The organism is Acinetobacter sp. ANC 4636 (assembly GCF_054454555.1).
The window spans coordinates 113,412-228,754 of sequence record NZ_JBTKVD010000003.1 but is presented as its reverse complement, the minus strand read 5'-3'; the positions used below and the strand labels follow the sequence as shown (position 1 = coordinate 228,754).

Below are 115,343 nucleotides of genomic sequence, written 5' to 3'. Positions count from 1 at the left end.
TTCCCAATTGTTTGACCTTCACGATTTCCGCCCATTTTTCTCAACTTAACTTAACAGGCGTGGCAAGATCAATTGCAAATTCGATTAATTTGTGGAGTGCGTGAAATATACAGTTTTTTGTCTTATGCTTAAACCTACAAAAAACCAGCAAACTAGACCTAGATTATGGCACATATCGATTTACCCCAAGAATTTCTCGACCGTATCGGCTACGTATTACAACAGTTACAACAAGCCCTTCCTGAAGTAAAAACTGAAGTCGATTTTTCTGCACCAGCCTACAAATGGCAAAAGCAGCAGCTTAAACCGATTGCTCAACCTAAAAAAATGTATCTGGAAGACTTAAAAGGCATTGAACGTCAAAAACAAAAAGTCATACAAAATACCTTACAGTTTCTCAAAGGCTTACCTGCCAATGACGTGTTGCTCACAGGCGCACGCGGTACAGGAAAATCATCGATTGTACGTGCCTTGCTGACCGAATATGCAGATCAGGGCTTACGTCTGATTGAAATTGAACGTGATGACCTGTCAGATTTGCCTGAAATTGAAAAACTGATCAAAGGTCGCCCTGAAAAATTTATCGTGTACTGTGACGACCTTGCCTTTAATGCTGAAGATGAAAACTACCGCAGCTTAAAAAGTGTGTTAGATGGTTCGCTACAATCGGGCAATAACAATTTTATTATCTATGCGACCAGTAACCGTCGTCATTTGCTTCCTGAATTCATGCATGAAAATACGCCTGTCACAAAAGTTGATGTGCCTCAGTACACCGAATTACATCCGCAAGAAGCGATTGAGGAAAAGATTTCACTCTCTGACCGTTTTGGTTTGTGGCTGTCATTTTACCCAATGGATCAGGCGCTGTATCTGGAAGTGGTTGAGCATTATCTGAAAAAAGCCAATATTGAATTTACAGAAGAAGCGCGTGCTGAATCCCTACGCTGGTCACAAGGTCGTGGGCAGCGTTCAGGTCGTGCCGCGTATCAGTTTTCTAAACACTGGATTGGTTCAAACTTACTGAACCAATGATCTAATCTGTTATATGATTGGCTTGGCACATTTACCGAGCCAATTTTTAAGAATATGGATGTTCTATTATGCAGATTGATGATGAAATCACCTTAAAGAAAATCCAGATTTTCCTTGCCTTTATGCGTTATGGCAATTTGTCCAAAACTGCCGATGAAATGCAAGTCAGTAATGTCAGTATTCATAAGGCCCTGCATTCTTTAGAAAGTGCGCTGCGTTGTCCGTTATTTAAAAATGAAGGGCGTAACCTGATTCCCCTGAAAAGTGCTTATGTGTTTGAAGAACATGCACAAAAAATTGTGGCTGACTTGGTACTAAGCGTGGAAAAAACCCGTGAAGCCGCAGGTTTTGCTGCCAAGGTTTTGCGCTTAGGCTCTTTATATTCCCTCACGGTCAAAACCATTCCTTCCCTGATCAGTGGTTTAAAATTACGGCGTAGCGAACTGGATATTCAGCTTTTGCTGAGTTCCAATCAGGATTTGGTGACCAAGCTGAAACAGACTGACATTGACGCGATTATTGTGGCGCTGAATGAAACCACAGCCAGCAATGATTTTGAAATTTTACCCATGTTTCAGGATGATATTTTTCTCGCTGTACCCAAAGATTCGAAATATGCCCAGCTCAGCGAAATCGACCTGAGTTTACTCAAAGCAGAAACCTTTATTACTTTAAACAAGGGTTTTGCAACACATAGTGACAGTGAAGTGGTGTTTCAAAAAGCGGGGTTTGAGCCGAAAGTGGCTTTGCAGGTCAGTGATATTTTCACTTTAATTAGTATGGTCAGCTCAGGCGTTGGTTTTGCTTTGTTACCAGGACGAATTTCGGCAGTCTATGAAAGTTCGGTCAAACTGATTCCACTACAAGCAAATTTTAGAATCCAGCAACATATTGGTTTGGTGTTCTTAAAAAGCAAAGAACGCGATCCAAATTTACTCGCGTTAATTGCAGAATGTCGCATGTTTGCCAACAAATTTCAAAGTTATTCAACATCAGGGCAATAGTGTTATTGCCCAACATGCTGCTTTCATGATTTAACTGCCAACCAACATTTTTACGATCAGGAATAAAATCGAAGGCCCCATCAAACAGCCCAAACCTGTATGGAATGTTGCGGTCAATGCGCCGTACGGAACAAGACGACGATCTGTTGCTGCCAATCCCGCAGAAACTCCACTCACAGTCCCTGCCAATCCACCAAAAATCATGGCTGAACGCGGATTATCCAAGCCCATGAATTTGGCTGTCATCGGGGTTGTCACCATCACAAAAATCGCTTTAACCAAACCTGTTGCAATCGACAATGCCATTACATCTGAAGATGCACCAATTGCTGCGCCTGTCACAGGTCCAACAATATAAGTCACTGCACCTGCACCAATGGTGGTAATGCTGACTGCATCGCGGTAGCCAAAAATCCATGCAAAGCTGCAACCGACGATGAATGGCAAAACCGTGCCTAAGAACAGTGAAAATACACCTATAAATCCTGCTTTCTTGGCTTCAGTTGCCTGAACTTCAAACGCAGTTGCGACAATGGTAAAGTCACGCAACATTGCACCGCCCATTAAACCTACACCAGAAAACAGTGCAATATCGGTCAGTCCTTTTTGCCCACCTGTCATGGTTCCACCGACCCATGCCAAGATTAAGCCAATCACAATTGCAATTGCAGAACCATGCACACGACCTTTGGTCAAATATTTTGAGATTTTGGTGGACAGCCACATCACGAGGGCAACCAGTGCAAATGCAGTAATCAAGCCCAAATGGGTAAGATCTTTGAATAATAAATCAACCATGTGCCTTACCTCCAATGTTCGCCAATGTCACCTCTGGTTCATTTTCCTTTGGGAGAGGTTCACCTTTTTTATAACGGCTAAGTGCTGCAATAGTCACTGTACACACTGCGACCGATCCAGCTGCTGCAAATAATGCCAAATGACCACTCGACAATGCCGACACCACATTTTGCTGCGCTGCCATTGCCACTACGACAGGAATGTACATGGTGCCCCAGAAGGTCACACCTTTTTCTGTTTCGGGAATCATTAGACCGCGTTTATGCATCCATAAACGGATGAAAATCAAAAGAATCATGGCAATACCAACGCCACCGACATTTGATTGAACACCTAATAGAACACCCAGAAGATCACCGACTATCGTACCGACCAGTGTGCAAAGTGCGAGTATTCCAACTCCATAAATAATCATTGTATTTTCCTCATATCCTTGGAAATTCATGTATCTTTGTGCAAAAAGTGCTGTTAAACGCTCTCTTTCTGCTGTTGCATTGCAATCATGATATTGTCGAGACGCGTTCCTTGAAACGCCATGACCGAACCTTCTTTAAATATACGACGGGCAAGCCCTGTGAGCACCGTGCCAGGCAGCAACTCCAGTTGCAGCCGAACACCACGTTCCCATGCCGCTTGTATCGTGCTTTCCCATTCCACGATACACGCCATATTGCCTGCCAAATCCTGACGAATCTGTGAAGCGCTCATCATCAAACGCGCGGTACTACTACTCAAATATCGAATCTTTGCTGTTTTAAACTCAACCTCTTGCATCGCTTGCGCCAAAGTCTGCGCTTGCTGTTTCAATAATTCACAGTGTGATGGCACACTGACCTGTAAACGTTTTGCCAAAACACCTTGCTGCTGAGCCAAACTCACGACATCTTGCATGGCAGTGTCTGCACCCGAAATCACGATCTGGTTTGCCGCATTGATATTGGCAATATAGACCTGCCCTGCCTGTTGCTGCACTTGAGCCACCCAGTGTTCCACCTGAGTCCGACTCGCACCGATGATGGCAGTCATACCATAATCTGTTGGATACGCAGTCTGCATCAGCTCGCCCCGTAGCGCCACCAGTCTGACTGCATCTTCAAAACTCAACACCTCAGCAACCACTGCCGCTGCCCATGCACCGATTGACAGCCCTGCCACATAATCAGGTTTGAACTGCTTCTGCAATAGTTGCTGCGAACTCACCACACCAGCAATCAATAAACACAGTTGTACAGCTCGGGTCGATTGCAAGGCTTCTGGCGTATCCAAGGTTAAAACATCTTGTCCCAACGCTTGTGAAGCTCGGTCTAAATAGCGCTGCGTCACATCATTTTGTGGCAAGTCGTGCAGCATATTCGGCTTTTGTACGCCCTGTCCTGGATAGACCCACAATGAACTCATGCGTAAACCTCTCGCATCACCCAAGGGTTATCCACCAACACCGCACCTTCTGCACGTTTCAAGAGCACCTGATGTCGGCTATTTGCCCAGTCTGCCAATGCCACACCACCGTATGGGGTTTGCAATTGCACATCGACTCGTACCAATGACTGTTGCAAAGCCACCAATAACGCTTTTGCCTCTGTTTTAGGAAACTCGTTTGGCATGCGAATCAACAGATCTAGATCGCTGTTGGCATGCGTCACCTGCAGACCTGTTGCCAACTCAAATCCTGTGCTGCCTGTAATGCCCCACGTCCAGCTTGTTGCCTGTAACACCTGAAAAATTGGCTGGATTTTTTCCGCAATCATCGGAAATAATTCAGCATTGATTTCAATCAACTGTTCAGGTTTCACCATGCGCTGAATGGGCATTTTTGGCATCAGACACGCAAAACGTTGCTGACGCTGTGCACCACGAATTCCCACAGCAATCTGATCAGACTCGGTTACAGCACGACGTACCACTACAGGTTGCCCCGCAGCAATTGCCTGCCATGCCCAATCAGGAGCTTGCTCTGGAAGTGCGCTGAGTGGCATTCCCCAAAGCAGGTCATGGGCTTGTGGTGCGCTGATCATGCAGATTGCTCGCGTGACCATTGTTCACGCAGCAAGGCACGTACTTTTTGCGATGCCTGACGATTTGCACCATGAAAACGTGAAGATAAACTTCGGTCTTGGCTTTGCAAAATGTCCTGCAACGTGGCTGCCACATGCTGCTGAATCAACTGCACATCTTCAGCTTGCGGGTGTGCAATATTCTGTACCTGTAAAATCTCTGCCAGTAAGCCCAAACTGTTATAACTCTGAATGTCATACGCCATTGGCGCAACTTTTGCCGCTAACTGCTCTAGTTCTTCGACACTACGCAAAGTAACACGTGCAGCGGATTCCTTGCCCATGGCATGTACCATTACTCCAGCATCATCCAGCGCAATCAAACGATTGGCTTGATAACCATGCGCCAAAAATGCACCTGACATGGCTTTACCGACCAACAGGCTAATCACAGGATGTCCCGCCAAACGTGCCGTGATATAACGATCTGCCGCAGCAGCCAATGCCTGATGAATCCCTAAAACTTCTTCACGACGGCCATAAGCCTGACTTGGCACATCAACCACACATAAAATTGCGCGTTTCTGCGTTTGGTTAGCATCTGCCTGAATCACTTGATCGACCGCTTTCGCCAATGACCAGCCTTCAAGTAAACCAACTTCGCCCTGCTGTGCACGTGGGAAATGATTGTTAGTGTCCACAACCACTGCAATCACCCGCACGGGATAACCATTCAGCTCACCATCCGCAACTTTTAACGATGCAGGAAAGTCAGATACTGCTTGAAAACTGGCATCCGCCGTTAATGCGTTAAACCAGTTTAGACCTCTGGCTGCAACGCGCGTTGCATTGACATCCATATTCATGCTGACTCTCCTTGATATAATTGCTGCACTGCTTCAGGACTGATCTGTTCAGAGGTATCGACCTGTGCAAGTTTCTGCAAGAACCATGCATAACGTGAACTACGTGGCTCGGCTGGGCAACCTGCACTTAAAAACTGCTGCACTTGCTGGTGAATCTGTTCGACATCATCTTCAACAAAAGCATCGACCAGACCCGAAGCAAAACGTTGTGTACCACCTGTAATGCTCCAGATAAACGGACGGTCTTTGGCATCGTATTCTTGCACGCCTGCTTCCTGCTCAATCACTTGCGGGCCATTCAACCCCAAGCGACCTTCTTGAGTCAGAATCAAGTAACTACATAAACCTGCGGCAATCGACATCCCACCGAAACAACCCACGCTGCCAGCCACAATCCCAATCACAGGCTGATACTGACGTAATTCCACAATCGCCGCATGGATCTCGGCAATCGCTGCCAAACCGAGGTTCGCTTCCTGTAGGCGTACACCACCTGTTTCGAGCAATAATACTGCTGCGGTTGGAATGCCTTTGCGGTTGTCTTCAATCGCCAGTTCCAAAGCGCCTGCGATTTTTGCACCGCCCACTTCACCAAGACTGCCGCCCTGAAATGCCCCTTCAATGGCAATCACCACCACAGGTTGCTGTTGGATGGTGCCTTTAATCACCACCACGCCATCATCGGCTTGTGGCACAATATTTTGCTTAGGCAACCACGGCGATGTCATTCGGTCAAACGGATCGACCAGTTCACGATAACGCAGATCAAGCAGGCTTTGCGCACGCTGACGCGCTGAGAGTTCAATAAAACTGCTACGCTGTAATAAGTCCTGAATATCAGTCATGTTGCACTTCCTCCAAAGCTTGCTCTAAACGTAAGCGCACCACGCCTGGGGTTGCACCAAAGTCATTAATTTCAATGTTGACCGCAGGCAATTGCTGCATGGCAAACACCCGTTCAAACAAATTTTTCCAGCGCACTTGGCTGCCATCAACCGATGTTGTGACTTGAATATTAAGCGTCTCACCTGCATGCGGCTCAACCAAAATTTCTAAATCGCCTGAACCGACACAACCGACCAATGCACGCTGCTTGGCAACACGCTGGGCAGCAAATTCAAAATTCAATATTTCCATGTTCTTTATCCTTATGGGTTATTCGCCGTGATAACGCTCTACCCGATCAACAAATATCGTCGCTGCCAATAAATCCGCTGCACCGCCTGGTGAAGCATTCAGACGCAATAAATCAATTTCCAGTAAATGCAGTTCACGACGCGCAGCCAGACTGGCATAACCGCCAAGTTCCAAAACTTTTCCTGCACCTTGCTGCATACGCTTTAAGCCATTTAAGCCTGCCCGATACAGCACACAGGTATCATCAAGATGCTGCATAATCGCGAGCAAGGCATCTAAACGGGCAAATTCTTCACGCATCGAATACTGTCGCGTACGACGAAGCTGCGGTAAAGCATACTGACGAATCGCAGGAAAACCTTGTTGAGCTTGCTGTTTTGCACCTTGCTTGCCATGTTTTTGCAACACCATTTGCCCATGACTCGGTGTCACTTTTGCTGTTACAGCTCGGTCTTCAAGTTGTGCAATTTGCCCTGCACAAAAACAGATGCCTTCCGCTGATGTTCCTTGTGGCGACAAAGTTGCTGCTGTCACCAGTAAACCGAGCGCCCAAATCGCTCCGCGATGGGTATTCACCCCACCCGTCACCGCCAGCATGATTTGCTCGCCTTCGCGCCCAAGCTGTCCAATCTGCTCACGCAATGCCTGTGAAACTTCACCATGCTGTGTTGCTGCCAAGCTCATGGCAACAAACATATGTCTTAAACTTTCAGCCGACTGTTCCATCAAGCTCAGGGTTAAATCCTGATGTGCGCCTGAACTACGTGCATCGACCAGCGCAGGTTTGGGTGACAAGCGCACTTCATCCAGTAAAGCCTGTACCGCAAAATCAGCCAGCGTATCGGCTAGATAATGCTGCGGTTTGAGTTGAAAAAATGCATTCATTTACCAACTCCGAAATTTAGCAGGCGGTTCATACAGACCATCTGACCACGTCACCAAATCGGCAATATTTTTAGCTGCCAAAAGTTCACGGGTCGCATCGGTACGGCGAATGCCCAAATCTTCAGGGAATGCCACCAAGCCTGCTTGGCGTAAACGTTCGGTATTTTTCGGATCATGACGTAAACCAATATCGGTCACACCCGCCACGGCTGCGATCATTTCTTCACGTTGTTGCTGACTGTCGGCTTTATATAAGTAGGCAATGCCTTCTTCGGTGAGCAAATGCGTGACGTCATCACCATAAATCATGATTGGCGCAAGTGGCATACCTGCTTTTTTCGCCACATCAACCGCATCCAGCTCATCAACAAAGGTCGGTTTGCCACCTTCCTGAAAGGTTTCCACCATTTGCACCACCAGTTTTTTACCGCGTGCCAGATAGGTGTCAGTATCATTTAACCCTTGAGGGCGCATATCCAGCCATGCAGGTGTGCTATGTCGGCGACCACGCGGGTCATGCCCCATATTCGGTGCGCCGCCAAAACCTGCCAGACGCCCCTTGGTCACAGTTGAAGAATGCCCTTGCCCATCGACCTGCAAGGTTGCACCAATAAACAGATCCACGGCGTATTGCCCTGCCAACTGACACATCATGCGGTTGGAGCGTAGCGAGCCGTCACGCCCTGTAAAGAACACATCGGGACGTGCTGCCACATATTTTTCCATGCCCAGTTCAGTCCCGAAGCAATGCACACTTTCCACCCAGCCTGATTCAATCGCAGGAATGAGGGTCGGATGCGGATTGAGCGTCCAGTTACGGCAAATCTTGCCTTTTAAGCCAAGTGATTCGCCATAGGTTGGCAAGATCAGTTCAATGGCTGCGGTATTAAAACCAATGCCGTGATTCAGTGATTGCACCTGATGCTTTTCATAAATGCCGCGAATTGCCATCATTGCCATGAGGACATGCACAGGCTTGATGTGTTTCGGGTCACGGGTAAACAGTGGTTCAATATAAAATGGACGATCTGCCACCACCACAAAATCCACCCAAGAGGCAGGAATATCGACACGTGGTAAGTCAGTCACGTCATCGACCAGTTTGTTGACCTGTACGATCACAATGCCATCGCTAAATGCCGCAGGTTCAATCAAGGCTGGAGAATCTTCGGTACTTGCGCCTGTATAAATGTTGCCATGACGGTCTGCCATAAAGCCTGCTGACAACACCACATTTGGAATCAGGTCGACCAGTAAACGTGAATACAGTTCGATATAGGTATGAATCGCACCAATTTCTAGCAAGCCATCTTCAAGCAACTGACTAATGCGCAGGCTTTGCGTGCCTGCAAACGAAAAATCCAGTTTGCGAGCAATGCCCTTTTCAAATAAATCCAGATGTTCTGGGCGACCTACGCTCGGCATGATCATGTGCAAATCATGCAATACATCAGGGCTAGTTTGTGCCAGTGCACGTGAAAGAAAGTCGGCCTGTTTTTGATTGTTGCCTTCTAAGACAACCCGATCACCTGGGGTAATCAGAGTTTCAAGCGCCTGAACAATATTTTGGGTTGGAATCACCACACCATCGGCAAACTTGCGTGCCAAGTCCAATTTAATCTGCTTGGCATAACGGCGTTTATTCCAAATTCGATCTTTATGCTGTACCGAGCCTTCCATGCGATGTCCTGTTCTGCAGTTCATGTTTTCATCTATAAAACCCTGTTCAGGATTTTTGATCAATAAACTCGAAATGCAGAACATTAACTTCAGGTTAATAGACGTCTTTCATCATGGCTTACACCCTGTTTATTTTTCCCATAGAGAGAAATAAAAAGAACGGATGAAAGAAATCTATCAAGTCGCATCAGGTTGCAGAAGCGGCTCTCAATTCATATTGCTGTACAGCATCATCGACACTTTGCGCGGTATAACTGGATTGGGGAAATAATGGACTATTCACATAGACTAGGGTTTGTGCCACTGAACGACGTACCCGCGCCAATTGCAGGTCTATTTGCTGATCCTGTAAATGCTGAGCCAACAATAACAGCTCCTCGACACTGGTACTGTCCAGACTCGGACATTCCTCCAGATTTAAAATCACATGTTGATAATTTTGCTCAGAAAGCTTGTGTATAATCGCATTCGAAATTTTCTCTGCATTGGCAAAAAAGATTGGGTGATCAGGTCGCGCAATTAAAATACCATCAGGCAGTACAGCTTCGGGAAAACGGTCAATGTCGACAAAATCATGCCCGCCATTTAAACGCCCAAGCCATGCAATTTGAGGAACCGAATAGCTTTTGAGCATCATCAAAATACTGACAATAATCGCAATTATCAACCCGTTGAGCACTCCAAAAATAATCACGGCCCAAATCGCAATCATCGACAACAAGCGATCTTTACGCCAAATAAAATACTGCTTAAACGGTGTAAAACGGATATGCCCACTCACCGCATACATCACAATACTGGCAAGAATCGGCTCAGGAATATTGGCAATATACTGACGAAAACACAGCAGAAAAATCACCACAGCCAGCGCTGCCACCCATGCTGATTTTTTGCTTTTTGCCCCTGCGGCTTCGTTGGCTGAAGTTGCCGAATAACCAGCACCAACAGCCATACCTTTTAGCAATCCTGAACAGATATTGCCGACACCCAATGCAATCAGGTCTCGGTTTGGTTCGCTTGGATCATTGTATTTCAGCGAAAAGGTGCGAATCGAGGTATAAGATTCAGCATAAATAATCAGGGCAACTGCCAGCGCCATTTCGACCAGTTGCAACCAGCTGTTCATACTCAAATGAGGTAAACTAGCACTGGGCAAAACAAACTCAAAACGCCCAACTGAACGAACGCCCCATTCTTGGGTATATCCCATCACATTTAGGCCAATACCTAAAATAATCAGCAACAAAGCAACAGGAATGGTTTTATAACGCTGAGTAAACTGTAGGATTAAAAATGCACTCAGCCCCATAACCAAGGCGTGCCAGTTCCAGCTCGAATAACCTTGTAGCATTTCCCATAATTGACGAAAAAAATCGCTATGTGCAGGATGCACCTGTATCACCGCAGGTAATTGCTTAACCACAATGCTCAGTGCCAAGCCAAAGGAGAACCCTTTTAACACAGGTTTGGCAATAAAATGCGTGACCTCTCCGAGCTTAAACAGCCCTGCAATCACCAGTAAAATGCCTGACAAAAACACCAGTGCATACGCCAGAGTTGCCCGCTCTGGCGAAGAAAACACCACAATGGTGGCTAAACCTGAACTGATGACGGCGGCAGATGATGACGTTGAGGAGACAATCGCAAAACGACTATTCCCAATCAGACCATAAAGCACCAACCCCAGTACCAGCGCCACCAAACCACTTTGCGGTGACAACCCTGCAATATTGGAATACGCTACCGCTTCAGGCAACAACAAGCCTGCGATGGACAACCCCGCAATCACATCAAAAATCGGGATTTTTTTAGCCACAGTCATAGGCTTGCCAAATCTTGTGCAGTGAGCGAAGCAATCTGGCAAGGAATCAGCGCATCTTCATCGTGCAGATAGACGGCACATAAGCGGTGATAACCATCGGCAATAATCAAATGCCGCAGTCCTACATCACGTACCAATAGCAAAGGCGAAAGTGCTTTTTCTTGTTCAATCTTGCTTAAATCCTTTGCCACATGAAAATTGTGTTCATCCAGCAAAGGCAGTTGTGCTGCCCGAAAAATGTCTTTGGCTTTAAACTGGCTCACGTCTTCTGCCTGCAAACGGCTCACCAATTTTTCAACCTGTACAGGATCTAAAATCAAGGATAAATAAGCACTTGCCGCAGGATAATCATGCGCTTCTGGTTTATCGAGCCAAACAATTGAATGTTTAGGTTTTTTATTATTGCTGTCCATGATCCAAGTCTCCTTGTTATTACTATAAATTTTCCAACAGCATAACAAATCAACTCAGTAAAAGTCTGTAAAAAAAAGCGAGCACATGGCTCGCTTTTATGGTTAGGGTCAGACTCAGTTAAAACTGAACTTGACCAGGTACCCAATTTGTCCCTGCCAATGGCACACGTGCCATCGCGGCTGCCTCAACAGTCAGTGCGACAAGATCTTCTGGGTCAAGGTTATGCAAGTGTGATTTACCACAGGCACGCGCCATGGTTTGTGCTTCAAGTACTAACACACGTAAGTAGTTTGCCAAGTGGCGACCACCTTCAATCGGGTCAAGATTTTTTGATAATTCAGGGTTTTGAGTCGTAATCCCCGCAGGGTCTTGACCATTTTGCCAGTCATCGTAATAACCTGATGCTGAACCGATTTTTTTCAAATCTTCATTTAAACGTGGATGGTTATCGCCGAGCGCAATCAATGCCGCTGTCCCAATCGCAACAGCATCTGCACCCAGTGCCATGGCTTTTGCAACGTCAGCCCCTGTACGAATCCCGCCTGAGACGATCAATTGCACTTTGCGGTGCATGCCCATTTCCTGAAGTGCCTGAATCGCTTGTGGAATTGCAGGTAAAATTGGAATTCCGACATGTTCAATAAACACTTCCTGAGTTGCTGCCGTACCACCTTGCATACCATCCAGTACAATCACGTCTGCGCCTGCTTTCACCGCAAGTTTGACATCGTAATACGGACGGCTTGCCCCGATTTTCACATAGATCGGTTTTTCCCAGTCAGTAATTTCACGGATTTCTGCAATTTTAATCGCAAGGTCATCTGGGCCTGTCCAGTCAGGGTGACGACAGGCACTACGTTGATCCACACCGACGGGTAATGTACGCATACCAGCAACACGCTCAGTGACTTTCATACCTAATAGCATACCGCCCCCCCCTGGTTTTGCACCTTGGCCGAGTACAATTTCAATCGCATCGGCTTTGCGCAAGTCGTCTGGGTTCATGCCATAGCGTGAAGGCAGGTATTGATACACCAAAGTTTGCGAATGACCGCGTTCTTCAGGGGTCATACCACCGTCACCTGTTGTGGTTGATGTACCCACCATGGTTGCACCACGTCCCAACGCTTCTTTGGCATTGGCAGATAAAGCACCAAAGCTCATTCCCGCAATAGTCACAGGCACTTTCAGGTGAATCGGTTTTTTGGCAAAACGTGTGCCAAGCACCACATCTGTTCCGCATTTTTCACGATAACCTTCAAGCGGATAACGTGACATGCTCGCACCGAGCAATAACAAGTCATCGAAGTGTGGCAATTTGCGTTTGGTTCCACCACCACGGATATCATAAATCCCTGTAGAGGCAGCACGTTGAATTTCCTGAATCGTTAAACGGTCAAATGTCGCAGATTCGCGTAATACTGGTTCAAATTGAGTAGTAGATTGAGTCATGATTAAAATCTCCGAGCCACGTTGGGTTTAGTAAGCAGATGCGTTGTCGACTTTGAAGTTGTACAGTTGGCGCGCCGAACCATAGCGTTTAAATGCAGTTGGATCTTCATCAAACCCTGCCTGCTCTAGCAGCTCTGCCAACTCGGCAATGTGTTCTGGACGCATTTCTTTTTCAATACAGTCTGAACCCAAAGATTTCACTGTGCCTTTGACATAAATACGCACTTCATAAAGTGAGTCGCCCAATGCATCACCTGCATCACCACACACCACCAAGCGTCCTGCTTGTCCCATAAAGCAGCTCATGTGTCCAATGCTGCCACCCACCACAATATCCACACCTTTCATGGAAATACCACAACGCGCGCCCGCATCACCATCGATCACCAACAAACCACCATGTGCTGTTGCCCCTGCTGCTTGTGACGCATTGCCCTTGATGCGGACTGAACCCGACATCATGTTTTCCGCAACGCCTACACCGACGTTTCCGTTTACGATTACATCAGCTTCTTGGTTCATCCCTGCGCAGTAATAACCTGCGTGACCGTCAATGGTGACTTGTACAGGGGCTTTCATACCGACTGCGATATTGTGCTGACCTGCTGGATTCTGCACAGTCCATGCAGGAATTGCAGCAACCAATTCAGGGGTATGTAATGCCTGATTCAGTTCGCGAATGCTGTCCACGCTCAGGTCAAAAGTGTCTTTTAATTCGATTTTGTCTGCCAATACTGTGCTATTCATCTTGTTGATTCCTCTAATTGTTTTGGTCTTTATGCTGCTTCGCCAGTCTTGGCTGCTGAGCGTTCCCATACATATAAAGTTGCTGGTTCTGGTTCCCAGACTTTGGCTTTGTCGATGTTTGGTAGTGAAGCCAGTGCCTGATATTCAGACGCCATTGCCACATAGTCATCGGTTTCTGCCAGAACTGCGGGCTTGCAGGCAATCGGATCACGAATCACGGCAAAACCATCGCGTGTACCAATTGCAAAGGTAAAGAAACCATCCAAATCATCGAGGGCATGATTGAGTGCCTGTTCGAGGTTATCGCCTTCTTGTAAGCGCCAAGCGAGATAGCCCGCAGCCACCTCTGTGTCATTGTCAGTCTCAAAATGAATACCTTGGCGTTTCAATTCCTGACGTAAACGCGCATGGTTGGACAATGAACCGTTATGCACAAGGCAAAGATCTGCACCTGTTGAGAATGGATGACTGCCTTCCATAGTGACCGCGCTTTCGGTTGCCATACGGGTATGCCCGATAATGTGACTGCCTTTCATGTTGGCCAAGCCAAAGCGTTCAGAAATTTCCACAGGCAAGCCCATGCCTTTTAAAATTTCAATGCTTTGTCCGACACTCATGATTTTCAGTTCAGGCACAAGCTCAGTGATTGCTGCACGAACAGTCGTTTCATCTGCTTCGACTTTAAGCACGGCTGCCGTTGCGTTTTGGAACCAGTCAAACCCTGTACCGAGTTTGGCTTGCAGTTTTTCTGCAAATGCTTGCCAGTTAAAGTTTTCATCGGTAGTTTGCAAGGTCAGTTTGACCCAGCCATCTTGCACCTCATCGCCATAGATTGCAAAGCCTGCGCTGTCTGGCCCGCGTCCAGTCATCGCTTCAAGCATCGGTTCAAACAGTTTGCCCAGTTGAGATTCAAGTGCAGGGTTTTTTAAGTAAAGTCCGACAATGCCACACATAATGCTTACTCCAATAGATTCAATTCTGTTGATTTATCTTAAATTTAGAAAAATTCGGTATAACGCTGGATTTCCCAGTCAGACACATGTCGACTGTATTCCACCCATTCCATGCTTTTTTGATTGATAAACTCATCCACGATTTCTGCACCCATTTTTTCTCGGAACAGTGGGTCGGCTTTGAGTGCTTCAACCGCTTCTTTGAGTGACTGTGGCAAAGTTTCTATGCCACGTGCAGCAATCTCTTCCAGTCCGAGGCTGTACAGATTTTCATTGCAGGCTGCGGGTGGAGTCAGTTCACGTTCAATACCATCTAGCCCCGCAGCAATAATCGCGGCTGACACCAAGTAAGGATTACAACCTGCATCTGGAAGGCGCAGTTCAATACGACCATAAGGAATACGCACCATGGCTGAACGGTTGTTGGAACCATAAGCAATAAATGCAGGTGCCCATGTCGAACCAGACAATGAACGACCCACCACAAGGCGTTTATACGAGTTCACGGTTGGTGCACAGAAAGCACAGAGTGCTGGGCCATGTTCAAGTAAACCCGCAATAAAGTGATAGGCCATTTTGGATAAGCCCATACCGCTTGGGTCACTTGGGTCATGGAACAGGTTGCTAGATTCTTCACTGCCGATGGACAGATGGAAATGCATGCCGTTACCCGCACGTTTTGGATCAGGTTTTGGCATAAACGAGCAGATCATGCCCAGATCGTTGGCAATTTCACCTGCTGCCATACGGAAGAAAGTAAACATGTCTGCCGAATTCATGGCATCGCTGTAGGTATAGTTAATTTCAAACTGACCGTTGGCATCTTCATGGTCAATCTGGTAAATGTCGAAACCGACAGGAATCAAGGCTTCGGTTAAGCGCTCTAAAAACTCACGTGAACGCGATAAGCCTTTATAGTCATAGCAAGGTTTGTCGAGGTTGTCCGAGTCATCCACCATTTTCAGTGAACCATCTTCCGCACGGCGAAACAGGCTAAACTCTGGCTCTAAACCTGTATTGAGCGTCCAGCCTTTAGCACTTAAACGCTCAACTTGTTTACGGAGCACATAGCGCGAATCGTAAGGATGTGGCTGACCGTTGACATGACCTTCACAGACCACACGACCATAACCAGGTTGCCAAGGCACTGGGGTCAAGCTCGACAAATCGCCTTTTACCATGAAATCCGGACCGTGAGGCTGCATCCCCATGCCCGAGATGGCAAAACCTGCGAAACCAACGCCATCTTTCTCGATTGCCTTTAGTCCAGAAATGGGTACAGATTTGGTTTTTGCAGCACCATGAATATCGACAAACTGTGCCAATACATATTTTAATTGGTACTGATCAATCACCTGTTGAACCTCTGGACGATACATCGGTTTTTTGGTGAGTTGATGTTGATCAAACATCTCCGTTACGGCTTGCTGCAACATTTGGCATACTCCCATATGACAAAAACTAAATGTGGTGCAGAAAATGCATCTTTCTGTGCTTACATGGTTTTAAAAATTCCATTCAAGAAATTTTCTTTCCTAATAAGAAAGCAAATCCCTTGCCAACTTTGCAGCCATTAAAAAAAATTGTGATTTATTGGTAAAAATCGACTATATTTCCAACAAGAATATATATTTCTCAATAGGAATTTTATGTTTTGACAAAGTTCGTTTGCGCTTTGCAGTAAACTAGAAGGCAATATTGGTATCGAAATAGTGCAGGAATGAACCAGAATGAGACAAAGTAAAAATAGTTTAAAACTCGAACAATATATCGGCATTCAAATCAAACGCCATCGTCAAGAACAAGGTTTGAAATTGTCTGAAGTAGCACAAATCGCAGGAATCAGTCAGGGCATGCTCAGCAAAATTGAAAATGCTCAAGTCTCGACCAGTTTAGAAACCCTGAGCCGCCTGTGTGAAGTGTTGGGCATTCCGATGTCGACGTTATTTAGCCAATACGACCAGCAAGAAAGTCACGCCATGCTAGTCAAGTCGGGCGATGGTATGGAAGTGGTTCGCCGTGGTACGGAAAAAGGTCATACCTATCGTTTAATCACCCATTCACGTGGTCCACGTAAAAACTTTGAGGCGTATCTGGTCAGCATGGATGATGCCAGCGAGGAATTCCCGACTTTTGCCCATCCAGGTACGGAAATGTTGTATTTAGTAGAAGGTGAATTGTTGTATCGTCACGGGCATGAAGTATTTCATATGCAGCCAGGTGACTGTCTGACCTTAGAAGGTGAAATTCCGCATGGCCCAGAAAAGCTGATTCAGGTACCGATTCGCTTACTGTCTGTAATGAACTATGCGCAGCCACAAGAATAATTTTTAGATCACAGACAGGCATGATGTCTCTCCCAAATGCCTGTCTATAGACTTCTTTTCATCAGCCCCTTTTATTTCTCCCTATGGGATGAGGAACACTGTTCCACAAGGGAATGAGGGTGTAAGCAATTATGAAACAAGTCTAATGATCTCTTTTCCTCTCTCTTATTCCACACCGACAACATCACCCTGCTCAGCAAACGCCTCAATCACCCCTGTTGCTTTGAGCTGTCGCAATTCGCTTTCACTGCGATATTTTTTGAGTACAGACCAAGTATGCTCCCCTAAACGAGGCGGTGCTTGACGGTATTCAATCGGTGTGCCTGACAATTTAATTGGCGATGCAATCATTTTAAAATCCGAATTTTGCGGATGTGGCACATTCACAAGCATGTTACGTGCCTGTATCTGTGGTTCTTGCAAAGCGTCCTCGATGGAATTAATCATGCCCACAGGTACTTGTTTCGCATGGATACAATCCACCCAAAATTGTGCATTTTGAGTTAAAAAGTGCTGCTGCAATTGCTGAATCAAGGCATGCCGATGTTTAACCCGATCCTGATTTGAGTGAAAATCAGGATGCTCCCAAAGGTCTGCTCGCTGAATCGCCATACATAGATCTTTAAACTGTTTATCGTTACCACAGGCAATAATAAAGTCTTTATCTTTTGCCTTAAATGTTTGGTACGGCACAATATTGGGGTGAGTATTGCCCATACGGACAGGTGATTTTTCAGTCAGCAGATAGTTCATGCCCTGATTGGCCAAACCTGCAACCTGAACATCGAGCAGTGACAGATCAATATGTTGCCCTTTGCCTGTACTTAAGCGTGACCATAGTGCTGCCTGTATCGCAATGGTGGCATACAGCCCCGTTTGCAAATCGGTCACTGCAACCCCGACTTTTTGCGGCACGTTTTCTGGCTCACCCGTAATACTCATCAGCCCAGCCATACCCTGAATAATAAAGTCATACCCAGGTTCTGCCGCACGTGGCCCTGTCTGTCCAAAGCCAGTAATCGAGCAATACACCAGTCTTAGGTTGATCTTGCTCAGGCTGACATAGTCCAAACCATATTTGGCTAAAGAGCCTGCCTTATAGTTTTCAATCAGTACATCAGCATCCCTAACCATGTCCTGAATCAACAATTGACCTTCAGGTGAAGCAATATCGACTGCCACCGAATATTTATTGCGGTTTGCCGACTGATAATAACCCGCTTCTCGGGTGGCATCCCCCTGTTCATCGGGCATCCACGGCGGCCCCCACATACGGGTATCATCCCCGAGTTTGGGACGTTCAATCTTGATCACTTCTGCACCCAAATCTGCCAGAATCTGACCACACCAAGGGCCAGCCAGCACCCGACTCAAATCCAGCACACGTAATCCTGTTAATGCACCCATACACTCATCCTTTTCATGATAGAGATGGCATCCGTTTTTTGATGCCATCTTTTACAGTTCTTATGATTTTTGCGGATCGTACTGGCGATCACGGATAAAAATTCCAGGTAAAACCCCTGCGATAAAATATGCAGTCCCCATGACAATAAACGCACTGGCAAATGTGCCACCCGACGCCAAAAAGCCGATGGTTGCAGGCGCGATGGCTGCTCCGACACGCCCAATATTGTAAGCACCACCAATTGCTGTTCCACGTACATCGGTCGAGAAAGACTCCGCCATATAAGTTGCGTTGACTCCGTATGGAATGCCATACAGAAAACCAAAGGTAATCAGCAAATATAAAATGTTATCTGGCGTATTGAAGAAGATAATCACAGGCAGAAAAATGGCACTGGCTAAGGTTCCAAAGACGAACACTGCACGGCGATTGAACTTATCGGCAAGGTAACCTGCCAGAATTTTTCCAAGAATCATCGCGGTATATGAACCCACCATATAACTGGTCAAGGATTTAAAGTTCATATGCAATTCGGTTTCCAGATAACTTGGCATCCAGTTATTGATACCGTAATAACCGAACTGTAGAAAAAAGGCGGTGGTCATCCAGAGCAGGAACATTTTGCGGTGTTTTAGATTGGTAAAAATCTGCTGATAAATGCTGCGATTATTGGTTTGTGGTGTTTCTATTTGAATTGTTGTTTTTTCTGCGCTTAATGACTGGATTTTGGTCAGTTGCCATGACTTCGGTTCAGGAACAAAACGTCGTAGAAAAATATTGATCGCGGCAGGAATAACAGTAATGAAAAACAAAACACGCCAACCATGCTCAGGAATAATTGCCCCTGCCAAAATCGTTGCAACGATATACCCTACGGTTTGTCCTGTCTGTAAAGTGCCCAGTACAGTTGTGCGGTAACTGGTTGGAACATATTCTGCCATCAGGGTATTGCATGCCATATATAGCGCCCCGATTCCCAACGCACCAATAAACCTAAGTGCCATGAACTGCTCAAAAGTTTGGGTAAAACCGAGTAAACAGGTCGCCACGGAAAAGAAAGTCACCGAGTGGGCAATCGTTCTGACCCGACCAAACTTATCACATGCCCAGCCACCCAATATGCCGCCAATCCCCATACCCGCCAGAGATGCACTGCCGAGCGCACCTGCCTGAAGGGTCGATAAGCCAAATGCGGTTTTTAGACTGGTTAAGCTATAGGACAGCAACATGATATCGATGCCGTCCACCACCATGGCAAAGTAGGCAAACAGTAACGCCCATTTCCAAGTATTCGAGGTAATTTGTTCGTATGTTCCAATATTTGTCGGTAACGAACGGGGTAAATCTGTAACAACCGCTTGAACATCATTGTTCATCTTGACACCTCATTTTCCCAAATGAGTCTCGGTCATTCATCTGCAGGTCATGTGAAAATCGCTGTGCCTGTTTTTGTTGTATCCCTATTGCTTGGCAAAACGTTTTTCTGCATACCGCCTCTCCGTGATGAATCCCTGACTATGCTTTGTTTAGATTTTAAAAACAAATGTCTCCTCAAGATGCCCATGACGAGCATCTCCAAGAATTTTCAAATAAAAAGGGGTTATCTAGTTGGCAAATGCAGCGATGCCTGTTTGTGCACGCCCCAAAATCAAGGCATGAATGTCATGTGTGCCTTCATAAGTGTTCACGACTTCCAGATTGACCAAATGACGGGCAATGCCAAATTCATCACTAATCCCGTTGCCACCCAACATGTCGCGGGCTAGACGGGCAATGTCCAGTGCCTTACCACAGTTATTGCGTTTAATTAAGGATGTACCTTCGACTGCCGCAAGACCTTCATCTTTCATGCGTCCAAAACGCAAGGCAATCTGTAAGCCAAGTGCAATTTCGGTTTGCATATCAGCCAGTTTTTTCTGAATCAGCTGATTGGCAGCTAAAGGACGACCAAACTGATGGCGGTCTAAAGTGTATTGACGTGCGGTATGCCAGCAAAATTCTGCGGCACCCATCGCACCCCAAGCAATGCCGTAACGCGCACTATTCAAACAGGTAAATGGACCTTTTAAACCACGCACTTCAGGGAAAGCATTTTCTTCAGGAACAAATACGCCATCCATGACAATTTCCCCTGTAATGGAAGCACGCAAGCCAACCTTGCCGTGAATTGCAGGAGCAGATAATCCCTCCCAGCCTTTTTCCAGAATAAAACCGCGGATATCACCGACATGACCTTCTGCCGACACTTCTTTTGCCCAAACCACAAATACATCGGCAATCGGGCTATTGGTAATCCACATTTTTGAGCCTGTAAGGCGATAACCACCAGCCACTTTTTTGGCACGCGCCAACATGCCTGCAGGGTCTGAACCGTGATCTGGTTCAGTTAAGCCAAAACAGCCAATGTATTCACCTGTCGCCAGTTTCGGCAGATATTTCTGTTTTTGCTGCTCAGTTCCAAATTCATTAATCGGCACCATCACCAAGGAACTTTGCACGCTTGCCATAGAGCGGTAACCCGAATCAACGCGCTCGATTTCACGGGCAATCAGACCATAGCTGACATAATTGAGCCCTGCACCGCCATATTGTTCAGGAATGGTCGGCCCAAGCAGACCCAACTCGCCCATTTCACGAAAAATACGCGGATCTGTGGTTTCATGGCGGAATTGTTCCAGCACACGTGGCATGAGTTTATCCTGACAGTACGCTGCCGCTGCATCACGAATCATGCGTTCTTCTTCAGCCAGTTGTTGCTCCAGTAAAAATGGATCTTCCCAGTTAAATTGAACACGTGCAGATTTTTTTGTTTTCTCGACCATTTGATTCATCGCTTCCCTAGCCTTTTCTGGTTTGTCTTTTCCTTCATGCTACGATCAGTCAGTTTAGACGGCAAACGATTATTTCTCATACAGTCATGCGGTTTACGCATATCTTAGCGAATCTAATCTCAATGAAAATGCTTACTCAAAGCATGAATGTGATGATGAAGCCTTCTCGTTTTGACTCATATTTCAGGATGAGTGGCACAGCCGTGTAAAGACAACCTACTTAGGCACTCAAAATATATTGTGAGGATACTCTCTACAAAACTCGCTCAAGATTATTTTTATAAAAACAATTTAAAAACATAATATTAAAAAGATTTTAGCTCAAACAATACAGATAAGATTTTCGTATATCTAATTTTTTAAACACGACTTATCGGGTTAAGGTGATTAAGAAAAGAGCATTTAAATTCAGTAATTTTTCTATTTTTATAGAACGAAGATTTTATTTTTAACGCTAATCTATGTTATTTCTAAATACCTCAATCTAAAAATCCACCGATATGACAAGGATCGTGATATGCGTCGGATGATTCCATCTTTACAGTCACTGATTTGCTTTGAATCTGCTGCCAAACATAAAAGTTATACTTACGCGGCGCAGGAACTGTGCATTACCCAAAGTGCAGTTTCCAGACAAATCCAGCAATTAGAAGAATTTCTCAACCTTGCCTTGTTTCATCGTACCCGTCACGGTGTTGAATTGACGCTGGCAGGTGAGCAATATTTTAAAAGTATCAAGTCTTCTTTATTGAGCATTGAACAAAGCACTATAGATCTGATGTCGCATAAAGGGCTTGGTGGCACGTTGAAACTCGGTGTTGTGCCCACCTTTGCCACACGCTGGCTACTACCGCGACTATATCGTTTCAATCAGATCTATCCTGAAATTACTGTCCACCTTGAAACCAGTACCAAACCCTTTTTGTTTAGCGAACATATTTTCGATGCGGCAATTTATGCAGGTACCCCTGCTCAGGTCGAAAACTGGGCAGGTGCAAAAGTGCAGTTTCTGATGCAAGAAGATGTGGTTCCTGTGTGTTCGAAACAGCTCATTCAAAAATATTGCCCAGAAGTCCAGTTGGACCAGTTTCAACACATTGATTTGAGTGCCGAACAGCTCAGCCGACTGCCACTTTTACAACAAACCACACGACCTTATATCTGGAAAGAATGGTTTCATACCGCAGGCTACGATCACCCGTATGCGACAGATGGTCAGCGGCACGAACTGTTTTCCATGCTTGCCGTTGCAGCTACCCACCACATGGGAGTTGCACTGATTCCACAAATGCTACTTGAAAAAGAATTGAATAACGGTGACTTGGTCATTGCATCCAAGCTGAAACTAATGGGTTCGCGTTCGTATTATTTTGTTTATTCGGAGCAGCAAAACAGTGCGCTGATTTTAAAATTTATTGAATGGCTGGAACATGAAACACAAATTTATCAGAATAAAAATACAACCTGTGCCATGCAATCTGACACAGCAGCAACATAGATAGAAAAATCTTCTCTCATTTTTTCACGCAATAAAAAAAGCCTCAAGATCAAATCTTGAGGCTTTTTAAATTTTGGAGCGGGAAACGAGACTCGAACTCGCGACCCCAACCTTGGCAAGGTTATGCTCTACCAACTGAGCTATTCCCGCAATATGGACGCATTATAGAGTTTTTCAAAAAGCTGTCAACTCTTTTGGCATCCAAGTGTCTAATTAATCAGCACGACGCCAAACAGTACCCTGACGGGTATCTTCCAAAACTACGCCTTGATCTAGCAATGACTGGCGGATTCCATCAGCTTTGGCAAAGTCTTTGGCTTTTTTGGCATCTTGACGTTGCTGAATCAAATCTTCGATTTGTTCTTCAGACAAGCCCAAAGCATCCTGACCAATATCTGACTTTAAGAAGTCTTCAACATTGTGCTGTACCAAACCTAAAATATTGGTCAGATGACGCAGTGTTGAATAATAAACGGCTGCCTGTTCGGCATTTTCTTCTTTCACTGCACGGTTGAGTTCTTTGTTAACTTCAAACAGCACGGCAATTGCTTCAGCCGTATTGAAATCATCACGCATTGCACTATTGAAACGTTCAACCAACTCATGATCTAAAGTTTCAACGGTCTTTTCGCCATACACTTGTTGATAGGCTTTAAATGAATGATAGAAACGGGTTAGCGTAGTTTTCGCTTCTTTTAATGCCACATCCGAGAAATTGACTGGGCTGCGGTAATGTGAAGACACAATAAAGTAACGGATCACTTCAGGATGGAATTTATCCATCACATCGCGAATGGTAAAGAAGTTGCCCAAAGACTTCGACATTTTTTCGCCATCGACATTAATAAAGCCGACATGCATCCAGTAGTTGACATACTGTTCGCCTGTTGAAGCTTCACTTTGTGCAATTTCATTTTCATGGTGTGGGAACATCAAGTCTGAACCACCACCGTGAATGTCAAAATGGTTGCCCAAGCAACAGGTTGACATCGCTGAACACTCAATATGCCAGCCTGGACGACCCTGTCCCCAAGGTGAAGCCCAAGCAGGTTCATTGGCTTTGGCATGTTTCCAAAGTACAAAGTCAAATGGGTGCTTTTTCTCAACTTCGACATCGACACGATCTGAAGCGCCCGCTTGCATGTCATCCAGTTTACGACCCGACAAACGACCATATTTGGCAAATTTTTCAACCTGAAAATAGACGTCGCCATTGCTTGCAGGATACGCTGCACCTTTCTCAACCAAGTTGCCAATCATGCTTTGCATCTGGTCAATATACTCAGTCGCACGTGGTGCTTCGTCTGGATGCAAACAGCCCAGATTTTCAGCATCTTCATTCATGGCCTGAATAAAGCGATCAGTCAATGCGGTGATGCTTTCGCCATTTTCATTGGCACGTTTAATAATCTTGTCGTCAATATCGGTGATATTGCGCACGTATTTGACATTCCAACCCTGACTACGTAAAAAACGAATAATGTAATCAAATGCAACCATGACTCGAGCATGCCCAATATGACAATAGTCATAGACGGTCATACCGCAAACATACATGTCGATATGCCCTGCTTTACGGGGTACAAATTCAACTTTTTTACGTTGCTCAGAGTTATATAAAACAAAGGGTTGCATATAAAGTCTTCAAATGTTCAAACTAAAGATGCCTCATCATAACTGATGCACAATATTTCACAAAGTTTTATCCCTAAAAAATATAAGATAACCATCGACATAAATAAGCTGAAGTTGCGGTTAGATTAGGGAACTTGTCAATGGTGTCAGCATCGCCTTCATGTCATATCTGGTTTAAGTTGTTTTCGCCAACAATGCAGGCCATAGATGAAATGTCAACACACCCTATTTATGTTAGAATCAGATCTATTGTTGAATCAAACCTTGAATATATTTTCCAGCTGTATTTTGGTAAGGTAGCTAATTTTGAACTCCCCACACATCATGAATCCTATTGATTTTAAAAAAGTCGCCCTAGAAACTTTAAAGATTGAACAGCAAGCGTTAGATGTTTTAGCCACACAAATTGATGAACATTTCGTCAAGGCCTGTGAAATTATTTTACAGTGCAAAGGTCGTGTGGTCGTTACAGGCATGGGGAAATCTGGGCATATCGGGCGCAAAATGGCGGCGACCTTTGCCTCTACAGGTACACCATCTTTCTTCATGCATCCTGGTGAAGCAGGTCATGGCGATTTAGGCATGCTGGTCAAAGGTGATGTGCTGATTGCCATTTCCTACTCAGGGAAAAGCGATGAAATCATGATGCTCATGCCACTGATTAAACATGTGGGTGTACCGCTCATTACCATTAGTGGCAATAACAAAGGCCCAATGCCACAAAATGCCGATGTTGCCCTGACCTTAGGTGACATTCAGGAGGCTTGCCCGCTGGGTCTTGCACCGACTTCAAGTACCACAGCGACTTTAGCTTTGGGCGATGCTTTGGCTGTCGCTTTACTAGAAGCACGCGGCTTTACTTCCGATGATTTTGCTCGTTCTCATCCTGCAGGGGCTTTAGGCAAGCGCCTACTTTTGCATGTTAAACACATCATGCACACAGGCGAAGAACTGCCTAAAGTATCTCCAGACACCCCAATGAACCACGTCCTGTATGAAATCTCGGATAAACGTTTAGGTTTGACCACAGTCGTTGATCAAAACGATACTTTACTGGGTATTTTTACTGACGGAGACTTGCGTCGTTTGATTGATAAACAGCAAGGCTTTGATGTAAACCTACCTGTCGAAAATGTGATGATTAAAAAACCTGCCACCATTTCTTCTGAAACTCGTGCAGTAGATGCGTTAGAGCAATTACGTGATCGAAAAATTAATCAATTTGTTGTCGTAGATGATCAAAATAAAGTGATTGGTGTAATTAGTATGCATGACCTGATTCAAGCTGGAGTAGCGTAACCCATGGCATCTTATGTATTGTTAGAACAAGCCAGCCATATTAAAGCTTTGGTTTTAGATGTTGATGGTATCTTAAGTGATGGCTTTGTAACCTTCACCAACACAGGCGATGAAATCAAATCTTTCGATATCCGTGATGGTTTGGGTATGAAACTGGCACAACAGGCTGGTTTAAAAGTAATTGTCATTACAGGGCGCAAAAGCCATATTGTTGAAAAACGTATGTCTGACCTCAAAGTTGACTTGGTTTTTCAAGGTCGTGAAGATAAAGGCATGGCACTACGTGAAGCATGTGCACAATTTAACCTATTACCACAAGATTGTTTATACATGGGCGATGACTGGCCAGACCTGTCAGCATTTGCGATTGCAGGCATGAAAGTGACTGTTCCAAATGGCCATGTTGAAGTACGTCGCCGTGCAGATTTAGTGACCCAAGCCATGGGTGGACGTGGTGCTGTACGCGAAGTATGCGATATGCTGTTACAGGCAAAAGGGGTTTACGAGGAATTCTTGAAAAATTCACTGCTGTCCCGCATTAACTGATAATTGTTTGATAAACTACGCTTATGGATACTAAAACTTTATATATCGCAGCGATTGTAATTGGCACCATAAGCGGTGGTTACTATTACTTTAGCGGCAAAAGTAAAAAACTGGATGTCGATTCGGCTCGCAATATGACCTATTCGGCCAAAGACGTAAAAATCACCCAAACTGATCAACAAGGGCATGTGTCTGTACGCGCCTCGGTTGATGAAATGGCACAAAATAAACAAAACAATACATCTCAGTTATATAACTTCAATGCGACAACATATAGTCATGGTAAAATCGATGCAACCTATACTGCATCTCGTGCCGATGGCTACGATGACAATCAGAAAGTAATATTATCTGGTAATGTGGTTGCCCACAAAAATACCGCTCAAGGCGTGATGACGCTACGGACTGATCAATTGACTGGCTATCCAAAAACCCGACAGCTTGAAACCACACATATGGTGACTGTCGATTCTGCACAGAGTCAGTTTATAAGTCATGGCCTAAAAGCCGACTTAAACTCAGGACAATACGAGTTTTTCAATATTAGAGGAAACTATGCTCCTAAATCCTAAACATTCACATGTTAAAACGGTCTTCAATGTTGTCATTTTAGGAGCCCTGTCTTGCACGGCAATGTCAGCCTTTGCACTACCCACTGACCGTAACCAGCCCATTTCTCTTGTTGCCGATCGTGCAACTTATAATGATAAAACTGGTTATACCACCTATTCAGGTAATGTGGTTATTGAACAAGGCTCTATGAAGTTACAAGCTGATTCAGTCACTGCACAGCTCAACAAAAATCGTCAAATCAGCACAGTAACAGCTAATGGACACCCTGCTCGCTTCCAGCAAAAAACCGATCCAAACAAAGGTTTTGCTCGTGGCGAAGGACAAAAGATTATCTACAATGCAGACACAGGAATTTTAACCTTAAATGGTAATGCCTATGTCAATCAGGATGGTGCAAGTGTACGTGGTGCAACCCTACGTTACAGCATGAATAAAGGCGATATTGAAGCTGTAGGCAGTTCATCAGGTGGTGCAGCAACTTCGACTAGCCCAGGTCAAAATAAAGGTCGTGTTCAGATTGTGATTCCACCAAACTCTTCACAGTCTGCTCCAGGAGCAAAAAGTAAATGAGTGATGTCTTCATCAATCAGCCACAAACGCTCCGTATCCATCATCTTGCCAAAAACTATAGCAAGCGCTGGGTAGTTAAAGACGTTTCTTTTGAAATGCACAGTGGTCAAATTGTGGGTTTGCTAGGTCCAAACGGTGCAGGTAAAACCACCAGTTTCTACATGGTGGTGGGTCTTGTACGTATGGATAAAGGTGAAATTTATCTTGATGATCAAGATCTGTCACACTTTGCCATGCATGAACGTGCCCGCAAAGGCATTGGCTACTTACCACAAGAAGCTTCGATTTTCCGAAAACTAACTATTGCTGAAAATATCATGGCAATTTTGGAAACTCGTAAAGAATTAAACAAAGCCCAACGTGAACAACGCCTGAAAGAATTGCTGGATGACTTTAAAATCAGCCACATTAAAGATTCTTTAGGTATGAGTGTATCAGGTGGTGAACGTCGTCGTGCAGAAATTGCCCGTGCTTTGGCCGCCAACCCTAAATTTATGTTGCTCGATGAACCGTTTGCAGGGGTTGACCCAATTTCGGTAGGCGACATTAAAGAGATTATTCAGAACTTGAAAAACCGCGGTATTGGTGTGTTAATTACTGACCATAACGTACGTGAAACACTGGCGATTTGCGAAAAGGCTTATATTGTTAGTGAAGGTGCTGTAATTGCAGAAGGTACAGCCCAAGAAATTCTGGAAAATGCTACAGTGCGTGAAGTTTATTTAGGTGAAGATTTTACCGTGTAAATTTTAGTTTGCTCAGCATTTTCAAAGCTGTATATTGCAAAATATACGGCTTTTTTTAGCATTCAATTTTAAGATAAGGCAAGACCAGTGGCGGATCAAATTAAGAAAAAAGGCTCATCTATTACGCGTGTACTCGAAATTATCGAGGCCATTGCAACAGCACAACATCCTCCTACTCCTCTCGATTTAGCTATTGCCCTTGATATTCCCAAACCAAGTATTCATCGTTTATTGCAGACCTTAGAAAAAGAAGGATTCATTAAACTCGATACCTATGGCGGGTATGTTGTTGGGCAACGCACTCATGCCTTACTGGTCAGTTCATGGAATCAGGAACCTAAAAAAATTGAACGATTGGCGATTTTACAAAAACTGTCGGATCAAATTGGTGAAACCTGTGGTATTGCGATTTTACAAGACAATGAAATGCTGTATACCGATCGGGTACAAACCAACTGGCCCCTGCAAGTATATCTGCCTGTAGGGTCAAAAGTTCCACTATGGTGTACGTCGAGCGGTAAGCTGTTTTTAAGTTATCTGGATAAAGAGCGTCTGAGCAATGTACTGAAACATTTGCCGATTCAGCCAATGACCAAAAATACCATCATTGACAAAGCAGCGCTTGAGCAAAATTTACATCGTATTTTTGAGCAACAGTTAGGCACTGATAATGAAGAGTTTATTGCGGGGATGGTGGCCTGTTCTGTACCCATTTTAAATGCCGAGCAGCAGATTGTCGCGTGTCTATATACTCATGCACCGACCATTCGCAAGTCACTACAGGATTTGATGGAGTATGAGCCTGCATTACGCGAGGCAGCACAGGAACTCAGTCAACTCATTCAGCAAACATAATTAAACAAGTATTTAAAAAATATTAAATCATTGAAAATAAATAATAAATTTCAATATTTAAACCTTATTGTTTTAACCTACATTTCAAGCTCAAGATTCGGGTTTGCCTATTTTTCCCAAAAGAAAAGTAGGCAAAAGTATTTGTCAGTTGCAAACTCGGTCAAATATCATCACTGTTTTAATATATTTAAAAACAGTATGTTACAAATGTAACTATGACATCAACATACAACTGACCTTTACATAGACCCTATTGTGTTTATAGGTTTCTATATGGAATTCAGATTAATTCAGCGTTGGCATTGAAAATTGCACACCTTCACGGACATTGCTCGATGGCCAGCGTTGGGTAATGGTTTTACGGCGTGTATAGAAACGTGCACCATCTGGCCCATAAGCATATAAATCACCAAACAATGAGCGTTTCCAGCCACCAAAGCTATGATAAGCCACAGGGACAGGCAGTGGGACATTTACCCCAACCATGCCAACTTGGATATGATCGGTAAAGTAACGTGCTGCTTCACCATCGCGGGTATAGATACAAGTACCATTGCCATATTCATGATCGTTGATCAGTTGCATGGCTTCTTGCATGGTCGCAACACGAATCACTTGCAGTACAGGCCCAAAAATTTCCTGTTTATAGCTGAGCATGTCTGGGCTGACATGGTCAATAAGAGTTGCACCAACAAAGTAACCCTTTTCATAGCCTTCTGGTGCAGCATGACGTCCATCGACCACCACGATTGCACCCTGCTGCTCTGCACTGTCAATATGCCCAATCACTTTGGCTTTATGTTCAGCAGTAATCACGGGGCCAAAATCATTGTCTTTATTGGCAAAGTGTCCGTATTTCAAACCTTGCATACGTTCACTGAGTTGTTGCACCAAGGCATCGGCAGTTTCATCGCCTACCGCAACTGCAACCGATAGTGCCATACAACGCTCGCCTGATGAACCGAACGCTGCACCGAGTAATGAACTCACTACATTTTCAAGGTCGGCATCTGGCATCACAATTGCGTGGTTTTTCGCACCACCAAGCGCCTGACAGCGCTTACCTGTTGAAGTCGCAGTCTGATAAATATATTCAGCAATAGGGGTTGAACCCACAAAGCTCACCGCTTGTACACGTCGATCATGCAGCAAGGTGTCTACCGCGACTTTGTCACCATTCACCACGTTAAACACGCCATCTGGCAAACCTGCCTGTTTCAATAATTCAGCAAGGAACAGGGTTGAAGATGGATCTTTTTCTGATGGCTTCAAGACAAAGCAGTTACCACAGACAATCGCCATCGGGAACATCCACAATGGCACCATCACAGGGAAGTTAAACGGCGTAATTCCCGCCACTACACCGAGCGGTTGAAACTCACTCCATGAGTCAATCGATGGTCCAACATTTTTGCTAAATTCGCCTTTTAAAAATTCTGGCGCACCACAAGCATATTCAACATTTTCAATGCCGCGTTGCAACTCGCCTGCGGCATCATGCACGATCTTGCCATGTTCAGCCCCGATCAGTTCACAGATTTTATCGGCATGCTGTTCAAGCAATTCTTTAAATTTAAACATGACACGCGCACGTTTAATCACAGGCGTATCGCGCCATTCTGGGAATGCAGCTTGTGCAGCAGCAATCGCCTGCTCAACAGTTTCTACACTGGCAATCGCAACTTCCTTGCTTTGCTCACCCGTTGAAGGGTTATAAACCGCCTGGGTACGGGCATGCTCGTAACACAGTTTGCCTTGAATAAAATGACCAATCATGTCCATTGTGGGAGTTCCTCATTATGATTCTAAGATCAAGTTTCTTTCATAAGTTCTTTTTATTTCTCCCTCTAAGAGAAATATAAAGAAGGTGTAAAAATGATGAAAGTAGTCTAGTGTTGATTTAAAAATAGGCCATTCATTGCCATAATTTTTGATACAGCTGTATCATTTCTTCGGCGCTTGGTACAACTGGATTATTGTTCGGTGAACCCGATGCCAAGGCCTGTTCTGCCATCGTTTCAACCACGGCATCAAACTCGGTTTTGTTTACCCCAAACTCAGCCAAGGTCGGTACTTTGAGTTCTTGGTTGATGTGCTCCAGTGCAGCCACCAGTTTCTGGTTGGCAAGATCAGTCGCATCATTGGGTTCTGCAACACCCATCATTTTGGCACAAGTCGCATAACGCTCAGGTGCAGCATTTATCGAATATGCAGTGATCATTGGCAGCAACATGGCATTGGAAAGCCCATGCGGCACATGAAAAAATGCCCCGATCGGACGGCTCATGCCATGCACCAAGGCGACCGACGCATTGGAAAATGCAATGCCTGCCAATGTTGCGCCTAGCATCATCTGTTCACGTGCTGTCACATCTTCAGGGTGTTGATAGACTTGAATCAGGTTTTGACCAATTAACTTCATGGCAGCCAATGCCTGTGAGTCACTGTATAAATTGGCTTTTTTACTGACATAGGCTTCAATGGCATGTGTAAGCGCATCAATGCCTGTATCGGCAGTGGTACGTGCAGGCAAACTTAGCGTCAGTTCATAATCGACAATTGCCGCAACAGGTAAAAAACCAATTCCCGTACACAGCATTTTTTCATGCGTGACATCATCGGTAATAATGGTGAATTTGGTGCATTCCGAACCTGTGCCTGCGGTGGTTGGCATGGCAATGATGGACAACCCAGTTTCCGTGACCTGACGTGGAAATTTATAGTCACGAACTTCGCCACCAAATTTCCCTAAAATGCCAATTGCTTTGGCGCTGTCAATCACACTGCCACCGCCAATCGCAATGATCACGTCATAATCTTGAGACTGAACTTTTTCTACGCCCGCAGCAATCGAACTGGCCGTCGGCTCTGGAATGGTGTCAGCAAAGTAATCGGTTGAGATATTGGCTTGAGTTAAGATTTTTTGTAATTCATCTACATAGCCCAAGGATAGCATCACCCGATCGGTAATAATTAAGGGTTTGCTTACCCCTAAAGTCGTTAAAATCTCAGGTAACTGACTGCGGGCATTGCGACCAATTTCTAAAATACGCGGTAAAACAATACGGTGTGACATAGTTTCCCTCTATTGCACCATCACAACCAATCAGTCTTTTGAGTCATTGTGATGGCATTCAAGCTGATCGGTTTGCATAATGATGAAGCTATCCTGAGCTTTTTTATTTTTTAAAACGATACATATCGTATCATTATTAAATGAATATAAATTAACTTTCGCATCCTCGCAAATGATTTTTGATCAATTTTAGTCAATATTTAATTCTTTCTATTTTCGGTAGCAGTCATTACAAAATTAAAAAAACCGCTCTATTGAGCGGTTGGAGATCAAAACTTAAATAGAATTTTTAAACTAGCGATAAACAATCCCGCCATCGGTCAAAATCGACTGACCTGTAATATAGTCCGAATCTTCACTGGCTAAGAATGCCACCAGAGCTGCCACGTCATCTGGAGTTTCAGCACGCCCTAAAGCAATTCCTTCAACATATTTCTTGTAGGTTTCACCAATCGCCGCCCCCGTAATTTCAGAAAAGCGTTTATCGATTTCCACCCACATGTCTGTACCTACAATCCCGGGACAGTAGCCATTTACGGTAATGCCCTGACTGGCATATTCTTTGGCAGCTGCCTGTGTCAGCGCCCGCACTGCAAACTTGGTCGCCGAATACACGCCCAATAAAGCAAAACCATCATGCCCTGCAATCGAACAGGCATTGATAATTTTGCCTTTTTGCTTGCGTTGCTGAAATTTCTTGGCGGCTGCCTGTATGCCCCATAGCACCCCACCAATATTCACATCGACAATTTTATGAAATTCCGCAGGGGTAACATCGGCAAGTGCGTGAACCTGTGCAATCCCTGCGTTATTGATCATGATATCGAAACCGCCCAAACTGCTTTCAGCATGATCAATCGCAAATGCGACCTGTTCCAACTGGCTGACATCCGCAATAAAAGTACTAGCTTGTACACCAAGTGCCTGTACTTCCTGCTGCACATGCTGTAATTTTTCCTGATGCATATCAACCAATGCCACATGTACGCCTTCTTGTGCCAGACGTAGTGCAATTCCGCGTCCAATACCCTGTGCTGCACCTGTCACCAAGGCAACTTTATTGTGTAATCCTCTTGGCATCATTTTATCCTTTTTATCTAATTTTCAGGACAATCCTGCTCCTGTGTTCAAAATGACTTCTCTCAGCTCGATCACTACAAATAAATAGCAACGATTCGTATTTCACCAAGAGAAGTCAGTGCTTCATCCATAAAAATCTTAAGGATGAACAATAATTTTCACCGCCGATTCATTGTTATGAATCAGGGTTTCAAAGCCTTGTGAAATCAGATCATCCAGTTGAATGCGCTGGGTAATAAACGGCTCAAGATTGATCTTGCCTTGCTCAACCAGTTTGATGGTTTCCTGATGATCATTGACATAGGCAATCGTGCCGCGCACATCCAGCTCTTTCATGACCACGCTATGCACATTGATGCTGGCTGGATGACTCCAGATCGACACGATCACAATCACACCTGTCGGTTTGGTGGCAGCCACCAATGTGTCTAAGACCTTGTTGACGCTACTGCATTCAAAGGCAACATCGACACCACGATCTTGGGTAATTTTCATGACTTCTGCGACTACATCGACCTGTGATGGGTCAAGAATATAATCGGCAACACCAGATTCTTTGGCTTTTTCCTTACGCTTGCTACTCAGTTCAGTGACGATCACGGTTAAGCCTTTGGCTTTGAGAATCGCAGACAGCAATAAACCAATCGGCCCTGCTCCTCCCACCAAAGCGATATCGCCTGCTTTAGCACCACTACGCACATAGGCATGATGCCCCACTGAAAGCGGCTCAATTAGCGCAGCCTGATCGAGCGGAATGTTGTTGGAAATCGGATGTACCCAGCGGCGTTTGACCGCAATTTTTTCCGATAATCCACCGCCTCGACCACCCAAGCCAATAAAGTTCATATTTTTGGAGAGATGGTAGTTTTCACCTGGTCCTGTCGGTACATCATCAGCAATGATATAGGGTTCAACCACCACATGTTGTCCCACCTGAATGTCGGTTACCCCTTCACCCACTGCATAAACCACCCCTGAAAATTCATGTCCCATCGTGATCGGTGCAGATTCACCCGAAATCGGGTGTGGATGCCCACACGGTGGAATAAAAATCGGACCTTCCATAAACTCATGCAGATCTGTGCCGCAAATTCCACACCATGCCACTTGAATGCCAACGGTGCCTGCACTCACTTCAGGTTCTGGAATATCTTCAATGCGGATATCCCCTTTGTCATAAAAACGTGCTGCTTTCATTGTTTTGTATCCATAAAAAAGGCATATGCCATACTGATTAGACTTCTTTTATAAGGCTCTTTTATTTTTCTTTCGCCACATTGAAATATATTGCAATCTGGCTCAGGGAAAAAGAAAGAGGATGTAAGCAGTTATGAAAGAAGTCTATTTCTTAAAAAGCTAAATATGAATCGCGCGTTGCATGGATGCCAAAATCGATTCATGCATCGCTTCCGACAAGGTCGGATGTGGAAAAATCACCTGCGCCAGCGTGGCATCAGTCGCTTCCAAATATTTAGCGATCGCAAAACCCTGTATATGCTCGGTGACTTCATGCCCCACCATATGTGCGCCAAGCAATTCGCCTGTTTCCGCATGCATAATGGTTTTGACAAAGCCTGCACTATCTCCCAAAGCCAGCGCCTTACCATTAGCAGACAGTGGAAACTTACCAATATGAATCGGCAAGTTTTGTGCTTTAGCCGCCGCTTCATGCAGCCCGATACTGGCCACTTGTGGATGGGTAAAAATACAGCCTGGAATCTGACTACGATCTAAGGCATGTACCCCCTGCACCCCTGCAATTTTTTCCACACACAAAATACCTTCATGGCTGGCTTTATGTGCCAAACACGGTGCACCTGCCACATCACCAATCGCATATAGCCCTACAACATTGGTTTTGCAGTAGGCCTCGGTCTGGATAAAGCCTTGAGGATTCAATTCAACGCCTAAATCTTCCAAACCCAAATGTGCAGTGTTAGGCTGCACCCCAATTGCTGAAAGCACCCGATCAAACTCAAGTGTCTGTTCACCTTGTGGCGTAGTCAGTACACATTGCACTTGTTCATTCACAATACGGATACTTTGAATCGCCGATTGGGTCAGCACCTGCATGCCTTTTTGCTGAAACTGTTTTTGCACGTACTGGGCAACTTCGGCATCTTCGGTCGGTAAAATTTGCTTGGCAATATCAATCAACGTGACCTGACAGCCCAAGTCCTGATACAAACTAGCAAACTCGCTACCGATTGCGCCCGAACCGACCACCAGTAAATGCTTTGGCAATTGTTCAGGAACTAATGCTTCTTTATAACTCCAGACATATTTGCCATCGACAGGCAGTTGTGGCAAATGTCGTGCCTGTGCGCCTGTCGCCAAGATAATATGGGGTGCAGTTAAAATCTGCTGTTGACCCTTGGCATCGGTCAGTTGCAGGGTTTCTTTGCCGATCAGTTTAGCTTTGGCATCGAACACCGTAACCTGATTTTTTTTCAGCAAATGTGCAATACCCTGTACCAGTTGTGCTGACACCTGACGGCTATGCTTGACCAGTTGTTGCAGGTCAAACTCAAGCTGTGACACCTGAAAACCAAACTGTCCCGCATGTTTAAACTGAGTGGCCAGTTCTGCGCCTGCGAGTAAGGCTTTGGTCGGAATACAGCCCCAGTTCAGACAAATCCCACCCAAATGCTGCGCTTCAACAATCGCAGTGTTCAGTCCGAGCTGGGCTGCACGAATGGCAGCCACATATCCCCCCGGTCCTGCACCAACCACCACCACATCAAATTGTGTTTCTGACATGTGGCTTCTCCTAGACCAAAATCAGGGCTGGGTTTTCAACAAACTGCTTGAAGCTTGCCAAAAATTTTGCCCCAACTGCACCATCAATCACACGGTGATCACAGGACAAGGTCGCTGTCACCATTTCTCGAACCACAATTTCACCTTGCTCAACTACAGCACGTGCTTCGGATGCGCCAAGTGCCATAATCGCGCCTTGTGGCGGGTTAATAATTGCATCGAACTGTTTAATCCCGAGCATACCCAAATTGGAAATACTGAAACTGCCCCCCTGAAACTCGTCAGGCTGTAATTTTCCAGTTTTGGCACGGGTTGCCAGATCGCGCATTTCCGTTGAGATTTCGGACAGTGACTTTTGATTGGCAGCTTTCACAATCGGGGTGATTAAACCGTTGGGAATCGCCACCGCTACCGAAATATCAGCCTGAGCAAATTGCAAAATAGACTGGGTCGCTTCATCAAACTGCACATTGACCTCAGGTACTTTGAGCAATGCTGCGGCTGCCGCTTTAATCAACATATCGTTAATTGATAATTTCACCTGCGGAACACTGTCATTAATCTGCTTACGCAGGTTTTGCATAGCCTCAACATTGAGATCTACCGTTAAACGGAAATGCGGGGCATTGCGTTTCGCGGCTTGCAGGCGCGAAGCAATCGCTTTACGCATAGCATTTAAGGCGATCGAAGTGACCTGATTTTTCGGTGCAGCATCTGAACTGATCGCAGAAGATTGTGCACACGTTGTACTTGGATTGTCGCGATGATGCAGCGCTTCAACATCTTCCTTACACACGCGTCCGCGTGAACCTGACACACGGCAGTCGTGCAGGTTGATGCCCCACTGTTTTGCCAAACGGCGCGCAACAGGCGTTGCCAAAACCTTGCTGTCATCGGCAGTAGATTTAGCAACTTTAGCTGAGGGCTGGGCTTGAACTTTTACATCTGCCCACTGTCCACCTGCCGCACGCACTGCAGTTTGAATGTCCTGAACACTGATACGCCCTTCACGCCCTGAGCCTGAAACTTTTGCCAGATTCACATTATATTTTTCAGCCAGTTTAAGTGCATGTGGCGTCGTAAAAACTTCAACATCAGCTTGAAAGCCCTGCAATGCCGCAGGCACAACATAACCCGTTTGCATCGTGGCAGGTGCTTTAGTGACTGGCGCAGTCGCACTTGCCACAGGTACAGGCTGTGCTGTAACTTCAGCTTGCGGTGCGGTTGCCGCGACGGCAGCTTCAGTCTGAACCACAGGGGTGGCATTGGCTATTTTCCCACCTAAAGACTGCACAAACTGTTCAATTTCAGCATCGGAAACACCAGTTTCTGCACAAACAGCAATCAGCCCACCGACAGGTAAAGTATCGCCATCTTTGGCAATAATTTTACGCAAAGTTCCATCAAAGGGAGCTTCTAACACATTGACGATTTTAGTGGTTTCAATTTCACAGATTTCCTGACCTTTGGTGAAGCTGTCACCTTCCTGAATCAGCCATTGTGCAATCGTACCTTCTTCCATCGACAATCCCCATTTCGGGATTTCTAAGGTTCTGATTTCGCTCATCCTAAGCCTCCAATACTTTACGCACTGCCTGTTCAATTCGTTCTACGCTTGGCATCCATTCTTTTTCTAATACAGGTGAAAATGGTACTGGCGTATGCGGTGGGGTGACGAGTTCAATCGGTGCTTTTAAATAATGGAAACCTTTTTGTGCAATCAGGGCAGCAACATCATGCCCGAAACCACAGCGTGCTGCCGATTCATCCACAATCACCACACGCCCTGTCGATGCCACCGATTCCAAAATACCTTCTTCATCCAAAGGTGAAATAGTACGCGGATCAACTACTTCCACTGAAATACCTTCTTTTGCCAGTTTGTCGGCGACTTCATTGGCACGATGTACCATCAAACTGAGTGCAATAATGGTGATATCAGTGCCTTGACGAGTGTAATTCGCTACGCCAAATGAAATGGTATAGGCTTCGTCTGGGACTTCGCCTTTAATGTCATACAGCATTTTGTGCTCACAAAACACCACTGGGTCGTCATCACGAATCGCCTGAATCAGTAAGCCTTTGACATCATAAGGGCTAGATGGCACCACCACCTTTAAGCCTGGCACAGAAGTAAAGACGTTATACGGTGACTGAGAATGCTGCGCAGCCGCAGAGAAACCAGCACCAATCATACCGCGCACGACCATTGGAGCTTTGGCTTTACCACCAAACATGTAACGGAATTTCGCAGCTTGGTTATACAGCATGTCATGGCAGACGCCATAAAAATCCATAAACATCAAATCAACTACAGGACGCAAGCCTGTTGCCGATGCACCTGCTGCCATCCCCACCAATGCAGACTCGGTAATTGGCGTGTCAATCACACGTTCCGAGCCAAATTCTGTCCATAGCCCTTTGGTCACGCCCAATACGCCACCAAAACCTTCTAATTTATTTTCATCAGTATTTTTACCACCATGTCCACCACGAACATCTTCACCCATCACCACCACAGTCGGGTCACGGCGCATTTCCAGCTCAATAGCTTCTTTCACAGCATTACGATAACTTTTATTTGGCATCTTGCTATTCCCTTAACTCTTTTCCCTTAATAGGAAACATAAACGTCAGTGAGTAATTGTTCTGGTTGTGGGTAAGCGGCTGCACGAGCCTTCGCCACTGCATCATCTACATTGGCTTTCGCTGCAGCATCAATCGCATCCAGCTTGGCAACATCGACTTTACCTTTGACTTTTTTACGGAAAATTTTCAGTGGGTCTTTATGTTCTTTGACATAGTCCACTTCTTCTTTGGAGCGGATCAATCCCGGATCACCCTCAAAGTGCCCATAAAAACGGTTGGTCACGGTTTCAATCACGCTTGGGCCTTCACCACGGCGCGCACGCTCAATGGCTTTTTTCGCAGCTTCATACACGGCAAAAAAGTCTGTACCATCGACCTTGACCGCAGGTAAACCAAAACCTGCTGCACGCCCTGCAATATCTTTACTGCCGACCGCGTAGTCATGTCCTGTACCTTCACCAAAACCATTGTTTTCAAATACAAAAACAACAGGAAGATTCAGCACCACTGCCATATTCATGGCTTCGAAAGTCAAGCCTTGGTTGGAACCACCATCGCCTGTAAAGGACAAACCAATACCACCTGTTTTCAGGGTTTTCGCTGTCAACGCTGCACCAATTGCCAAAGGAGGACCACCGCCCACAATCCCGTTTGCGCCGAGCATCCCCTTGTCCAGATCGGCAATATGCATCGAACCGCCTTTACCGCGGCACAAACCATCATCTTTCCCGAAGATTTCCAGCATCATGGCGTGAATATCACAGCCCTTGGCAATACAGTGCCCATGTCCACGGTGGGTCGAGGTGATGTAGTCTTTATCGGTCAAATTTTCACAGATACCCACCGCAACCGCTTCTTCACCACTATATAGGTGAATGAACCCCGGAATATCACCATTGGTATTTTCTTCGTGAAGTCGATCTTCAAACTCACGAATATCCCGCATACGTTTATATGCGGCAAGTAATTGCTCTTCAGTAAGCTGCATGTCCATATCCCTTATATTTTAAAATTGTCTTTAAAATAAAATTAACTCGATGATTTTATTTAAATCATCAATATTAAAACTCTTTCACAAACCCATTTAATTTTCCCTTCATGCAAAAAATAAAGAGAATTAAACAATGACAAAAAAGTCTATTTATATAAAATCAAAACCCTAAATTTTCATATTAGACTAAAAAAAAATCTGGTTTATTTTTAAATAAAATATAAATAAAACAAAGATTTAAATCATTAAATATAAATGTAATTTTTTATTAACAATCAATTGTTTACAAAAACAAACCTTCAACCAACCTTTGTCTGATAATCTAAAATGCTGCCATTTAAATAAATATGATATTTTATTTTAACAATAGAATTATTTATATTTATTCCGAGCAAATTAATCAATTTAAATCACATAAGGATATGTTTTAAATGCCACAAAATATAAAACCAGCACAGGGAGAGAAATTACGTGGTGCACAGAAACTGGCACGTATTCCCATTAAAATTATGCCAAGTGATCACCTGCCCGAAAAACCACGCTGGATTCGTAGTAAAATCAGTGACCCAGAAGAAATTAAGCGCATTCAGCGTTTATTACGCCAGCAAAAATTGCATACTGTGTGTGAAGAAGCCGCATGTCCCAACCTGCCACAATGCTTTGGCAGTGGCACAGCCACATTTATGATCATGGGTGATATTTGCACGCGGCGATGTCCATTTTGCGATGTGGCACATGGTCGCCCGTTGGCACTTGATACAGATGAACCCGAACACCTTGCTGAAACAGTGGCACGTTTAAATCTGAATTATGTGGTGATTACTTCGGTGGATCGGGATGATCTGGCCGATGGTGGCGCTCAGCATGTTGTGGATTGTATGACCGCGATTCGCACACACAGCCCACAAACGCGGATTGAAATTTTAGTTCCCGATTTTCGTGGACGTATGCCGTTGGCACTGGATATTTTAAGTCGTTGCCCGCCCGATGTGTTTAATCACAATATCGAAACCGTACCACGGTTATATAAAGCCATGCGCCCAGGTTCAGACTATCAGCACTCCCTCAACCTGCTCCAGCAGTTTAAGCAGCGCTGCCCTGATGTTTTAACCAAATGTGGCTTGATGGTCGGCTTAGGTGAGATCGAAGCTGAGGTTTTGGCATTACTGAATGATTTGAAAGACCATGCTGTAGATTTGATCACTATTGGGCAATATTTACAGCCTAGCCCTGCACATGCTCCGATTCAACGCTTTGTCGACCCTGCCGAGTTCCAGCGTTATCAGGCACATGGCAAACATTTGCAGTTTTTTAACCTATGGAGCGCCCCATTGGTTCGTTCCAGTTACTTTGCCGACAAGCAGTATCTGGGAGAAACCTTGCCTATTCTTTAGGGTCTGTTGACATTTTATGCATGACCTGCATTATCAGCAAAAGTTAAACAAGGCATGCAACAAAGACATCTGTGAAACATCAATAGCGCCTCATAAACCCTGAGAAAACAAGTGCTTCATTTTACATTTCACAAGGCATCGAAAATTTTTAACATTTTTTGAGCAAACTCATGCCACGATCTGCTATAAATTGGTGTTAGAAGATAAGCTGCATAAGATTCTAAAACAGTAAAAATACCAAGGCAAAATTCTGTTTTAAATCACAACAAAGCTGTTTCTTTTCAGTGAAATTGAATGCACAAAACTGTGATGGGACATGCAAAATGCTCAACGGATACGAGCTCAGTGTCCCATCCTTTTAAGGATAACAACATGGATATGCAACACACACGTTTTTCGGGCACATCTGCTGATTCGGTTTTTTCTTTAACTGCTGCACCACTCCTCAATTTAGAGCAAAACTGGCAGTCTTCATTATTTGGACGCAGTATTCAGCAAGGGCAACATGAGCTTGCCAGCATTGCCGATGAGGCAGGCATGGCCATTGGAGTCACGGACAGTTGTGGCACACTGCTATGGGCATGGAGTAGTAAAGTCATGCGCTCCTCTGCCGAGCAAGTGCATTTTGTTGAAGGTGGGCAATGGTCAACCCAGTCTGTCGGTACCAATGCGATTGGCATAGCGCTAAATACCCATCAAACCAGTTGTGTCTATTCACATGAAAACAGCATGAATAGTGTACGTGACTGGGTCTGTTATGCTACACCGATTATTGACCAAAAAACCAAGCAATATTATGGTATTATGAATTTATCTGCCAAATATAAAAAACATAGCGCTTTGGGTAAATTGGCAGTGGAACGCTGTGCTGAGTTACTCAGTCAAGTGTTTCATGCGCAGCAACAAGATTGCCTGTCAATGAATCTGTTTGGTACACCACAAATCAGCTTCAACCAAACTATTCTCACTGTGACCCAACGCCAAACTGAAATTTTATGTATTTTGGCACTCTGCCCTGCGGGAATTCAGCTTGATGAACTGCACTATGCTTTATATGGCGACCGAGAAGTCAGTTTAACTACACTCAAAGCCGAAATTTCGCAGTTACGGCATTTACTCAAAGGTGGGATTCAGTCACGTTGTTATCGCCTGAACTGTGAACTCCAATGTGACTTTCTCATGGCAGAAAAAGCCTTGAATGCGGGCTATATGCAAACAGTCTTTAATCTATATAAAGGCGAATTTTTACCAAAAACTGATAGCCCATTTTTACGGGCATGGCGCGATGCCTTCGATGCCCGTTTGAGTCACTATATTTATCACTGTCAGGATGCAAATTTGCTGTTGAATTTGGTCAATCGCGCTCCTGAACGTCTTGATGCGATTGAACGCTTACTGGAAATCTTACCTGAAGACAGCCCTTATTTAGACAAAGTACAAGCATTACTCAGTCATAGCTAAACCGTCAAAAAGAGATTGATAGCCTGCCAATTTTTAGATTCAAATTGGTGGGTTTATTTTTATTCTGCCAATATTTCTGGTTTCCTCAAATTCAATAACCACAACATGATTTGTAGTGCCAACACACTCAGCACCCATATAGGCATTAGAAAATAGAGTATCGTCAAGGTCACTAAGCTCGTACTACGCTGTACTGTATTTGCAGACTGCCATAAACGAAAAACTTGGCGGTTTAAATGCTGTAAGGTCGAACGTACGTGTGCATAGCTCCACCATGCCCGATACGCAAACACCACCAACCCCAAAATCAATGCAGCACTCAGTACTAGCACCAGTTGATTGACCCAGCCAAACAGTACTCCAATATGAGCATCGACTCCCCAACGGGTCAACTTGGCAGACAGTGGAAACTTGGAAAATTCGATTTGATCAACTACTTTTTGCTGCTGCATATCCACCGCAATCGCATCGACCTGCACAGGCCAGCGATGGCGCATTTCCTCAATCGTCCATGCTTTGTCACTGCTATAGCTTGGTTTAATTTGCAGATATTCAGAAGTTAAACCATTTTGCTGCGCCAGTTTTTCAATCACATCAAAGTTTTTCAGTACTAAAGGCTGGTGATGAGCTGAGATTGGCATCGGCATATGATGCTCAGCATGCGCATCCATCGGCATAGACATAGGGCTGAGTTGCGTGTTCAGTGTTGGTGTATCGCTATTTACCAAATGCCGTAGCTTGGCAATATTTGCCCCTGACCAGTTTGACCATGTCAGTCCTGTTGCCGAGAAAAACAGTAGCATTGGAAACACACTTAATCCCACCCAAGCATGCCAGCGCAGATTTTTCTGCCGAGGGTGCTGGGTAGTCACCTTCATCTGTTGACGCTTACGATACCATTGCCACAACCCTGTCAGTGCAAAAATTCCGAGCCAACTGGCTGCCAGTTCACTGTAGGCACGCCCAAATGTACCGAGCAACAAGTTACGATGCAGGTTATCTAAAAAAGTACGAATCGGCAGCACACCACTTGTTCCATAGACAGGTAGCTGTCCCTGAACAGCGAGCGTATACGGATTAATAAAAACCGCATGACTATGCTCAGGGTCTTTCGGATCGAGATACAACACCCGTGTGGTCAGGTTCGGCTGCGGCGCTGGGCGAACGGCGGTAATCACGGTTTGTTCAGGCAGAACTGCTTGTGCCGCAGCAACTTGCAAACTGAGGGCTTGTTCAGACTGAGACAGATCATGCACAGCAAATAACTGTTTTTGATACACCACGTGCTCAAGCTGAGGAGTCAGTGCATACAGCACGCCTGTCAATGCAGCAATAAAAATAAATGGCGCAACCAGTACGCCAAGCTGAACATGCAACACATGTAACAATTGACTGGAAAAGCGCGTTTGCGATGAATTTTTCTGCATAAAACAGCCCAACACTCTGCAAAAATAGGCTGCATCTTATCAATCTCATGTTAGTCTGTGTACCTTTTTGGGGAATGTCTAGGTTTAGACTCAGTCATGCGACGTTATGGTTTGTTTTTCGGCTTGATGGCACTTTTGCTACAAAACCTTGTGTTTTGGCAAGTGGCTATGCCAAAAATGATGCATGACAACATGGTGTGTACCCAAATCAGTGCAGCTTTAGAACAGAGCAATATGTCGATGCCAAACATGCACATGTCCTCAGTGACTGAGCATGCCCAAACCCAACAGCAACATGACAAAATGCTACAGCACTGCCACTTCTGTGAGCTATTCCATCATCTCTCGCCTATTACTGAACCAAGCCTGACGCTGATCGAAGACAAAATTCTGGTACGCCTGATTGTCTTTGCAGCGCTCAGTTATGTGTTTTTCTATCTACGGCGTTTATTTCTCTGTCCCCAAGGGCGAGCTCCGCCTGTTGCCTTCAACCTTGCATAGTTTTGTTTAAGCGAAAAATTTTTCGCACATCGTTATTTTGCTTTTGTTGAAAGGCTTCGTTATGCCACGTATTTTTTTATTACACCCTCTCACTTGGGGAATTCTTGCTGCGTCTCTATCCACTACGGTGAATGCTGCAAACAGCATTGATGACAATACTGTTTCAGACTTACCAATCATTACCGTATCTGCCGAAAAACAGGATGAGCGACATTCATCCTCTCAGGCGATTACCCAGTTTAAACACAAGCTACTTGAAGTGCCATTTACCAAATCACATGTGTCCAAAGACGATATTCAGAACTACAACATTCAACGGGTCAGTGATGCCCTGGCGCTAGTGAATGGCGTGATGTATCAGGACAGTTATGGTGGCGGATTTTGGGATAACTATTCATTTCGTGGCTTTAGTACCGACCCGAATATGGGCACGATTTACATGCGTAACGGTTTGAGTACGCTGAATGGAATTCATGCACCACGCGATATGATCAACATCCAGTCGATTGATTTCCTGAAAGGTCCAATGGCTGCCATGTATGGACAAGGTGCAATTGGCGGAATCATGAACATCACCACAAAACAGCCCGAGTGGACACCGAAAACAGAAATTTCGGTCAGTGGTAGCACCGAAGAACAGTATCGTGGTTCGGTGGATACTACAGGAGCGATCAACGATGCCCTTGCCTACCGTTTAGGTGTGGCCTATGAAAATAACCAAAGTTTTCGAGACCATGTCGATAATCAGCATTATTACCTTGCTCCACAACTCGCATGGAAAATTTCGGATCAGACCCAACTGAATTTAGACACCGAGTTTGCAAATTACAGTGGTGTATTTGACCGTGGTATTCCGATGGTCAACGGTCAGTTTGGCAGTATTCACAGCTTTTACGGTGAGCCGAGCGATGGCGATATCAAGATTAAAGATCAGATGGTTCAACTCCGCCTCAATCATCAATTTAATGACAACTGGGACAGCACTACGGCGCTGAGTTATGAACACGGCGAGCGTGAAGGTACATCAACCGAGATTTCATCCATCAGTAGCGATGGGAAAACTGCCAACCGTTTCCGTCGTTATCGGCATTTTGAAACTGAAACTACCCAGTTCCAGCAAATTTTACGCGGCAAATTCTCTACATATTCAATTCGTCACGAAGTCGTTGCCAACTTTGAAGCAGGACATTACACCATTGACCAGTTACAACGAAGAAGTGCATCAGGCGCAAGTAGCCCTATTAGCATTAGTAACCCTGTTTATGGTCAGATGATTTTACCATTGACCCGCACCACCAAATTTAGCTTAGAAACCCAAGACATGTTGGGGCTAAACCTACAAGATCAGATTTTCCTGAATGAGCAATGGAATATTGTCCTTGGTGGACGTTATAACCGCTTACAACAGCAGATTGATGATTACAGTACAGGGATTTCTGCCAAACAGGCATTTACACCGTTTACTCCACGCGTCGCAATTAATTATCAGCCGACAAAAAAATGGTCGCTATATAGCAACTGGGGCAAATCTTTTGAGCTCAACACGGGTTTAGATAAAAACCATCAACTGTATGATCCTGAAAAAACTCAAAGCTGGGAAATCGGCACAAAATACCAGTTTTTGCCAAAAAGCTGGTTCGGGCTGACCTATTTTGATATGGATAAACACCACTTACTGACTGAAGGCATTAGCGACAGTTATGTGGATAGCGGACATGTACAAAGCCACGGGCTTGAAGTCGAATTACAGCATCAACTCACGCAAAATTTACGGTTAAGTGCCAACTATACCTTGACCCAAGCTTCGGTGATTGAAAGTGAGGTCGATGTCAAAGGTGCACGCCTAAAAAATATTCCAAAACATACAGCAAACCTGTCAGCAGATTATCAATTGCATATTGCAGATTATCCCGCGGGACTGGTAGGCAATCTCAACTACTTTGGCAAGCGTAGTGCCAACTACATTGACAATGGTACGACCTTACCATCATTTACTGTGGTGAATGTGGGTGGTTATATCTTGCCGCGTCCAGACGTGCGGGTGCAGCTCAACATCAGCAACCTGTTTAACCGCACCTATTATGTATCGAGCTATACCAATTACTGGGTGCAACCAGGTGAGCCTCTGAAAGCCACACTGACTTTAAGTTGGACATTCTAATTTTTAGTTACGCGCTATTCTGAGGATGGCGCGTATTGACTTCTAAATATCGGATATCTAACGCTTAGAAAGATTTATACCCTAACCATTTATACAAACTTTGAGACGTTCTTCATAAGAGTCGGATGTCACCAAAACCCATGTGTAAGGATGGCTTTCTGTTTACGTTTGGCGTGCGATTCATGAGCAGTATTCTTCACCAATCAGTTGTTGCTGCGTTGGTAATAAATCCCGAAAAATTTAAAATGCCTCACCAAACAAAATGATAAAACCTCAAAAATCAACTTTGATTCAATCATGCAGCTTTCCACCACAATGCGGGCAATATTTATAATGTTTTAATTCTTGTTCTGTTTCTTCGAGTATTTGTTCTCGAATTAATTGCATCTGAATTTCATGAATGTGCTCTTTTCTTAGTCCTACTATACGCCCTATTTTCTGTATTTCTTTTTCATCATTCACCAAATCCAAGTCTTTTTCGATAATCAATTCCCGAAATTCTTGCTCAAGACGTTCCTTACGCACATTGAGTTCATTGGCTAAACCTGTTGCCAGAATACCTGCGGGTAAAGCGGCTAAACCAACCCCCAAAACCATAATCACTGAGCCGAGTAACTTTCCTGCATTGGTGACAGGCGTTACATCCCCATAGCCAACCGTAGTTAATGTCACCACTGCCCACCACATGGCTTGTGGAATTGAGCCAAAAACATCAGGCTGTGCCTCATGTTCAAAAGCGTAGACTCCACCTGCCGCCAGCACAATCATAATGATTAAAATAAAAATGACCGCCTGAAATGAACCTTTCTCACGCTCAATGACATTCAACAGAATTTGTAATGACACAAAATAACGAGTCAATTTCAGCAGTCGTAACAACCGAAGGATTCGTAAATAACTCAAATCCATATGAACAAAAAAGTTGAGATACGCAGGAAAAATTGCTAAAAAATCAACAATAGCAGCTCCACTTAAAAGCCAACGAGATCTTTGCTTCCATGCTGGAATTTCAAGGTCTTCTTCAACGACACTCCACAGTCGTAGCAAATATTCAATTGTGAACACTGCAATTGAAATATGTTCAAAACGATCAAAATAAAACGCATGAGCTTGATAAACATTATCGACTGATTCAACCAAAACCGCTGAAACGTTTGCAATGATCATTATAATCAGCAAATAGTTGAAATAGCGGCTTGCAGGCGTATCGTAATCAGTATTATGCAGCACGTCATAGCAAAAACGACGTGTGCGCCGATAATGGTCTAAAGCTGTCATGGTAGAGACGTGAAAAAGAAAAATTCGATATTAACAAATTCCTTATAGAATTTGAGGAATTTTTCGGCAACTTTCAATCTTATTTACCTGATTTTTTGCTACTTCTGTCTCAATTAAAAATCCTTTATGCTGACTCTCATGGCTTTACTGTTGAGCGAAAAAAAATGAATAACAATCATAAACAATTGGTCGTATTGGGCAGTATTAATGTTGATCATCTTTTAAATGTGCAGAAGTTTCCACAAGCTGGAGAAACTGTGACTGGCAGCCACTACCAACTGGCATTTGGTGGCAAAGGTGCAAATCAAGCTGTTGCTGCAAGCCGTAGTGGTGCCAACACTCGATTTCTTGCGTGCTTAGGTAGTGATGCGATTGCTCAAGACATTTTGGCGCAGTTTGTTCAAGATGGTATGAATATAGAAGCAGTTTGTCAGATTCCTGAGCAGAATACGGGTGTTGCCCTCATCTTTGTCAACAGCCAAGCTGAAAACTGCATTGGAATTTACGCAGGGGCAAATGCAAGTTTAAGTCCGCAATATGTTGCTCAACACGCTGAAAAAATCCGCTGTACCGATGCGCTTTTACTACAATTGGAAACACCTCTTGAAAGCTTAATTGATGCCGTCAAGATTGCCAAAGCCGCTAATACCATGGTGGTGCTTAACCCTGCGCCAACGCAGCCATTACCTGAAGATTTTTTGCAACAAGTTGATCTGATTACCCCCAATGAAACTGAAGCCTCTGCACTAACGGGGATTCAAGTCTATGATCTTCTAAGCGCAGAACAAGCCGCACAGCATCTGCATCAGCAAGGCATTGGTATGGTGATTATTACGCTAGGCGAACAAGGCATTTGGCTGAGTCAACATGGTCAGGGGCAACATATCCCTGCATTTAAAGTACATGCTCTTGACACCACAGGTGCAGGTGATACTTTTAATGGCGCCTTAATGACAGCACTTCTCGAAGGTCAAAACTTATTTGACGCCAGCTATTTTGCCAGTGCAGCAGCGGCATTGGCAGTCACCCATGCAGGCGCACAACCTTCCATTCCTTGGCGTGTACAAATTGATGAATTTTTAGAAGAACTCAAAGAGCAAGATTGAGAACAAATAGCACCTTTTAAGGCACCCTTCCTGAAAAGGTGCTATTTGTAGAATCAAAGACATTACCCAGGTGACTTTGATCTTATAAATCAAGTCTATAGTGAATAACTGAAAAATGTCTCCCGATTTTTGAGCTTTTTCTTGGTTTAACAAAATAAAAATGGGATATATTTTGATTTTTCAGAAAATTCTTCCAAAGTTTAATTTATGAACAGCACAGAATACACATTAGATAAAATAGATCGGAAAATTTTATCGGCTTTACGCCATAATGGACGCTTAACCGTTGCACAGTTATCTGAAGAGGTGGGGCTGTCCTCTTCACCCTGTTGGACACGTTTAAAAAGACTCGAATCCCTCAAAATTATTGATGGCTATACCGCCAACATTAACCCCAAAGCCATTGGGATTAACGAGTTGTTTTTTATTGAAATTACGCTAGAACGCCATGATGATGAAATTTTAGAACAATTTAGCCAAGCACTTGCAGATATTCCCGAAGTCATCGAAGCACATTTAGTCACAGGTGATTATGATTATTTAGTCAAAGTTGCCGTCAAAGATGCCGAGCATTATGAAAAGTTCTTGCGTAAAAAGTTATATTCGATTCAAGGCATTCGCCATACACGTTCTATTTTTGCCTTGCGCCCTTTAAAGTTGGAAAATACAGCGGATCTCATGCTGATTGATTAATATCCAGTCCAATAATGACTCAAGGCTTTCATTTCAAATAAGATGAGTCATGAGTCATTTTTCAGAAGTCTCGTTCATCGAGAACATTCATCATTTATTGCAGCATTATGATTATTCAAAATTATATAAAATAAGTTCATGTTTTTATAAAAAATTTCATTTTATCGCCGATTTCTATCCATTCATCGACTAATTTTATTGTATCACTCAACATAGAGATAAAATTTTAATAAGAAGCTAAAGTTATAGGGGAACAGCAGTGAAACGTCATACAACAGGTTTTACATTATTAGAACTCATGATCACCGTCGTCATCATTGCGATTTTAGCTGCAATTGCAATGCCTACTTATAAAAAATACGTCGTTAAATCTCATGTTCGTTCAGCAATGACTGACCTGACTTCTTTAAGTCTGGTTGTTGAAAATCTTTACCAACGCAACCTTAAATATGTTGCAACAACAGCCACAGATCAGGATGCACAAAACTATATTTCGACCAATAATGGAATCACCTGGACTCCTGCAGAGAGTGCCAATTTCACCTATACCCTAAATGCCAGTGCAACAGGCTCAGGTACGCCTGTTGTGTATTACACACTTAAAGCTGTTGGGAAAACTGGTACGATCAATGCTGGATGTACCCTGACACTGAACAATACCAATACCAAAACGATTGCTGATACAGGCACAGGCTGTGGCGGGCTAACATCATGGTAGGGTTATATCAAAAAGGCATAACGCTGATCGAGTTAATCATCACATTAGCTCTTGTCGCCGTTATTATTGCCTCAATCGCTCCTTTGGGGCGATCATGGATCGCAACTGCGCATGTGTCAAAAGCACAATCCGTTTTGACCCAAGCCTTTAATAAATCGAAAACTGAAGCATTGAGAAATCCCAATAAAGTTTTAAGCGATGCAACTAACCCAACTGTTGCAACGATTACCATTAATAATACAGCCAAAACAGTCACCGTCACCAATAGTAGTAGTGCAACGATTTGGAATGATTCATTTGATCAAGATACAACGATTACACTTCCAACAGCGTGTAGTTCAAAAATTTTACTCAACAATACTGTTCAACTTTTAAATTCCTCCACTCCTGCGACGATTGACAATACCTGTTCTAGCTATACCATTTCTGCTAGTTCAGCTCAAAGCGTAACTGGCGTTTTAAGGTGATTGATCATGAAAAAAAATAATGGTTTCACTTTACTCGAAGTCCTTATTTCACTGCTGTTACTTATGGTGATCGGGCTAGGGAGTGCTTATCTTTTAGCACGTGCCAATGTCACTCAACGAGATATGAATATCCATTTACTCACCGTAAGTAAAATGCGTTACATTTTACAAAATGGTGGCTGCACGTCGTCATCAAGTATCAGCATTAACAGTACCACTGCCCTTACACCGTGTACGTCATCGTCTGCAACTTATACGGTTTCAGCAAATGGTTTATCAGCGTCTGATGTTGCTGTAACATCGCCATCAATTTCGGTGTCATCTACAGACAGTACAACGACCAGCTTGATTCCTAGTCCTATTACCATTAGCCCTTGAGGACATCACTATGAAAAATAAAATGTTTTCTCAAAAAGGGTTCTCACTGATCGAAGTCTTAATTGTATTGCTCATTTTTACAGTTATTGCGCTGGCGATTTTAAGAGCTTATGTATCTGTTGTGCATGTCGCAGGAAATTCATCAGCAGGTGCAAAAAGCGATAGTAGCGTGATGTTTGGGCTAGCAACAGCAGATAAAATTTTGCAAGGGATTGGTTATGGTGCAAACTCAAGCGTAACATCTTCTTATGGAACAACACTGACCGCCTACGATAGTTCTGGCACACAAGTTGCTGTCGGTACTGCAGGAAGTAGTTTGGTATGGAAATCGGATACTTCAACCTGTCAGGCACTCATTATCAGCAATAAAGATAACCCGCTAAGTACAAGTTCGACTGCAACTACACATACTGGCAGTGGACTATTTTATTATGGCGCTGGCTATAGCTGTAGTAGTTTGGCACTACCTGCAAGCACATCTACAGAAACACCGACTATTCTTGTTCCTGTCAGCGACACCAATCTTGCTATGGCGAGCTTAAAAGTGATTACAACAACAAATTGTAATCCATATAGCGTAAGTAACTCACTGAACAATGGTGGTGCATACGCAGTGATACTCACAGCAAATGTTTATGCAGGTAGTGGTACGACTCAAAATCAGGTGAATAATCAAACCTGCCTGTTTAACTTTAGATAAATGGTGGAAGTGATGAATAATCAAGTTAATCTTGTTTCTCAAAAACAAAAAGTACGCCACCAGCAGGGTTTTGCCTCATTACTGTTTGTTTTGCTGATTGGCCTTTCTCTCGTTATTATCGTTTTGGGTGTCTTTATTACCTTAAGAGGTTTGCAGGACTCCGCCATTACTTCACATGCACAAACTCAGGCTGAAGAAAGAAGTACCATTGGTGTCAAAGCTCTATCTAATTTTTTATATAGTAAAACAGATACTCAGATTTCCTCCATTACAGGTGGGACAATCACAGATAAAAATGGAACACTGACAGGGACAGCAAACTCGACTGTTGCAACCTATGCCAAATCTGCAACTTGCCCAACTGGTGCAGTAACCCAGTACTGTTTTGATGTGACAGCCAGTAGTGGTGGTGCATCTGCAACCATACGCACTGTTTATCAAAAAGCAACGACACTTAGTTCAACAACACTCACAGGTTCAGTGTTTGCAGGTGGTCTCGTAACGGCAGGAAGTGCTAAATTTACAGGTAATACTTCTACCAACCCAATTACGCTTTCTGTTGGTGGAACATATAGTGGACAAGTATGTGCGAATATTGGTTGTACACAATTTGTCGACAACTCTTCTCTTTTAGCCAATGGCCTTCAAATTGTAGCTTATACACCAACGACCTTTATTACTGCTGATGATCTAAAACCTTATTCAAATTATCAATTTACAGCATCAGGAGCAACCTGTAATAAATTAAATCTATACTCTGGAACAACCGCTGTAAGCACGCCAACCAGTATCTCATGTTCAAGTTTTAGTGGTATTAGCTATAACTCAAGCAGTGCCTCTTGGACGATTGACCCATCTAAAACTTTACCAGTCGGTGTATTATGGTTTGATACTGATGTTGTGATTAATCTGGCAGCAGGCTCAACTCTGGTCAATACCATCATTTCTAAAGGTAGTATTACTGTAACTTCACCCAACAAGGGAACGATTAATAACTACGCACCCTATTATTACTACTCCACAACAAATACAGATCATTTGACTCGCGTATGTGGCACAACGGCTGCTGCAAATATTCCTACACAATATTGCAACTCTGATGGTAGTTTCAAGACAGGTTTTGCAACCTTCCCAGGAAATATTGCCAATATTTTATTCCTGACCAATAATCAGCTCTCCCTTGATGCTGCCAATAATGCTGTTCTGAATTATTACGGCAATATTATTGCCTCATATGGCGCAGGAGGCACAGGTAGTGCATCAGGTAAGTTTACAGGTACAGGAACCATTAATATTACAGGTAATCTCGTTATTGCAGGAACAACCAACACCACGCAAATGACAGGTAATATTAGTATTGACCTCAGCAATAGTACCGCTGCGAGTTCTTCAGTGATTCCAAGTTATACTTATGCCAATGGCCTACGATTTATTAAATATATGTAAATAAACAAGATAGAAATAAAAAGAGATCATCATTTGATGATCTCTTTTTATTTCACACATTAGATTAGAATGAATATTTCATACCCAAATTTACCCCAAGATTATCTGCTGAATGATTTGCAAATTCACCATTGGCACTTGCCCATGCAGAAAGATTTGGCGTGTATTGTGTAGTTAAACCAAGACTTGCACTACCCCATTTTTTGTCTGGTGTATAACCTGAAAGTACAAAACTTCCGCCCATGCTATTTAAACCTGCACGAACATCGTGGCTGTTAGCTTGAGAATCGTAATTCCAGGCCACCTCGGCAAATGGCGAAACTTTAACATCTCGGTACATCCAGTCACCTTTTAAACGCCAGCCCACACTAGAAACAAACGAGTCGCGCTGTTGTTTCCCAAACCACATTGCTGTACTGTCCGCACCATGCTCAGAAAAATCATTTACTTTAATAGTTTGCCATTCTAAATGAACAAAAGGTCCTGTTTTTAAGTCATTTAGGTTGAGCCACCAACCTCCATCTAAGCCACCACCAACATGATAGCCTTGTGCATCTGCAGTTTCTGTGCGCACTGCTGTACCAAGTTGAATCTGACGTTTAATGTCGGTAAAGTGCAAGCTGCCTGCATTGGCAAAACCACCAATATAGCCATTGCCTTTATGATAAATACCATAACCCAAACCACTGACATCAAATAATTTATAATTACCCTGACTGTTAGAGAAATTACCATTTTGCTGATTTAAACTCATAGCAACCCCAGCCGAAAAATCGGGGTTAATCTGAGCATCTGAACCAAAGGTAAAATTGACATTATTGCTATTTAACTGAGGTGAGCTGTCTGAAGCTTTGAGTTTCTGGTGATTATAATCCAGATTAAAAAACACCCGAGTTTCACCACCATTTACATCGGTGAGCATTTCATTTTTCACTGCACGATACTGAGCTTTTGTAATCGCGAGTGGAGCTTCTGATAATAAAGACATTTGCCCAGGTGCAGCGAGTTCCGCCAAAACGGCCTGTGCCAGTAAACGATGGGTTGCCGTAGTTGGGTGTACCCCATCAGCAAACAAATAGCTTTGATTGGTTCCTGCAGCATAAGTATAAGGTGCCCCTGAACCAGCAGGACCACATGCAACAGATGATGAATTTAAACCACAGGCTTCATTGGTGACATTACTAAAGCCATAGGCGGCTGGGTTGGCAACAACCTCACTAAGCAAACCATAAACATTGACGGGAACAATGTTTAATCCCGAAGCACTTAAATTGTCTAAACCGTTACTTAAATTATAATTATATAACTGAGAAAGTTGGGTGAAATAGCCCGCAACTGTAGTACCTGATTCCAATGCTGAAGGCGTCAGTCCCATATTGGGTAAATTATACACCACCACATAATTGGCACCAGCCTGCTTTAACGACGACAACAAGCTTAATTCTGTATTGGCTGCTGTTGTTGTTCCTGTAATCAATTGAGATTGAGTAATACCTGATGTTTCGAGTAAACCAAAAATATCATTAGCTCCCCCCCACACTTCATATAAAGTATTTGGGTTGGCTGTTCCACCCGTTGAACCTAGGTATAGTGCTAACTGTTGCTGTAAAGTCGGAACAGGATAAAGACTATTGACAACGCCTGCCCCACCCCAAGCATAGTTACTTCCACCCAGCACTGAAGGGGATGTGGTTGTGCCGACACCTTCCGCTACCAGTTCTGCCGCTGTTAACCCAGGGTTAGTCGTAAATCGATTCTGCGTACTAAATTGATTTAATGAAAAATTCCCCCCATCGCTAAGGCTATCTCCAAAAATTACAACATTGTTAAAACTGGTTGCTTGTGCTTGTGTTACCCCAAGCCACATCAGGCTTGTGGTGGCAAGCCATAATAATTTTCTTATCCGCATTGCCCTATCCTCTGAATGATGTTTTTGTTTTAAAAATTGCCAGCATCATGCTTTTGCAATGCTTTAATGTATAACATATTTAAATATGTTCTTTTTAGTCTATTTATCGTTTTTTATGACATGGGCAGTCAGTCAAATCCAGCATCAAATTAAATTCACGTACGCTAACTCAAACACCCTTAATCTGGTTTGTATTTAATAAATTAAAACATATACTTATATCTAGACTCTATCAAATTAAATTGTATTATCAGGGAAGAAATAAGGTTAAAACTGCTTACAATAATCGTCAGCGATCTACTGATTTGACTAATCTAAGCCACCTACTCTCCAAACCATACCAACACTCTGGTTTTATCAATCCACTTATTTGGCTGATTGATCTTTTTGTCCTGATTTCAAATGACTTACAAAACTGGATAAGCCTCTATTGATTTTTATGAGCTGAAGTTTGTTCTACCTGCCAGCCACCACCCAGCGTTTTATAGACATTTAGCATATTTTCAGCTTCAGCTAACCGTGCCTGTACCAGTCGATCCTGTATATCTTGTGCATTGATGCGTGCTAACAGAACTTTATCGAGTGTGATATTGCCAAATTTAAACAACTGGCTAGATTTGCTGACTTGAACACTGGCTTGCTGCGAGGCTTGCGCCAAATAGCGATTTTGCTGCGTTAAACTGCTTTGTAACTGATAGGCACTATCGACTTCCGCCAAAGACTTCAATACCAGTTGATCATAATGTGCTAACGCTGCTTGAGCTTGAGCATCATGTACTTCTATGTTGCGTTGAATACGACCTGAAGTAAAAATCGGCAAGCTGACACCTGCACTGATCAGCCCACCAAAACCTTTCAGTTCAGGTGTGCTGCTATCCAAACGTACCTGTCCAGTTTGCCCAATAAACTGAATATTAAAGCGTGGTAACAAATCGGCTTTGGCACTAGCAAGTTGCGCGCTGGATGCCTGAATCAAGGCATATTGCTGACGCACATCTGGACGGCGATTCAACACGGATAAGGGAGTTTCACCACTGGGTAATGCAGGAATATGATTTAAAATATCTACCGATGCTGGCACATGAAACTGTTGTGGCGACTGCCCTGTCAACACGGCCAGATTGCGCTGATAGACATCTGCCTGTGCTTGTAAAGTTGCCAACTGAGCTTTTAAACTCTCCCGTTTAATTTCAACATCACGTACATCATAATCGGTGACTTGCCCTGCTTTAAAACGCCCGTCAATATAACGGCGAAGTTCTGTCAAGCTAGCAAGGGTATTTTGCCCAATCTGTATACGCTTTTGTAAACTTCGCATTTTGAAATAATTGTCGGCAATATCACTCGCAAGTAGCATCTGCACAGCATACCACTGCTGGGTTACCGCCATACTGGCGTATCTGGCGGCATCGGCATCGCTACGTTTACCCCCAAAAATGTCAGGTTCCCAACTTGCAGCAAAACCAGCATGTTCACTGTGCCCTGTAATATTCAAATCATCACGGTTTAAACCAGAAGCCCCTACACCCGATAGCATCTTGCGGGTTTGTGGGCTAAGTGGATTATTGACTTGGGCATGATGACCATCTACCCCAGCAGATACGCCAGCCGTTGGCCCCAGATCAGCCAATGCCAATGCTGCATTGGCACGTGCCGCCTGCAAGTTTGCTCGTGCAGCAGTCAAATCGTGATTATTTTGTAGACCTTGTTGAATCAGCTGTGTCAGTACAGAATCATGCCATGTGAGCCACCACTGTGAGACATCAGTTGCATCAGGAGTCGCCGCAACGTGTTCAAACTGTGTAGGCACAGCGACTTTCGAATCCAGTTTGACTTGCAATGGACTACATGCGGCGAGCAATATGCTCCCCATGGCGATTACCAACAGCGATTTTTGCATTTTATTATTCTCCACAAGCTTATCCCTGACTCGTCAACATGGAACGAAAGCGCTTGAGCGCAAACATTAAAAATGCTGCACCGATTACACTCATAATCAGTAATTTTTTCCACACGATATCTAAACCTGCATCACGAAACAGCACTTCTTGCCCAAACTGCATATATAAGGTCACAGGTGAATAAAAGGTAACCTGCTGAATCCACTCAGGCATGCTTTCAATCGGGGATTCAGAACCAGACAACAATCGGCTCACCATATAAATAGGCAAACATAACAGACCAAACTGAGGCATGGTTGGCGCAACTGTTGCCAGACAAATTCCCATAGAAGAAACCGAAAACAAATAAATAGCTGTACCTAAAACATACAGGCCAATTGAGCCGTTAATCGGAACTTGCAGCAACGTTTGCACCACTAACCATAAAGACAATAATGCCGCCAAGGTAATCACCAGACCATTGGTCAGAATTTTAGACATGGCAATTTCACTGGCATGTACAGGCATAACCAGTAAATGCTCAATCGTACCGTGTTCTTTTTCCCGAATAACTGCTGCCCCCACCAAAATCATGGCAAGCAAGGTAATATTGTTGAGTACTTGCGCTACGCCTGTATACCAGTGCGTTTGAGTATTGGGATTAAAAAATACCCGTACCATCGGCGTTAATGGCAACATATCTGTAGGAGACTGATGCTTAAACGCATTGACTTCATTTTGTATGATCTGATTCAGATAAGTCGTTCCAACGCCCGCTTGCGTCACTGCGGTCGCATCGGCCAGAACTTGTATAGAGGCTTGACGATTTGCAGAAACATCTCTTTCAAAATTCGCAGGAATAGTGATCACAAAAACATAATTACTTTTGTCCATTGCCTGATCAACCTGATCAGGTGAGATAATCGCAGGTTGTTTAAAATACGGTGCTTGCAGTGCATCCCGAATCTGAAAAGACAACTGCGAACGGTCTTCGTCAATAATGGCAACTGACGCATTACGCACTTCGGTGGTGATCCCTTTAGCCACGGTGTATACAGCAACCGACAAGAACACCACAATCAGCCCCAGTAAAATCACATCATTAAACAGGCTTTTGAGTTCTTTTAGACTAAGAATCCAGACATTTTTAAGCCAACGCAGCATAACTATACCTCCTGCTTTTTCAGCACCAGTCCTGCCAAAAACACATAGACCACGCCAAAACCAAACAGAATCAGGTAATACCCGATAAAACTCTGAAAACTCAATCCTTTGGTAAAACCACCCAGACTAATCAACTGAAACCATGAGGTCGGGAAACACCATCCTATCCAGTAACCAACACCTGTCAGCGTGGACAATGGGTAGAACAATCCAGAAAAATTCAGTGCAGGAATCATGGATAAAATCGCTGAACCAAAAATTGCCGCAACCTGAGATTTAACAAAACTGGAAATCAGTAAACCAAATGAGGTTGCCGCACAAATCAGCGCAAAGGCACCCAATGCCATCGCAAAGAAATTGCCCCGCACAGGCACACGTAGCACCACAACCGCAAGCCACACCAAAATCAAATAACTGCACATGGCAACGGCGATATACGGCAACTGTTTGCCAATCAAAAATTGCCGTACTGATGCAGGTGAAGTATACAAATTGGTAATCGAACCAATTTCCCGTTCACGTACCACGCCCAGCGCAGTCATCATCACAGGAATCAGCATGGTTGCCAGCATGATCATGCCAGGAGCCATCGCATAAATACTTTTAAAATCCTGATTATAGACATAGCGTGGCTGAAGCTGCACGGAGTCAGCGGTATTGAGTGAATAGCCTTTTTCCTGCAACTTGTCATTTAAGTAGCTGGTTAATATGCCTAAAACAAAACCTTTAATATTTTCCGCGATAAAAGGTAAAGACCCATCGATATAAAAACCAACTTCTGGCTTTTCTCCCCGCATTAACTGCTGCCCGAAGTGCGGTGGAATATCAATCACCAAACGTGCTTGTGAACTTTTCAATGAATAGTCAATCTGGTCACTACTGTCCAGATATTCGGTCAACTTAAAATAGCTCGATGCGGAAAAGTTCTGGATCAACTCACGACTTTCAATGGTCTGGTCACGGTCAAGTACCGCAAACTTGATTTTTTTTACATCAAACGATACGCCATAAGCTGCTGCCATCATTAAAATGACAGGGCCAATTAAGGCAAAAAACAGGCGAATCTTATCACGGAATAATTCTTTGCCTTCACGGACTGCAAATGTCCAAACTGTTGCCAGCCAGTACAATACGCCTTGTGCCTGCGCCGAATTAAAGGCTGAGAGATGACTTAAATCGGTAAATTCATGAGAGGTTTCCACAGGCTCTTCTGCAACTGTGGGGGGTGCTTGTTCCTGCTGTGAAGCCTCTTGCAAATAGGCAATAAAGGCTTCTTCAAGATCTGTCGTCTGTTGCTGCTGACAAAGCTGTTCAGGTGAACCCACCGCTAGTACTTGCCCACGATGCATGAAGGAGATCCGATCGCAACGCGCGGCTTCATTCATAAAATGAGTCGATACAAAAATGGTAATGCGGTCATCTCGGGACAAACGCAATAAATGTCGCCAGAACATATCTCGTGCTGCGGGGTCAACCCCTGAAGTCGGTTCATCTAAAATCAACACTTCAGGATGATGTAAACAAGCTGCCGCAAGTTGCAAACGCTGGCGCATTCCCAACGAAATTTCACTGGGCTTGGTAGAAGCTATACTCTCCAAATCAAATTCTTGTAAAGCAGCATCGACCCGTGCAGCAATCTTGGCTTCAGGCATCCGATAAAGCTGTGCATGCAAGACCAGATTTTGCCTGACTGTTAGCTCCTCATATAAAGAAAATGCCTGTGACATGTAACCGACCCGTAAGCGAGTTTGCATATCGGAAGTTTCAATTTGTGTTCCAAGTAATTTGGCACTGCCTTCGGTGGCTTCAAGTAGCCCTGTCAGCATTTTCATGGTGGTGGATTTACCACAGCCATTTGACCCCAGAAAGCCAAAAATTTCACCACGCTCAATGGTGAAATTGACATGATCAACCGCAGTAAAATCACCAAAACTTTTGGTCAGATTGACTGCCTCAATCGCTGGAGGTGAGTTTTCATCTTTAATAAATGGTGTCTGTTGCAAACCATGTTCATCGGTTTTTTTATCATCGGGCAACAGCTTGATATAGGCTTGCTCCAAAGTCTGACTTTGGGTTTGTTGCAATACGGTTTGGGTTGGGGCACTGGTAAGCAGCTTGCCATCATCCATTGCCAGCAAATATTCAAAACGTTCAGCTTCATCAATATACGCGGTTGAAACCAGTACCGTCATGCCCTGATTTTCACTGCGCAGGCTATCCACCAAACTCCAGAACTGACGGCGAGACAATGGGTCAACACCTGTCGTTGGCTCATCCAAAATCAGCAGTTCAGGCTGATGCACCAACGCACAGCATAGGCTGAGCTTTTGCTTCATGCCACCAGACAGTTTTCCCGCAGCACGTTCGGCAAATGGTGCGAGTCCTGTTGCCTCCAGCAAGCGCTGAATATGCGCATGACGTGCCTGTCGTGGCAAACCAAACAGCCGTGCATGAAAATCAACATTTTCATAGACCGATAAGGTCGGATAAAGGTTATGTCCCAAGCCTTGCGGCATAAATGCCACTTTGTGAGACAATGCGCGCTGCTGTTTTTTATTGGATAGGTCACGACCCAGAACGTGTACGCTCCCCGTCTGAATCACTTTAATCCCAGCGATTAAACTCAATAGTGTTGATTTCCCCACACCATCAGGGCCGATCAGACCGACTGTAACGCCTTTCGGAATCGTTAAACTTACAGCATTGAGCGCTTGTACCTGACCATAACGATGTGTGACCGCCTGCATCACAACAGCATTTTCCACAGTGGCAGTGGCTTGTTGTTCTAACATGAGCTTGCCCTCGGGTTATGGCTGAGGCAGTTTAATTGCCCATTGCGGTGCCCAGTTCTTTTGCCGATCCAAACGCACATAACCATTACCCGTCATACCACCTTTGAGTAACTGGTTATAACGTAAGGCAATCTCTGTCGGAATAGCGAGTTTGACTTTGTACATGAGTTTCTCACGCTCATCGGCAGTTTCTACATACTTCGGTGTGAACTGTGCCTGATCAGCAATAAACTTGATTTTGGCAGGAAATACAGCATCTAGCCCATCTAGTACAATACGGGCTTCATCACCTACTTTGAGTTTACCTACCGTATTGGTTGGCAGAAAAACGGTCATGGTGGCATCGCTCGGATCCAGTAATGTCACGACTTTGCTGCCTGCAGCGAGGACATTACCTACCTCAGCAATACGGTATTCCACACGTCCAGCTTTGGGCGCCCGAATCAGCATATCCTGATGAGTCGAATCGGCAGACTGGATCTGTGCCTGAGCCTGTCCCACAGTGGCAACAGCCTCGGCTTTCGCAGCCTGAGCAGCTTTGACTGCTGCAAGCTCGGCTTCATACGCTGCCTGACGTCGGTCTAGCTCAGCTTTAGAGACCAAAGCCTGTTGATATAATTGGCGAGTATTATCCAAGTCCAGTTTAGCGACTTTTTCCTGTTGACGGCGTGCACTAATTTCAGCATCAGCACGGCTAACTGTTTCCTGCGCGCGGTCTTTACCTGCCTGTGCAGCCATCACCTGACTATTACTTTGTTCGGAAGAAAGCTGTGCTAAAACTGCATTTTGCTGAACGCTGTCACCTTCATTGACCATAAGCTGTTTGACTCGCCCAGCATATAACGTTGCAACATCCAGACGCTGCAGTTCCAAGCGACCATTTGAAGTGGCAAAACCCTCAGGAAGATGATTTTTACTCTTATAATTCACCCAAACCGCAACACCAATCAGAGCAGCGATCACGACAACAACCAGCACCTTCTTCAGCATGATTTGTTACCTATTGTTAAATCATTTAAATTTATAAATATTTGTAATAATGCCGAGTTTAGCCCCTCTACTGGGCAATATTAAATCAGTAAAATTGATAAGAATAAAATCGTCAACGTAAAGATCATCATCTACCGTCAGTTTTAAGCCTTGTATTTCCATCTCATCAATTCAATACCTGAAAATGAACCTGTAACTCGTAGGTCATATATTGATTACAACCAAATTATTTTTAACCTTAAAGATTATTTATTTGATTTTAATTATGATTTTTTAAAATTCGAGCAATATTTTCACAGGTACGTTCAAGGTTCTGCTGTCCATGCTGACAAGCAGTTGTCAAATCACAACAACGATCTAAAATGCCAAAAATTGCAGTAAATCCTTCATCATACAGTTCATCAATTCCCTCACCGACATAACCTGCACAGGCAAATAACGGTTTATTGAACTGGTGAGTCACTTTAGCTACACCGAGTGGTGTTTTGCCAAATTTGGTTTGAAAATCAATACCACCTTCACCTGTAAAGACATAATCTGCCTGTGCAATATGTTTCGCTAACTGGGTTTGCTCAATAACCAAATCAACGCCTGAATGTAAGTTTGCACCCGTAAATGCCATAAGTCCCGCTGCCAGACCACCTGCCGCGCCAGCCCCTGCAACATTGGCAACCTGAATTTGGGAGTACTGTCTAATTTTCTCGGCAAAATGCTGCAAGTTGGCATCAAGCTGTTGCACCATATCTGCGTCCGCACCTTTTTGTGGAGCAAATACCGCTGAAGCTCCGTTTACACCCGTTAAAGGATTCGTTACATCACTGGCAATCCAGATTTGTGTATGCTGTAAGCGTGAGTCTAACGCTGTCAGGTCAATCCGCTGAACTTGCTGCAACTGCCCACCTGCCAATCCTATAGGCAGTTCCTGTTCTTGAGCATCATAAAAACGTACACCGAGCGCTTGAGCCATGCCTGCACCAGCATCATTGGTTGCACTTCCTCCAAGCCCAATGATGATTTTTTCAACCTGATAGTCTAGCGCGGCACGAATCATCTCTCCCGTACCAAAAGTACTGGTCAGCAATGGGTTACGTAATTCAACAGGCAGTAAATCTAGCCCATTGGCTTTTGCCATTTCAATCACGGCGGTTTTTCCCTGATCAATCAACGCAAAATAGGTTGCTACTTTCTGTTCGGGTAAAGAACCTGACACCGTTACCTCAACACGCTGTCCACCACATGCCAACAGCAAGGCATCCACTGTACCTTCCCCACCATCTGCCATCGGAACATGAATAAAATGTGCATCAGGGAAAATTTTGATAATACCCCTTTGCATCGCTTGGCAAGCCTGCTGTGCAGTCATACTTTCTTTAAAGGAGTCTGGAGCAAGGACAAAGGTTTTTGGCATTTTATTCTCTGATGATCTCAATATATTGTTAAAATCTAAGCGATTTAAAGTTACAGGTCACGCTGATTTTAATTTTTATTTAAATAGACCTCTTTCATCATTATTTATAAACTTCTTGGTTTTTCCTCCTTGAGCAAAATTGAAATATATTTCAGTGAAGCACAAGATAAATAAAATAGGCTAAATTTTCATATTGCTGTGACTATGGCTGACTCGTCCATCTCAAAAACTTCAAACTAACCTGTAACCCATGCAAACATGCGGAAGGTTGAAAATGCATTTCTGCATGAATCTGCTTGAGCGCAGTCTGCACAATCGACAGTCCCAGACCGCTACCCATTGCCTGATGTTGAGTTTTTTCCAAACGCACAAAACGCTGCATAGCATTCTCATACTGACTCGGGTCAATTCCACCTCCGTCATCATGAATATCAACATAGACATATTTAGTGTCAAAATTTATATTTAACAGAACTTTACCTCGTTCAGGATTATACTTGATTGCATTATCAAGCAAATTGAGCATAATCGTTTCGAGTGCAGTAGACAACGCAATAACATAGATGGGGGTCTGCTCATCCTGAACCTGCACCTTGATTTTAATCTGCCTTCTATCTGCACTAGCCAGCAGTTGCCCTACACAACGGCGAACACAGTCGAGCATATTCACAGGTTGTAATGTCTGTTTTTCTTGTACATCATGATGCGCCATGCTCATAAGCTGCTCAACCAAATGTGACATACGCTTTAGGCTCTGCTCTAAATCCTGCAAAGTTTCAGCATATACTTGGGTATCTTTTGCAGTCTTACTCAACAAGGAAACTTGCAAACGAATAGCCGTCAGTGGCGTACGTAGTTCATGTGCGGCATTGGCAATAAACATTTTTTGCTGCTGCTGCTCTTGTTCAATTCGATGAAATAAATGGTTCAGCTCATCAATGGCAGGGGTAATTTCAGCAGGTAAATGTGCAATATGAACTTCGGACAAATCCGAATAATCGCGCAGTGCAAAAGTCTTTTTAAGTTCATCGAGTGGTTTAAGATGATGCCGAATCAGTTGATAAAAACCATAAATTGCAAATGGCATAAATAGCACATAGGGAATCAGCATAGTAAATGCCAATTGCTTGGCAAGATGTCGCCGTACTTTTACAAACTGGCTAATCTGAATCTGCCTGTCAGGCAATGGCAACACATAAATCTTTAATTCGCCACGCGAAGAATGAATTTTTTGAAAATACGGTTCACTGGCATAACCCACCAGATAGTCTGGATGCTTTTCCCTGTTTTGCAGCTCTTGCCTTGGTACAATATCAATAAACAGATCTGTTTCATCATAAGGTCGACGTCTATCATAGGTCGATGTACGATAGGAAATATTATTTCTATCAAGGAAAGTTGCCATTTCCTGCATTTGCCGATCTAACACTTCTTCGGACTCTTGCAGAGAAATTTGATATGCAGACATCCCAATCATAAAAAACAATAGGATGCTAAAAATGCAAACGCTCAAGGACATTCTTGAGCTGAGTGGGAGTTTGCCATAAAAATGCTGAATGTACCGCCCGTAAGCAGCACATTTAAGCAGATTATTTTGTATGCGTTTCAATACAGTAGCCCAACCCGCGTACCGTGCGAATCAAATTTTTGCCGAGTTTTTGCCGCAGATTATGCACATGCACTTCAATCGTGTTGCTATTGATATCTGTCTGCCAATCATACAGCTTTTCTTCAAGAACCTGTTTGGAAAAAATCTGGTTAGGATACATCATCATCGGTTCTAAAATTGCCCATTCTTTTTGGGAAAGTTCTACGGTTTTACCCGCCTTCAACACGCGATGGGTATTTGGAAAGAGTTGAATATTACCCACTTTAAAGCAGATTTCTTCATCCACACTAAAATGACTACGGCGCAGCACCGATTCAATTCGTGCCACCAACTCCTCAAAGTCATACGGCTTGACCAGATAATCATCTGCACCAAGTTTTAACCCCAGAATTTTGTCTTTACTCTGATCACGGGCACTAATAATAATAATGCCCATGCGGTTTAAATCAGCTTTCTTGCGTATGTGCTTGAGAATTTCCAAGCCATCAATTTCAGGCAGGCCCAAATCCAGCAATGCAATGTGGTAAACATTACGAAATAGAAGATCTAGAGCCTGTAAGCCTGTTTGTGCCCAGTCCACATGGAATTTTTCATGTTGCAATAATTGGTAAGTACTCTTACCAATCATTTCATCATCTTCAATATAGAGCACTCGAATCATGCTAAATTTGCCCTTTACAGCTCGATAACATATTTAATTTGGGATCAAGGACCTGAGTCTGGATATTTAACAGCCCCAAGAGCGTTGGGAACAGGTTATCCTGACTCCATGCACTGTCTTTATATTCTGACAGGCATTGATAGATTTTACTTTGATCAGACCACTGCGATGAAAACCAGAATAACATCGGAATATGCGTTTGTTGTTCGGGTGCGACCATATATGGCGTACCGTGTAAATATAACCCACTTTCTCCTGTAGATTCACCATGATCTGATAAATACAACATACTGCTTGCTACAGGCTGTTGTTTCAGCAAGCCAATGGTCGATGCCAAAATATGATCCGTATACAAAATTGTATTGTCATAAGTATTGACCAAGGCCTGATGATCACAGTTCTGGATGTTATTGGTTTCACAGGTTGGAGTAAATTTTTTAAATTCAGCAGGGTAACGCTTGTAATAAGCTGGTCCATGACTCCCCATTTGATGCAGGACAATCAATTGGCTTTGTTTCAGATGCTCAACATCCAAAGTTTTTAAATAATCAGCCAGTGCATCAATCAGGACTCCATCACGACACTCATTCTTTTCACACCATTTTTGATAGCGTGGGTCATCTTTAGGTGAAATATAATGTTTAATTCGCGCACATACACCTTTACAACCTGAGTTGTTATCAATCCATGTGACCTGATAACCTGCTCGCTGAACAATATCGAGCAGCCCTTCGCGATGCGATGCCAAGCCATCATCATAATCTTTACGTGGCATACCTGAGAACATACACGGAACTGAAACTGAAGTTTGTGTACCACAAGATTCAACATTACTAAAATTAATAATATCGAGTTTCGATAGCTCAGGATTGGTTTTTTTGCTGTAGCCATTTAGGCTGAAATTTTGGGCACGAGCTGTTTCACCCACGACAAGCACTAAAATTTTAGGCTTAGTTTGTGCGGCTGTAGCCACAACATGCGCATCTTGCCCATAGGGAACCAATGTTTTATCACTATGCTCAAACTGCTTAGTGAGATAGCTCGTACCACTTGACAACACATTCAATGGTGAAATTTGTGCCTTGAGCTGGCGGTGTTCACGGAAAATCGGAGCATACTGACTATAAAATGAAAAAAGCCCGCCACCCATGACGGCTAAAGCGATGACTAAACTTGCTAGCTTGGCCATGACGACTTTTTTAAAAGAATCCTGACGAATTTGGATAAAATACAAAACGATCATCGGCAATACAATTGTTGCCAGACACCACAATAAAAATGGAAAAGACAACAAATCTAAAGTTTCATGCAAATCAGTTTGTGCCACATTTTCAATTTGTGAAGTGCTCACATCCACACCAAGCTGATTGACAAAATATGACGTCATACCTGTCAGAATAATCAACATGATGCTGAGTGTTTTTGCAATTTTACGCCAGTTCAACAACTGCAACACAAAGAAATAAAAAGTCCCAATTAATACAAATGTCACCAAAATAAATAAATAATTACTTATTCCTTGATATGAGCTGAGTTGGGAAATATTGCGATAGAAACTGAGGTTGGTGAATCCAGCTAACCAACATGCAACCAAACCATTAAACACTGCTAATGACAGGCTGATTTTATTTTTTGAAAGGTACATCAGCATAATAAAGATCATTGTCGATAGGAGATCGGCCATTACACCTTGCAAACCTTAAGACTTTCTTACAAATATTTTTATTAAAAATTAATAACTTAAATAATAATGTAAAGTTATGTAATTTAAAATCTTAATTTAGATCACATTTATTACAGGGAAAAATGTTATTTTATAATGTTTTATGCCGAATCTTGCCTAAAAGACATGTTTCATTTTTATGACAATAATCCGTTTAATTTTTAGGCATTTAGAATTAAAGAACAATAAACTCATCTCACGAAGCGGTTATATTCTTTTTTGTATTTCATTCACAATTTAAAAAGAAATAAAAAAGCATCATATCCAAGAGATTATCGGGAGAAGTAATGAATTATCAAACACATCAAAAATTTAAAAATTAAATACAGAGCGCATTAAAAATATTCAATATTCCAATGCTCCAAATACCTTTCAATTCAGCACTCAAGAACAAGTTTCACCAAGCTCGGCTAAATTGAGAGTGAGCTTATTTACGGTAACGAATGAACTTCGCAGGATTACCTGCAACCACATGTTTGCTTGCAACATGTTTCGTAACCATGCTGTTCATACCGATAATGGCATGATCCTCGATTTGCACACCGTCTTTCACACCAACATGAGCACCAAGCCAAACATCACGCCCAACCCGAATACCTTGAGAACGTACAGGCTGCTGATAAATCGGTTCTGCCAAATCCATACCATGATCGAAGGCATACAAATGGCAATATGCTGCGAGACGCGCCTGATCACCCAAAGTAATGCCTGCCCGTCCACCATCCAGGATGCAATGGTGATTGATCGCAACTTCATTACCTATTGTTAAAGGTCCATGCAAGGTACAATCCGCTGCAATAAAAGTATTGTCACCAATGCTAATTTTGCGCCCACGCTCAGCAAAAATATGCGCTAAAGGTGAAATAAAACAGTTTTTTCCAATTTCAACAGTTTCCATTTCCATGAGATAGGCTTGGTACTCTTGTTGCCATTGCTCCGCCCATAAACGATGCTTTGGTTTTAAAGTCCAATACAACCAAGGCATATAGTTTAGGCGCTGTTTATGCTGCTCACGATATTTCAGTAATGGATCATCAACCTGCATCTGGCAATTCCTCATCTAAGATGTGTAGTTGTTCGCGTCCACGGGTTACATCCTGAATTTTTTTAGCAAGGGCTTCGATTTGATGAATCTGCAACTTAGCCAAAACCGTAACACCTTCGGCTGTATAGTCTTCCTGAAACTCAATGCCTTGCTGTTGCATTTCGTATTGAAAAATTGCCCATTCATTAAAGAAGCATGAAAAAGAAACCTGTTTTTTTTCAATTAACTCAATTTTTTCAGCCAGTAATAAGCATTGACCTGCACAGCCACCATAAGCACGGACTAAACCACCTGTACCCAATTTAATCCCACCATACCAACGATTGACCAAAACCAGAACATTCGTCAATTCATTGCCTTCAATAGTGGCTAAAATAGGACGCCCAGCCGTACCTGATGGCTCACCATCATCATTGAAGCGGACGTGATGACCGATTTTCCATGCCCAACATTGGTGGGTCGTGCTAGCATCTTTATACAAAGCCAAGAAATCTTTGACATCCTGTTCAGTTTCAACAGGAGTCACATATGCCTGAAAACGGCTTTTTTTGATCTCTTCCTCAAAACTCACCCGTGTTGCAATGGTAAATGGCATAACCCTGAATCAATCTAAAAATCTGGAGGCATATCATAAAAGGTCTAAGGGCATAATCAAAAGAGCTTTTATAATTTTGCATGAGAAAATCATCGCAAATTCAGCAATACATTCAGCAGCACCTGCTCCTCACTAGATAAATACTACCAACCGCCTACCCCCAATTCATAAATCTTGTGCATATGAATATATTATAAAAAAAGGTTCTGTTCTGATTCTGGACGATGCTTGCGACCCACTTGTTCCGCATAAACCATAGCAAGAATTTAGTGAAGAAATAAAAAAAACTGAGTTAGACTGGAAACTGATCAGTTATGGTCAAACGCATCATTCTTTTACAGTAAAAACTGCCAATCAAGCAGATGTTAAACAACATAACGAAAAATCATCAAAACGTGCCTTTCAAAGCATGTATGAACTTTTAGAAGATGTTTTCCAATAACCTAAAACAGGATATTCATTTCATGTATACCTTATGGATTGGCAATAAAAATTACTCATCTTGGTCACTGCGTGCATGGCTCAGCCTGCGCGCACTGGATATTCCTTTTCAGGAACAACTTAGCCCATTAAATCTGGGCAGTAGCAGTTACCAAAAATTCAAGGCATTTTCCCCATCAGGTAAAGTGCCTTGTTTAATTGATGGAGAACAAGTGGTTTGGGATTCATTGGCAATTATTGAATATGTTGCCGAACAATATCCCAAGCTATTGCCACAAGATAAAGCAGCGCGCGCATGGGCACGCTGTGCAATGGCAGAAATGCATTCAGGGTTTATGGAATTGCGTTCACGCTGTCCAATGAACTGCGCATTAAAAGGTATCGAGATAGAACATACACCTGCACTCGATCACGACATTCAGCGTTTAGATGAATTATTGCAACAAGGTTTGACTCAGTTTGGTGGCGTGTGGTTGGCAGGTAAAGACTTTGGTGCAGTAGATGCCTTTTTTGCACCAATCGCACTACGGGCAAAAAGTTATAGCCTTAAATTTTCTGAAACTACTCAGCAATGGATGGAGCGTATTTTGCAGCATCCTAATGTACAAGAATGGTCTCAGCAAGGTGAGCAGGAAGACTTTTAAGCCATAAAAAAAGCCTGTTTTGACAGGCTTTTTTCTTACTTGCAGATTTATGCTTCTGGTGCGGTCAATTCAGTCATTGGCCAGCGTGGTGTCGTAGTCACAGATAATCCATCACATGCACCCGACTTCAAGCGTTGATATCCAGCAAATGCAATCATTGCACCATTATCTGTACACAGCGCAGGCTCTGCATAATAGACCTGAGCTTTAATCTTGGCGAGTTTTTGTTCCAGGCTTTCACGTAAGCGCAGATTGGCACTCACACCACCTGCAATCACCAAACGCTTTAAACCTGTCTGTTTTAAAGCTTTGACAGATTTCTTCACCAAGGTATCGACAATCGCCTCTTGGAATGACGCTGCAATATCCGCATCGCGGTTCTCATCACCCAATTTTTTCATTTGTACTGAAACAGCAGTTTTTAAACCACTAAATGAGAAATCCAGACCTTGATGCAACATCGGGCGTGGAAATTCAAAGGCTTCAGGATTACCACTCAGCGCCAACTTGGCAATATTTGGCCCACCTGGATACGGTAAGCCCATCATTTTTGCCACTTTATCGAAAGCTTCACCTGCCGCATCATCAATCGACTCGCCTAGCAACTCATACTGACCAATGCCATAGGCTGCCATCAACTGTGTATGCCCGCCAGATACCAGCAGCGCTACAAACGGAAACTCAGGCGGATTTTTGGAAAGTAGCGGTGCCAACATATGTCCTTCCATATGATGCACACCGATCGCAGGCTTGTTTAATGCAAATGCTAAAGTCCGACCAAACAGTGCGCCCGTCATGAGCGCACCCATCAAGCCAGGACCTCGGGTGTAGGCGATGGCATCAATCTGATTTTTCTTGATACCGCTTTGCTGCAATAATTCGTTGAGTAATGGAATTAATTTACGCACATGATCACGCGATGCCAGTTCAGGCACTACACCGCCATATTCGGCATGTAGTTTAATCTGACTGTATAATACTTGACCTAAAAGCCCCTGCTCACTGTCATAAAGCGCCAGTCCAGTTTCGTCACAAGATGTTTCCAAGCCTAAAACAATCATTTAAATGCCTATTTTTCACTATGCAAATTACAGCCTTCGCTATTATAGACTTGTGATATGAGATGTAAATGAGTAAAATACTGACCTTCACTTGTGATCGAAGGCAATTCAGCCTAGATCTTATCCATAACTTAATGAGGATTCTTCATGCCACAAGTTAAATTGAAAGAAGGCGAACCAGTAGACGTAGCTATCCGTCGTTTCAAGCGTTCATGCGAAAAAGCGGGTGTTTTAGCTGACGTTCGTAAACGTGAATTTTACGAAAAACCAACTCAAGAACGTAAACGTAAAAAAGCTGCTGCTGTTAAACGCTACCAAAAGAAATTGGCTCGCGAATCAGTACGTACTACTCGCCTTTACTAAGATTAATTTGTGATTGATTGACTCACCTGGACAAAATAAATGACTACTTTAAAAAACCAAATAACTGATGTTTTGAAAGCCGCGATGCGTGCTAAAGAAATGGATAAGTTAACGGTAATTCGTAGTCTACAGGCAGCAATCAAGCAAATCGAAGTCGATGAGCGCATAGAGCTTGACGATACTCAGGTTCTTGCGGTCATTGAAAAGCAAATAAAACAACGTAAAGAATCGGTTAAAGCCTTTGAAGGCGCTGGCCGAGAAGATTTAGCTAGTAAGGAACAAGCCGAAATTGAAGTTTTATCTCAATTTCTACCAGAAGCTATGACTGAGGAAGAGCTTGATTCCATCATTGCACAGACTATTACTGCGCAAGAAGCTACTAGCATGAAAGATATGGGTAAGGTGATGAACTCTCTACGTCCGCTCATAGCCGGGCGTGCCGATCCTGCACTTGCATCTGCAAAAGTTAAAGCACAACTCGCTTAAAACTTACAGTTTAAGCCAAAAAGACATCCCTCAGATTTTATTGCACAGCATAAATCACTACATACTGTGCAATCCGATGATTATATAAAATTACAGTTGATCTGTTTCAATGTTAAACCTGCTCTTGTTAAAAACATTGCTTTAAATTGCTCACGCATGAATTCTCTCTTTTCCGGTTTTAATAAATTTCTATTTTGATCCATTAGCTCATAAACATTATTGAAATAAATTTGCGTGGACTGGCACATCTGCTGTTTTTGTTGTACAGTCAAACTTGTTGCATGAAGATCAATCTACTGCAATAACGCATTTTTCCTCTTCGTATACTGGTTTCTAAACTCATCCATTTTTTGATCCATTGCTGCCTTATCATGCATTTTGAGCGAAGTCTGCCCTGCAAAACCCGACACACTACACAAACTCAAAATAACAACTTCAATTGTTTTTTTCACAGAATTTCATAATATTATTAATCAGATAGATTTCAATTAATATGTTTTCTTATTATCTAAAACCGACAACCATTATGGATTATTTTTTATACTGAATCGCACAGTCTATATAAATACATCCTGTGCAATTAATGATTTATTTTAATTTACAATTCACACCCATTTTCTGCAAACTTTGATAATCGGGTGCTTCATACACTGCCTGAGTAATAAACTCCTGCTTCGTCACGCTACGATCTTCTTCTGCGAGCAGCTCACGGTTCTGATCCAGTACTGCATACATGTCATTAATTAATCCCTGAGTAATCTGGCAAAAGCGTTGGGATTGTTTTGTCGTAAATTGAGTCGCTTTTGGATCGATTGATTTCAAAAAATCGCGCATTTCCGTATCATGCTTTTGCGTTGATTGCTCTAGTCTTTGTTCAAGCTCTTGTTGGCTATGCGCTTTTAACGCGGATTCAGAAGCAAAGCTCGATACACTACATAAACCTAAAGCCAGCACACAAATCAGTTTTTTCATAAAAATTCTCAAAATTTATTCTAAAGTAAATAATCGCTCTGCCTGCATTTGTTTTAAGCGATGCTCAATTGTAGCAGACAAAGATAAATTATCTTTGGCTAAACGCTGGGCGTGTAATAATGATTTAATCCCCTCTTCTTCCTGACCTGACCAAAACTGCATCTCGGCGCGGTAGCGTAACACTTGTATAGCCTGAACAGGTGAAGCTTGATCAATGACCGCTGCACGCTGCATCAAATCCCAACCCTGCACATCATGCGGGTTATCCTGTAAAATTTTATTGACCAAATTAAATACAGCAACGGGCTGTTTTTTTCGGATCAACACCTCAGCAAGCTTATAAGTCAAAGCACGATTTTCAGGCATGATTTTCTGCTGTGACACTATGGTTTGATAAGCTTGATCAAACTGATGCTGCGTTAAAAAAATATCGGTTTGCAGCAGGACTGCCAACATATTTTTACGCATTTGCATCTGCGCCGTATTGAGTGTTGCCTGAGCTTGGTCAGCATCTCCTTGTTGCAGATAAAATGCAGTCAGCGCCAAAATGGCTGCCTGATTATGCTGTGCTTGCAAGGTTTTAAGTTGCAGCTCAGTGACATCATTTGACAACACTGCAGCATACCATTTCATTAACTCATAATCTGGATCGCTAATATTGGGTTTTACATTTGGAAATTGCCTTGCCCGTAATCGGGCTTCACTCATGCGTGCAGTGGTTAAGGGGTGCGTCATCCAGAACTCAGGCATAAAACTCAATTGCACCGAAGATCGCTGCATACGTTCAAAAAAATCTGCCATAGCATTTGGGTTATAGCCTGCTGCCACCATGTATTGCATACCAATACGATCTGCTTCACGCTCCTGATCACGACTATAACTGAGCTGTTGACTGACCAATGCTGCCTGTGTTCCAAGCATCACCGCAGAACCTGCACCACTATTAGACTGTGTAGCAATTGCCGCACCAACCAAAATGCCTGCAAGTGCCAACAAACCTTGCCCTTTAAACGCTTCTTGGGATCGACTATAGTGACGCTGCGTGACGTGCGCGACTTCATGCCCCATCACACTCGCGACTTCATCGCGATTTTTTGCCAATGCAATTAAACCTGTGTTGATTGCAAATACACCACCTGGCACAGCAAAAGCATTAACTTGTTTGTCTTTAATAATCAACAAGCCAATCGGCGCACCCAAATTGGTTTGACTAACAATATTGCGAAAAATAGCATCTAGCTGATCTTCCAGCCACGGATTTTGAATAACATCCAGATGCGAATGAATTTCCCGATAAACTTTTTCACCTAAGATTTTCTCATTTTGCTGATCAATAATTCCGACACTCATGCCTCCAACACTAGGAACATCAAGTGATTCAGGGTGATAATGATATGCAAAATCCTCAGCATAAACAGGCATTGAAATAGCACATGCCAAACAAATCAGTCGCTGCATCAGGATTTTAGTCATATTCACCTTTTAGGTTCAGGCAAAGTTTGGGTTCACCAAATAGCATGGTGTTCGATCTTCAAGTGCATCTATCAGGTTTCGATAGGCAAGTTCCGCCATTTTTAATCGTGTGGCTGCGGTTGCTGAACCCAAATGTGGCAATGTCACCACATTGTCGAGACTGAACAGCTCTGACTGTTGCAAGGGTTCTTTACAATAAACATCCAGTCCCGCTGCAAAGATTTTTTTAGCTTTTAGAGTTTCAATCAAAGCCGTTTCATCAAGCACCGAACCACGGGAAATATTCACCAATACCGCATGTGACTGCATTAAATCCAGTTCAGCCTGCCCGATCAATGCTTTTGAATCTGCATTTAAATCGACAGCAACAACCACAAAGTCCGAGCGTTTTAGTAGCTCTGCTAAATGACAATATTGTGCATTAAAGGGCTGAGCAGCTTCGATTTTTTCACGGCGGTTATGATAAAGAATATTCATGTTAAAACCATAAAAACCACGCCGAGCCACGGCGGCACCAATATACCCAAGCCCGATGATGCCTAAAGTTTTACCGAAGATATCCTGTCCAAATTGTGCTGCGCCAACGGTGCGTTGCCATTGCCCTTGTTTTGTCCAGCGATCTAGTTCAGGCACACGGCGTGCAGCACTCATGAGCAGGGTAAATGCCAAATCAGCCGTCGTTTCGGTCAGTACATGTGGCGTATGACCCAACCAGATTTTCTTCTGATTTAAATAATTTACATCGTAATTATCGTAACCAACACTAACACTAGAAATGACTTTTAAACGCTGTGCTGATGCAAGATTTGCTTCATTTAAAATTCTTCCCGCACCAATCATGCCATCTGCATCTACCACATGCTGGCGAATCTGTTCATTAACATCGCCTTGTTTGGGATTAACCTGCACCACATCATAATTTTCTTGGAGTCGGGTGAGAATTTCTGGGGCGATTTGACTAAAAACCAGCACTTTTTTTGGCATAAAGCAATCCTAGAATCTTAAGTGTTGAATCAATTTCCATAATTGTTGTTTTAAGAATGGCTGTTGCAGCATATCCTGCAAACTCGGTACAGTCTGACAAGAAAGCTTAAATGATACGGGCAATTCACCCAAACAAAAAATGCTTTTCTCAGCGGCCACAACATCAAAAAAACCTTGTAAATAATCTTGCAAACCACTCGGTTCTTGCAAATTTACCAATGGAAAAGGCCATTGCAAACTGGCATCCTGCAAATGTAATGCCTGCTGAATATTACGCCATAAAGGTAATGTCTGGGCTGTGAGCTGCTGTTGATCGACGAGCAAAACAAATTGTTCGGCAAATAAAACCTGTAACTGAAAGGCTTGCTGTTCTATTTCTAGCGGTTCTACATCTATCTTGGTCACCGCAGCAGCATGTGCTGTTTCCTGCAAGTTTAATGGTGTTTCTACGGCTTTTACATTTAAACTGACATGCTGATCATCGGGCTTGACCACTATTTCTTTTTTTATTTCTTTTTTCAGTACAATTGCAGACCCAAGCTCAGGTAGTTTCGATGCCGTTGATAGCTGACCCGACTGTCCAATATCGGCATCTCGCCATAATGTCGTTGCAGTTGAGATAGAACGCACAGCCGCATGCCGAGGAATCCACAGATCTATTCCCATCATGGCGAGTTGTTGGCGCTGTTGCTCTATCATCATCTCATCATCTTTTCTAAAGTTAGCATAGTGTAGGCTATTTCACTGTGAAACCGAATTGTATTTGCCGATTTGCTACACAATCATGATACTGTTTTTCTTCATCACTTGATCCACAATTTCATCAGTTTCAAAACCCAAGCGCCAATAAAGTAACTGTAGAACATCCAGCTCATCTTGGGTAATCACCCGATCATTCCACAAATATTCCTCGGCAATACTTAAAATACGCAAACGATCACGCAGTAGCAAACCCGAAATGTCTTGCAAAATCTCTCCGAGGTCAATCGGCTCATCAGATAAATCCTGATAATGCTCCCAATCTTCAGGTTTAATCAGTTTTTTAATCAGCTTTTCACGTATTTCGAGCTGATTGCTGGCATTCAGTTGTTGTACGTGCAAGAGTGCATCCATCAAACGCATCACTTCAGGCAATACATCATTAAATGCAGTTGGCATATGAGTTGGAAGCAAGTTCAGTTGATACTTCACTCGCTCAATCAACAAAGCATCCAACAGGCCAATTTCACCATCCGCCTGTGCAATTAATGCCAGTTTGGTTAAAAACTGCCGTGATGAACTCAATGGCATACGCTGAATATTTTGACAAGCCAAATAAAAAACCTGTACATGCTGTCGCCCATCAATACTCAATAAAGCATCAACAATGGCACGACTCACTTCGGCATGTTTGGGAATAAATTCACGATACTGACGAATCATTAAAATCGCGACTAAAACTTCTCTTGAACCCGATGCAGTTTGCAAAGCACGATCAATTTGTTCAGGACGTGACATTTTTGCGCGGATTGCTGGGTTTAATGGCTTTATTGCATCTTTAAGCGTAAAACTAATAGGCGACAACCGTAGCAAAGGCAACGGTTGAGGTGCAGACCATGTAAATGCAACTTCATGCCCTTCATCACCAAAAGGATGAAATAAACTAAATAACGGTTGGGTTTTAAGTTTTTTCAAATTTTCTAGTCGTAAATCTTCAAGCAAATTCGGATTTAACTCATAAATACGCCGTTCAATGCTCGGATGAATATTCAACCAACTTTGACTACTCAATGAGTTGGCAAAGCACATATGTGCAATCGATTCCGAATAAGCGCTATGAATTTGAGAACCTGCATGATGCACATAAATCCGCAATAAAGTCTGAATATTGGCGTCATTGGCAATCAGTTGTGTCGTATAAACATCATTTCTAAATGTCCGCCCGATCAGCGTAATAAATTTAATTAAACGAGAAATCAATAACCCAAGACTGCCCATGAGCCAGATGATGCCACCTAGAGCAACCAAAATAGTTTCAAATTTATTCTGACGTTTTGCATGATAGGGTTTAAAACCATACCGTGCCACCTTGCTCCCCAACTGGCTAAAAGTCGTTAAGCTACTAAACATGATTTTCAAGCGAGTGTTTTGATAAGTTTCACCCGTCAAAATCTGGTTAAATGCGTAGCTAAATAAACCATATAGCTCAATCTCATCCAGATTTTGCAATGCTCCCCATGTAATCACAATCACGGTATCGTCAGGATGTACTCCTGCCGTAAGCGCATTCACACCGACTTCATCTGGCAGTACATATACAGCAGGAACACGTAACCGATATTGTTTGGCAAATTGCTGGGTGATTTTAATTGCAATCGTTTCTTCAGGTGTACTTTCAGCGGGATTTAAAAAGCGTGCACGTAACTGTTTTGCCAACGAGTGCCCGCCTTCACGAAACACATAAACTTCGTACAGCACAGAACCGAGCATGATCGCCAAAATGACCAGCAGCACAATCGGACTCAGGTTATACCAAAACACAGACTGAGTCGGGTCAATATAATGCATGACCAAACCAAAAGATAAATTGAGCACCACCAAGGTCAGTACAATCGCCAACGAACAAATAGTGGTCGACCAAAATAAGCTTTTCTGATGTCCTGAAGAAGAAAGTGTTTCCATCGCCAAATAACTGCCTCAATGCATACCTGCACATCCATCATAAAATAAAAAAGCGGGGAAATCCCGCTTTTTCACTATGATGAGTTAACAGGATTATTCTTCGCGAATCCCTGTTAAATCTACAGAGGCTGCATCAATATTGACATCGATATAACCATCTTTTTTCTTTTTCGCAAGGTCGCTACGGCTTCGTTGCAAATTGTCCAGATACGCTTCATCAATATCGCCAGTGACATAAACGCCATCAAACACTGAACAATCAAACTCGTTAACTTCTGGCACTTTTGGAATACGAATCGCATCTTTTAAATCTTCCAAATCCTGGAAAATTAAGCGATCAGCACCAATAATTTCTTGAATTTCTTCAACCGTACGGTCAGATGCAATCAGTTCAGCTTTTGCAGGCATATCAATACCATACACGTTTGGATATTTCACCATTGGTGCAGCCGATGCAAAATAAACTTTCTTCGCACCAGAATCACGAGCCATCTGAATAATTTCATTACAGGTTGTACCGCGAACGATGGAGTCATCGACCAACAGAACATTTTTACCTTTAAATTCAAGCTCAACTGGGTTGAGTTTTTGGCGCACTGATTTTTTACGTTGTTGCTGACCTGGCATAATAAAGGTACGTCCCACGTAGCGGTTTTTCATAAAACCTTCGCGGAATTTAATACCCAACATATTTGCAAGTTCAAGCGCAGAGGTCCGACTGGTATCTGGAATTGGAATAACCACATCAATACCGTGGTCTTCACCCCATTCTTTCAAAATGCGGTTTGCCAGTTTTTCACCCATTTTAAGGCGAGCTTTATATACAGAGATACCATCAATGGTTGCATCTGGACGAGCAAAATACACATATTCAAAAATACATGGGAAGTATTTTGGATCTGTTGCACATTGCTTAGTGAACAATTCACCATCTGCATTGATATAAACTGCTTCGCCTGGTGCGATATCACGCTCAACCTTAAAGCCAAGTGCAGTAATCGCAACCGATTCAGAAGCGATGATATATTCAGTCTTACCCGACTCAGTCACACGTGAGCCATAAATTAATGGGCGAATACCATTTGGATCACGAAAACCCACCAAGCCTTGCCCAGTCACCATTGCAACGACACCGTACGCACCACGACAACGTTGGTGTACACGATGTACTGCGTAGAAAATATCTTCTGGTGTTGGGTGCAAGGTTCTGAGTTTTTGTAACTCATGCGCAAATACGTTTAACAGAACTTCCGAATCCGAATCGGTATTCATATGGCGTAAATCTGTTTCAAACAGATCTTGACGTATGTCATTTGCGTTAGTCAGGTTACCATTATGTGCCAAGGTAATCCCGTAAGGTGAGTTTACATAAAATGGCTGTGCTTCTGCACTACTTGATGAACCCGCGGTTGGATAACGCACATGCCCAATACCATAGTTTCCTTGTAAGGCACGCATATGGCGGGTATGAAATACATCACGCACCAAGCCATTGTCTTTGCGCAAAAATAAACGCCCGTTGTGACAAGTAACAATACCTGCAGCATCTTGTCCACGATGCTGCAACATCGTTAAAGCATCAAACAACAATTGGTTAACTGGCGCATGACCAGCAATCCCAACAACTCCACACATAGCAACCTCGCAGACAAGCTTGGATTAATTAAAAGGGTTTTTAGTTGAATGTTCTGAGCGATTCCCTAAGGAACTTCCCTGCTCAAAAGAGGAGTCATCCGAAGTTGCAACTTCAGCCTGACTCTGATGATTCATGTGTTTAATCGCATCACTGGCAACATCTTTTGATAAGTCGGTTGCAAGCGGTGCATACGGCAATAATGCCTGAACAAATAAGGAATGTTGCCACGATTGGGCACTGTGTAACCACGGTGCGAGACTTTGCATGACAATCAGGACGATAAATAAACTCTTGAGTATACCAAACAGCCCACCCGCAAGACGATTGAGTGGGTCAAGTTTAAGCGTTTTAAGAATACCACTTAAAATAGATGTTACTACCCATGTCAGTACAATGATAGCCAATGCCACACAGGCGAACGCAGCCACTTTTTGCACCATGATGCTATGGCTAAAACCAGACATAAATGGTGCAAGCGTACTCGCCAAACTAGTCGCAACAAACAGTGCAAGAATCCATCCCAGCAAACTTGCCAATGCACTTAGTAATCCTCGTCGCAATCCGTTAATGCAGCTAAACACCAAGATTGCAAGGACAATAATGTCTATGGTATTCATAAATTTACGTCATAGCACGAATACAATCTTGCACCAAGTCCGGACCTGTATAAATCAGACCACTGTAGATCTGAACTAAACTTGCACCCACCTGTTGCTTCGCATGTGCTTGTTCACCTGTCAAAATTCCACCCACACCAATGAGGGGAATCTGATTTTTTAACACAGCAGCAAAAGTTTTTAAACAGGCTGTACTTTTTTCAAACACAGGCGCACCTGATAAACCACCCGCTTCATCGCCAAATGGTAGGTTTTCCACCCCTTCACGCGACAGTGTCGTATTGGTCACAATCAAACCATCGATTTTGTATGCCAGAAGTTGTTTCGCAATAAAAGCAATATCATCGGTACTTAAATCAGGCGCAACTTTCAAAACTAAAGGCACATAGTGTCCGTATTGTTCAGCCAGTTCAGCCTGACGATTTTTCAAAGTTTCCAGCAAATGCGTCAATGCCTCTCCACTTTGCAAGCTACGCAAATTTTTTGTATTCGGTGAAGAAATGTTTACCGTTACATAAGACGCATAGTTATAAACTTTTTCTAAACAGATTAAATAATCATCCGCTGCTTTTTCGACAGGAGTATCGGCATTTTTACCAATATTGATTCCCAAAACCCCTTTATATTGTGCAGCCTTAACATTTTCTACAAGCTTATCCACGCCGTCGTTATTAAATCCCATACGGTTAATAATTGCTTTGGCTTGTGGGAGACGAAATAATCGTGGTTGTGGATTACCCGCTTGTGGACGTGGCGTGATGGTTCCTATTTCGATAAAACCAAAACCTAATGCAGCAAGTGCATCAATATAGTCGCCATTTTTGTCTAGACCTGCCGCCAATCCAACTGGATTTGGAAATTCAATTCCCATACAAGTGACAGGTTTTGCGATAAATTTAGAGTTTACTAGCCCCATTTTATGCGCAGTTTTCAACCATGACAATGTAAGTTCATGCGCACGCTCTGGTGCTAACGAAAACAACAAAGGGCGAGCCAGCGAATACATCATAAAATCATCGAGTGGGTAGTTTGAAAACCGCCTTATTATAGGCATGCATACGCAAAAACACCATGCTTCACAACGCTTTATTTATAATATTCGTAACCAAGATGTTGCGATTTTCATCACTAATTCCTGAAAAATCATTGAATTGCTCTGTAACAACGAACAATTCAATGACAATTTTATCTTAGGCAAGCGGAATAAAACTCGCCTTTTGCGTTGATAAGCCTTCTGCGATCACTGCCTGTTCATAAATTCTTGCTTCTGCCAGTGCAAAAGGATGAAATGCCAATTGAGTCAAACGCTCAGCAATATAGGCCACCACATTCATGTGGCAAACGACGACAATTGACTCATAAGGAAGTTTCGACAACCAATCGACTGCCAAATCTGGATCATCATCAGGTTTAATGTGGTCACATAACATGACAGGTACATTAGAAAAATAGTACTGGATGTGTGCCAAAGTTTCCTGTGCCCGCAACAATGGGCTTACCACAAATAAATCTGGCTGAACTTTATGGCGCAAGAATCCTGCGGTTTGCTCAGCTTGCAAATGGCCACGTTTAGTCAGTGGACGTTTAATATCATTGCCATGCACTGGAGGAGCGGCTTCACCATGACGAACCAAAGTTAATTGCATAAAATTTCCTGATCAAGTGCAACTAGAATTGTTTATAACTCAACAATATGAAGTTTGCCTTACACATGTTGGTGTGGCAAAACAAATTCAACATCACTACGATGTCCGTTTTTCATCAGTGCCAAAGCAATCGATAGCGGCGGCGCCTGTTCAAAAATCACCTCATACAACGCATTGGTAATCGGCATATAAACATCAAGTTCCTTGGCTCGAGTACGTACCTGCACAATGGTGTTAATCCCTTCGGCAGTTTGCCCAAGCTCTTCAGTTGCCTGCTGCAAGGTTTTCCCTTGACCTAGAGCAAAACCGACCTGATAGTTACGGCTGAGTGGGCTATTACAAGTAGCAAATAAATCCCCCACGCCCGACAAACCCAAAAATGTTAAAGGGTTTGCACCTAGTTTTACTGCGAAACGGCTCATTTCCGCCAATGCACGGGTTAAAATCATGCTACGGGTATTTTCACCGATTCCATGCGCAGCGGCCATTCCCATTGCAACAGCATAAATATTTTTTAATGCGCCGCCCAACTCTACACCATGCACATCATCACTGGCAAAGACACGAAATAATGCGCTATGCAAAGCTTGCTGCACTGCATAACGCACTTGTTCTGAATGGCTGGCAATCACTGTTCCTGCTGGCATACCTGCCATAATTTCTTTCGCCAGATTTGGACCCGACAAGACACCATAAGGTACTTCTGGCAACTCTTCACGAATAATTTCACTCATGAAACTAAACGTGTTGGCTTCAATCCCTTTGGTCAATGAAATGATCGCCTGAGCGCTGATAAATGGCTTGATTTGCTGAATCACGCTTCGGAAAGAATGACTTGGAATCGTCACTAAAATCAGATCTCGATCACGTGCTGCATATTCTAAGTCTGCGGTAATCTGTAAACTATGTTCCAGTTCAAAATCAGGTAAATAACGTTTATTAATATGCGTTTGGTTAATTTCCTGAGCTGTATCAGCATCACGAATCCAAAGAATGGTATCACAGCCATTACGAGCTGCAAGATTTGCCATCGCTGTCCCAAAACTACCACCACCCAGCACAGTAACACGTAAAGCTGTTTTCTTATCTACGGGTACAGCTTCAACCAAATCGGTAAATTTCACTTCAGACATTGTATTTTCTCTATTTTTTTAAGGGGCTGACCAATAACGAACATAAGCAGCCAAATCAACTGTAGCACGAGTAGGCAACTGCTTATCGGCAGTGCCTACATAAATAATACCTGAAATCAAATCATGTGCTTGCAAACCCAATGCAGCTTTTAGCGCCACTGATTCAACTACAGCACCTGTACGCCACATTGTCGCAAAACCTTGACTTTGTAAAGACAATAGAAAGTTCTCAACTGCCGCACCCGAACTTAAAATTTGCTCATACTCAGGTACTTTAGGATGTTCAACAATCTGAGTCAGTGCCAATACCAATATCGGTGCACGAAAAGGATGGTTTTTGACGCGCTCGATCTGTACTGGATCAGTTTCAGGAAAATCTTGCTGCATCGCTTGTGCCAGTAATTCACCAAATGCTGCTCTTTGGTTATTTTCAATCACCACAAAACGAGTTGGTTTTAAACGATGATGATCAGGTGCAGTCAACGCTGCAGTAAATGCCAAATCAAGCTGCTGTTTATTTGGAGCAGGTTCAACCAGATGCCCAACAGATTGACGGTGTTGAATGTTGTCATGAACCACTTTTACTGTTGTATTTGCCATAAATACTGCAATCTTTTTTCATCTAAACAATGCGATTTAGATTAACACACTCTAAAAAATGAACTCTAGTTTTGCTGCAAGAAAAAACCAAGTGTTAAACGCCATCTGCAAAATCTGCATTTCTCATACAGATTTTCACTATTGTTTCGCCGTATTGCTGCTCAATATAACAATACATCAGATTTTTGAGGTCACACATGAAACCTTATTTACGTGTTGCCACTTATATTATTGGATTGAGCATATTCTTCACTGCATGTAGCTCCAATCCACCTGCAACGATTGCACTGCAAAAAGAAAATCATGAATTTGAGGTGACTGGCTTAGGAAGAACCGCGGTAATTGCAAAAAATAATGCCATTATTGCTGCCAATAAAACCTGCGCTCGACAAACTGCAATTATTCGCAGTGAAAACACCAGTTACCATGGTCTTTTCAAGAATGTAACTGATGAACAAACAGGACAAAACGTGACTGCTGCCGCTGAAATTCTGGGTGGTATTTTAGGGCATAGTTCAAATCTACAACGTGATGATGACTATCAAACAACCTTGACCTTCTATTGCCAAGCCAAATAAAACATAAAAAAAGGATCACCAATGTGATCCTTTTTTTATAGATTAGGCAAAACTAGCAATAACCATCCATACGAGTAAGTGGTAATTTTTGCCCAATCGCTTTTTCAATATCCGACAAGTAAAAAGCATCATCTTCCGACAAGAAACTGATACTTACACCTTGTGCACCTGCCCGACCTGTACGTCCAATACGATGGACATAATCATCAGACTGTTCTGGTAGCGTAAAATTCACGACATGTGATACGCCATCAACATGAATCCCACGCCCTGCGACATCAGTCGCAATCATAATATTGTGCTGTCCATTTTTAAATTGGTCGAGCATTTTCAGGCGTTTATCCTGTGCGATTTCACCTGAAAGCATCACCACTTTATACCCATCTTTTTTCAGATGATCATATAAACGGCGCACCTGATCACGGCGATTGGCAAAAATCATGACTTTTTCAATTGGCTCATGCTGCAAAACTTCCTGCAACAGGCGATATTTGTCCTGATTTGAAACAACGTAAACTCGCTGCTCAACGTCAGCATTGGTTTTCTTTTCTGGTTCAATCTCAACGGTTACAGGGTCAAATAACCACTGGCGCGCCAAGTTTAAAACGTCGTAGCTAAAGGTTGCCGAGAACATCAAAGTTTGACGCTGCTCTTTACGTGGTGAGAAACGCACAATACGTTTAACCGCAGGAATAAAACCCATATCCAACAAACGGTCAGCTTCATCAATCACCAGAAATTCAACCTGATCTAACCAGACTTCTTTTTGCTCAGTGAAATCAATCAGACGCCCTGGTGTTGCCACTAAAATGTCAACAAAACCCGCATCAAGCTGTTTCTTTTGCTTATCAAAATCAACGCCACCGAGTAAAGTCACCACATTGAGTGTAGTAAATTTAATTAAATCTTTGGCATCTTGCTCAATTTGCAATGCCAGTTCACGCGTTGGCGCTAGAATCAGTGCACGTGGCTCACCACGGTAACGCTGTTCCTGAATTGGATTATGCAACAAGTCATTAATAATGCTGATTAAGAATGCAGCAGTTTTCCCTGTTCCTGTTTGCGCTCGACCAATCGCATCATGACCTGCAAGCGTAAACTTTAAAACCTTTTCTTGAATCGGCGTCATGCTGCTAAAGCCCAACGCATCAATCGCCTGTTTTAACTGAGGATGTAAATTTAAGGTTTCGAAACCAGATGACATAAACCTGTTAATCCGTTATACGCGTAAAATAGGTGTTTATTATAAACAAAAAACGCCCCAAATGTTATGGAGCGTTTTCTTCGGTCAAGCCTGAAGATAAATCAGTCTAATGGCTGAACTTCTTCTGCTTGAAAACCTTTTTGACCTTGTACAACGCTGAATTCAACGCGTTGACCGTCACGTAAAGAACGATGACCGTCACCCATGATTGCGCGGAAGTGAACGAATACGTCATCGCCGCTGCTACGTTGAATAAAGCCGAAACCTTTAGTGTCGTTGAACCATTTAACTACGCCTTGTTCACGTACTGTCATTAGTTAATCCTCTGTGATTAAAAAAAAGGATCACCCGGTGTTGCAAACAGTAGAGCGACAAGGTTTAAAAATAGTTATTATTTTTAAGCTTGTGATCATTCTGTAAAACTATTAACAAAATCCGGTTATATCCACATTGTCATAGGTTTCTTAGCAAAAAGCACCCTACGTCCAGACCTGAGATTAGCATGCCTTTACTATAATTGATACAAAAATTTTTCATAAATATCGTATTTTATCGCTTCATTTTTTTTCTTACATTTAGATGGTTTTTTCCAGTGCATTTGGTCTTTTTTAGGCTTAAGCTTTTTGTTAGTATTTAGACCTTTATTGAGTTTAGAATCCTGTTTTATGACCGATCCTAAGGCTACTTTCATTGAAATTGATGCAATAGGAAAACCATGTCCTATGCCATTATTGATGTTGAAACGCGCAATAAAGTCTGCACCAGCTCAACAAAAATTCTGCCTAAAAGCTTCTGACCCCAATAGTGAAATTGATATTTTACGCTATTGCCAATTACAGAAGCGACAATGCCAAATGATCAAGATTTCAGAACACGAATTACATTACATTATTGAATAATAATGAATAATTTGTGTAAAAAATGAAAAACACTGGCATAAAAATTTACATTTATCTACCCTTTTTACCTTAATTGTGCGTACAAAGCAGATTAAGATAAACATATTGGTCTTTACTAGATATCCTTATAAGGAGTTTTCATGACTGACAGCAGCAATCAATTGATGCCCCTGTCATTGTCTGCACCAGGTGTGAACTTGGGTGCATACATCAGTACTGTCAATCAGATTCCTATTTTGACTGCCGAACAAGAAAAAGAGTTGGCAGAACGCTACTATTATGACCAAGATCTTGATGCAGCAAAAATGCTGGTGATGTCGCATTTGCGTTTTGTGGTTCATATTGCACGTACCTATGCAGGCTATGGTTTACCGCAAGGCGACCTGATTCAAGAAGGCAACCTTGGTTTGATGAAAGCCGTAAAACGTTTTGACCCGAACATGGGTGTACGTTTGGTGTCTTTTGCAGTGCACTGGATCAAGGCTGAAATTCACGAATATGTGATTCGTAACTGGCGCATTGTAAAAATTGCGACCACCAAAGCGCAGCGTAAATTATTCTTTAATTTACGTAGCTTAAAAAAATCCAGTAAAAAACTGACTCTTAAAGAAGCTCAAGCAATTGCTGATGACTTAAATGTCACACCCGAGCAAGTGCTAGAAATGGAAGGTCGTTTAACTGCGTATGATGCGGCTTTTGAAACGCAAAATGATGACGATGACGAAGGTTCAACTCACGTTGCGCCTGCTTTGTATCTGGAAGATAGCCGTTACGACCCTGCGCGTTTGGTTGAAAATGAAGACTACGAAGAGCAAAGTACATCTGCACTACATGATGCGATGAATCAGCTTGATGATCGCTCTCGTAATATTCTACAGCGCCGTTGGTTAGATGATGATAAATCAACCTTGCATGAACTGGCTGCTGAATACAATGTTTCAGCAGAGCGGATTCGCCAGCTTGAAAAAAATGCGATGGAAAAGATTAAAGTTGCCATGTCATCTAACTAAAATTTTGAAGTGTTAAACACGATAAATCAGGCTGATTCTTCAGCCTTTTTTATCGCCTGAGTTTTAGGCAAATAATCGTAACCCACCTAAAAATCTATGTTATGGTATAGCGCAAAATCATGACGGAATAGCGCAATGTGGCTTGCAATCTCTGCGTTGAATCTTGCGATCGCAGTTCTACTTGGTGCTTTTGGTGCGCATGGCTTAAAAGCTCGAGCAACCATTGACCAACTCTCTTGGTGGCATACTGCAACGGATTATTTTTTCTATCATGCTCTAGGTTTGCTGGCACTGGCTATTTTGGCAAAAGTGTCACCACAGTTTCCGATCAAACTGAGCTTTGTGTGCATCCAGATAGGGATTATATTCTTCTGTGGTTCGTTATATGTCATGGGTTTAGGTCTGCCACGTATTTTAGGAGCAATTACTCCAATTGGTGGAACCTTCATGATTATTGGCTGGTTAGTCTTGGCGTGGAATGCCATGAAATTTGCAAAATGAGGACAGCATGCAAATCTTTTTAAATGGCGTTGCAACTGAAACGTCTTGTGAAAATCTACTGGCACTGGTTCAATCTCTCGCTTTAGAGAATAAACGCTTTGCAGTTGAACTCAATGAAATGATTGTGCCGAAATCAAAATTAGAGCAAACCCAAATTCAAGCACAAGACCATATTGAAATTATTCATGCCGTTGGTGGTGGTTAATAGGACATAATTATGCAAGATGCTCAATTTAAGGATTCTCCTTTAATTATCGGTTCACGTACTTTCCAATCTCGTCTACTGGTTGGCACAGGAAAGTATAAAGACCTCAATGAAACCGATCTGGCAATTCAAGCCAGTGGTGCAGAAATTGTCACTGTCGCAATTCGCCGTGTGAATATCGGTCAGCATCCTGACCAACCGAATTTGCTTTCTGTGATTCCGCCTGAGAAATACACGATTTTGCCCAATACCGCAGGTTGCTTCGATGCCAATAGCGCAGTCAGAACTTGTATGTTGGCACGTGAGCTTCTCGACGGACACAACTTAGTGAAACTTGAAGTGTTGGGCGATGAGAAAACTTTATACCCAAATATCATGGAAACTTTAAAAGCTGCGCGCACCCTGATCGATGATGGCTTTGAAATCATGGTTTACACTTCAGATGACCCAATTGTAGCCCAAGAACTTGAAAGTATGGGCTGTGTCGCAATTATGCCTTTAGGCAGTTTGATTGGTTCAGGTTTGGGTATTTTAAATCCACATACCATTTCAATTATTAAAGAAAATGCCAAAGTTCCAGTTTTGGTCGATGCAGGTGTTGGTACTGCCAGCGATGCAGCGATTGCAATGGAATTGGGCTGCGATGGCGTGTTGATGAACACTGCGATTGCCAATGCGCAAAACCCGATTTTAATGGCATCTGCGATGAAAAAAGCGGTTGAAGCAGGTCGTGAAGCGTTCTTGGCAGGACGTATGCCACGTAAACGCATGGCAAACGCCAGCTCACCAGAAACAGGTTATTTCTTTAAATAACTGAATAAATGCATAAAAAAAGCCAAGTTTAACTTGGCTTTTTTGTTACCAGCGGAATTTGTCCCAGTTTTCGGGGTTGGCCCAGAACTTAGAGTTAAACCAGTCAGGCACATGCTTGTAAGTCAAAATATTAAATTGCCACAAGCTAACACTGCCTTGTTGCTGAGTTTTATCAAGCATTTGGGTTAAGCCTAAAGCACGCATCAATTTGACATCTTGGTTTTGGCACACGACCACCAAGCGCTTTGCCATAAGGTCGCGTAACTTGACTAAAAGCTGTGACTTTTCAGTTTCGCTTAAATTCTGCATTGCTGGTGTATCGAGCAAAATAAAGCCCAAGTCATAGCGACGGGTAAATGGCAGACTTAAAAAATCAGATACGTTAAAATATTGCCAGTCAATTGAGTGTTGTAAGCCGTGTTGGCAAAGATCCTGTCCAATACATAATGCAGTTTCAATGGGCTGCTCCTGACATAAATCGTCTAGCATTGAAGTGATGACATTTTGTTCAGCCATAAACTGCACCTTTATCTGAGTTAGAGAGAAATTGATATGGAATTACAAGGCATTTGTCACAAAATGCATGCCAACTTAGCCAACCATAGTGTAACCGAACAAAACACTCAAAAAGCGCATGTTGAATACAGCTTTATTCTAGACCAATCTCAGATCAATTTACCCTTTACTTTAGGCCAAGAGCTTGAAATTGAATGGACTGGGCAGATTTTTTGTGTGTCTTGTGGTGCAAAAACCCCCAAATCCTACTCACAAGGTCACTGCTTTAAGTGTTTTAAAACTAAAGCATCTTGTGACATGTGCATTATGAAGCCTGAAACTTGCCATTATCATCTCGGGACTTGCCGTGAAGATGAGTTTGCACAAAATGTCTGTTTTCAGCCGCACATTGTCTATTTAGCCAATTCAAGCGCTTTAAAAGTCGGCATTACCCGTATCACGCACATGCCAACACGCTGGCTCGATCAAGGGGCAACTCAGGCTTTACCGATTATGCGAGTCGGCTCACGACGCTTGTCGGGGCAGCTTGAAATTATGTTTGGTGAACAAGTGGCGGATAAAACCGACTGGCGTAAATTACTGAAAGGTGAAGCTGAACCGCTAAATTTGGTTGAAGTTCGCGAGCAACTGGTTGAAGAGTTTGCACCTAAAATTCAGCGCATTCGTGATGAATTTAGTCAAAACTTGCAATTTGATGAAGGAATTGAATTACTTGAAAATGAGCAAATGCGAGAGTTTGTTTACCCTGTCGAGCAATACCCTGAAAAAATCAAATCGCATAATCTCGACAAAACCCCAATCATTCGCGGTGTGTTGCAAGGCATTAAAGGTCAATATCTGATTTTAGATACAGGCGTGATTAATATTCGTAAATATACAGGCTACGAAATTATTATTCGGACTTAAACTTATAATTATAAAAACAGGCAGGAAATTCCTGCCTGTTTAAATTCAATGCACTGCCAGTAGCTGCAAAATTGCATGCACAGGATCTTCAGTATCTCCTGAAATCAGTTGCTTATGCATACTTAAATGCTGCATGGCTTGTATTTGTGCCACCTCAACATTCATCAATTTTTCAATTTCAGCTGCCAATATTTCAGGGTTTGCCTGATCCTGCACCAACTCCTGAATGACTTTTTTCCCCGCAATAATATTGGGCAAAGAAAAATACGGAATCTTGATCATAAATTTCATGATGCGATAGGTTAACCAATGCAGCTTATAAAATGTCACCATTGGGCGGTGCAGCAGCATTGCTTCAAGTGTGGCTGTCCCCGAAGCCAAAGCAATAATATTACTGGCATCCATGACCAAACGCCCAATTTTTGATTCAGTATGCTGATTGTCGAGAACATGAATCTTGGCACGCACACTTTCAGGATAACTTGCCAAAATTTTCTGAATTTGCTCAAAACGCTGAGCATTAATTGCAGGAACAAGGTATTCATATTCGGGATATTTGGTTTGCAAAATCTGTGCTGCGTCAAAAACTAAAGGTGCAAGTCGTTCTACTTCTCCACGGCGACTCCCTGGTAACAACGCAATATATTTAGCTTGTTCGGGAAGATTCAGGGCTTGTCTGGCTTGCTGAATCGGGTTACTGAGCGGTAACTGTTTCGCTAGCGGGTGCCCAACAAAAATTGCAGGAACTTGATACTGTTGATAAAAAACTTTTTCAAATGGAAACAAACACATCACCAAATCGATATTTTGCTTAATACCAAACACACGCTTTTGTCGCCATGCCCATACAGAAGGACTGACATATTGCACAGTTTTAATCGGAAGCTGTTTTTGTTTTAGGCGCTTAGACAAACGTAAATTAAAATCTGGGGCATCAATTCCAATAAAAATATCAACAGGATTGTTTTGCCAACGTTCAACCAAACCATCACGTACAGCAAATAATTGTTTCAGTTCTTTTAAGACTTCAACCAACCCCATGACAGCAAGAGTATCCATCGGATAAAAACTCTGAAAGCCCTCAGCAATCATTTGTGGACCGCCAATTCCCTCAAATTCGACGTCAACACCCTGCTCTTTGAAACAACGCATCAGTTCAGCCCCAAGTGTATCTCCTGAAACCTCACCGACGACAATGCCGATTCTCAATTTACGTTTTTGCAAGAATGTTTTCCTTTTGGGTGTGTCATCAACAATATTATAAAAGATTTCTAGGCGTTACTTCATGCTTGGTTCGAATATAAAACACTTGTTCTCTTATCATATCTTCCTGCAAATCACTTTCAATCATCATTATGGTGCAAATTACACTCAAACAGGCAATAGCAAATTTAACTTGAAAATACCAAAACTGGCAGTCACCCACATCATTACAATCCAACATCAAGATTCAATATTTTAACCACTCATACCATACCACGATTCCAAAAATCTAAAATCGATGCGAACGTCAACCGTACAGTGCAAAGATAAAATTAGCACCCCGATTAGCAGCAATGATGATCACAAGCTTCAACAAGATGCTTATGCCCTACTGAACTTAGTGGCGTTATTACTTAAATGACCATGCTGACTTCCAAGTAAATGGCAACAAAGCGACCGACAAAAAGTATCTGACTGGCCTATCTCAAGGGCAAGTTTACTAAGACGTACCTACCAATTATACGGTTGCGGTCAAATTCAAATACTGATCATTTTAGTCTGATTTTATAAGCATTTTAAAACCAATCAAAACGATTGGTTTTTTAATTATTTTTCATTTAAAAACAAAATCTTATAAAATATTTAATTTTTTATTTTATGTAATGCTTGACGTAAAATCAATATAAGATGTATTTTAAATACATCTTATAAAAAACGTGCGAGTATTCGTTATGTTAAGCCAACATCAAATTGACCTCATTAAATCAACTGTTCCAGTTTTGCGTGAAAACGGGGTTGCGCTTACAGATTATTTCTATAACCGTATGCTAACCAACAATCCGCAGTTAAAAGAAACTTTTAACATGGGACATCAGCGCAGCGGCGCGCAAGCAAAAGCACTTGCGGGGGCGGTATTGGCATATGCTGAAAACATCGAAGACCCAAGCGTACTTGCACCTGTTGTTGAACTGATCTGTCACAAACATGTCAGTCTGAATATTCAAGCACCTGAGTATGACATTGTCGGTGAAAACCTGTTGCACTCAATTAGTGAAGTGCTCAGTATTCCAATGGATCATGAACTGATTGAGGCATGGGGTCTGGCATACGGACAACTTGCAGATTTGTTTATTGCAACTGAACAGAAAATTTATCAAGAACATCAACAAACTAAAGGTAGCTGGTTAGGCTGGCGTGATTTTATTATCTCCAAAAAAGTCAAAGAAAGTGATGAAATTACTTCTTTCTATTTGGTACCAAAAGATGGTGGTGCATTACCAGAATACAAAGCAGGTCAATACGTGACTGTACGTGTATTTGTTCCTGAACTCGGTATTAAACAACCACGTCAATACAGTCTTTCAGACTGCGCTTCAGGCAACTATTTCCGTATTTCGGTGAAACGTGAACAAGCAAAAGTTGAAGGACAAGATCCTGGTTATGTTTCTTCAACATTACATAAGCATTTAAACGTCAATGATGTTGTGGAACTTTCAGCACCAACAGGCAACTTCTTCTTGGTTAATCCTGAAAAAACCAATGTTTTAATCAGTGCAGGCGTTGGCTTGACACCAATGGTTGCCATGTTGAATCAGTTGTTAACAGAAAATACTGATCCAAGTGCCAAAATATCATTCTGGCAAAAAATCAAAGCACAGTTTGGCTCGACAGAAGCTAAACCATCTGTTCATTTCATTCATGCAACACGTGGTTCACGCGTACATGCCATGAAAAATGCCATTCAAGGATTGGCAGAGCAGCACGATAATTTAAATGTCTTTGTTGCTTATGAACATCCTGAACAACAAGATGTATTGGGGCAAGACTACCATTCGAAAGGTCGCCTAGATTTATCGACACTAGACCGTAAATGGCTACCTGAAAATGCTGATTATTATTTATGTGGTCCAATGCCATTTATGCAAATTCAAAATAAAGCCTTGTTAGCGCTCGGTATTCCACAGGAAAATATCCACAGCGAAGCTTTTGGCACAGGTGGCGTTGCCCTATAAACAACAAACTGCCACAAAAACAAAAAGCCATTTCTATCTAGAGATGGTTTTTTTATTGATTTTTTGCAGCACAAATAATCTTGATCCTTGGGCAACACCCAATAATATTAAGAGTATTTTTCATGCAATTTCATTGATCAGGCTATATGCTTTCTTGGTCGTATTACTAAAGCGATGACTTTTTAAAATATTTAAAACTCTCAAAAATTGGCACAATGTGTTTGGCTGAAGTCTTTCAATTTAAAATACCTCCAATTAAATTTTAAAGTAGTAAATTGATTTTTATCGGTATTTTTTAAAAATCTTACTTAAAAGTTTCTGAAAAATCATAATTTTGTGATTCAGTATTTATTTATTCTTTTTTTGAATAAGCAAATCATTTTTTATGAGTACGTTTTTTCATAAAAACTCCTAATATAAGCACAAATTTATATAATGGCACATGGTCATGATCGATGCGGTTCAGTTTATTTTAGCAGGCATGCTAGTGGGTTTTTGTGTAGGAATCACAGGTGTTGGTGGTGGTTCACTCATGACTCCAATGCTGATCAGTTTATTTAAAATCGAACCACATATCGCAATTGGTACTGACTTAATCTATGCATCCATTTCCAAATTTTGTGGTTCAATCGTTCATGCCAAAAAACTCAATGTCGTTTGGCCAATTGTTTCATGGCTAGCTCTGGGTAGTGTTCCTGCTTCATTTGCAACACACTGGGTACTAGAGCACTATTTAAGCCATTCTTCTGAATATAAAGCAGTCTTGACTATGGTCTTGGGTTTCATGTTGACCCTGACTGGTATTTCCATTATTTTCCGTTCAAAAATTGAGAAATTCTTTAACCATTTCCGCAAAAAAGAACCACAGTCTGAAGAATTAATCTTTACAGGCAAGCGCCGCATTTATGTCGTCTTTATGGGAATTGTACTGGGTGTATTCGTGACATTGTCATCGGTTGGTGCGGGTGCATTTGGTGTTATGGCACTGATTCTGCTTTTCCCAAATCTACCGATGATTCGGATTATCGGCTCCGATGTTGCACATGCGGTATTACTGACTTTCGTTGCAGGGATTGCTCACATGAGTTCTGGCAACGTGGATTTTCATTTACTCGGCTGGTTACTGATTGGTTCTATTCCTGCCATTATTTTTGGTACGCTGATCAGCTCAAAATTACCTGAAAAAATGATTCGTAAAATTTTAGGGATTACCCTGTTCCTGCTCGGGATTAACTTTATTTTGCATCCTGTTAAAGAAAAGCCGAAGCCAAAAGCTGAAACTGCAATGCTCGTTCAGCCTGTAAGCAACTCACAACAACATGGCTAATGCTATCGAGCATTAGACTAATAGACGTTTTTAATCCAAAGATTTAGCGCTACGATCATCTTTTGTTTCTGAAAGCATGCTATAGTCAGACTCATCCAGATGATCCTATTTTTTAACCAGTGAAGGCAATGAATAGTTTACAGTCCCATTCTATTACGTCAGCCGATATTGATGACATCAATATCCAAAGCATCCAACCGCTTGTTACTCCAGCACAATTAAAAGAAGAACTCCCTCTTTCAGAGAAGGCTTACCAAACTGTGCTTAACGGACGTGAAACGATTCGCAAGATTTTGGATGGTGAAGATAAACGCTTATTTGTCGTGATTGGACCATGCTCAATTCACGATCCTAAAGCCGCACACGAATATGCTGAACGTCTTAAAGCACTTAGTGAAAAAGTTAAAGACACTCTTTATTTGGTGATGCGTGTTTATTTTGAAAAACCGCGTACAACAATTGGCTGGAAAGGCCTGATCAATGACCCCGATATGAATGATTCATTCAATATTGAAAAAGGTCTGCGCATTGGTCGTAAATTATTGCTTGAACTTAATGAAGTGGGTTTACCTTGTGCAACTGAAGCGCTTGATCCAAACTCACCACAATATTTACACGATTTAATTTCATGGTCAGCAATTGGCGCACGTACTACAGAAAGCCAAACTCACCGTGAAATGTCTTCAGGTTTATCTTCACCTGTTGGCTTTAAAAATGGTACAGATGGTGGTTTAACAGTAGCAACCAATGCCATGCAAGCTGTTAAACACGGACACAGTTTCCTCGGTTTAAATGAAAATGGTCAGGTTTCTGTGATTCGTACCAATGGCAACCCATACGCACACGTGGTATTACGTGGTGGTAACGGCAAGCCAAACTACGATGCAACCTCTGTTGCAGAAGCAGAACAGGCTTTGGCAAAAGCAAAAGTCAGCAACAAAATCATGATTGATGCCAGCCACGCTAACTCGAACAAAGACCCGTACTTACAACCACTTGTTCTCAAAAATGTCACTGAGCAAATCATCAATGGCAACAAGTCAATTGTAGGCTTGATGGTGGAAAGTCACCTTAAAGGTGGACGCCAAGATATTCCAGAGAATCTTTGTGAACTTGAATATGGCAAATCAGTTACTGATGGCTGTATTGATTGGGATACCACGGAAAAAGCGCTTCTTGAAATGCACGATGCATTAAAAGATGTCTTACCAAACCGCTAATTATTTGACAATACGCCATCAGCAAGATGGCGTTTTTTATGAATGATCATCGTATGAACAGTTTAGAACTCGCGCTTAGTCAGACCCTTAACTTTCAGTATATTCATGAACGCCTACTCAGTTCTGGGCAACCAACCGTTGAACAACTCAAACTGATTAAAGCGTATGGAATCAATACTGTTATTAATTTGGCTTTAAGCGATACCAACAATGCAGTTGAGCATGAAGATAAGATTTGCCTTGAATTAGGATTAAATTATATTCAACTGCCGATTGACTGGGAACTTCCCGATCCAGAACAAGCTCTTTTTGTACTTGATACATTGAACTTTCTATTGAAACAACAGAATATCTGGATTCACTGCTCTGAAAATTATTGTGCCAGCGCTCTCATCTATTTATATCGTCAGTATTATATGGATACCGATATAGAACAGGCACAGCATTATCTGCATCAAATTTGGGAACCAAATGATACCTGGACAGGTTTAATTCACAATGTTGCCTTACAGCTCCAAGGGCGCAAAGCAACTCTTGAACTTCAACAAGCCCTCATGGGAACAAAAGCATTCTCGTGAATGCTCTTAGATCAGCTTGCTGCCACTAACAATACAGTGGCAGTCGCCAGAATCCCTTCCTGACGCCCCGTAAAGCCCAGTTTTTCAGTTGTTGTGGCTTTAATGCTAATTTGCGATACATCTACATCAAGCACATTTGCCACACTCTGGCGCATATCCAGATTATATTTCGCCAGTTTCGGGCGTTCGCATGCGACAGTCATATCCGCATTAGCTAGCACATAACCACGATCCAAAATTAGTTGATAAACATGCTGCAACAGCTTACGACTATCTGCACCCTTAAATTCGGGATCTGTATCTGGAAAATGCTGTCCAATATCACCCAATGCCAATGCACCAAGTAACGCATCACACAGTGCATGCAATACCACATCACCATCTGAGTGTGCTTTTAAACCCTGTGTATGAGGAATCTGAATTCCTGCCAAAGTGACAAAATCACCTTCTTCAAAAGCATGTACATCCATGCCTTGACCGATTCGAATTTTTGTAACCACGCTAAACATCCTTTATCAAGACTTGTGTTTGTTATCGCTGATTCGCTATAGTTAGCGCTAGCATCATCTCGTCAAAGTATAAGCGATCATGTCGTTGAATTTTAATCTTTATACCAATAAAGCATTTGGCTGTATGGTTTTGCTCAGCGTATTAGCATGCTCTTCGAGCTATGCCTATCAGCCCTTATGTAGCAATCAATCACATCCAAATTACTGTAAAACACAATATAAAACTCAAGTTGATCAGATCAATAAGCTGTACTTTACCTCAAATCTGGTCACCAATGCACCATTACGCTTATTACAAGATACTCAGCATATGTGGCATTCCCGTTTAAAACAGTGCAAGAATAAAAGCTGTTTTGAACAGCAATTTAATCTACGCGCTGAAGACTTAAATGCCTATAGTGCCTTAAACCAAAGCCTCACTCAGCATTTTATTAAATATCATCATGGGAAAATTGCCCAGCCACAGACCTATTTGCAGATTCATCAACTTGATCAAAATAAAATGAAAATCGAAGGCTGGATGTATCGTAACCCAAATGCTAGCCTCGATAAGCTCAGTTTTGCTTTTCTCTCATATTTAAACAATACAGACAAAACCAAAGTCACCAACAATGAAACCACTTGTCGGTATCAATTTAATTATCAGAAAACCTTACTAGTGGTTACCAGTACCAATCATGTGGCAAAACAGAATTGCCAACGCTTTACTGGTATTTATCGCCTTTATGATTAATGTGCAAATAGAGGAAAAGTATTTTTCTATTTTTGTTGAGCAGTTAAAATAAGCTCAGCCAAGCGAAGATCTTCAGGATAAGTAATTTTAATATTGTCAGAACGCCCTTGTACCACAATGACGGGCTGCCCAGCAAACTCAAGCGCACTGGCTTCATCAGTAATACTAATTTCTGCTGCCAATGCCTGCTCTATAGCTGCTTTTAATACAGAAAACCGAGCAATCTGCGGTGTCTGCGCTTGCCAGAGTGCATCACGACTCACGGTGGTTTCAATCTGTTGCTGATCGGCAACACGCTTTAAGGTATCACGTACAGGGGTCGCTAAAATAGCACTGCAAGCCTGTTGCTGCGCTTGCTCAACCAAATTCTGTAGAGACTCCAGTGTAATACACGGACGCGCTGCATCATGTACCAACACATAGTCATCATTGGTGGCAAAAGCTTGCAAATACTGCAAAGCATTCAGCACAGAATCAACACGTTCACGCCCGCCTTCACAAAAATGCGCACGTTCAGGGTAAGCGAGTGGTAATTGTTTGGCAAATTGATCTTGTGAGTTAATCGCAAGCACATAACCTGCTAAGGGAAGTTGATTTAACCGTGCCACACTATGTTCCAACACGGTCTGATCTAGAATTTTTTGATATTGTTTTAATTCGGTGGGTGAAAATCTGCGACCTGAGCCCGCAGCGGGAATAATAGCCCAAAGTTTAGTGCATGTCTGGGCTGTCTTCATCTTCATTGGTGCCTGAATCTTTCTGTTTATTTGGGTCAACATACGTCGATTGATACTGTGTGCTAATCGTGCTCATTTGTACAAAGGTTTCATGTGGTTTAATTAACCCCAAGTCCAAACGCGCATGTTCTTCTATGGCTTCCGCACCATTTTTCAAATCATAAACCTCTGCACCCAAGATACGGTTACGTTCTTTGAGTTCTTGGTTCACTTCAGTCTGTTGCTGGATTTGTTGCATGAGTTTTTTATGATCATAATAACCATCCTCACCAAACCAGAACATATATTGACACCCTGCGACCAAAACGATCGCAAGGCACAATATGATACGACTTGAAAAAGAGTTAAAGGTCTCTTTCCAAAACATCAACATAAAGCTTAGTTCAAACCTTTAAATTCAGCTTTACCGCGATAAATCGCTTGAGTCAATTCTTCAATACGAAGTAATTGATTGTATTTTGACACACGGTCAGAACGGCAAAGTGAACCAGTTTTGATTTGACCCGCAGCAGTACCAACAGCCAAGTCAGCAATAGTTGAATCTTCTGTTTCACCTGAACGGTGTGAAATAACAGTGCTGTAGCCATTAGCTTTTGCAAGGTAAATTGCATCTAAAGTTTCAGTCAAAGTACCAATCTGGTTGTACTTGATCAAAATTGAGTTTGCAACGTGCTGGTCAATACCACGTTGTAAAATCTTCGGATTAGTTACGAACAAGTCATCACCAACCAATTGGATTTTGTCACCCAAGATAGAAGTCAAGTAAGCCCAACCTTCCCAGTCAGATTCGTCTAAACCATCTTCAATTGAGATAATTGGGTACTGTTTAGCCAAGCCAGCAAGGTAGTCAGCAAACTGGTTGCTTGTAAATGCTTTGTTGCCTTCACCTGCAAGGATGTACTGGCCATCTTTGTAGAATTCTGAAGCTGCACAGTCAAGTGCCAACATAATGTCAGAACCAACTTTATAACCTGTTTGTTCAATTGCTTGAAGAATTACAGTAATTGCTTCTTCGTTTGAACGAAGGTTTGGTGCAAAACCACCTTCATCACCTACAGCAGTATTCAAACCTTGCTTTTTCAATACAGATTTCAACGCATGGAAGATTTCTGCACCAGCACGCAAGCTTTCAGCAAATGATGTAAAGCCTACAGGCTCAATCATAAATTCTTGAATATCAACTGTATTATCTGCATGTGCGCCACCATTTAAGATGTTCATCATTGGCACAGGCATAGACAAAGTGGTTTGACCACGTAAGTTTGCGATATATTGGAACAATGGAAGTTTTTGTTCAGTTGCTGCTGCACGCGCTGCTGCTAGAGATACAGCCAATGTTGCATTCGCACCCAATTTTGCTTTGTTTTCAGTACCATCAAGCGCGATCATTTGTTCATCAAGTGATTTTTGCTCAAATGTACTTTGACCAACAAGCAAATTGCGAATATCGTTATTCACATTTTGTACTGCGGTACGCACACCTTTACCTAAGTAACGTGATTTATCACCATCACGAAGTTCAAGTGCTTCACGAGAACCTGTTGAAGCGCCTGATGGTGCGCATGCACGACCAACAACCCCAGAGTCTAAAATAACATCCGCTTCGATGGTTGGGTTACCACGAGAGTCCAAAATTTCGCGCGCACGAATGTCAACGATTTGGCTCATGAACAATTCCTCTGTTAATTAATAATCTAATGCTATTTTTGGCATTAGTGTGTGTCTAATTTTGCAAATCCTTTGACCAACGTATCCAGTTCCTTGAGCTGAGCCAAGAACGGTTCTAGTTGGGATAAACGCAACGCACATGGGCCGTCACATTTTGCTTCATCTGGATTTGGATGAGCTTCTAAAAATAAACCTGCTAGCCCTGTTGCCATACCTGCACGCGCAAGTGTGGTAATTTGAGCACGGCGACCACCTGCTGAGTCTGCTCGCCCACCTGGTGTCTGTAATGCGTGAGTCACATCAAAGAACACAGGAACATTCATGGCTTTCATGGTATCGAAGCCAAGCATGTCAACTACAAGGTTGTTATAACCAAATGCAGAACCACGCTCACATAAAATCAACTTATCATTGCCTGCTTCCAGACATTTATTCAAGATATGACGCATTTCATGTGGCGCTAAAAACTGTGCTTTTTTAATGTTAATAATAGCATTGGTTTTTGCCATTGCTTCAACAAGGTCAGTCTGGCGGCTTAAGAAAGCAGGAAGTTGAATAATATCTGCAACTTCAGCCGCAGGTGCAGCCTGATACGGCTCATGCACATCGGTAATGATTGGCACATTAAACTGTTTTTTAATGTCAGCCAGCCATTCCAGACCTTTTTCTAAACCAGGACCACGAAACGAATACAAACTCGAACGATTGGCTTTATCAAAACTGGCTTTAAAGACATACGGAATGTCTAAACGCTTACAAATATCGATATACGTTTCTGCAATCTCAAATGCAAGATCTTTAGACTCTAGTACATTCATGCCGCCGAATAGTACAAATGGCAAATGATTTGCCATTTGTATATCGCCTAAACGTACAATCTCTTGTGGTTTTAATTGTGACATTTAAACTTTCCAAAACTGGAGTAATTTAGTTTTTGCTTTGTTGATACTGTTTTTTCGCGGCATCAATAAAGCTAGCAAATAACGGATGCCCATCACGTGGTGAGCTGGTAAATTCTGGATGGAACTGCACCGCAATAAACCAAGGATGAGCAGGAATCTCGACCGTTTCAACCAAATGCTGTGCAACTGAATAACCAGAAATTTTCATGCCTGCTGCTTCAAGCGGTGCAATAAAACGGTCATTCATTTCATAGCGGTGACGGTGACGCTCAGTAATCTCGGCTTTACCATACACTTCACGTGTTTTAGTCCCTGCAACCAGTTCAGATTTTTGTGCACCCAAACGCATGGTGCCGCCCAAATCAGACTCAACACTACGTTGTTGCAGTTCGCCGCGCTCATCTAACCATTCGGTAATTAAGCCGATCAATGGATATTTTGTAGCACGATTGAATTCTGTAGATGTTGCCTCTGGCAAACCTGCAACATGGCGTGCATATTCGATCACGGCAAGCTGCATCCCCAAGCAAATCCCCAAGAATGGAACTTGGTTTTCACGGGCATACTGAATGGCTTTCATTTTTCCTTCAGTACCACGCTCACCAAAACCACCTGGAACCAAGATTGCATCAGCATCTTTCAGTTCAGCAGCAACATCTTTCGATTCAAGTGCTTCTGCATCAACATAGTCGATTTGCACTTTCACGCGGTTTTGAATACCTGCATGCAGCAATGCTTCATTGACAGACTTATAAGCATCTGGCAGTTCAACATATTTACCGACCATCGCGACACGTACAGTGCACTCTGGGTTAAACAATGCTTCACACACTTGATCCCAATCGGTCAAATCTGCTTCTGGCAAATCATTGTAACCAAAACGTTCACAGATCAAATCGTCAACGTTTTGCTCATAGAAATTACGCGGAATCTGATAAATGGTTTTTGCATCTTTACAAACGACAACTGCACGTGCTTCTACATTGGTAAATAGTGCAATTTTGCGTTTAGTGTCTGCATCAACATCATGTTCGGTACGACAGATCAAAATATCTGGCTGAATACCAATTGAAAGCAATTCTTTTACAGAATGCTGAGTTGGTTTGGTTTTTAATTCAGCCGCAGATTTAATGTATGGCAACAACGTCAGATGCATGAGCATGCTGCGTTTGTGTCCAAGTTCAACCAACAACTGACGAACAGACTCCATAAATGGAAGTGACTCGATATCCCCGACTGTGCCACCGATTTCAACGATAGCCACATCGTAGCCTTCGCCTGCACGAAGTACACGTTCTTTAATATTGTCCGTAATATGTGGGATAACCTGTACCGTACCGCCAAGATAATCACCACGACGTTCTTTGTTAAGGACGTCTTGATACACTCGGCCACTGGTAAAGTTATTGAGTTTGGTCATTTTCGCACGACGTAAGAAACGTTCGTAATAACCCAAGTCTAAGTCTGTTTCGGCCCCATCTTCAGTTACGAAGACTTCACCGTGTTGGAAAGGACTCATTGTCCCTGGATCGACATTAATATATGGATCCATTTTCACCATGGTTACTTTTAAACCACGAGCTTCTAAAAGTGCAGCAACTGAAGCGGCTGAAATACCTTTACCTAGTGATGATACCACACCACCAGTAACGAAAATAAAATGGGTCATTCGGTTTCTCGTACAATCAAGCCTAAATCGGCATGCAATGCTGGGCAATTTTACTTTACTCTGGCCCTATAAAGCAAAGTCATTCCACAGGTATTCACATAACAAATTACAATTGTCTATTTTACCATCAAATTCGATGCAATATGGTGACATATCTGTACATTTGCAATCGATTTTTTATTGCTATAATGGCGTATCTTTGTTTAAGTCAATTTTGTTACGTGATGAATAAGAAATTTATTATCTGTGGTGCAATCGCAGCAGGTTTACTCCTTGCAGCATGTTCGTCTAAAAAAGAAGAAGCACATCCTGATGAGCAGCAAGCTCAATCTGAGCAAACGAACAATCCTGCTTCAGAGCAATTCCATTCAATTAATGAAAATAGCAATACGCCAGCTTCAGATGTTGAACCACCTGCACCGCCAGCCAAAAAAGTTGTGAAAATTCAGCGTGAAGAAACTGAAAACACATCAACAGAAATTCGCAGCGAAGTGAAAGATGCCGATACAGCGGCGCCAACAACAAATAGTTCAACCAGTTCAACCAGTTCAACAACTGGTAGTACCACAGGTTCAAGCAATAACAACAGTACGAGCAACAGCCAAGTCGTGACTGAGAAAAAACCAGAATCAAGCAAAAAAGCACGTTTGAGCGAAGATGATGCTGTTGCCGCTGCAATTGCTGCAGCTAAACCTGCACTCAGTAACTAATTAACTCAATCTGAATCATAAAAAAACCAGCAACAATGCTGGTTTTTTTATTACGAGTCTTTAAATTGTGGCGGCCAATTCTGCACCTTGTCGAATCGCACGTTTGGCATCGAGTTCACCCGCCTCTTTTGCCCCGCCAATCAAATGTACAGATTGACCTTGTGCCAGTAATTCATCATACATTGCAGTATACGATTGCTGCCCTGCACAAATCACAACATGGTCAACTTCCAGTAATTTATGCTGTTCATTCACAATAATATGTAAACCCTGATCATCAATTTTTTCGTAACTGACCCCAGACAACATATGCACATTGCGGTGTTTTAAACCCATGCGGTGAATCCAACCCGTAGTTTTCCCCAACTGCGCACCAATCGCACTATTTTTCCGCTGCAATAAAAATACTTCTCGGGCAGCCGATTCAGGGCGGGCAGCTTTTAAACCGCCTGTATGTTCATAGGCTGGATCAATCCCCCATTCATCATAAAATTTTTCTGGCACAATACTGGCACTGGTTCCTGACTGAGTTAGAAATTCTGCAGTATCAAATCCGATACCACCAGCGCCGATAATTGCTACACGCTGCCCTACAGGTTGCCGTTGTTTTAATACCTGCAAGTAATTCAGCACCTTCGGATGATCAATTCCGTCTATTTCTAATTGTCTTGGCGTTACACCTGTGGCAACAACGATGTCATCATAATTTGCCTGTAACAGTGTTTCAGTACTTACCCGCTGACTCAGATTGACATTAATCTGTGTAGCATATAGCTCTATTTGACGTTGAAAATAACGTAGGGTTTCATAAAACTCTTCTTTGCCAGGAATGGTTTTAGCAATATTAAACTGCCCGCCAATTTTATCGTCAGCATCAAAAAGATCAATCTGATGTCCACGTTGCGCCGCATAAATGGCGAAACTCAAGCCCGCAGGTCCAGCCCCAACTACGGCGATCCGTTTTTTCTGGGTGGCTTCTTTAAAAATCAGTTCAGTTTCATAGCATGCACGTGGATTGACCAAACATGATGCTATTTTCATGGAAAAAATCTGGTCTAGACACGCCTGATTGCAGGCAATACAGGTATTGATTTCATCCGAACGACCTTCACTGGCTTTTAGTACAAATTCTGGATCTGCGAGCATTGGGCGTGCCATAGACACCATATCGGCATGTCCAGAAGCAATTACATGCTCTGCCATTTCAGGAGTATTGATACGGTTGGATGTAATCAGTGGGATATTCACCTGACCTTTGAGCTTTTGCGTCACCCAAGTAAATGCGGCACGTGGCACTTTGGTGGCAATGGTCGGAATCCGTGCTTCATGCCAGCCAATCCCTGTATTTAAAATGGTTGCACCTGCCTGCTCAATTTTTTTCGCAAGGTCAATCACTTCAGCGAGGTTAGAGCCACCTTCGACCAAATCCAGCATCGACAACCGATAAATAATAATAAACTGCTCGCCAACCGCCTCGCGGGTACGGCGCACAATCTCTATCGCAAGACGAATACGGTTTTCATAAGTGCCGCCCCATTCATCACTGCGGTGGTTGGTACGCGCTGCAATGAATTCGTTAATGAGATAACCTTCCGAACCCATGATTTCCACACCGTCATACCCTGCATATTGAGCAAGCTCAGCACAATGCACAAAGTCCATAATGGTCTGTTCGATTTCATCCACACTTAATGCATGTGGTTTTACAGGATTAATCGGGGCTTGTATGGGTGAAGGTGCGACAATATTGGGCTGATAAGAATAACGCCCCGTATGTAAAATCTGCATGGCAATTTTACCGCCTGCTTCATGCACCGCTTGGGTAATTTGACGATGTTTCTCGGCTTCTTCATGCGTATCAAGCTTTGAACCACCTAAAAAAGTCACGCCTGCGGCATTGGGGGCTATACCACCTGTCACAATTAGCCCCACGCCACCACGTGCACGTTCAGCATAAAAGGCGGCCATACGAGCATAGCCTTGTGGCGCTTCTTCTAATCCCACGTGCATTGAACCCATCAATACGCGGTTTTTTAATGTAGTAAAACCCAAATCCAAAGGGGCAAGTAAATGAGGATAAGTCGACATTTCGAACTCCTGCGAGCATCATGCTGGCGTTATTATGCAATTTGTTGCATTTAGTTATAGTCAAGTTTCTTTTTCAATGCAACTTGTTGCATAATCTATTCAGTCATTTTTTGTTTATCTTGTCACGATTATGTCACTTTCCCATGTTTTATTGACCAGTTTACTAGAAAAGCCGAGTACAGGTTTTGAGTTGGCACGGCGCTTTGATCGCTCCATGGGCTATTTCTGGAGTGCCACCCATCAACAGATTTATCGGGAACTGGGGCACATGCTCAGTAAAGGCTGGCTTTCAACCTTGGAAGATGAAGCACAACCTTCCCGAAAAAAGATTTATCAGGTTGAGCAACTTGGGCGAATGGAACTGGCAGAATGGCTAAGCAAGCAAAGCGCTCCTGCCCAGTTACGTGAAGATTTGATGGTACGTCTGCGCGCAGAAGCTCAACTCGGTGGTAATTTGATTTTACCTGAGTTACAGCGCCATTTAGAGCTACATCAGCAGACACTTGCTATTTATCAAAATATTTATCAGAAAGATTTTACAGATGAGCAGCCGTTACAACGTACCCTCTATATTCACAAAATGATTCTAGAATTGGGCATACAACTTGAGCTGGAATGGATTAAATGGTTACAACAAATTATTCCTGTCTTAGAAACATTACAAGATTAAGGTGAACTATGCCGTTTTATGTCATGCGCGACCAGCAAACGCTGTTTGTACGCGAGTTTGGGCAAGGGCAACAACCCGTTTTAGTGCTTTCAGGTTTGGGCATGAAAAGCTGGCAATGGCTGCCTTTTTTGTATCCGCAACGTAAAAATTTCCGGTTTATTATTCCTGACTGGCGCGGCTTTGGACATTCTCGGCACTGTGAAATTCCTCAAGGTTTAGATGCCATTTCCAGTCACTGGCAAGATTTAAGTGATGTGATTCAGCATAAACGCCTTGAAAAATTTATCGTGATTGCATACTCGATGGGTGCAACCACTGCCATGCATGGTATGGCGTACGGTGGATTACAACAACATATTCAAGCCTATTTGCATATTAACCAAAGCCCTAAAATTGCTGTTGATGCCACCTGGTCATACGGGTTGTTTTCCGAACAGCAACAACAATTTAAGCAGCATTTGCAACAGTTATCGCAATTACTGCAAACCTATCTGCCACACCGTTATATTCATGAACTGTCGAGCCATGAACGCTTTCATCTGATTGATGTTTGGCATGAGTTACTGGAATTCCAGAACAGCAATGATCTGTTTCCCCTGCTTTTTAAAGCCGCCCAGCGTCATCATGTATTGCAGCAAATTGTTTTACCGATGCAACGCCTTAACTATTTGGCGTGGTATGCCAATACCTATTTGCAGCACGATCACGACTATCGACATGCTTTACAGCAACTGAGCTGTCCAAGTACATTTTTTATGGGGGTACAGTCCAAACTCTATCCAATTGAGGGACAGCGTCTGATTGCTAAAAACATGCAACAAGTTCACTGCGTTGAATTTGCTAATTCGGGACACACACCCCTGATTTCTGAACCGAAAAAATTTGCACAGGCGTTAGGGCAGTTTTTACAGCGACATCATTTATCTTCAGGAAGCTAGCATGCAAAAACTGGTGGTGTTTTCAGGCGCGGGCATGAGTGCTGAAAGCGGTATCCATACTTTCCGTGACAGTAACGGGCTTTGGGAAAACCATGCGATTGAAGATGTTGCCACACCTGAAGCATGGGCACGCCAGCCTGAACTGGTACAGCGCTTTTATAATGAGCGGCGCAAACAGATTTTAGCGGCACAGCCTAACCTCGCACATCAGTTGATTGCACGCCTGCAAGACTATTTTGATGTTAGCGTGATCACGCAAAATATTGATGATTTGCATGAACGAGCAGGTAACCTCAAGGTGACGCATTTACATGGCAATATTCGGTTTGCCAAAAGTTCTGCGCCCAATCACTCAGCATATCCTGAAAAATATTACCCAATAGAAGGCTGGGAACTTTACCTAGACCGAGATTTTGCAGATGATGGTTCATCACTACGTCCGCATGTAGTGTGGTTCGGTGAAGCTGTGCCTGAATATGCGATTGCCCAGCAAATTGTGAGGCAAACCGATATTTTTATTGTGATTGGTTCAACTTTAGTGGTTTACCCTGTGGCAGGTCTGGTTCATGAAATTCCCAAACATTGTCAGGCATTTTATATTGATCCTAAAGCCAGTCATGCTGCTGTCCCAACACAATATACTTTACTCAATACCACTGCGACTCAAGGCATGATGCAACTATTTACGCACCTGATTGATTCTTCATCAGATATTAAGTGATTCAACATAGCTCTGATGATCGTAAAATTGCTGCGCACAAATACGGCGTTCAATACAGTACAGCTTACAACATCATTAAAATAAAAATTAAAACAACCACTTTGCCCTGATCATATTTAGCCACAAAACAACATTTATGTGAGCTTTGTATGATCTGTCGAATAAAATTGGTAGTACTGAGATCATCTCTAAGTATTCAAAATAGAAGATATTCTCAATATCTTTAATTTTTACAGCACATATTGTTAGCATAAAAAAAGCCATCCGAAGATGGCTCACATTTTTTCAATTCAACTTAACCAGCTTGTATAAATTCTTCATCGGGTACAACCACGATTTCCGAGACTAAGTTTTCAAACTTAAAGATTTCATTTAACTGTTCTTGAGTCAATAAGCCACGCTCAAGCACCACTTCGGGAATGGTTTTATTTTCAGCAATGCATTGTTTACCAATTTCATCACATAAACCATGCCCCAAAATCGGATCAAGCAAGGTCACAATTCCGACGCTGCGCATGACCGAATCACGGCAAACTTGTTCATTGGCTCGAATACCCTGAATACATTTTTCATCCAGTGTTCGTACCGCTTGGGTTAACAGTGAAATTGATTCCTGAATAGAATAGGCAATCACAGGCTCCATGGCATTGAGCTGTAACTGTCCTGCTTCTGCGGCAAAGGTAATGGTCAAATCATTACCAATGACTTTAAAAGCAATCTGATTGACCACTTCAGGAATTACAGGGTTAATTTTGGCAGGCATAATCGATGAACCTGCCTGCATCTCTGGAAGTTGAATTTCACCAAAACCAGCGCGTGGTCCAGAACTCAGTAACCGTAGGTCATTGCAAATTTTGCTGAGCTTAACCGCCAAGCGTTTCAGTGTGCTCGACAACAAAATAAAGACACCACAATCACTGGTCGCCTCGACATAATCTTCACTGGTTTTGACTTTTAAACCAGTAACCTGTTGCAAATACCGAGTGACCCGTTTGGCATGCCCCGATGCGGTATTAATCCCTGTACCAATCGCGGTTGCACCCAAATTAATTTCCAGCAACAATTCACGCGTGGTCTTAATCAGTCGTACATCTTCTTTTAATAACGTCGCGAATGCATGAAACTCTTGCCCCAAAGTCATCGGCACTGCGTCTTGCAATTGGGTACGCCCCATTTTCAAAACCGTTTTAAACTCGAGTGCTTTATTTTCCAAAGAAGCGATCAAGTGCTGCATCTGCTCAAAAAGTGGATCGAGCATGCTGTAAGTTGCCAAGCGTAGCGCGGTTGGGTAAACGTCATTGGTCGACTGGGATTTGTTGACATGATCATTAGGATGCAAAATATCGTATTGACCTTTACGATACCCCAGCATTTCCAGTGCAATATTGGCAATCACTTCATTCATGTTCATATTGATTGAAGTGCCTGCCCCACCCTGATATACATCCAGCGGGAACTCTTTATGCCAGTGTTCTGGGTTTTGAATGATCAGATCACATGCACCTTGTATCGCATGGCTGATTTGCTCGCTGATTTTTCCCACTTCTAAATTGGCTTGTGCCGAGGCTTTTTTTACCTGTGCCAACGCACATAAAAAATAAGGCTGCTGCCCGATATTCAATGATGAAATCTTGAAATTTTCCAGTGCGCGCATGGTATGAATACCATAGTAACAATGGGTAGGTACTTCTTTGATTCCTAATAAATCTTTTTCTAATCGATTGGCTTGAACGCGATCCATGTTAAACCCTTAAACAAAATAATGCACTTCAACTGTGCAAAATCTAGCTTAATCAAAATTGTTCAATATCGCGTTAGCCAAACTGCTATTTCTTGGTATTTTTTATCTTAGGAATGTCACTTTTAGCCAATTAATCACCATACAATCTTATTTTTTAATCAGACAAACCATCAGGCAAGATCATGGAACAACCTGATAGTTATCAAAATTTAATCAATTTATATTCAATTCGTCATAAAATATTTGAACTTTATGCTTTTCATTTTGTACCAATAAGTCAAATTCATCTAAACTATGGCATCTTGCTTTGAAGTTGATTACATCGTAATCCGAAGAGTTGATGTTTTATGGCCGTACACTTGCCTCATAGAACACTCCCCAACTCGCGATATCAATAGCAAATGTAACCGCTTTTTATTCATTTTGATGAATCCTTAGTCTCTACTGTTTCATCATTATTTTTAAATTTCCCTCTAAAAAGCCTCCGATTATCGTGAATTACTCAGTAATTATTTTGTCATTACAGAGTTCATTCACATGTTGGTTCACAACACTCGAACCGTTTTTTAGACAGGATGATCTATGAACTACACGAATCCGACCGTTATCACTTTTGTTTTATATATTGTCGCTATGGTTTGTATTGGCTTGTATGCTTACCGCGCGACACGCGACTTTTCCGACTATATTCTTGGAGGTCGTAGTTTAGGCAGTTTTGTGACTGCCTTATCTGCAGGTGCATCCGATATGAGTGGCTGGTTACTCATGGGATTACCTGGCGCAATTTATGCAACAGGTCTATCTGAAGCATGGATTGCCATTGGTTTAACCATTGGTGCTTGGCTCAACTGGCAGTTTGTTGCAGGTCGCTTACGCGTACATACTGAAATCCAAAATAATGCATTGACCTTACCTGATTATTTCACCAACCGCTTCAATGATACAAAACGTGTACTGCGTATTGTTTCTGCGCTCACCATTTTGATTTTCTTCTCTATTTACTGTGCTTCAGGCATGGTGGCTGGTGCGCGTTTATTTGAAACGATTTTCCATATGGACTACAGCACCGCGCTTTGGGTGAGTGCGCTTGCAACGATTAGTTACGTATGTATTGGTGGCTTCTTAGCGATTAGCTGGACGGACACATTCCAGGCAGCAATGATGCTATTTGCATTATTCTTGACGCCTGTATTTACCTATCTGGCGATTGGTGATGGTCAAGTACAATTCTCCCAGCTCATTGAAACTGCGCGTCCACATGCTTACGACATGTTTTCAAATTTGTCTAAAATTGCCATTATTTCGTCGATGGCATGGGGCTTAGGCTATTTTGGACAACCGCATATTTTAGTCCGTTTCATGGCTGCAGACTCCGTCAAATCTATTCCTGCTGCGCGCCGTATTGGCATGTCATGGATGATTTTATGCCTTTCTGGTGCAGTTGGTGCTGGCTTCTTTGGAATTGCATTTTTCCAAGCCCATCCTGATTTGTCAGGCAAGGTCAGTAGCAACTCTGAACTGGTATTTATGCAATTAACACAAATTCTGTTTAACCCTTGGGTTGCAGGAATTGTCATGGCAGGGATTTTATCTGCGGTCATGAGTACGCTGAGTTGTCAACTTTTGGTCTGTTCAACCACACTCACCGAAGACTTTTATAAAGCATTTATTCGTAAAAATGCTTCACAAAAAGAATTGGTTTGGGTGGGTCGTTTAATGGTGCTTGCCATCGCCACTTTTGCGATTGTGTTAGCAAGCAATCCTGACAGCAAAGTTTTAGGCTTGGTTGCCTATGCTTGGGCGGGTTTCGGGGCTGCATTTGGCCCACTGATTATCCTGTCACTGTTCTGGAAACGCATGACGTTAAGTGGTGCTGTTGCAGGAATGGTGGTCGGTGCTGTGACGGTAATTCTCTGGAAAAATGTGTTTGCCTCAACAGGCTTATATGAAATTGTTCCAGGCTTCATTTTAGCAACGCTCGCCATTATTGTGGTCAGTTTAATCAGCAAAGCACCGACACGTGACATGCTTGAACGCTTTGAACACGCCGATGAAATTTATCATCGCGAACATTAACTGATTGTTTCAGTCCACCCAAAAGGCATGCTTGAGCATGCCTTTTTTATTTCTTACTTTGTAATTTAATTTGTGTAGTTTCCTTTACCACCTGCATGACAGGATAACTACGGGTTTCCTTCACGCCTGGCAAATGCCAGAGTACCTGCCCTGCTATACGGCGAAATTCGTCCATGTTTTGACTGCGGATTTTCACGACAAAATCAAAGCCACCACTGGTCATGTGACATTCTAAAATTTCAGGGTACTGCTGCACCGCATCAATAAAATCTTCCAGTACGTGTGGTGTAGTTTTATCCAATAAAATTTCAACAAATACCAAAAAACCTGCGTGCAATTTCTCAGGATTGAGATGTGCGTAATAACCCGAAATAAAATTTTCTTTGTTGAGTTTCTGCACGCGTGCCATCACCGCAGTTGGCGACAGGTTGACTGCTTCTGCCAATTTAATATTGGAAATTCGCCCGTCTTTTTGCAACAAATCCAGAATTTTGAGGTCTGTACGGTCAAGGCTAAAAAAAGCATCTGACATATGAATTATTCTCTAAAAATAACCCGAATTATAGTGAGTTATTCGGTAATTATTTTGCAATTATAGATTTAATCCACCTCTGGTTCAATTTTTTTAGCAACGGGACACGCGCCATGATGGAAACTGAAAAGGTCACTGCAACTCAATCGACCACTGTTACCGATATCACGGTTTTCGATGAAAAAAACAATTTCGAAAACAAGATTAATCAGGCATGGCGCCGCCCTGAGCCTGAAGCCGTTCAACAACTTTTACAATTCGCCAAACTCCCAAGCGAACTGGACAAAAAGATTTATGAACTGGCGTTTCGTTTGTCCAGCGGTTTACGTGAGCGTAAAGCGTCTGCGGGTAAAGCAGGCATTGTGCAGGGCTTGTTGCAAGAGTTTTCATTGTCTTCTCACGAAGGTGTGGCGCTGATGTGTCTGGCAGAAGCACTGCTGCGGATTCCAGATACAGCAACCCGTGATTTGCTCATCCGCGACAAAATCAATCAGGGCAACTGGAAAGAACATGTGGGGCAAAGTAGCCTGATGTTTGTCAATGCCGCAGCATGGGGTCTGATGCTGACTGGCAAAATCATGCAGCCACAAAGCGGCATGAGTTTATCGGGTGTTTTAACGGGAATTTTGGCACGCAGTGGGCGTGGCATTATTCGTAAAGCAGTTGATGTTGCCATGCGCATGATGGGCGAACAGTTCGTGACAGGCGAAACTATTCAAGCTGCGCTAAATCATGCCAAAACTTTAGAAGCCAAAGGGTTCCGCTACTCATACGACATGCTGGGTGAAGCGGCATTTACTGAGCGTGATGCTGACCGTTATATGCAGGATTATGTTTCTGCCATTCATGCGATTGGTAAAGCAACCACTGATAAAGATGTTTATACAGGCGCAGGGATTTCAATTAAATTATCTGCGATTCACCCGCGCTACCAACGTGCGCAACATGACCGCGTTTATAGCGAACTGTATAACCGTGTTTTAGAATTGGCTCGCTTAGCCAAACAATACAATATCGGTTTAAATATTGATGCTGAAGAAACCGACCGACTTGAACTGTCTTTAGAACTGCTTGAGCGTTTATGTTTTGAGCCCGATTTGGCAGACTGGAAAGGTATTGGCTTTGTGATTCAGGCTTACCAAAAACGCTGCTTCTTCGTAGTGGACTACATTATTGATTTGGCAAAACGCAGTAAAAAACGCCTGATGATTCGTCTGGTGAAAGGTGCGTATTGGGACAGCGAAATCAAAAAAGCACAAATTGATGGCATGAGTGACTACCCTGTTTATACTCGTAAAGTGCATACCGATTTGTCTTACATTGCCTGTGCAAAAAAATTACTGGCTGAGCCTGACTATATCTATCCGCAATTTGCCAGCCACAACGCGCAAACTTTGGCAACGATTTACAACCTTGCCAACCCAGAAAAATACTACGAAGGTCAGTACGAATTCCAGTGTCTACATGGCATGGGCGAACCACTGTATGAAAATGTTGTCGGTTCTAAAGCGGAAGGAAAACTGGGGGTGCCATGCCGTATTTATGCGCCTGTGGGTACGCATGAAACCTTGTTGGCTTATTTAGTTCGTCGTTTATTGGAAAATGGTGCGAATACGTCTTTCGTAAACCGTATTGCAGACCAAAATCTTAAAATTGATGATTTGATTCAATCCCCAATCAAGGAAATTGAGCAAAATACCCAACATGACAAAACTGTGGGTCTAAAACACGCCTCAATTCCATTTCCAAAGAATTTGTACAGCCTAGACCGCGTCAATTCCAAAGGTTTTGACCTTGCCAATGACAGTTGTCTTGAAGAATTAAATGCAGTTGCCAAACAATTCGCGCAGCATCGATGGCACAGTCAGGCACTGGTTGCAGGACAACTTGCTGAAGCTCAGGGCAATAACCAAGCGGTGATTAACCCTGCCAACCATCACGATGTGGTGGGTCATGTCAATGAAGCCACCGTTGAGCAAGTTGAACAAGCCTTGCAGCAAGCACAGTCTCAGCATAGCGCATGGCAAAACACCCCTATTGCGTTACGTGCTCAAGCGCTGGAACGTGCTGCCGACCTGATGGAAGAGCGCCTGCTGGAACTATTGGTCTTGCTTTGCCGTGAAAGTGGTAAAACATATGCCAATGCAATTTCCGAAGTGCGTGAAGCCGTTGATTTCTTACGTTATTACGCAAAGCAAGCACAGCATTTCCCAAATCAAAAAGCCTTGCAAAGTCTGGGAACCATATTGTGTATTAGCCCGTGGAACTTCCCATTGGCGATCTTCACAGGGCAAATCGCTGCAGCGCTAGCGACAGGTAACTGCGTGATTGCCAAACCTGCTGAGCAAACCCCGTTGGTTGCTTTCCAAGCAGTGAAAATGCTGCATGAAGCAGGTGTTCCACAAGCAGTTTTACAGTTCATGCCAGGTCAAGGTGAAACCATCGGTGCGAAACTCAGCCAAGATGCACGTATCAGCGGCATTATGTTCACAGGCTCAACTGAAGTTGCGAAGATCCTGCAAAAAACTGTGGCTCAGCGTTTGACTCAACATGGTCAACCTGTGACTTTGATTGCTGAAACGGGCGGTCAAAATGCCATGATCGTCGATTCATCAGCACTGACCGAACAGGTGGTGTTTGATGCAGTGAACTCGGCATTTGACAGTGCAGGTCAACGCTGTTCGGCGCTACGTATTTTATGTGTGCAAGAAGATAATGCAAAAACGGTTTTAACCATGCTCAAAGGTGCAATGCAACAACTGCGCGTGGGCAATCCTTACTTACTCAAAACCGATATTGGTCCTGTGATTGATGCTGAAGCTCAGCAAAACATTCAGCGCCATATCAGCAAAATGCAAGGCAAAGGCTACCTTGTTCATCAAC

107 protein-coding genes, 1 tRNA gene and 3 pseudogenes (1 of these 111 only partly in view) are annotated in these 115,343 nt (G+C 42.9%); 44 read left to right on the top strand and 67 right to left on the bottom strand.

Going from position 1 to position 115,343, the window contains the following annotated elements; genetic code table 11:
• The first annotated feature begins 165 nt into the window (after positions 1 to 165).
• Complete coding sequence (locus ACX1N5_RS05040) at positions 166 to 1,035, top strand: ATP-binding protein (protein WP_458800356.1); 870 nt, start codon at positions 166 to 168, stop codon at positions 1,033 to 1,035.
• Between the two features lie 68 nt (positions 1,036 to 1,103).
• Positions 1,104 to 2,039 (top strand): LysR family transcriptional regulator, encoded by a 936-nt coding sequence (locus ACX1N5_RS05035; protein ID WP_458800358.1) that lies wholly within the window; start codon positions 1,104 to 1,106, stop codon positions 2,037 to 2,039.
• A gap of 30 nt (positions 2,040 to 2,069) precedes the next feature.
• Here ACX1N5_RS05035 and madM read toward each other — a convergent pair whose 3' ends face one another.
• From madM to glnT, 15 genes are all read right to left on the bottom strand, one after another.
• Positions 2,070 to 2,837, bottom strand: a complete 768-nt coding sequence (gene madM / locus ACX1N5_RS05030; protein ID WP_458800360.1) for a malonate transporter subunit MadM — start codon at positions 2,835 to 2,837, stop codon at positions 2,070 to 2,072.
• A complete protein-coding gene (gene madL / locus ACX1N5_RS05025) occupies positions 2,830 to 3,252 on the bottom strand; it encodes a malonate transporter subunit MadL (RefSeq protein WP_004751685.1) in 423 nt (140 codons plus the stop codon). The genes madM and madL overlap by 8 nt, the downstream gene beginning before the upstream one ends.
• Positions 3,253 to 3,305: 53 nt before the next feature.
• Positions 3,306 to 4,235 carry a malonate decarboxylase subunit epsilon gene (mdcH, locus tag ACX1N5_RS05020; RefSeq protein WP_458800362.1) on the bottom strand — a complete coding sequence of 310 codons (930 nt, stop codon included), beginning with the start codon at positions 4,233 to 4,235 and terminating at the stop codon, positions 3,306 to 3,308.
• Positions 4,232 to 4,852, bottom strand: coding sequence for a malonate decarboxylase holo-ACP synthase (locus ACX1N5_RS05015; protein WP_458800364.1), 621 nt, complete (start codon positions 4,850 to 4,852; stop codon positions 4,232 to 4,234). Before ACX1N5_RS05015 ends, mdcH begins: the two co-directional genes overlap by 4 nt.
• On the bottom strand, positions 4,849 to 5,697 hold the full coding sequence (gene mdcE / locus ACX1N5_RS05010; protein ID WP_458800366.1) for a biotin-independent malonate decarboxylase subunit gamma: 849 nt from the start codon (positions 5,695 to 5,697) through the stop codon (positions 4,849 to 4,851). Before mdcE ends, ACX1N5_RS05015 begins: the two co-directional genes overlap by 4 nt.
• The gene (locus tag ACX1N5_RS05005; RefSeq protein ID WP_458800368.1) at positions 5,694 to 6,542 is read right to left on the bottom strand and encodes a biotin-independent malonate decarboxylase subunit beta; all 849 of its coding nucleotides are present in this window, start codon (positions 6,540 to 6,542) and stop codon (positions 5,694 to 5,696) included. The genes mdcE and ACX1N5_RS05005 overlap by 4 nt, the downstream gene beginning before the upstream one ends.
• Positions 6,535 to 6,834: a malonate decarboxylase subunit delta gene (locus tag ACX1N5_RS05000; RefSeq protein WP_004751679.1), complete on the bottom strand. Its 300-nt coding sequence runs from the start codon at positions 6,832 to 6,834 to the stop codon at positions 6,535 to 6,537. Before ACX1N5_RS05000 ends, ACX1N5_RS05005 begins: the two co-directional genes overlap by 8 nt.
• An 18-nt stretch (positions 6,835 to 6,852) precedes the next feature.
• Positions 6,853 to 7,719, bottom strand: a complete 867-nt coding sequence (locus ACX1N5_RS04995; protein WP_458800370.1) for a triphosphoribosyl-dephospho-CoA synthase — start codon at positions 7,717 to 7,719, stop codon at positions 6,853 to 6,855.
• Positions 7,720 to 9,399 carry a malonate decarboxylase subunit alpha gene (mdcA, locus tag ACX1N5_RS04990; protein ID WP_004751677.1) on the bottom strand — a complete coding sequence of 560 codons (1,680 nt, stop codon included), beginning with the start codon at positions 9,397 to 9,399 and terminating at the stop codon, positions 7,720 to 7,722.
• Positions 9,400 to 9,586: 187 nt separating this feature from the next.
• On the bottom strand, positions 9,587 to 11,221 hold the full coding sequence (locus ACX1N5_RS04985; protein WP_458800371.1) for a SulP family inorganic anion transporter: 1,635 nt from the start codon (positions 11,219 to 11,221) through the stop codon (positions 9,587 to 9,589).
• Positions 11,218 to 11,634 carry a hypothetical protein gene (locus ACX1N5_RS04980; RefSeq protein ID WP_458800373.1) on the bottom strand — a complete coding sequence of 139 codons (417 nt, stop codon included), beginning with the start codon at positions 11,632 to 11,634 and terminating at the stop codon, positions 11,218 to 11,220. The genes ACX1N5_RS04985 and ACX1N5_RS04980 overlap by 4 nt, the downstream gene beginning before the upstream one ends.
• A 118-nt stretch (positions 11,635 to 11,752) precedes the next feature.
• A complete protein-coding gene (locus ACX1N5_RS04975) occupies positions 11,753 to 13,087 on the bottom strand; it encodes an FMN-binding glutamate synthase family protein (protein ID WP_458800375.1) in 1,335 nt (444 codons plus the stop codon).
• A gap of 27 nt (positions 13,088 to 13,114) precedes the next feature.
• The gene (locus ACX1N5_RS04970) at positions 13,115 to 13,834 is read right to left on the bottom strand and encodes a GltB/FmdC/FwdC-like GXGXG domain-containing protein (protein WP_458800376.1); all 720 of its coding nucleotides are present in this window, start codon (positions 13,832 to 13,834) and stop codon (positions 13,115 to 13,117) included.
• Positions 13,835 to 13,863: 29 nt separating this feature from the next.
• Positions 13,864 to 14,787 carry a class II glutamine amidotransferase gene (locus ACX1N5_RS04965; protein ID WP_458800378.1) on the bottom strand — a complete coding sequence of 308 codons (924 nt, stop codon included), beginning with the start codon at positions 14,785 to 14,787 and terminating at the stop codon, positions 13,864 to 13,866.
• Positions 14,788 to 14,831: 44 nt separating this feature from the next.
• Complete coding sequence (gene glnT, locus ACX1N5_RS04960) at positions 14,832 to 16,223, bottom strand: type III glutamate--ammonia ligase (RefSeq protein ID WP_004900693.1); 1,392 nt, start codon at positions 16,221 to 16,223, stop codon at positions 14,832 to 14,834.
• Between the two features lie 294 nt (positions 16,224 to 16,517).
• Between glnT and ACX1N5_RS04955 the strand changes: the two genes are divergently transcribed.
• On the top strand, positions 16,518 to 17,114 hold the full coding sequence (locus ACX1N5_RS04955; protein ID WP_131379833.1) for a helix-turn-helix domain-containing protein: 597 nt from the start codon (positions 16,518 to 16,520) through the stop codon (positions 17,112 to 17,114).
• Positions 17,115 to 17,279: 165 nt separating this feature from the next.
• Here ACX1N5_RS04955 and ACX1N5_RS04950 read toward each other — a convergent pair whose 3' ends face one another.
• The 3 genes from ACX1N5_RS04950 to ACX1N5_RS04940 form a co-directional block, all read right to left on the bottom strand.
• Positions 17,280 to 18,521 carry a CaiB/BaiF CoA transferase family protein gene (locus ACX1N5_RS04950; protein ID WP_458800381.1) on the bottom strand — a complete coding sequence of 414 codons (1,242 nt, stop codon included), beginning with the start codon at positions 18,519 to 18,521 and terminating at the stop codon, positions 17,280 to 17,282.
• Positions 18,522 to 18,581: 60 nt separating this feature from the next.
• Positions 18,582 to 19,898 (bottom strand): MFS transporter, encoded by a 1,317-nt coding sequence (locus tag ACX1N5_RS04945; protein ID WP_458800383.1) that lies wholly within the window; start codon positions 19,896 to 19,898, stop codon positions 18,582 to 18,584.
• Positions 19,899 to 20,126: 228 nt separating this feature from the next.
• Entirely contained in the window at positions 20,127 to 21,353 is a 1,227-nt protein-coding gene (locus tag ACX1N5_RS04940) for an acyl-CoA dehydrogenase (RefSeq protein WP_458800385.1), read from the bottom strand.
• Between the two features lie 517 nt (positions 21,354 to 21,870).
• On the opposite strand from ACX1N5_RS04940, the gene ACX1N5_RS04935 reads away from it, so the two are divergent.
• Positions 21,871 to 22,851, top strand: a complete 981-nt coding sequence (locus tag ACX1N5_RS04935) for a LysR substrate-binding domain-containing protein (RefSeq protein WP_458800387.1) — start codon at positions 21,871 to 21,873, stop codon at positions 22,849 to 22,851.
• A 74-nt stretch (positions 22,852 to 22,925) separates the two neighbouring features.
• Here the strand turns inward: ACX1N5_RS04935 and ACX1N5_RS04930 are convergent.
• Positions 22,926 to 23,001, bottom strand: a tRNA-Gly gene (locus tag ACX1N5_RS04930).
• Between the two features lie 63 nt (positions 23,002 to 23,064).
• On the bottom strand, positions 23,065 to 24,486 hold the full coding sequence (cysS, locus tag ACX1N5_RS04925) for a cysteine--tRNA ligase (RefSeq protein ID WP_458800388.1): 1,422 nt from the start codon (positions 24,484 to 24,486) through the stop codon (positions 23,065 to 23,067).
• Between the two features lie 321 nt (positions 24,487 to 24,807).
• Here cysS and ACX1N5_RS04920 point away from each other — a divergent pair, with 321 nt between their 5' ends.
• The 6 genes and pseudogenes from ACX1N5_RS04920 to ACX1N5_RS04895 all read left to right on the top strand — a co-directional run bounded on the left by ACX1N5_RS04920 (position 24,808) and on the right by ACX1N5_RS04895 (position 29,075).
• Positions 24,808 to 25,785: a KpsF/GutQ family sugar-phosphate isomerase gene (locus ACX1N5_RS04920; RefSeq protein WP_458800668.1), complete on the top strand. Its 978-nt coding sequence runs from the start codon at positions 24,808 to 24,810 to the stop codon at positions 25,783 to 25,785.
• A gap of 3 nt (positions 25,786 to 25,788) precedes the next feature.
• A pseudogene (locus ACX1N5_RS04915) lies at positions 25,789 to 26,327 on the top strand (KdsC family phosphatase).
• Between the two features lie 27 nt (positions 26,328 to 26,354).
• Positions 26,355 to 26,903, top strand: a complete 549-nt coding sequence (lptC, locus tag ACX1N5_RS04910; protein ID WP_458800390.1) for an LPS export ABC transporter periplasmic protein LptC — start codon at positions 26,355 to 26,357, stop codon at positions 26,901 to 26,903.
• Positions 26,887 to 27,474 carry a lipopolysaccharide transport periplasmic protein LptA gene (lptA, locus tag ACX1N5_RS04905; protein ID WP_004751658.1) on the top strand — a complete coding sequence of 196 codons (588 nt, stop codon included), beginning with the start codon at positions 26,887 to 26,889 and terminating at the stop codon, positions 27,472 to 27,474. The genes lptC and lptA overlap by 17 nt, the downstream gene beginning before the upstream one ends.
• On the top strand, positions 27,471 to 28,220 hold the full coding sequence (gene lptB / locus ACX1N5_RS04900; protein WP_458800393.1) for an LPS export ABC transporter ATP-binding protein: 750 nt from the start codon (positions 27,471 to 27,473) through the stop codon (positions 28,218 to 28,220). Before lptA ends, lptB begins: the two co-directional genes overlap by 4 nt.
• Before the next feature lie 99 nt (positions 28,221 to 28,319).
• Positions 28,320 to 29,075, top strand: a complete 756-nt coding sequence (locus ACX1N5_RS04895; protein WP_458800670.1) for an IclR family transcriptional regulator — start codon at positions 28,320 to 28,322, stop codon at positions 29,073 to 29,075.
• A 285-nt stretch (positions 29,076 to 29,360) separates the two neighbouring features.
• Here ACX1N5_RS04895 and ACX1N5_RS04890 read toward each other — a convergent pair whose 3' ends face one another.
• The 8 genes from ACX1N5_RS04890 to ACX1N5_RS04855 all read right to left on the bottom strand — a co-directional run bounded on the left by ACX1N5_RS04890 (position 29,361) and on the right by ACX1N5_RS04855 (position 39,568).
• Positions 29,361 to 30,857 carry a CoA-acylating methylmalonate-semialdehyde dehydrogenase gene (locus ACX1N5_RS04890; protein WP_458800395.1) on the bottom strand — a complete coding sequence of 499 codons (1,497 nt, stop codon included), beginning with the start codon at positions 30,855 to 30,857 and terminating at the stop codon, positions 29,361 to 29,363.
• A gap of 133 nt (positions 30,858 to 30,990) precedes the next feature.
• A complete protein-coding gene (locus ACX1N5_RS04885; RefSeq protein ID WP_458800397.1) occupies positions 30,991 to 32,151 on the bottom strand; it encodes an iron-containing alcohol dehydrogenase in 1,161 nt (386 codons plus the stop codon).
• A 294-nt stretch (positions 32,152 to 32,445) separates the two neighbouring features.
• Positions 32,446 to 33,231 carry an acetoin reductase gene (locus ACX1N5_RS04880; RefSeq protein ID WP_458800399.1) on the bottom strand — a complete coding sequence of 262 codons (786 nt, stop codon included), beginning with the start codon at positions 33,229 to 33,231 and terminating at the stop codon, positions 32,446 to 32,448.
• A 138-nt stretch (positions 33,232 to 33,369) separates the two neighbouring features.
• A complete protein-coding gene (locus ACX1N5_RS04875) occupies positions 33,370 to 34,428 on the bottom strand; it encodes a 2,3-butanediol dehydrogenase (protein WP_458800401.1) in 1,059 nt (352 codons plus the stop codon).
• Positions 34,429 to 34,587: 159 nt separating this feature from the next.
• Entirely contained in the window at positions 34,588 to 35,991 is a 1,404-nt protein-coding gene (gene lpdA, locus ACX1N5_RS04870; RefSeq protein ID WP_458800403.1) for a dihydrolipoyl dehydrogenase, read from the bottom strand.
• Between the two features lie 10 nt (positions 35,992 to 36,001).
• On the bottom strand, positions 36,002 to 37,558 hold the full coding sequence (locus ACX1N5_RS04865; protein WP_458800405.1) for a 2-oxo acid dehydrogenase subunit E2: 1,557 nt from the start codon (positions 37,556 to 37,558) through the stop codon (positions 36,002 to 36,004).
• 1 nt (position 37,559) lies between these two features.
• Entirely contained in the window at positions 37,560 to 38,579 is a 1,020-nt protein-coding gene (locus ACX1N5_RS04860; protein ID WP_458800407.1) for an alpha-ketoacid dehydrogenase subunit beta, read from the bottom strand.
• A 26-nt stretch (positions 38,580 to 38,605) separates the two neighbouring features.
• Positions 38,606 to 39,568: a thiamine pyrophosphate-dependent dehydrogenase E1 component subunit alpha gene (locus ACX1N5_RS04855; protein WP_131379858.1), complete on the bottom strand. Its 963-nt coding sequence runs from the start codon at positions 39,566 to 39,568 to the stop codon at positions 38,606 to 38,608.
• Positions 39,569 to 40,002: 434 nt separating this feature from the next.
• On the opposite strand from ACX1N5_RS04855, the gene lipA reads away from it, so the two are divergent.
• Positions 40,003 to 40,965 (top strand): lipoyl synthase, encoded by a 963-nt coding sequence (gene lipA / locus ACX1N5_RS04850; RefSeq protein WP_458800409.1) that lies wholly within the window; start codon positions 40,003 to 40,005, stop codon positions 40,963 to 40,965.
• A 372-nt stretch (positions 40,966 to 41,337) separates the two neighbouring features.
• Positions 41,338 to 42,426, top strand: coding sequence for a transcriptional regulator (locus ACX1N5_RS04845; RefSeq protein WP_458800411.1), 1,089 nt, complete (start codon positions 41,338 to 41,340; stop codon positions 42,424 to 42,426).
• A 59-nt stretch (positions 42,427 to 42,485) separates the two neighbouring features.
• Here ACX1N5_RS04845 and ACX1N5_RS04840 read toward each other — a convergent pair whose 3' ends face one another.
• Positions 42,486 to 43,853, bottom strand: coding sequence for a PepSY-associated TM helix domain-containing protein (locus ACX1N5_RS04840; RefSeq protein WP_458800412.1), 1,368 nt, complete (start codon positions 43,851 to 43,853; stop codon positions 42,486 to 42,488).
• Positions 43,854 to 43,949: 96 nt separating this feature from the next.
• Here ACX1N5_RS04840 and ACX1N5_RS04835 point away from each other — a divergent pair, with 96 nt between their 5' ends.
• Together ACX1N5_RS04835 and ACX1N5_RS04830 are read left to right on the top strand one after the other, a co-directional pair.
• Positions 43,950 to 44,354, top strand: a complete 405-nt coding sequence (locus ACX1N5_RS04835; RefSeq protein ID WP_458800414.1) for a DUF2946 domain-containing protein — start codon at positions 43,950 to 43,952, stop codon at positions 44,352 to 44,354.
• A gap of 61 nt (positions 44,355 to 44,415) precedes the next feature.
• Positions 44,416 to 46,515, top strand: coding sequence for a TonB-dependent receptor (locus ACX1N5_RS04830; protein ID WP_458800416.1), 2,100 nt, complete (start codon positions 44,416 to 44,418; stop codon positions 46,513 to 46,515).
• 291 nt (positions 46,516 to 46,806) lie between these two features.
• On the opposite strand, the gene ACX1N5_RS04825 is transcribed toward ACX1N5_RS04830, so the two are convergent.
• Positions 46,807 to 47,793 carry an ion transporter gene (locus ACX1N5_RS04825; RefSeq protein ID WP_131388097.1) on the bottom strand — a complete coding sequence of 329 codons (987 nt, stop codon included), beginning with the start codon at positions 47,791 to 47,793 and terminating at the stop codon, positions 46,807 to 46,809.
• A gap of 164 nt (positions 47,794 to 47,957) precedes the next feature.
• Here ACX1N5_RS04825 and rbsK point away from each other — a divergent pair, with 164 nt between their 5' ends.
• The 8 genes and pseudogenes from rbsK to ACX1N5_RS04785 all read left to right on the top strand — a co-directional run bounded on the left by rbsK (position 47,958) and on the right by ACX1N5_RS04785 (position 53,301).
• Entirely contained in the window at positions 47,958 to 48,899 is a 942-nt protein-coding gene (rbsK, locus tag ACX1N5_RS04820; protein ID WP_458800418.1) for a ribokinase, read from the top strand.
• A gap of 207 nt (positions 48,900 to 49,106) precedes the next feature.
• The gene (locus ACX1N5_RS04815) at positions 49,107 to 49,592 is read left to right on the top strand and encodes an Lrp/AsnC family transcriptional regulator (RefSeq protein ID WP_131379873.1); all 486 of its coding nucleotides are present in this window, start codon (positions 49,107 to 49,109) and stop codon (positions 49,590 to 49,592) included.
• A 298-nt stretch (positions 49,593 to 49,890) separates the two neighbouring features.
• Positions 49,891 to 49,948: pseudogene (locus tag ACX1N5_RS04810) on the top strand (hypothetical protein); the annotation flags it as partial.
• Positions 49,933 to 50,310: a type IV pilin protein gene (locus ACX1N5_RS04805; protein WP_416224461.1), complete on the top strand. Its 378-nt coding sequence runs from the start codon at positions 49,933 to 49,935 to the stop codon at positions 50,308 to 50,310. The pseudogene ACX1N5_RS04810 and the gene ACX1N5_RS04805, both read left to right, overlap by 16 nt.
• Positions 50,304 to 50,777: a pilus assembly FimT family protein gene (locus ACX1N5_RS04800; protein WP_131379877.1), complete on the top strand. Its 474-nt coding sequence runs from the start codon at positions 50,304 to 50,306 to the stop codon at positions 50,775 to 50,777. Before ACX1N5_RS04805 ends, ACX1N5_RS04800 begins: the two co-directional genes overlap by 7 nt.
• A gap of 6 nt (positions 50,778 to 50,783) precedes the next feature.
• Positions 50,784 to 51,155: a prepilin-type N-terminal cleavage/methylation domain-containing protein gene (locus ACX1N5_RS04795; protein WP_131379879.1), complete on the top strand. Its 372-nt coding sequence runs from the start codon at positions 50,784 to 50,786 to the stop codon at positions 51,153 to 51,155.
• A 10-nt stretch (positions 51,156 to 51,165) separates the two neighbouring features.
• Entirely contained in the window at positions 51,166 to 51,855 is a 690-nt protein-coding gene (locus ACX1N5_RS04790; RefSeq protein WP_131379881.1) for a prepilin-type N-terminal cleavage/methylation domain-containing protein, read from the top strand.
• 12 nt (positions 51,856 to 51,867) lie between these two features.
• Positions 51,868 to 53,301, top strand: a complete 1,434-nt coding sequence (locus ACX1N5_RS04785) for a hypothetical protein (RefSeq protein WP_458800420.1) — start codon at positions 51,868 to 51,870, stop codon at positions 53,299 to 53,301.
• Between the two features lie 64 nt (positions 53,302 to 53,365).
• Here the strand turns inward: ACX1N5_RS04785 and ACX1N5_RS04780 are convergent, their stop codons facing one another.
• The 11 genes from ACX1N5_RS04780 to ACX1N5_RS04730 all read right to left on the bottom strand — a co-directional run bounded on the left by ACX1N5_RS04780 (position 53,366) and on the right by ACX1N5_RS04730 (position 69,077).
• The gene (locus tag ACX1N5_RS04780) at positions 53,366 to 55,210 is read right to left on the bottom strand and encodes an autotransporter domain-containing protein (protein ID WP_458800422.1); all 1,845 of its coding nucleotides are present in this window, start codon (positions 55,208 to 55,210) and stop codon (positions 53,366 to 53,368) included.
• 427 nt (positions 55,211 to 55,637) lie between these two features.
• Positions 55,638 to 57,110, bottom strand: coding sequence for a TolC family protein (locus ACX1N5_RS04775; RefSeq protein WP_131379887.1), 1,473 nt, complete (start codon positions 57,108 to 57,110; stop codon positions 55,638 to 55,640).
• Between the two features lie 19 nt (positions 57,111 to 57,129).
• Positions 57,130 to 58,254 carry an ABC transporter permease gene (locus ACX1N5_RS04770; protein WP_131379889.1) on the bottom strand — a complete coding sequence of 375 codons (1,125 nt, stop codon included), beginning with the start codon at positions 58,252 to 58,254 and terminating at the stop codon, positions 57,130 to 57,132.
• A 2-nt stretch (positions 58,255 to 58,256) separates the two neighbouring features.
• The gene (gene rbbA, locus ACX1N5_RS04765; protein ID WP_458800426.1) at positions 58,257 to 61,046 is read right to left on the bottom strand and encodes a ribosome-associated ATPase/putative transporter RbbA; all 2,790 of its coding nucleotides are present in this window, start codon (positions 61,044 to 61,046) and stop codon (positions 58,257 to 58,259) included.
• A 15-nt stretch (positions 61,047 to 61,061) separates the two neighbouring features.
• Complete coding sequence (locus tag ACX1N5_RS04760) at positions 61,062 to 62,036, bottom strand: HlyD family secretion protein (RefSeq protein WP_458800427.1); 975 nt, start codon at positions 62,034 to 62,036, stop codon at positions 61,062 to 61,064.
• A 259-nt stretch (positions 62,037 to 62,295) separates the two neighbouring features.
• Positions 62,296 to 63,444, bottom strand: coding sequence for a glycerate kinase (locus ACX1N5_RS04755; protein ID WP_458800428.1), 1,149 nt, complete (start codon positions 63,442 to 63,444; stop codon positions 62,296 to 62,298).
• A gap of 202 nt (positions 63,445 to 63,646) precedes the next feature.
• Positions 63,647 to 64,921: a sensor histidine kinase gene (locus ACX1N5_RS04750; RefSeq protein WP_458800430.1), complete on the bottom strand. Its 1,275-nt coding sequence runs from the start codon at positions 64,919 to 64,921 to the stop codon at positions 63,647 to 63,649.
• 112 nt (positions 64,922 to 65,033) lie between these two features.
• The gene (locus tag ACX1N5_RS04745; RefSeq protein WP_004751608.1) at positions 65,034 to 65,714 is read right to left on the bottom strand and encodes a response regulator transcription factor; all 681 of its coding nucleotides are present in this window, start codon (positions 65,712 to 65,714) and stop codon (positions 65,034 to 65,036) included.
• Between the two features lies 1 nt (position 65,715).
• Positions 65,716 to 67,365, bottom strand: coding sequence for a phosphoethanolamine transferase (locus tag ACX1N5_RS04740; protein ID WP_458800432.1), 1,650 nt, complete (start codon positions 67,363 to 67,365; stop codon positions 65,716 to 65,718).
• 499 nt (positions 67,366 to 67,864) lie between these two features.
• Complete coding sequence (locus ACX1N5_RS04735; RefSeq protein ID WP_458800434.1) at positions 67,865 to 68,482, bottom strand: acyltransferase; 618 nt, start codon at positions 68,480 to 68,482, stop codon at positions 67,865 to 67,867.
• Positions 68,472 to 69,077, bottom strand: a complete 606-nt coding sequence (locus ACX1N5_RS04730) for an IMPACT family protein (RefSeq protein WP_458800436.1) — start codon at positions 69,075 to 69,077, stop codon at positions 68,472 to 68,474. The genes ACX1N5_RS04735 and ACX1N5_RS04730 overlap by 11 nt, the downstream gene beginning before the upstream one ends.
• A 274-nt stretch (positions 69,078 to 69,351) precedes the next feature.
• Between ACX1N5_RS04730 and ACX1N5_RS04725 the strand changes: the two are divergent.
• A pseudogene (locus tag ACX1N5_RS04725) lies at positions 69,352 to 69,519 on the top strand (hypothetical protein); the annotation flags it as partial.
• 22 nt (positions 69,520 to 69,541) lie between these two features.
• Positions 69,542 to 70,162, top strand: coding sequence for a glutathione S-transferase family protein (locus tag ACX1N5_RS04720; protein ID WP_458800438.1), 621 nt, complete (start codon positions 69,542 to 69,544; stop codon positions 70,160 to 70,162).
• Positions 70,163 to 70,209: 47 nt separating this feature from the next.
• On the opposite strand, the gene tsaD is transcribed toward ACX1N5_RS04720, so the two are convergent.
• Positions 70,210 to 71,223: a tRNA (adenosine(37)-N6)-threonylcarbamoyltransferase complex transferase subunit TsaD gene (tsaD, locus tag ACX1N5_RS04715; protein WP_045792892.1), complete on the bottom strand. Its 1,014-nt coding sequence runs from the start codon at positions 71,221 to 71,223 to the stop codon at positions 70,210 to 70,212.
• 147 nt (positions 71,224 to 71,370) lie between these two features.
• Between tsaD and rpsU the strand changes: the two genes are divergently transcribed.
• Positions 71,371 to 71,586 (top strand): 30S ribosomal protein S21, encoded by a 216-nt coding sequence (gene rpsU, locus ACX1N5_RS04710; protein ID WP_001136722.1) that lies wholly within the window; start codon positions 71,371 to 71,373, stop codon positions 71,584 to 71,586.
• Positions 71,587 to 71,625: 39 nt separating this feature from the next.
• On the top strand, positions 71,626 to 72,072 hold the full coding sequence (locus ACX1N5_RS04705) for a GatB/YqeY domain-containing protein (protein ID WP_004751594.1): 447 nt from the start codon (positions 71,626 to 71,628) through the stop codon (positions 72,070 to 72,072).
• Positions 72,073 to 72,365: 293 nt separating this feature from the next.
• Here ACX1N5_RS04705 and ACX1N5_RS04700 read toward each other — a convergent pair whose 3' ends face one another.
• From ACX1N5_RS04700 to ACX1N5_RS04645, 12 genes are all read right to left on the bottom strand, one after another.
• Positions 72,366 to 72,524 carry a hypothetical protein gene (locus ACX1N5_RS04700; protein ID WP_458800445.1) on the bottom strand — a complete coding sequence of 53 codons (159 nt, stop codon included), beginning with the start codon at positions 72,522 to 72,524 and terminating at the stop codon, positions 72,366 to 72,368.
• Between the two features lie 136 nt (positions 72,525 to 72,660).
• Positions 72,661 to 73,044 (bottom strand): hypothetical protein, encoded by a 384-nt coding sequence (locus tag ACX1N5_RS04695; protein WP_458800447.1) that lies wholly within the window; start codon positions 73,042 to 73,044, stop codon positions 72,661 to 72,663.
• A 15-nt stretch (positions 73,045 to 73,059) separates the two neighbouring features.
• Complete coding sequence (locus ACX1N5_RS04690; RefSeq protein WP_458800448.1) at positions 73,060 to 74,517, bottom strand: M48 family metalloprotease; 1,458 nt, start codon at positions 74,515 to 74,517, stop codon at positions 73,060 to 73,062.
• A 15-nt stretch (positions 74,518 to 74,532) separates the two neighbouring features.
• A complete protein-coding gene (locus ACX1N5_RS04685) occupies positions 74,533 to 75,501 on the bottom strand; it encodes a 2-hydroxyacid dehydrogenase (protein ID WP_458800450.1) in 969 nt (322 codons plus the stop codon).
• A gap of 9 nt (positions 75,502 to 75,510) precedes the next feature.
• Positions 75,511 to 76,203, bottom strand: coding sequence for a hypothetical protein (locus ACX1N5_RS04680; protein WP_458800452.1), 693 nt, complete (start codon positions 76,201 to 76,203; stop codon positions 75,511 to 75,513).
• A gap of 72 nt (positions 76,204 to 76,275) precedes the next feature.
• The gene (locus ACX1N5_RS04675; protein ID WP_131388116.1) at positions 76,276 to 78,162 is read right to left on the bottom strand and encodes a M48 family metalloprotease; all 1,887 of its coding nucleotides are present in this window, start codon (positions 78,160 to 78,162) and stop codon (positions 76,276 to 76,278) included.
• Positions 78,163 to 78,255: 93 nt separating this feature from the next.
• Entirely contained in the window at positions 78,256 to 79,797 is a 1,542-nt protein-coding gene (gene purF, locus ACX1N5_RS04670; RefSeq protein WP_458800454.1) for an amidophosphoribosyltransferase, read from the bottom strand.
• Positions 79,798 to 79,821: 24 nt separating this feature from the next.
• Complete coding sequence (locus ACX1N5_RS04665) at positions 79,822 to 80,415, bottom strand: CvpA family protein (protein ID WP_458800456.1); 594 nt, start codon at positions 80,413 to 80,415, stop codon at positions 79,822 to 79,824.
• Positions 80,416 to 80,419: 4 nt separating this feature from the next.
• Entirely contained in the window at positions 80,420 to 81,424 is a 1,005-nt protein-coding gene (locus ACX1N5_RS04660; protein WP_045792886.1) for a quinone-dependent dihydroorotate dehydrogenase, read from the bottom strand.
• Positions 81,425 to 81,605: 181 nt separating this feature from the next.
• Positions 81,606 to 82,061 (bottom strand): SixA phosphatase family protein, encoded by a 456-nt coding sequence (locus ACX1N5_RS04655; protein WP_458800458.1) that lies wholly within the window; start codon positions 82,059 to 82,061, stop codon positions 81,606 to 81,608.
• Positions 82,062 to 82,120: 59 nt separating this feature from the next.
• Positions 82,121 to 83,194, bottom strand: coding sequence for an NAD(P)H-dependent glycerol-3-phosphate dehydrogenase (locus tag ACX1N5_RS04650; RefSeq protein WP_004751575.1), 1,074 nt, complete (start codon positions 83,192 to 83,194; stop codon positions 82,121 to 82,123).
• A gap of 18 nt (positions 83,195 to 83,212) precedes the next feature.
• Complete coding sequence (locus ACX1N5_RS04645; RefSeq protein WP_458800459.1) at positions 83,213 to 83,794, bottom strand: nitroreductase family protein; 582 nt, start codon at positions 83,792 to 83,794, stop codon at positions 83,213 to 83,215.
• 197 nt (positions 83,795 to 83,991) lie between these two features.
• On the opposite strand from ACX1N5_RS04645, the gene ACX1N5_RS04640 reads away from it, so the two are divergent.
• The gene (locus ACX1N5_RS04640) at positions 83,992 to 84,372 is read left to right on the top strand and encodes a hypothetical protein (protein ID WP_458800461.1); all 381 of its coding nucleotides are present in this window, start codon (positions 83,992 to 83,994) and stop codon (positions 84,370 to 84,372) included.
• Between the two features lie 52 nt (positions 84,373 to 84,424).
• Here the strand turns inward: ACX1N5_RS04640 and rhlB are convergent, their stop codons facing one another.
• Positions 84,425 to 85,576 (bottom strand): ATP-dependent RNA helicase RhlB, encoded by a 1,152-nt coding sequence (rhlB, locus tag ACX1N5_RS04635; protein WP_004751568.1) that lies wholly within the window; start codon positions 85,574 to 85,576, stop codon positions 84,425 to 84,427.
• A 101-nt stretch (positions 85,577 to 85,677) separates the two neighbouring features.
• The gene (locus tag ACX1N5_RS04630) at positions 85,678 to 85,890 is read right to left on the bottom strand and encodes a cold-shock protein (RefSeq protein WP_004751565.1); all 213 of its coding nucleotides are present in this window, start codon (positions 85,888 to 85,890) and stop codon (positions 85,678 to 85,680) included.
• A gap of 351 nt (positions 85,891 to 86,241) precedes the next feature.
• On the opposite strand from ACX1N5_RS04630, the gene ACX1N5_RS04625 reads away from it, so the two are divergent.
• From ACX1N5_RS04625 to ACX1N5_RS04605, 5 genes are all read left to right on the top strand, one after another.
• Positions 86,242 to 86,475, top strand: coding sequence for a sulfurtransferase TusA family protein (locus tag ACX1N5_RS04625; RefSeq protein WP_004751563.1), 234 nt, complete (start codon positions 86,242 to 86,244; stop codon positions 86,473 to 86,475).
• Positions 86,476 to 86,615: 140 nt separating this feature from the next.
• Positions 86,616 to 87,485, top strand: coding sequence for an RNA polymerase sigma factor RpoH (gene rpoH, locus ACX1N5_RS04620; RefSeq protein ID WP_004900543.1), 870 nt, complete (start codon positions 86,616 to 86,618; stop codon positions 87,483 to 87,485).
• A gap of 135 nt (positions 87,486 to 87,620) precedes the next feature.
• Positions 87,621 to 87,986: a DUF423 domain-containing protein gene (locus ACX1N5_RS04615; RefSeq protein WP_004751560.1), complete on the top strand. Its 366-nt coding sequence runs from the start codon at positions 87,621 to 87,623 to the stop codon at positions 87,984 to 87,986.
• A gap of 7 nt (positions 87,987 to 87,993) precedes the next feature.
• Positions 87,994 to 88,191: a sulfur carrier protein ThiS gene (gene thiS / locus ACX1N5_RS04610; RefSeq protein ID WP_004751558.1), complete on the top strand. Its 198-nt coding sequence runs from the start codon at positions 87,994 to 87,996 to the stop codon at positions 88,189 to 88,191.
• Between the two features lie 12 nt (positions 88,192 to 88,203).
• Entirely contained in the window at positions 88,204 to 89,004 is an 801-nt protein-coding gene (locus tag ACX1N5_RS04605; RefSeq protein WP_004751556.1) for a thiazole synthase, read from the top strand.
• A 45-nt stretch (positions 89,005 to 89,049) separates the two neighbouring features.
• On the opposite strand, the gene ACX1N5_RS04600 is transcribed toward ACX1N5_RS04605, so the two are convergent.
• Complete coding sequence (locus ACX1N5_RS04600; protein WP_004751554.1) at positions 89,050 to 89,520, bottom strand: DUF6231 family protein; 471 nt, start codon at positions 89,518 to 89,520, stop codon at positions 89,050 to 89,052.
• Positions 89,521 to 89,556: 36 nt separating this feature from the next.
• Here ACX1N5_RS04600 and ACX1N5_RS04595 point away from each other — a divergent pair, with 36 nt between their 5' ends.
• Complete coding sequence (locus tag ACX1N5_RS04595) at positions 89,557 to 90,426, top strand: DUF2797 domain-containing protein (protein ID WP_458800465.1); 870 nt, start codon at positions 89,557 to 89,559, stop codon at positions 90,424 to 90,426.
• Positions 90,427 to 90,471: 45 nt separating this feature from the next.
• Here ACX1N5_RS04595 and lpxB read toward each other — a convergent pair whose 3' ends face one another.
• Positions 90,472 to 91,650 (bottom strand): lipid-A-disaccharide synthase, encoded by a 1,179-nt coding sequence (lpxB, locus tag ACX1N5_RS04590; RefSeq protein ID WP_458800467.1) that lies wholly within the window; start codon positions 91,648 to 91,650, stop codon positions 90,472 to 90,474.
• 710 nt (positions 91,651 to 92,360) lie between these two features.
• Between lpxB and ACX1N5_RS04585 the strand changes: the two genes are divergently transcribed.
• The 4 genes from ACX1N5_RS04585 (at position 92,361) to ACX1N5_RS04570 (ending at position 96,766) form a co-directional block, all read left to right on the top strand.
• Positions 92,361 to 93,641, top strand: coding sequence for a globin domain-containing protein (locus ACX1N5_RS04585; protein WP_131388126.1), 1,281 nt, complete (start codon positions 92,361 to 92,363; stop codon positions 93,639 to 93,641).
• A gap of 448 nt (positions 93,642 to 94,089) precedes the next feature.
• Positions 94,090 to 94,968, top strand: coding sequence for a sulfite exporter TauE/SafE family protein (locus ACX1N5_RS04580; protein ID WP_458800469.1), 879 nt, complete (start codon positions 94,090 to 94,092; stop codon positions 94,966 to 94,968).
• Between the two features lie 128 nt (positions 94,969 to 95,096).
• Positions 95,097 to 96,188: a 3-deoxy-7-phosphoheptulonate synthase gene (locus ACX1N5_RS04575; RefSeq protein ID WP_004751542.1), complete on the top strand. Its 1,092-nt coding sequence runs from the start codon at positions 95,097 to 95,099 to the stop codon at positions 96,186 to 96,188.
• A 53-nt stretch (positions 96,189 to 96,241) separates the two neighbouring features.
• On the top strand, positions 96,242 to 96,766 hold the full coding sequence (locus ACX1N5_RS04570) for a protein tyrosine phosphatase family protein (protein ID WP_458800672.1): 525 nt from the start codon (positions 96,242 to 96,244) through the stop codon (positions 96,764 to 96,766).
• Between the two features lie 11 nt (positions 96,767 to 96,777).
• Here ACX1N5_RS04570 and ispF read toward each other — a convergent pair whose 3' ends face one another.
• Positions 96,778 to 97,266, bottom strand: a complete 489-nt coding sequence (gene ispF / locus ACX1N5_RS04565; protein WP_004751539.1) for a 2-C-methyl-D-erythritol 2,4-cyclodiphosphate synthase — start codon at positions 97,264 to 97,266, stop codon at positions 96,778 to 96,780.
• Positions 97,267 to 97,354: 88 nt separating this feature from the next.
• Here ispF and ACX1N5_RS04560 point away from each other — a divergent pair, with 88 nt between their 5' ends.
• Positions 97,355 to 98,008, top strand: a complete 654-nt coding sequence (locus tag ACX1N5_RS04560; RefSeq protein ID WP_458800472.1) for an A1S_1983 family putative colistin resistance protein — start codon at positions 97,355 to 97,357, stop codon at positions 98,006 to 98,008.
• A gap of 26 nt (positions 98,009 to 98,034) precedes the next feature.
• Here ACX1N5_RS04560 and ispD read toward each other — a convergent pair whose 3' ends face one another.
• From ispD to ACX1N5_RS04535, 5 genes are read right to left on the bottom strand one after another with little or no spacing between them, the layout of a single operon-like run.
• Positions 98,035 to 98,751, bottom strand: a complete 717-nt coding sequence (gene ispD / locus ACX1N5_RS04555; RefSeq protein WP_458800474.1) for a 2-C-methyl-D-erythritol 4-phosphate cytidylyltransferase — start codon at positions 98,749 to 98,751, stop codon at positions 98,035 to 98,037.
• The gene (gene ftsB / locus ACX1N5_RS04550) at positions 98,720 to 99,112 is read right to left on the bottom strand and encodes a cell division protein FtsB (protein WP_034426178.1); all 393 of its coding nucleotides are present in this window, start codon (positions 99,110 to 99,112) and stop codon (positions 98,720 to 98,722) included. Before ftsB ends, ispD begins: the two co-directional genes overlap by 32 nt.
• A gap of 11 nt (positions 99,113 to 99,123) precedes the next feature.
• Entirely contained in the window at positions 99,124 to 100,413 is a 1,290-nt protein-coding gene (gene eno / locus ACX1N5_RS04545; protein WP_458800475.1) for a phosphopyruvate hydratase, read from the bottom strand.
• Positions 100,414 to 100,457: 44 nt separating this feature from the next.
• Positions 100,458 to 101,315 (bottom strand): 3-deoxy-8-phosphooctulonate synthase, encoded by an 858-nt coding sequence (gene kdsA, locus ACX1N5_RS04540; RefSeq protein WP_004751530.1) that lies wholly within the window; start codon positions 101,313 to 101,315, stop codon positions 100,458 to 100,460.
• A 25-nt stretch (positions 101,316 to 101,340) separates the two neighbouring features.
• Positions 101,341 to 102,984: a CTP synthase gene (locus ACX1N5_RS04535; RefSeq protein ID WP_458800478.1), complete on the bottom strand. Its 1,644-nt coding sequence runs from the start codon at positions 102,982 to 102,984 to the stop codon at positions 101,341 to 101,343.
• Between the two features lie 224 nt (positions 102,985 to 103,208).
• Here ACX1N5_RS04535 and ACX1N5_RS04530 point away from each other — a divergent pair, with 224 nt between their 5' ends.
• Positions 103,209 to 103,694: a hypothetical protein gene (locus tag ACX1N5_RS04530; protein ID WP_458800480.1), complete on the top strand. Its 486-nt coding sequence runs from the start codon at positions 103,209 to 103,211 to the stop codon at positions 103,692 to 103,694.
• Between the two features lie 60 nt (positions 103,695 to 103,754).
• Here the strand turns inward: ACX1N5_RS04530 and ACX1N5_RS04525 are convergent, their stop codons facing one another.
• A complete protein-coding gene (locus ACX1N5_RS04525; RefSeq protein ID WP_458800481.1) occupies positions 103,755 to 105,782 on the bottom strand; it encodes a 2,4-dienoyl-CoA reductase FMN-binding domain-containing protein in 2,028 nt (675 codons plus the stop codon).
• A gap of 130 nt (positions 105,783 to 105,912) precedes the next feature.
• Here ACX1N5_RS04525 and ACX1N5_RS04520 point away from each other — a divergent pair, with 130 nt between their 5' ends.
• From ACX1N5_RS04520 to ACX1N5_RS04510, 3 genes are read left to right on the top strand one after another with little or no spacing between them, the layout of a single operon-like run.
• Positions 105,913 to 106,452 carry a PadR family transcriptional regulator gene (locus ACX1N5_RS04520; protein ID WP_458800483.1) on the top strand — a complete coding sequence of 180 codons (540 nt, stop codon included), beginning with the start codon at positions 105,913 to 105,915 and terminating at the stop codon, positions 106,450 to 106,452.
• A gap of 8 nt (positions 106,453 to 106,460) precedes the next feature.
• Positions 106,461 to 107,390, top strand: coding sequence for an alpha/beta fold hydrolase (locus tag ACX1N5_RS04515; protein ID WP_458800485.1), 930 nt, complete (start codon positions 106,461 to 106,463; stop codon positions 107,388 to 107,390).
• 1 nt (position 107,391) lies between these two features.
• Positions 107,392 to 108,111, top strand: a complete 720-nt coding sequence (locus tag ACX1N5_RS04510; RefSeq protein ID WP_458800487.1) for an SIR2 family NAD-dependent protein deacylase — start codon at positions 107,392 to 107,394, stop codon at positions 108,109 to 108,111.
• Positions 108,112 to 108,406: 295 nt separating this feature from the next.
• Here ACX1N5_RS04510 and aspA read toward each other — a convergent pair whose 3' ends face one another.
• Positions 108,407 to 109,852 carry an aspartate ammonia-lyase gene (gene aspA / locus ACX1N5_RS04505; protein WP_458800488.1) on the bottom strand — a complete coding sequence of 482 codons (1,446 nt, stop codon included), beginning with the start codon at positions 109,850 to 109,852 and terminating at the stop codon, positions 108,407 to 108,409.
• 582 nt (positions 109,853 to 110,434) lie between these two features.
• Here aspA and putP point away from each other — a divergent pair.
• Complete coding sequence (putP, locus tag ACX1N5_RS04500) at positions 110,435 to 111,928, top strand: sodium/proline symporter PutP (RefSeq protein WP_458800489.1); 1,494 nt, start codon at positions 110,435 to 110,437, stop codon at positions 111,926 to 111,928.
• Between the two features lie 46 nt (positions 111,929 to 111,974).
• On the opposite strand, the gene ACX1N5_RS04495 is transcribed toward putP, so the two are convergent.
• Positions 111,975 to 112,460: an Lrp/AsnC ligand binding domain-containing protein gene (locus tag ACX1N5_RS04495; RefSeq protein WP_004751508.1), complete on the bottom strand. Its 486-nt coding sequence runs from the start codon at positions 112,458 to 112,460 to the stop codon at positions 111,975 to 111,977.
• Positions 112,461 to 112,576: 116 nt separating this feature from the next.
• Here ACX1N5_RS04495 and putA point away from each other — a divergent pair, with 116 nt between their 5' ends.
• A protein-coding gene (gene putA, locus ACX1N5_RS04490; RefSeq protein ID WP_458800675.1) for a trifunctional transcriptional regulator/proline dehydrogenase/L-glutamate gamma-semialdehyde dehydrogenase crosses the window boundary here: on the top strand, positions 112,577 to 115,343 show its 5' portion. 992 nt of this gene lie beyond the right edge of the window; 2,767 of the gene's 3,759 nt are visible here — the first part of the coding sequence; it begins with the start codon at positions 112,577 to 112,579; the stop codon falls past the right edge of the window.

Coding starts and splice junctions, on each gene's coding strand:
- ACX1N5_RS05040 (WP_458800356.1), top strand. CDS start 166: ATGGCACATATCGATTTACCCCAAGAATTTCTCGACCGTATCGGCTAC.
- ACX1N5_RS05035 (WP_458800358.1), top strand. CDS start 1,104: ATGCAGATTGATGATGAAATCACCTTAAAGAAAATCCAGATTTTCCTT.
- madM (WP_458800360.1), bottom strand. CDS start 2,837: ATGGTTGATTTATTATTCAAAGATCTTACCCATTTGGGCTTGATTACT.
- madL (WP_004751685.1), bottom strand. CDS start 3,252: ATGATTATTTATGGAGTTGGAATACTCGCACTTTGCACACTGGTCGGT.
- mdcH (WP_458800362.1), bottom strand. CDS start 4,235: ATGAGTTCATTGTGGGTCTATCCAGGACAGGGCGTACAAAAGCCGAAT.
- ACX1N5_RS05015 (WP_458800364.1), bottom strand. CDS start 4,852: ATGATCAGCGCACCACAAGCCCATGACCTGCTTTGGGGAATGCCACTC.
- mdcE (WP_458800366.1), bottom strand. CDS start 5,697: ATGAATATGGATGTCAATGCAACGCGCGTTGCAGCCAGAGGTCTAAAC.
- ACX1N5_RS05005 (WP_458800368.1), bottom strand. CDS start 6,542: ATGACTGATATTCAGGACTTATTACAGCGTAGCAGTTTTATTGAACTC.
- ACX1N5_RS05000 (WP_004751679.1), bottom strand. CDS start 6,834: ATGGAAATATTGAATTTTGAATTTGCTGCCCAGCGTGTTGCCAAGCAG.
- ACX1N5_RS04995 (WP_458800370.1), bottom strand. CDS start 7,719: ATGAATGCATTTTTTCAACTCAAACCGCAGCATTATCTAGCCGATACG.
- mdcA (WP_004751677.1), bottom strand. CDS start 9,399: ATGGAAGGCTCGGTACAGCATAAAGATCGAATTTGGAATAAACGCCGT.
- ACX1N5_RS04985 (WP_458800371.1), bottom strand. CDS start 11,221: ATGACTGTGGCTAAAAAAATCCCGATTTTTGATGTGATTGCGGGGTTG.
- ACX1N5_RS04980 (WP_458800373.1), bottom strand. CDS start 11,634: ATGGACAGCAATAATAAAAAACCTAAACATTCAATTGTTTGGCTCGAT.
- ACX1N5_RS04975 (WP_458800375.1), bottom strand. CDS start 13,087: ATGACTCAATCTACTACTCAATTTGAACCAGTATTACGCGAATCTGCG.
- ACX1N5_RS04970 (WP_458800376.1), bottom strand. CDS start 13,834: ATGAATAGCACAGTATTGGCAGACAAAATCGAATTAAAAGACACTTTT.
- ACX1N5_RS04965 (WP_458800378.1), bottom strand. CDS start 14,787: ATGTGTGGCATTGTCGGACTTTACTTAAAAAACCCTGCACTTGAATCT.
- glnT (WP_004900693.1), bottom strand. CDS start 16,223: ATGTTGCAGCAAGCCGTAACGGAGATGTTTGATCAACATCAACTCACC.
- ACX1N5_RS04955 (WP_131379833.1), top strand. CDS start 16,518: ATGAGACAAAGTAAAAATAGTTTAAAACTCGAACAATATATCGGCATT.
- ACX1N5_RS04950 (WP_458800381.1), bottom strand. CDS start 18,521: ATGGGTGCATTAACAGGATTACGTGTGCTGGATTTGAGTCGGGTGCTG.
- ACX1N5_RS04945 (WP_458800383.1), bottom strand. CDS start 19,898: ATGAACAATGATGTTCAAGCGGTTGTTACAGATTTACCCCGTTCGTTA.
- ACX1N5_RS04940 (WP_458800385.1), bottom strand. CDS start 21,353: ATGAATCAAATGGTCGAGAAAACAAAAAAATCTGCACGTGTTCAATTT.
- ACX1N5_RS04935 (WP_458800387.1), top strand. CDS start 21,871: ATGCGTCGGATGATTCCATCTTTACAGTCACTGATTTGCTTTGAATCT.
- cysS (WP_458800388.1), bottom strand. CDS start 24,486: ATGCAACCCTTTGTTTTATATAACTCTGAGCAACGTAAAAAAGTTGAA.
- lptC (WP_458800390.1), top strand. CDS start 26,355: ATGGATACTAAAACTTTATATATCGCAGCGATTGTAATTGGCACCATA.
- lptA (WP_004751658.1), top strand. CDS start 26,887: ATGCTCCTAAATCCTAAACATTCACATGTTAAAACGGTCTTCAATGTT.
- lptB (WP_458800393.1), top strand. CDS start 27,471: ATGAGTGATGTCTTCATCAATCAGCCACAAACGCTCCGTATCCATCAT.
- ACX1N5_RS04890 (WP_458800395.1), bottom strand. CDS start 30,857: ATGGACATGATTGGTCATTTTATTCAAGGCAAACTGTGTTACGAGCAT.
- ACX1N5_RS04885 (WP_458800397.1), bottom strand. CDS start 32,151: ATGTCACACCGTATTGTTTTACCGCGTATTTTAGAAATTGGTCGCAAT.
- ACX1N5_RS04880 (WP_458800399.1), bottom strand. CDS start 33,231: ATGCCAAGAGGATTACACAATAAAGTTGCCTTGGTGACAGGTGCAGCA.
- ACX1N5_RS04875 (WP_458800401.1), bottom strand. CDS start 34,428: ATGAAAGCAGCACGTTTTTATGACAAAGGGGATATCCGCATTGAAGAT.
- lpdA (WP_458800403.1), bottom strand. CDS start 35,991: ATGTCAGAAACACAATTTGATGTGGTGGTGGTTGGTGCAGGACCGGGG.
- ACX1N5_RS04865 (WP_458800405.1), bottom strand. CDS start 37,558: ATGAGCGAAATCAGAACCTTAGAAATCCCGAAATGGGGATTGTCGATG.
- ACX1N5_RS04860 (WP_458800407.1), bottom strand. CDS start 38,579: ATGCCAAATAAAAGTTATCGTAATGCTGTGAAAGAAGCTATTGAGCTG.
- ACX1N5_RS04855 (WP_131379858.1), bottom strand. CDS start 39,568: ATGCAGCTTACTGAAGAGCAATTACTTGCCGCATATAAACGTATGCGG.
- lipA (WP_458800409.1), top strand. CDS start 40,003: ATGCCACAAAATATAAAACCAGCACAGGGAGAGAAATTACGTGGTGCA.
- ACX1N5_RS04845 (WP_458800411.1), top strand. CDS start 41,338: ATGGATATGCAACACACACGTTTTTCGGGCACATCTGCTGATTCGGTT.
- ACX1N5_RS04840 (WP_458800412.1), bottom strand. CDS start 43,853: ATGCAGAAAAATTCATCGCAAACGCGCTTTTCCAGTCAATTGTTACAT.
- ACX1N5_RS04835 (WP_458800414.1), top strand. CDS start 43,950: ATGCGACGTTATGGTTTGTTTTTCGGCTTGATGGCACTTTTGCTACAA.
- ACX1N5_RS04830 (WP_458800416.1), top strand. CDS start 44,416: ATGCCACGTATTTTTTTATTACACCCTCTCACTTGGGGAATTCTTGCT.
- ACX1N5_RS04825 (WP_131388097.1), bottom strand. CDS start 47,793: ATGACAGCTTTAGACCATTATCGGCGCACACGTCGTTTTTGCTATGAC.
- rbsK (WP_458800418.1), top strand. CDS start 47,958: ATGAATAACAATCATAAACAATTGGTCGTATTGGGCAGTATTAATGTT.
- ACX1N5_RS04815 (WP_131379873.1), top strand. CDS start 49,107: ATGAACAGCACAGAATACACATTAGATAAAATAGATCGGAAAATTTTA.
- ACX1N5_RS04805 (WP_416224461.1), top strand. CDS start 49,933: ATGCCTACTTATAAAAAATACGTCGTTAAATCTCATGTTCGTTCAGCA.
- ACX1N5_RS04800 (WP_131379877.1), top strand. CDS start 50,304: ATGGTAGGGTTATATCAAAAAGGCATAACGCTGATCGAGTTAATCATC.
- ACX1N5_RS04795 (WP_131379879.1), top strand. CDS start 50,784: ATGAAAAAAAATAATGGTTTCACTTTACTCGAAGTCCTTATTTCACTG.
- ACX1N5_RS04790 (WP_131379881.1), top strand. CDS start 51,166: ATGAAAAATAAAATGTTTTCTCAAAAAGGGTTCTCACTGATCGAAGTC.
- ACX1N5_RS04785 (WP_458800420.1), top strand. CDS start 51,868: ATGAATAATCAAGTTAATCTTGTTTCTCAAAAACAAAAAGTACGCCAC.
- ACX1N5_RS04780 (WP_458800422.1), bottom strand. CDS start 55,210: ATGCGGATAAGAAAATTATTATGGCTTGCCACCACAAGCCTGATGTGG.
- ACX1N5_RS04775 (WP_131379887.1), bottom strand. CDS start 57,110: ATGCAAAAATCGCTGTTGGTAATCGCCATGGGGAGCATATTGCTCGCC.
- ACX1N5_RS04770 (WP_131379889.1), bottom strand. CDS start 58,254: ATGCTGCGTTGGCTTAAAAATGTCTGGATTCTTAGTCTAAAAGAACTC.
- rbbA (WP_458800426.1), bottom strand. CDS start 61,046: ATGTTAGAACAACAAGCCACTGCCACTGTGGAAAATGCTGTTGTGATG.
- ACX1N5_RS04760 (WP_458800427.1), bottom strand. CDS start 62,036: ATGCTGAAGAAGGTGCTGGTTGTTGTCGTGATCGCTGCTCTGATTGGT.
- ACX1N5_RS04755 (WP_458800428.1), bottom strand. CDS start 63,444: ATGCCAAAAACCTTTGTCCTTGCTCCAGACTCCTTTAAAGAAAGTATG.
- ACX1N5_RS04750 (WP_458800430.1), bottom strand. CDS start 64,921: ATGATTGGGATGTCTGCATATCAAATTTCTCTGCAAGAGTCCGAAGAA.
- ACX1N5_RS04745 (WP_004751608.1), bottom strand. CDS start 65,714: ATGATTCGAGTGCTCTATATTGAAGATGATGAAATGATTGGTAAGAGT.
- ACX1N5_RS04740 (WP_458800432.1), bottom strand. CDS start 67,365: ATGCTGATGTACCTTTCAAAAAATAAAATCAGCCTGTCATTAGCAGTG.
- ACX1N5_RS04735 (WP_458800434.1), bottom strand. CDS start 68,482: ATGCAGGTTGATGATCCATTACTGAAATATCGTGAGCAGCATAAACAG.
- ACX1N5_RS04730 (WP_458800436.1), bottom strand. CDS start 69,077: ATGCCATTTACCATTGCAACACGGGTGAGTTTTGAGGAAGAGATCAAA.
- ACX1N5_RS04720 (WP_458800438.1), top strand. CDS start 69,542: ATGTATACCTTATGGATTGGCAATAAAAATTACTCATCTTGGTCACTG.
- tsaD (WP_045792892.1), bottom strand. CDS start 71,223: ATGATTGTTTTAGGCTTGGAAACATCTTGTGACGAAACTGGACTGGCG.
- rpsU (WP_001136722.1), top strand. CDS start 71,371: ATGCCACAAGTTAAATTGAAAGAAGGCGAACCAGTAGACGTAGCTATC.
- ACX1N5_RS04705 (WP_004751594.1), top strand. CDS start 71,626: ATGACTACTTTAAAAAACCAAATAACTGATGTTTTGAAAGCCGCGATG.
- ACX1N5_RS04695 (WP_458800447.1), bottom strand. CDS start 73,044: ATGAAAAAACTGATTTGTGTGCTGGCTTTAGGTTTATGTAGTGTATCG.
- ACX1N5_RS04690 (WP_458800448.1), bottom strand. CDS start 74,517: ATGACTAAAATCCTGATGCAGCGACTGATTTGTTTGGCATGTGCTATT.
- ACX1N5_RS04685 (WP_458800450.1), bottom strand. CDS start 75,501: ATGCCAAAAAAAGTGCTGGTTTTTAGTCAAATCGCCCCAGAAATTCTC.
- ACX1N5_RS04680 (WP_458800452.1), bottom strand. CDS start 76,203: ATGATGATAGAGCAACAGCGCCAACAACTCGCCATGATGGGAATAGAT.
- ACX1N5_RS04675 (WP_131388116.1), bottom strand. CDS start 78,162: ATGGAAACACTTTCTTCTTCAGGACATCAGAAAAGCTTATTTTGGTCG.
- purF (WP_458800454.1), bottom strand. CDS start 79,797: ATGTGTGGAGTTGTTGGGATTGCTGGTCATGCGCCAGTTAACCAATTG.
- ACX1N5_RS04665 (WP_458800456.1), bottom strand. CDS start 80,415: ATGAATACCATAGACATTATTGTCCTTGCAATCTTGGTGTTTAGCTGC.
- ACX1N5_RS04660 (WP_045792886.1), bottom strand. CDS start 81,424: ATGATGTATTCGCTGGCTCGCCCTTTGTTGTTTTCGTTAGCACCAGAG.
- ACX1N5_RS04655 (WP_458800458.1), bottom strand. CDS start 82,061: ATGCAATTAACTTTGGTTCGTCATGGTGAAGCCGCTCCTCCAGTGCAT.
- ACX1N5_RS04650 (WP_004751575.1), bottom strand. CDS start 83,194: ATGTCTGAAGTGAAATTTACCGATTTGGTTGAAGCTGTACCCGTAGAT.
- ACX1N5_RS04645 (WP_458800459.1), bottom strand. CDS start 83,794: ATGGCAAATACAACAGTAAAAGTGGTTCATGACAACATTCAACACCGT.
- ACX1N5_RS04640 (WP_458800461.1), top strand. CDS start 83,992: ATGAAACCTTATTTACGTGTTGCCACTTATATTATTGGATTGAGCATA.
- rhlB (WP_004751568.1), bottom strand. CDS start 85,576: ATGTCATCTGGTTTCGAAACCTTAAATTTACATCCTCAGTTAAAACAG.
- ACX1N5_RS04630 (WP_004751565.1), bottom strand. CDS start 85,890: ATGACAGTACGTGAACAAGGCGTAGTTAAATGGTTCAACGACACTAAA.
- ACX1N5_RS04625 (WP_004751563.1), top strand. CDS start 86,242: ATGACCGATCCTAAGGCTACTTTCATTGAAATTGATGCAATAGGAAAA.
- rpoH (WP_004900543.1), top strand. CDS start 86,616: ATGACTGACAGCAGCAATCAATTGATGCCCCTGTCATTGTCTGCACCA.
- ACX1N5_RS04615 (WP_004751560.1), top strand. CDS start 87,621: ATGTGGCTTGCAATCTCTGCGTTGAATCTTGCGATCGCAGTTCTACTT.
- thiS (WP_004751558.1), top strand. CDS start 87,994: ATGCAAATCTTTTTAAATGGCGTTGCAACTGAAACGTCTTGTGAAAAT.
- ACX1N5_RS04605 (WP_004751556.1), top strand. CDS start 88,204: ATGCAAGATGCTCAATTTAAGGATTCTCCTTTAATTATCGGTTCACGT.
- ACX1N5_RS04600 (WP_004751554.1), bottom strand. CDS start 89,520: ATGGCTGAACAAAATGTCATCACTTCAATGCTAGACGATTTATGTCAG.
- ACX1N5_RS04595 (WP_458800465.1), top strand. CDS start 89,557: ATGGAATTACAAGGCATTTGTCACAAAATGCATGCCAACTTAGCCAAC.
- ACX1N5_RS04585 (WP_131388126.1), top strand. CDS start 92,361: ATGTTAAGCCAACATCAAATTGACCTCATTAAATCAACTGTTCCAGTT.
- ACX1N5_RS04580 (WP_458800469.1), top strand. CDS start 94,090: ATGATCGATGCGGTTCAGTTTATTTTAGCAGGCATGCTAGTGGGTTTT.
- ACX1N5_RS04575 (WP_004751542.1), top strand. CDS start 95,097: ATGAATAGTTTACAGTCCCATTCTATTACGTCAGCCGATATTGATGAC.
- ACX1N5_RS04570 (WP_458800672.1), top strand. CDS start 96,242: ATGAACAGTTTAGAACTCGCGCTTAGTCAGACCCTTAACTTTCAGTAT.
- ACX1N5_RS04560 (WP_458800472.1), top strand. CDS start 97,355: ATGTCGTTGAATTTTAATCTTTATACCAATAAAGCATTTGGCTGTATG.
- ispD (WP_458800474.1), bottom strand. CDS start 98,751: ATGAAGATGAAGACAGCCCAGACATGCACTAAACTTTGGGCTATTATT.
- ftsB (WP_034426178.1), bottom strand. CDS start 99,112: ATGTTTTGGAAAGAGACCTTTAACTCTTTTTCAAGTCGTATCATATTG.
- eno (WP_458800475.1), bottom strand. CDS start 100,413: ATGAGCCAAATCGTTGACATTCGTGCGCGCGAAATTTTGGACTCTCGT.
- kdsA (WP_004751530.1), bottom strand. CDS start 101,315: ATGTCACAATTAAAACCACAAGAGATTGTACGTTTAGGCGATATACAA.
- ACX1N5_RS04535 (WP_458800478.1), bottom strand. CDS start 102,984: ATGACCCATTTTATTTTCGTTACTGGTGGTGTGGTATCATCACTAGGT.
- ACX1N5_RS04530 (WP_458800480.1), top strand. CDS start 103,209: ATGAATAAGAAATTTATTATCTGTGGTGCAATCGCAGCAGGTTTACTC.
- ACX1N5_RS04525 (WP_458800481.1), bottom strand. CDS start 105,782: ATGTCGACTTATCCTCATTTACTTGCCCCTTTGGATTTGGGTTTTACT.
- ACX1N5_RS04520 (WP_458800483.1), top strand. CDS start 105,913: ATGTCACTTTCCCATGTTTTATTGACCAGTTTACTAGAAAAGCCGAGT.
- ACX1N5_RS04515 (WP_458800485.1), top strand. CDS start 106,461: ATGCCGTTTTATGTCATGCGCGACCAGCAAACGCTGTTTGTACGCGAG.
- ACX1N5_RS04510 (WP_458800487.1), top strand. CDS start 107,392: ATGCAAAAACTGGTGGTGTTTTCAGGCGCGGGCATGAGTGCTGAAAGC.
- aspA (WP_458800488.1), bottom strand. CDS start 109,852: ATGGATCGCGTTCAAGCCAATCGATTAGAAAAAGATTTATTAGGAATC.
- putP (WP_458800489.1), top strand. CDS start 110,435: ATGAACTACACGAATCCGACCGTTATCACTTTTGTTTTATATATTGTC.
- ACX1N5_RS04495 (WP_004751508.1), bottom strand. CDS start 112,460: ATGTCAGATGCTTTTTTTAGCCTTGACCGTACAGACCTCAAAATTCTG.